This window comes from Endobacterium cereale (assembly GCF_009617585.1).
GTDB lineage: Bacteria > Pseudomonadota > Alphaproteobacteria > Rhizobiales > Rhizobiaceae > Neorhizobium > Neorhizobium cereale.
The window spans coordinates 113,993-229,335 of record NZ_WIXI01000042.1; the positions used below are offsets into that span (position 1 = coordinate 113,993).

At 58.5% G+C, this 115,343-nt stretch carries 105 protein-coding genes and 1 pseudogene (1 of these 106 cut by a window edge); 62 read left to right on the top strand and 44 right to left on the bottom strand.

Annotated elements, in window-relative coordinates:
- On the top strand, nucleotides 1-453 hold the end of the coding sequence (locus GAO09_RS12045) for a phospholipase D-like domain-containing protein (protein WP_153354248.1). 1,056 nt of this gene lie to the left of the window's left edge; 453 of the gene's 1,509 nt are visible here — the last part of the coding sequence; the start codon falls outside the window, past its left edge; the stop codon is at nucleotides 451-453.
- On the opposite strand, the gene GAO09_RS12050 is transcribed toward GAO09_RS12045, so the two are convergent.
- Entirely contained in the window at nucleotides 370-1,305 is a 936-nt protein-coding gene (locus tag GAO09_RS12050) for a putative bifunctional lysylphosphatidylglycerol flippase/synthetase (RefSeq protein WP_153354249.1), read from the bottom strand. The genes GAO09_RS12045 and GAO09_RS12050 overlap by 84 nt on opposite strands.
- Nucleotides 1,306-1,364: 59 nt before the next feature.
- Between GAO09_RS12050 and GAO09_RS12055 the strand changes: the two genes are divergently transcribed.
- The 3 genes from GAO09_RS12055 to ku (GAO09_RS12065) all read left to right on the top strand — a co-directional run bounded on the left by GAO09_RS12055 (nucleotide 1,365) and on the right by ku (GAO09_RS12065) (nucleotide 4,093).
- A complete protein-coding gene (locus GAO09_RS12055) occupies nucleotides 1,365-2,105 on the top strand; it encodes an endonuclease/exonuclease/phosphatase family protein (RefSeq protein WP_153354250.1) in 741 nt (246 codons plus the stop codon).
- A gap of 278 nt (nucleotides 2,106-2,383) precedes the next feature.
- Entirely contained in the window at nucleotides 2,384-3,262 is an 879-nt protein-coding gene (gene ku / locus GAO09_RS12060; protein ID WP_153354251.1) for a non-homologous end joining protein Ku, read from the top strand.
- 15 nt (nucleotides 3,263-3,277) lie between these two features.
- Nucleotides 3,278-4,093, top strand: coding sequence for a non-homologous end joining protein Ku (gene ku, locus GAO09_RS12065; protein WP_153354252.1), 816 nt, complete (start codon nucleotides 3,278-3,280; stop codon nucleotides 4,091-4,093).
- Nucleotides 4,094-4,113: 20 nt separating this feature from the next.
- On the opposite strand, the gene ligD is transcribed toward ku (GAO09_RS12065), so the two are convergent.
- Together ligD and GAO09_RS12075 are read right to left on the bottom strand one after the other, a co-directional pair.
- The gene (ligD, locus tag GAO09_RS12070) at nucleotides 4,114-6,750 is read right to left on the bottom strand and encodes a DNA ligase D (RefSeq protein ID WP_153354253.1); all 2,637 of its coding nucleotides are present in this window, start codon (nucleotides 6,748-6,750) and stop codon (nucleotides 4,114-4,116) included.
- Nucleotides 6,751-6,771: 21 nt separating this feature from the next.
- Nucleotides 6,772-7,665, bottom strand: a complete 894-nt coding sequence (locus tag GAO09_RS12075; protein ID WP_153354254.1) for an SDR family oxidoreductase — start codon at nucleotides 7,663-7,665, stop codon at nucleotides 6,772-6,774.
- 171 nt (nucleotides 7,666-7,836) lie between these two features.
- On the opposite strand from GAO09_RS12075, the gene GAO09_RS12080 reads away from it, so the two are divergent.
- A complete protein-coding gene (locus GAO09_RS12080; RefSeq protein WP_153354255.1) occupies nucleotides 7,837-8,133 on the top strand; it encodes a PRC-barrel domain-containing protein in 297 nt (98 codons plus the stop codon).
- Between the two features lie 317 nt (nucleotides 8,134-8,450).
- On the opposite strand, the gene GAO09_RS12085 is transcribed toward GAO09_RS12080, so the two are convergent.
- Nucleotides 8,451-9,083, bottom strand: a complete 633-nt coding sequence (locus GAO09_RS12085) for an MOSC domain-containing protein (RefSeq protein ID WP_153354256.1) — start codon at nucleotides 9,081-9,083, stop codon at nucleotides 8,451-8,453.
- A gap of 179 nt (nucleotides 9,084-9,262) precedes the next feature.
- The gene (locus GAO09_RS12090) at nucleotides 9,263-10,069 is read right to left on the bottom strand and encodes a xanthine dehydrogenase family protein molybdopterin-binding subunit (RefSeq protein WP_235938072.1); all 807 of its coding nucleotides are present in this window, start codon (nucleotides 10,067-10,069) and stop codon (nucleotides 9,263-9,265) included.
- Between GAO09_RS12090 and GAO09_RS12095 the strand changes: the two genes are divergently transcribed.
- Complete coding sequence (locus tag GAO09_RS12095; RefSeq protein ID WP_235938074.1) at nucleotides 10,040-10,705, top strand: TetR/AcrR family transcriptional regulator; 666 nt, start codon at nucleotides 10,040-10,042, stop codon at nucleotides 10,703-10,705. The two genes, GAO09_RS12090 and GAO09_RS12095, sit on opposite strands and share 30 nt — an antisense overlap.
- A gap of 24 nt (nucleotides 10,706-10,729) precedes the next feature.
- On the opposite strand, the gene GAO09_RS12100 is transcribed toward GAO09_RS12095, so the two are convergent.
- From GAO09_RS12100 to GAO09_RS12125, 6 genes are read right to left on the bottom strand one after another with little or no spacing between them, the layout of a single operon-like run.
- Nucleotides 10,730-11,608: a MurR/RpiR family transcriptional regulator gene (locus tag GAO09_RS12100; RefSeq protein WP_153354258.1), complete on the bottom strand. Its 879-nt coding sequence runs from the start codon at nucleotides 11,606-11,608 to the stop codon at nucleotides 10,730-10,732.
- 24 nt (nucleotides 11,609-11,632) lie between these two features.
- On the bottom strand, nucleotides 11,633-12,676 hold the full coding sequence (locus GAO09_RS12105; RefSeq protein WP_153354259.1) for an ABC transporter ATP-binding protein: 1,044 nt from the start codon (nucleotides 12,674-12,676) through the stop codon (nucleotides 11,633-11,635).
- Complete coding sequence (locus GAO09_RS12110) at nucleotides 12,673-13,422, bottom strand: glycerophosphodiester phosphodiesterase family protein (RefSeq protein ID WP_153354260.1); 750 nt, start codon at nucleotides 13,420-13,422, stop codon at nucleotides 12,673-12,675. The genes GAO09_RS12105 and GAO09_RS12110 overlap by 4 nt, the downstream gene beginning before the upstream one ends.
- A 17-nt stretch (nucleotides 13,423-13,439) precedes the next feature.
- Nucleotides 13,440-14,249 carry a carbohydrate ABC transporter permease gene (locus GAO09_RS12115; RefSeq protein ID WP_153354261.1) on the bottom strand — a complete coding sequence of 270 codons (810 nt, stop codon included), beginning with the start codon at nucleotides 14,247-14,249 and terminating at the stop codon, nucleotides 13,440-13,442.
- Complete coding sequence (locus GAO09_RS12120; RefSeq protein WP_153354365.1) at nucleotides 14,239-15,108, bottom strand: carbohydrate ABC transporter permease; 870 nt, start codon at nucleotides 15,106-15,108, stop codon at nucleotides 14,239-14,241. The genes GAO09_RS12115 and GAO09_RS12120 overlap by 11 nt, the downstream gene beginning before the upstream one ends.
- 58 nt (nucleotides 15,109-15,166) lie before the next feature.
- On the bottom strand, nucleotides 15,167-16,426 hold the full coding sequence (locus GAO09_RS12125; RefSeq protein ID WP_153354262.1) for an ABC transporter substrate-binding protein: 1,260 nt from the start codon (nucleotides 16,424-16,426) through the stop codon (nucleotides 15,167-15,169).
- A 544-nt stretch (nucleotides 16,427-16,970) separates the two neighbouring features.
- On the opposite strand from GAO09_RS12125, the gene GAO09_RS12130 reads away from it, so the two are divergent.
- From GAO09_RS12130 to GAO09_RS12150, 5 genes are all read left to right on the top strand, one after another.
- Nucleotides 16,971-17,525, top strand: coding sequence for a TetR/AcrR family transcriptional regulator (locus GAO09_RS12130; RefSeq protein ID WP_324185528.1), 555 nt, complete (start codon nucleotides 16,971-16,973; stop codon nucleotides 17,523-17,525).
- A 45-nt stretch (nucleotides 17,526-17,570) separates the two neighbouring features.
- Nucleotides 17,571-18,746, top strand: coding sequence for an efflux RND transporter periplasmic adaptor subunit (locus tag GAO09_RS12135; protein WP_153354264.1), 1,176 nt, complete (start codon nucleotides 17,571-17,573; stop codon nucleotides 18,744-18,746).
- Between the two features lie 10 nt (nucleotides 18,747-18,756).
- Complete coding sequence (locus GAO09_RS12140) at nucleotides 18,757-21,909, top strand: efflux RND transporter permease subunit (protein ID WP_153354265.1); 3,153 nt, start codon at nucleotides 18,757-18,759, stop codon at nucleotides 21,907-21,909.
- Nucleotides 21,910-22,002: 93 nt separating this feature from the next.
- The gene (locus GAO09_RS12145) at nucleotides 22,003-23,490 is read left to right on the top strand and encodes an efflux transporter outer membrane subunit (protein WP_153354266.1); all 1,488 of its coding nucleotides are present in this window, start codon (nucleotides 22,003-22,005) and stop codon (nucleotides 23,488-23,490) included.
- A 172-nt stretch (nucleotides 23,491-23,662) separates the two neighbouring features.
- A complete protein-coding gene (locus GAO09_RS12150) occupies nucleotides 23,663-23,842 on the top strand; it encodes a hypothetical protein (RefSeq protein WP_153354267.1) in 180 nt (59 codons plus the stop codon).
- 124 nt (nucleotides 23,843-23,966) lie between these two features.
- Here the strand turns inward: GAO09_RS12150 and GAO09_RS12155 are convergent, their stop codons facing one another.
- The 3 genes from GAO09_RS12155 to GAO09_RS12165 form a co-directional block, all read right to left on the bottom strand.
- Nucleotides 23,967-24,320: an AraC family ligand binding domain-containing protein gene (locus tag GAO09_RS12155; protein WP_153354268.1), complete on the bottom strand. Its 354-nt coding sequence runs from the start codon at nucleotides 24,318-24,320 to the stop codon at nucleotides 23,967-23,969.
- Nucleotides 24,321-24,424: 104 nt separating this feature from the next.
- Nucleotides 24,425-26,041, bottom strand: a complete 1,617-nt coding sequence (locus GAO09_RS12160; RefSeq protein ID WP_153354269.1) for a DHA2 family efflux MFS transporter permease subunit — start codon at nucleotides 26,039-26,041, stop codon at nucleotides 24,425-24,427.
- A gap of 1 nt (nucleotide 26,042) precedes the next feature.
- A complete protein-coding gene (locus GAO09_RS12165; RefSeq protein ID WP_324185526.1) occupies nucleotides 26,043-27,212 on the bottom strand; it encodes an HlyD family secretion protein in 1,170 nt (389 codons plus the stop codon).
- A gap of 356 nt (nucleotides 27,213-27,568) precedes the next feature.
- Here GAO09_RS12165 and pqqA point away from each other — a divergent pair, with 356 nt between their 5' ends.
- From pqqA to GAO09_RS12215, 10 genes are all read left to right on the top strand, one after another.
- On the top strand, nucleotides 27,569-27,664 hold the full coding sequence (pqqA, locus tag GAO09_RS12170) for a pyrroloquinoline quinone precursor peptide PqqA (RefSeq protein ID WP_062461193.1): 96 nt from the start codon (nucleotides 27,569-27,571) through the stop codon (nucleotides 27,662-27,664).
- A 20-nt stretch (nucleotides 27,665-27,684) separates the two neighbouring features.
- Nucleotides 27,685-28,590 (top strand): pyrroloquinoline quinone biosynthesis protein PqqB, encoded by a 906-nt coding sequence (gene pqqB, locus GAO09_RS12175; protein WP_235938078.1) that lies wholly within the window; start codon nucleotides 27,685-27,687, stop codon nucleotides 28,588-28,590.
- A complete protein-coding gene (gene pqqC / locus GAO09_RS12180; protein ID WP_209018695.1) occupies nucleotides 28,562-29,377 on the top strand; it encodes a pyrroloquinoline-quinone synthase PqqC in 816 nt (271 codons plus the stop codon). Before pqqB ends, pqqC begins: the two co-directional genes overlap by 29 nt.
- Nucleotides 29,374-29,673, top strand: a complete 300-nt coding sequence (pqqD, locus tag GAO09_RS12185) for a pyrroloquinoline quinone biosynthesis peptide chaperone PqqD (RefSeq protein WP_153354272.1) — start codon at nucleotides 29,374-29,376, stop codon at nucleotides 29,671-29,673. Before pqqC ends, pqqD begins: the two co-directional genes overlap by 4 nt.
- On the top strand, nucleotides 29,670-30,815 hold the full coding sequence (gene pqqE / locus GAO09_RS12190) for a pyrroloquinoline quinone biosynthesis protein PqqE (RefSeq protein WP_338015077.1): 1,146 nt from the start codon (nucleotides 29,670-29,672) through the stop codon (nucleotides 30,813-30,815). The genes pqqD and pqqE overlap by 4 nt, the downstream gene beginning before the upstream one ends.
- 378 nt (nucleotides 30,816-31,193) lie before the next feature.
- Entirely contained in the window at nucleotides 31,194-32,582 is a 1,389-nt protein-coding gene (gene mctS / locus GAO09_RS12195) for a two-component system sensor histidine kinase MctS (RefSeq protein WP_153354273.1), read from the top strand.
- On the top strand, nucleotides 32,579-33,229 hold the full coding sequence (gene mctR, locus GAO09_RS12200; protein WP_153354274.1) for a two-component system response regulator MctR: 651 nt from the start codon (nucleotides 32,579-32,581) through the stop codon (nucleotides 33,227-33,229). The genes mctS and mctR overlap by 4 nt, the downstream gene beginning before the upstream one ends.
- A gap of 104 nt (nucleotides 33,230-33,333) precedes the next feature.
- A complete protein-coding gene (locus tag GAO09_RS12205) occupies nucleotides 33,334-33,882 on the top strand; it encodes a TRAP transporter small permease subunit (protein WP_153354275.1) in 549 nt (182 codons plus the stop codon).
- Between the two features lie 20 nt (nucleotides 33,883-33,902).
- A complete protein-coding gene (locus GAO09_RS12210) occupies nucleotides 33,903-35,492 on the top strand; it encodes a TRAP transporter large permease (protein WP_153354276.1) in 1,590 nt (529 codons plus the stop codon).
- A gap of 55 nt (nucleotides 35,493-35,547) precedes the next feature.
- Nucleotides 35,548-36,663 carry a TRAP transporter substrate-binding protein gene (locus tag GAO09_RS12215; RefSeq protein ID WP_153354277.1) on the top strand — a complete coding sequence of 372 codons (1,116 nt, stop codon included), beginning with the start codon at nucleotides 35,548-35,550 and terminating at the stop codon, nucleotides 36,661-36,663.
- Between the two features lie 114 nt (nucleotides 36,664-36,777).
- Here the strand turns inward: GAO09_RS12215 and GAO09_RS12220 are convergent, their stop codons facing one another.
- The 4 genes from GAO09_RS12220 to GAO09_RS12235 form a co-directional block, all read right to left on the bottom strand.
- Entirely contained in the window at nucleotides 36,778-37,407 is a 630-nt protein-coding gene (locus GAO09_RS12220) for a hypothetical protein (RefSeq protein ID WP_153354278.1), read from the bottom strand.
- A gap of 112 nt (nucleotides 37,408-37,519) precedes the next feature.
- Entirely contained in the window at nucleotides 37,520-38,296 is a 777-nt protein-coding gene (locus GAO09_RS12225) for a molybdopterin-binding protein (RefSeq protein WP_153354279.1), read from the bottom strand.
- Complete coding sequence (locus GAO09_RS12230) at nucleotides 38,293-39,144, bottom strand: cytochrome b/b6 domain-containing protein (RefSeq protein WP_153354280.1); 852 nt, start codon at nucleotides 39,142-39,144, stop codon at nucleotides 38,293-38,295. The genes GAO09_RS12225 and GAO09_RS12230 overlap by 4 nt, the downstream gene beginning before the upstream one ends.
- Before the next feature lie 82 nt (nucleotides 39,145-39,226).
- Nucleotides 39,227-39,490: a pentapeptide MXKDX repeat protein gene (locus tag GAO09_RS12235; protein WP_153354281.1), complete on the bottom strand. Its 264-nt coding sequence runs from the start codon at nucleotides 39,488-39,490 to the stop codon at nucleotides 39,227-39,229.
- Between the two features lie 191 nt (nucleotides 39,491-39,681).
- Between GAO09_RS12235 and GAO09_RS12240 the strand changes: the two genes are divergently transcribed.
- Together GAO09_RS12240 and GAO09_RS12245 are read left to right on the top strand one after the other, a co-directional pair.
- The gene (locus tag GAO09_RS12240) at nucleotides 39,682-40,239 is read left to right on the top strand and encodes a sigma-70 family RNA polymerase sigma factor (protein WP_153354282.1); all 558 of its coding nucleotides are present in this window, start codon (nucleotides 39,682-39,684) and stop codon (nucleotides 40,237-40,239) included.
- The gene (locus tag GAO09_RS12245) at nucleotides 40,232-40,870 is read left to right on the top strand and encodes a DUF1109 domain-containing protein (RefSeq protein WP_153354283.1); all 639 of its coding nucleotides are present in this window, start codon (nucleotides 40,232-40,234) and stop codon (nucleotides 40,868-40,870) included. The genes GAO09_RS12240 and GAO09_RS12245 overlap by 8 nt, the downstream gene beginning before the upstream one ends.
- 1,257 nt (nucleotides 40,871-42,127) lie before the next feature.
- Here the strand turns inward: GAO09_RS12245 and GAO09_RS12255 are convergent.
- The 10 genes from GAO09_RS12255 to ltnD all read right to left on the bottom strand — a co-directional run bounded on the left by GAO09_RS12255 (nucleotide 42,128) and on the right by ltnD (nucleotide 52,110).
- Entirely contained in the window at nucleotides 42,128-43,036 is a 909-nt protein-coding gene (locus tag GAO09_RS12255; RefSeq protein WP_153354284.1) for a carbohydrate ABC transporter permease, read from the bottom strand.
- Between the two features lie 12 nt (nucleotides 43,037-43,048).
- The gene (locus GAO09_RS12260) at nucleotides 43,049-43,981 is read right to left on the bottom strand and encodes a carbohydrate ABC transporter permease (protein WP_153354285.1); all 933 of its coding nucleotides are present in this window, start codon (nucleotides 43,979-43,981) and stop codon (nucleotides 43,049-43,051) included.
- Between the two features lie 81 nt (nucleotides 43,982-44,062).
- Nucleotides 44,063-45,367, bottom strand: a complete 1,305-nt coding sequence (locus GAO09_RS12265) for an ABC transporter substrate-binding protein (protein ID WP_153354286.1) — start codon at nucleotides 45,365-45,367, stop codon at nucleotides 44,063-44,065.
- A 164-nt stretch (nucleotides 45,368-45,531) separates the two neighbouring features.
- On the bottom strand, nucleotides 45,532-46,599 hold the full coding sequence (locus GAO09_RS12270; protein ID WP_153354287.1) for an ABC transporter ATP-binding protein: 1,068 nt from the start codon (nucleotides 46,597-46,599) through the stop codon (nucleotides 45,532-45,534).
- 69 nt (nucleotides 46,600-46,668) lie between these two features.
- The gene (locus GAO09_RS12275) at nucleotides 46,669-47,439 is read right to left on the bottom strand and encodes an SDR family oxidoreductase (RefSeq protein ID WP_153354288.1); all 771 of its coding nucleotides are present in this window, start codon (nucleotides 47,437-47,439) and stop codon (nucleotides 46,669-46,671) included.
- Nucleotides 47,436-48,422: a D-erythronate dehydrogenase gene (gene denD, locus GAO09_RS12280; protein ID WP_153354289.1), complete on the bottom strand. Its 987-nt coding sequence runs from the start codon at nucleotides 48,420-48,422 to the stop codon at nucleotides 47,436-47,438. Before denD ends, GAO09_RS12275 begins: the two co-directional genes overlap by 4 nt.
- A gap of 79 nt (nucleotides 48,423-48,501) precedes the next feature.
- A complete protein-coding gene (locus tag GAO09_RS12285) occupies nucleotides 48,502-49,308 on the bottom strand; it encodes a hydroxypyruvate isomerase family protein (protein ID WP_153354290.1) in 807 nt (268 codons plus the stop codon).
- Nucleotide 49,309: 1 nt separating this feature from the next.
- Nucleotides 49,310-49,960, bottom strand: coding sequence for a 3-oxo-tetronate 4-phosphate decarboxylase (gene otnC / locus GAO09_RS12290; protein ID WP_153354291.1), 651 nt, complete (start codon nucleotides 49,958-49,960; stop codon nucleotides 49,310-49,312).
- Entirely contained in the window at nucleotides 49,957-51,240 is a 1,284-nt protein-coding gene (gene otnK / locus GAO09_RS12295; RefSeq protein ID WP_153354292.1) for a 3-oxo-tetronate kinase, read from the bottom strand. Before otnK ends, otnC begins: the two co-directional genes overlap by 4 nt.
- A gap of 3 nt (nucleotides 51,241-51,243) precedes the next feature.
- Nucleotides 51,244-52,110 carry an L-threonate dehydrogenase gene (ltnD, locus tag GAO09_RS12300; protein WP_235938098.1) on the bottom strand — a complete coding sequence of 289 codons (867 nt, stop codon included), beginning with the start codon at nucleotides 52,108-52,110 and terminating at the stop codon, nucleotides 51,244-51,246.
- Nucleotides 52,111-52,334: 224 nt separating this feature from the next.
- Here ltnD and GAO09_RS12305 point away from each other — a divergent pair, with 224 nt between their 5' ends.
- The 3 genes from GAO09_RS12305 to dld are packed head-to-tail and all read left to right on the top strand — an operon-like array spanning nucleotide 52,335 to nucleotide 55,953.
- Nucleotides 52,335-53,354 (top strand): LacI family DNA-binding transcriptional regulator, encoded by a 1,020-nt coding sequence (locus GAO09_RS12305; protein WP_153354294.1) that lies wholly within the window; start codon nucleotides 52,335-52,337, stop codon nucleotides 53,352-53,354.
- A gap of 47 nt (nucleotides 53,355-53,401) precedes the next feature.
- Nucleotides 53,402-54,190 (top strand): HpcH/HpaI aldolase family protein, encoded by a 789-nt coding sequence (locus GAO09_RS12310; RefSeq protein ID WP_153354295.1) that lies wholly within the window; start codon nucleotides 53,402-53,404, stop codon nucleotides 54,188-54,190.
- Between the two features lie 47 nt (nucleotides 54,191-54,237).
- The gene (gene dld, locus GAO09_RS12315) at nucleotides 54,238-55,953 is read left to right on the top strand and encodes a D-lactate dehydrogenase (RefSeq protein ID WP_153354296.1); all 1,716 of its coding nucleotides are present in this window, start codon (nucleotides 54,238-54,240) and stop codon (nucleotides 55,951-55,953) included.
- Nucleotides 55,954-56,132: 179 nt separating this feature from the next.
- On the opposite strand, the gene GAO09_RS12320 is transcribed toward dld, so the two are convergent.
- From GAO09_RS12320 to GAO09_RS12355, 8 genes are all read right to left on the bottom strand, one after another.
- Complete coding sequence (locus tag GAO09_RS12320) at nucleotides 56,133-57,188, bottom strand: ABC transporter ATP-binding protein (RefSeq protein ID WP_153354297.1); 1,056 nt, start codon at nucleotides 57,186-57,188, stop codon at nucleotides 56,133-56,135.
- 12 nt (nucleotides 57,189-57,200) lie between these two features.
- Nucleotides 57,201-58,718: a DUF5060 domain-containing protein gene (locus GAO09_RS12325; RefSeq protein WP_153354298.1), complete on the bottom strand. Its 1,518-nt coding sequence runs from the start codon at nucleotides 58,716-58,718 to the stop codon at nucleotides 57,201-57,203.
- A gap of 26 nt (nucleotides 58,719-58,744) precedes the next feature.
- Nucleotides 58,745-59,620 (bottom strand): carbohydrate ABC transporter permease, encoded by an 876-nt coding sequence (locus GAO09_RS12330; protein WP_153354299.1) that lies wholly within the window; start codon nucleotides 59,618-59,620, stop codon nucleotides 58,745-58,747.
- Entirely contained in the window at nucleotides 59,617-60,516 is a 900-nt protein-coding gene (locus GAO09_RS12335) for a carbohydrate ABC transporter permease (RefSeq protein ID WP_153354300.1), read from the bottom strand. Before GAO09_RS12335 ends, GAO09_RS12330 begins: the two co-directional genes overlap by 4 nt.
- 89 nt (nucleotides 60,517-60,605) lie before the next feature.
- Nucleotides 60,606-61,844 (bottom strand): ABC transporter substrate-binding protein, encoded by a 1,239-nt coding sequence (locus GAO09_RS12340; protein ID WP_153354301.1) that lies wholly within the window; start codon nucleotides 61,842-61,844, stop codon nucleotides 60,606-60,608.
- Between the two features lie 127 nt (nucleotides 61,845-61,971).
- Complete coding sequence (locus GAO09_RS12345) at nucleotides 61,972-62,934, bottom strand: transketolase family protein (protein ID WP_153354302.1); 963 nt, start codon at nucleotides 62,932-62,934, stop codon at nucleotides 61,972-61,974.
- Nucleotides 62,934-63,755 carry a transketolase gene (locus GAO09_RS12350; protein WP_153354303.1) on the bottom strand — a complete coding sequence of 274 codons (822 nt, stop codon included), beginning with the start codon at nucleotides 63,753-63,755 and terminating at the stop codon, nucleotides 62,934-62,936. The genes GAO09_RS12345 and GAO09_RS12350 overlap by 1 nt, the downstream gene beginning before the upstream one ends.
- Before the next feature lie 44 nt (nucleotides 63,756-63,799).
- Nucleotides 63,800-64,780, bottom strand: coding sequence for a sugar phosphate isomerase/epimerase family protein (locus GAO09_RS12355; RefSeq protein WP_153354304.1), 981 nt, complete (start codon nucleotides 64,778-64,780; stop codon nucleotides 63,800-63,802).
- 393 nt (nucleotides 64,781-65,173) lie between these two features.
- On the opposite strand from GAO09_RS12355, the gene GAO09_RS12360 reads away from it, so the two are divergent.
- The 8 genes from GAO09_RS12360 to GAO09_RS12395 all read left to right on the top strand — a co-directional run bounded on the left by GAO09_RS12360 (nucleotide 65,174) and on the right by GAO09_RS12395 (nucleotide 76,500).
- Nucleotides 65,174-66,115 (top strand): D-ribose ABC transporter substrate-binding protein, encoded by a 942-nt coding sequence (locus tag GAO09_RS12360; RefSeq protein WP_153354305.1) that lies wholly within the window; start codon nucleotides 65,174-65,176, stop codon nucleotides 66,113-66,115.
- 70 nt (nucleotides 66,116-66,185) lie between these two features.
- A complete protein-coding gene (locus GAO09_RS12365; protein WP_153354306.1) occupies nucleotides 66,186-66,809 on the top strand; it encodes a DUF2291 family protein in 624 nt (207 codons plus the stop codon).
- Complete coding sequence (locus GAO09_RS12370) at nucleotides 66,806-68,350, top strand: sugar ABC transporter ATP-binding protein (protein ID WP_153354307.1); 1,545 nt, start codon at nucleotides 66,806-66,808, stop codon at nucleotides 68,348-68,350. Before GAO09_RS12365 ends, GAO09_RS12370 begins: the two co-directional genes overlap by 4 nt.
- Nucleotides 68,347-69,429 carry an ABC transporter permease gene (locus GAO09_RS12375; RefSeq protein WP_153354308.1) on the top strand — a complete coding sequence of 361 codons (1,083 nt, stop codon included), beginning with the start codon at nucleotides 68,347-68,349 and terminating at the stop codon, nucleotides 69,427-69,429. Before GAO09_RS12370 ends, GAO09_RS12375 begins: the two co-directional genes overlap by 4 nt.
- A 92-nt stretch (nucleotides 69,430-69,521) precedes the next feature.
- Entirely contained in the window at nucleotides 69,522-70,331 is an 810-nt protein-coding gene (locus GAO09_RS12380; protein WP_153354309.1) for a DeoR/GlpR family DNA-binding transcription regulator, read from the top strand.
- A gap of 20 nt (nucleotides 70,332-70,351) precedes the next feature.
- On the top strand, nucleotides 70,352-70,648 hold the full coding sequence (locus GAO09_RS12385; protein WP_153354310.1) for a hypothetical protein: 297 nt from the start codon (nucleotides 70,352-70,354) through the stop codon (nucleotides 70,646-70,648).
- 791 nt (nucleotides 70,649-71,439) lie between these two features.
- Nucleotides 71,440-74,667 carry an autotransporter family protein gene (locus GAO09_RS12390; RefSeq protein ID WP_153354311.1) on the top strand — a complete coding sequence of 1,076 codons (3,228 nt, stop codon included), beginning with the start codon at nucleotides 71,440-71,442 and terminating at the stop codon, nucleotides 74,665-74,667.
- 144 nt (nucleotides 74,668-74,811) lie between these two features.
- On the top strand, nucleotides 74,812-76,500 hold the full coding sequence (locus GAO09_RS12395) for a hybrid sensor histidine kinase/response regulator (protein ID WP_324185522.1): 1,689 nt from the start codon (nucleotides 74,812-74,814) through the stop codon (nucleotides 76,498-76,500).
- On the opposite strand, the gene GAO09_RS12400 is transcribed toward GAO09_RS12395, so the two are convergent.
- Nucleotides 76,490-77,113, bottom strand: a complete 624-nt coding sequence (locus GAO09_RS12400) for a response regulator transcription factor (RefSeq protein WP_324185521.1) — start codon at nucleotides 77,111-77,113, stop codon at nucleotides 76,490-76,492. The genes GAO09_RS12395 and GAO09_RS12400 overlap by 11 nt on opposite strands.
- A gap of 226 nt (nucleotides 77,114-77,339) precedes the next feature.
- On the opposite strand from GAO09_RS12400, the gene GAO09_RS12405 reads away from it, so the two are divergent.
- The 7 genes from GAO09_RS12405 to GAO09_RS12435 all read left to right on the top strand — a co-directional run bounded on the left by GAO09_RS12405 (nucleotide 77,340) and on the right by GAO09_RS12435 (nucleotide 86,061).
- A complete protein-coding gene (locus GAO09_RS12405) occupies nucleotides 77,340-77,813 on the top strand; it encodes an RNA polymerase sigma factor (protein ID WP_235938101.1) in 474 nt (157 codons plus the stop codon).
- Between the two features lie 37 nt (nucleotides 77,814-77,850).
- Complete coding sequence (locus tag GAO09_RS12410) at nucleotides 77,851-78,795, top strand: FecR family protein (protein WP_153354314.1); 945 nt, start codon at nucleotides 77,851-77,853, stop codon at nucleotides 78,793-78,795.
- A gap of 103 nt (nucleotides 78,796-78,898) precedes the next feature.
- A complete protein-coding gene (locus GAO09_RS12415) occupies nucleotides 78,899-81,361 on the top strand; it encodes a TonB-dependent siderophore receptor (protein ID WP_324185520.1) in 2,463 nt (820 codons plus the stop codon).
- Between the two features lie 25 nt (nucleotides 81,362-81,386).
- Nucleotides 81,387-82,253 carry an ABC transporter substrate-binding protein gene (locus GAO09_RS12420; protein WP_209018696.1) on the top strand — a complete coding sequence of 289 codons (867 nt, stop codon included), beginning with the start codon at nucleotides 81,387-81,389 and terminating at the stop codon, nucleotides 82,251-82,253.
- On the top strand, nucleotides 82,250-84,253 hold the full coding sequence (fhuB, locus tag GAO09_RS12425) for a Fe(3+)-hydroxamate ABC transporter permease FhuB (protein WP_153354316.1): 2,004 nt from the start codon (nucleotides 82,250-82,252) through the stop codon (nucleotides 84,251-84,253). Before GAO09_RS12420 ends, fhuB begins: the two co-directional genes overlap by 4 nt.
- A 552-nt stretch (nucleotides 84,254-84,805) precedes the next feature.
- Nucleotides 84,806-84,931 (top strand): YdeI/OmpD-associated family protein, encoded by a 126-nt coding sequence (locus GAO09_RS12430; RefSeq protein WP_324185546.1) that lies wholly within the window; start codon nucleotides 84,806-84,808, stop codon nucleotides 84,929-84,931.
- On the top strand, nucleotides 84,931-86,061 hold the full coding sequence (locus GAO09_RS12435; protein WP_153354318.1) for a metallophosphoesterase: 1,131 nt from the start codon (nucleotides 84,931-84,933) through the stop codon (nucleotides 86,059-86,061). Before GAO09_RS12430 ends, GAO09_RS12435 begins: the two co-directional genes overlap by 1 nt.
- 88 nt (nucleotides 86,062-86,149) lie before the next feature.
- Here GAO09_RS12435 and GAO09_RS12440 read toward each other — a convergent pair whose 3' ends face one another.
- Genes GAO09_RS12440 through GAO09_RS12450 form a run of 3 tightly spaced genes read right to left on the bottom strand, consistent with a single transcriptional unit; the run spans nucleotide 86,150 to nucleotide 87,785 of the window.
- Nucleotides 86,150-86,389 (bottom strand): tautomerase family protein, encoded by a 240-nt coding sequence (locus GAO09_RS12440; protein ID WP_153354319.1) that lies wholly within the window; start codon nucleotides 86,387-86,389, stop codon nucleotides 86,150-86,152.
- Entirely contained in the window at nucleotides 86,389-87,006 is a 618-nt protein-coding gene (locus tag GAO09_RS12445) for a nitroreductase family protein (protein ID WP_153354320.1), read from the bottom strand. The genes GAO09_RS12440 and GAO09_RS12445 overlap by 1 nt, the downstream gene beginning before the upstream one ends.
- A gap of 17 nt (nucleotides 87,007-87,023) precedes the next feature.
- Nucleotides 87,024-87,785, bottom strand: a complete 762-nt coding sequence (locus GAO09_RS12450; RefSeq protein ID WP_153354321.1) for an SDR family NAD(P)-dependent oxidoreductase — start codon at nucleotides 87,783-87,785, stop codon at nucleotides 87,024-87,026.
- Between the two features lie 97 nt (nucleotides 87,786-87,882).
- Here GAO09_RS12450 and GAO09_RS12455 point away from each other — a divergent pair, with 97 nt between their 5' ends.
- Complete coding sequence (locus GAO09_RS12455; protein WP_153354323.1) at nucleotides 87,883-88,782, top strand: LysR family transcriptional regulator; 900 nt, start codon at nucleotides 87,883-87,885, stop codon at nucleotides 88,780-88,782.
- Nucleotides 88,783-89,027: 245 nt separating this feature from the next.
- Here the strand turns inward: GAO09_RS12455 and GAO09_RS12460 are convergent, their stop codons facing one another.
- Complete coding sequence (locus GAO09_RS12460; RefSeq protein ID WP_153354325.1) at nucleotides 89,028-89,183, bottom strand: hypothetical protein; 156 nt, start codon at nucleotides 89,181-89,183, stop codon at nucleotides 89,028-89,030.
- A 155-nt stretch (nucleotides 89,184-89,338) separates the two neighbouring features.
- On the opposite strand from GAO09_RS12460, the gene GAO09_RS12465 reads away from it, so the two are divergent.
- The 19 genes and pseudogenes from GAO09_RS12465 to GAO09_RS12555 all read left to right on the top strand — a co-directional run bounded on the left by GAO09_RS12465 (nucleotide 89,339) and on the right by GAO09_RS12555 (nucleotide 111,520).
- Nucleotides 89,339-91,000, top strand: a complete 1,662-nt coding sequence (locus GAO09_RS12465; RefSeq protein ID WP_235938080.1) for a phosphoethanolamine transferase — start codon at nucleotides 89,339-89,341, stop codon at nucleotides 90,998-91,000.
- Complete coding sequence (locus GAO09_RS12470; protein ID WP_153354327.1) at nucleotides 90,997-91,485, top strand: diacylglycerol kinase; 489 nt, start codon at nucleotides 90,997-90,999, stop codon at nucleotides 91,483-91,485. Before GAO09_RS12465 ends, GAO09_RS12470 begins: the two co-directional genes overlap by 4 nt.
- Before the next feature lie 95 nt (nucleotides 91,486-91,580).
- Entirely contained in the window at nucleotides 91,581-92,243 is a 663-nt protein-coding gene (locus GAO09_RS12475) for a response regulator transcription factor (protein WP_153354328.1), read from the top strand.
- Complete coding sequence (locus GAO09_RS12480) at nucleotides 92,240-93,643, top strand: sensor histidine kinase (protein ID WP_235938083.1); 1,404 nt, start codon at nucleotides 92,240-92,242, stop codon at nucleotides 93,641-93,643. The genes GAO09_RS12475 and GAO09_RS12480 overlap by 4 nt, the downstream gene beginning before the upstream one ends.
- A gap of 237 nt (nucleotides 93,644-93,880) precedes the next feature.
- A complete protein-coding gene (locus GAO09_RS12485) occupies nucleotides 93,881-94,084 on the top strand; it encodes a cold-shock protein (protein ID WP_153354329.1) in 204 nt (67 codons plus the stop codon).
- 1,007 nt (nucleotides 94,085-95,091) lie between these two features.
- Nucleotides 95,092-97,272 carry a mechanosensitive ion channel domain-containing protein gene (locus tag GAO09_RS12490; RefSeq protein ID WP_153354330.1) on the top strand — a complete coding sequence of 727 codons (2,181 nt, stop codon included), beginning with the start codon at nucleotides 95,092-95,094 and terminating at the stop codon, nucleotides 97,270-97,272.
- A gap of 211 nt (nucleotides 97,273-97,483) precedes the next feature.
- The gene (locus GAO09_RS12495) at nucleotides 97,484-99,472 is read left to right on the top strand and encodes a BCCT family transporter (RefSeq protein ID WP_153354331.1); all 1,989 of its coding nucleotides are present in this window, start codon (nucleotides 97,484-97,486) and stop codon (nucleotides 99,470-99,472) included.
- 167 nt (nucleotides 99,473-99,639) lie between these two features.
- Nucleotides 99,640-100,569 (top strand): LysR family transcriptional regulator, encoded by a 930-nt coding sequence (locus tag GAO09_RS12500; protein ID WP_153354332.1) that lies wholly within the window; start codon nucleotides 99,640-99,642, stop codon nucleotides 100,567-100,569.
- Between the two features lie 225 nt (nucleotides 100,570-100,794).
- Complete coding sequence (locus GAO09_RS12505) at nucleotides 100,795-101,832, top strand: TRAP transporter substrate-binding protein (protein ID WP_153354333.1); 1,038 nt, start codon at nucleotides 100,795-100,797, stop codon at nucleotides 101,830-101,832.
- A 67-nt stretch (nucleotides 101,833-101,899) separates the two neighbouring features.
- On the top strand, nucleotides 101,900-102,514 hold the full coding sequence (locus GAO09_RS12510) for a TRAP transporter small permease subunit (protein ID WP_153354334.1): 615 nt from the start codon (nucleotides 101,900-101,902) through the stop codon (nucleotides 102,512-102,514).
- The gene (locus tag GAO09_RS12515) at nucleotides 102,511-103,794 is read left to right on the top strand and encodes a TRAP transporter large permease (RefSeq protein ID WP_153354335.1); all 1,284 of its coding nucleotides are present in this window, start codon (nucleotides 102,511-102,513) and stop codon (nucleotides 103,792-103,794) included. The genes GAO09_RS12510 and GAO09_RS12515 overlap by 4 nt, the downstream gene beginning before the upstream one ends.
- A 37-nt stretch (nucleotides 103,795-103,831) precedes the next feature.
- The gene (locus GAO09_RS12520) at nucleotides 103,832-104,518 is read left to right on the top strand and encodes a DUF2848 domain-containing protein (RefSeq protein WP_153354336.1); all 687 of its coding nucleotides are present in this window, start codon (nucleotides 103,832-103,834) and stop codon (nucleotides 104,516-104,518) included.
- A complete protein-coding gene (locus GAO09_RS12525; RefSeq protein ID WP_153354337.1) occupies nucleotides 104,518-105,879 on the top strand; it encodes an amidase in 1,362 nt (453 codons plus the stop codon). Before GAO09_RS12520 ends, GAO09_RS12525 begins: the two co-directional genes overlap by 1 nt.
- 1 nt (nucleotide 105,880) lies before the next feature.
- Nucleotides 105,881-106,669: a putative hydro-lyase gene (locus tag GAO09_RS12530; RefSeq protein WP_153354338.1), complete on the top strand. Its 789-nt coding sequence runs from the start codon at nucleotides 105,881-105,883 to the stop codon at nucleotides 106,667-106,669.
- A gap of 30 nt (nucleotides 106,670-106,699) precedes the next feature.
- Complete coding sequence (locus GAO09_RS12535) at nucleotides 106,700-107,227, top strand: ureidoglycolate lyase (protein ID WP_153354339.1); 528 nt, start codon at nucleotides 106,700-106,702, stop codon at nucleotides 107,225-107,227.
- Nucleotides 107,228-107,486: 259 nt separating this feature from the next.
- Nucleotides 107,487-107,861, top strand: a pseudogene (locus tag GAO09_RS12540) (type 2 periplasmic-binding domain-containing protein); the annotation flags it as partial.
- Between the two features lie 295 nt (nucleotides 107,862-108,156).
- Nucleotides 108,157-109,173 carry a GDP-mannose 4,6-dehydratase gene (gene gmd / locus GAO09_RS12545; protein WP_209018700.1) on the top strand — a complete coding sequence of 339 codons (1,017 nt, stop codon included), beginning with the start codon at nucleotides 108,157-108,159 and terminating at the stop codon, nucleotides 109,171-109,173.
- Between the two features lie 116 nt (nucleotides 109,174-109,289).
- On the top strand, nucleotides 109,290-110,171 hold the full coding sequence (locus tag GAO09_RS12550; protein ID WP_209018697.1) for an NAD-dependent epimerase/dehydratase family protein: 882 nt from the start codon (nucleotides 109,290-109,292) through the stop codon (nucleotides 110,169-110,171).
- A 296-nt stretch (nucleotides 110,172-110,467) separates the two neighbouring features.
- Nucleotides 110,468-111,520, top strand: a complete 1,053-nt coding sequence (locus tag GAO09_RS12555) for a LacI family DNA-binding transcriptional regulator (RefSeq protein ID WP_476588304.1) — start codon at nucleotides 110,468-110,470, stop codon at nucleotides 111,518-111,520.
- Between the two features lie 15 nt (nucleotides 111,521-111,535).
- Here GAO09_RS12555 and GAO09_RS12560 read toward each other — a convergent pair whose 3' ends face one another.
- Nucleotides 111,536-112,567 (bottom strand): L-idonate 5-dehydrogenase, encoded by a 1,032-nt coding sequence (locus tag GAO09_RS12560; RefSeq protein WP_153354341.1) that lies wholly within the window; start codon nucleotides 112,565-112,567, stop codon nucleotides 111,536-111,538.
- 10 nt (nucleotides 112,568-112,577) lie between these two features.
- The gene (locus GAO09_RS12565; protein ID WP_153354342.1) at nucleotides 112,578-113,522 is read right to left on the bottom strand and encodes a 2-hydroxyacid dehydrogenase; all 945 of its coding nucleotides are present in this window, start codon (nucleotides 113,520-113,522) and stop codon (nucleotides 112,578-112,580) included.
- A 92-nt stretch (nucleotides 113,523-113,614) separates the two neighbouring features.
- On the opposite strand from GAO09_RS12565, the gene GAO09_RS12570 reads away from it, so the two are divergent.
- A complete protein-coding gene (locus tag GAO09_RS12570; RefSeq protein WP_153354343.1) occupies nucleotides 113,615-114,382 on the top strand; it encodes an SDR family oxidoreductase in 768 nt (255 codons plus the stop codon).
- Nucleotides 114,383-114,575: 193 nt separating this feature from the next.
- Here GAO09_RS12570 and GAO09_RS12575 read toward each other — a convergent pair whose 3' ends face one another.
- Nucleotides 114,576-115,250, bottom strand: a complete 675-nt coding sequence (locus tag GAO09_RS12575) for a 4-carboxy-4-hydroxy-2-oxoadipate aldolase/oxaloacetate decarboxylase (RefSeq protein ID WP_153354344.1) — start codon at nucleotides 115,248-115,250, stop codon at nucleotides 114,576-114,578.
- Nucleotides 115,251-115,343 lie beyond the last annotated feature (93 nt).

Genomic DNA, 115,343 nt, shown 5'->3' on the forward strand with positions numbered 1-115,343 from the left:
ATTGTCGATGACGCGTTTTTGCGGATCGGCTCTTCGAACCTGAACAACCGATCAGAACGTTTTGACACGGAAGCCGATCTGTCGCTTGTCGCGACGAATGCCAGGGACAAGAAGGCCATAGCCGGGTTACGCAACAGGCTGATGGCGGAGCATCTTGGCAGTTCTCCCGAGGTGATTTCCGCAGTATTCCGCAAGACAGGCTCGCTGCAGGCGGTCATTCGCGCAAACAACAGCTTGTCACGTGGCCTTCGACATTTCGATGTCGATCTCCAGCAGGGCTCAGTTTCACCCGCCCTTGCAACGCCTGTTGTCGATCCTTCGGAAAGGTCTCTGTTTCGCAGTCTGGTGCAGGGCGTCTGGCGAAAGACGTTAGCCCGCGGACGTTACGTCTTTCGCTTTTTTGGCCGGAATCGCGAACTCGCTTGCGGCAAGAAGGAGAAGGCCTCCCGCTAGCGGAAGGAAATAATAAACCACCCGGAATGCGATGACTGCTGCAACGGCGTGGACACCCGGCATGATGGCCGCCACTGTTGCCTCCAGAACCCCCACTCCTCCCGGAACGTGGCTGATGATTGCGGCAACGTTTGCGATGATGGATACGGCGGCAACTTTCAGGTAATTGGCGTCGGAGAAGGCCGACAGCATCTGATGCAGGCTGGCCGCAACAAGCGCGAAGTTGACCGTCCCCACAAGGAGTTGCAGGCAAGCGAGCTTCAGATTGGGCAATTTGAGAACCTGCCCGCGAATGGTGATGGAGCGGCGCGAAAAAGCGGCAGCACAAAGATATCCGATCGGCAACAGAATGCCGGCACAAGCCAGTGCCATTATGCCGCTGTGCCCGAGCCCGGTCAGCTCCGAGGCTTCTGTAGCCCTCAGGAAGAGCGAAGCGCTGCCCAGTGTCGACAATCCAAGCGCGACCGTCACGCCGCAAAACGTGATCACAAGCCCGACCTCGGCCGCGCTCAGCCCCCAACGAGAATAATAACGATAGCGGATTGCGCCGCTGCTCAGTGCGGCGACACCGATATTGTGCCCCAAGGACAAGGCAACGAATGATGTCAGCGTCGTCTGCCAGAGCGGCAGAACCTTGCCGATATAGCGAATGGCCAGAGCATCAAACAGTGAAAGGCAGAGATAGGAAGCCAAGGCAAACGCAAGTCCGAGCGCCAGATGGTCGCCGGGGATCTGCAGGACTGTCCGATATATCTCGTCGAACGTGTATTGGCTCAGCGTCTTCCACAGAAGATAACACGCGCCGGCTATTGCCAGGATTATCAGTATCTTGAACAGGTATCTCAGGATCATCTGCCGGCTCTCGTTGCAACGTGCTGGAACGAAAACACACACGGTCGGGTTCCCATGCCATGATTGAAAAGCGCAAGAAAGAATTTTCGGTACTCACCTACAATGTCCATGGATGCGTGGGCACGGACCGGCAGCTTGATATCGACCGCGTTGCCGCGGTCATACAGGCCACCGATGCTGATATCGTGATGCTGCAAGAGCTCGACGTCGGCCGCCAACGCTCAGGGGGGGCGGACCAGGCCCATGAATTGGCCGCACGATTGGAGATGGCCTATCATTTCAATGCCGCCCTTCACATCGAGAGCGAACAGTATGGTGACGCAATTCTGACCCGCCATCCGATGGAGCTTATCCGCGCCGGCCATCTGTCATCAGTCGGCGAGACGCGCGGCGCAATCTGGGTCGAAGTGACCGTTGGCGATCAAACACTCAACGTGATCAATACGCATCTGGGATTACGGCGTAGCGAGCGGCTGGCGCAGATACGTGAACTTCATGGACCAGATTGGCTGGGCAACGATCGTTGCCAGCAAAATCCGACCATTTTTGGCGGAGATCTTAATGCGGTTCCCTCATCACAGGCATTCAGGAACGTGAAGCTGCAGACGCAGATCTGTTCGAATTCACGGTGGCGCCGTTACAGTCCAACCTTTCCCTCGCGATATCCCCTTCTGCGACTGGACCATATTTTTCATTCGCAGGATCTGGAAATGACCGCGATTGCAGCGATTGACAGCGGAGATGCCAAAATAGCTTCAGATCATCTGCCGCTGTTGGCGCAGCTGTGTTTGGAATTCTAATTGATAGTCATCAGCCTTCCCAGCTTTCGTGGCTCGTAAATCTGGTTCTTCCAGTCGATATGCCCTTCAGTCTCCTGATCGTTCAGTTCGCCGCGATCGAACTGCAGCAGCCGTCACTGGATGAGGTTGGCGGAAACGCCGTACGTGCGCTGTGCGTCGCTCCGTCTGGCCGCCGGAATAGGTCGAAGCAAGCCCACGCACGACTTGACGCCAGGATGACGGAACGATTCCCTATTCCAGTCGGTTTATCGGGACGACTATCGCTGGAGTAAGCCGACATGAATGCGCCGCGTGCGAATTGGAAAGGTCATATCACCTTCGGCGAGGTCACCTGCCCCGTCGCGCTTTATACCGCCGCCTCTTCTTCAGAACGGATCAGCTTCAATATCCTCAATCGCAAGACGGGCAACCGCGTCCGCCGCGAATTTGTCGATAGCGAGACAGGCGATACAATCGGGCACGACGATCAGGTCAAGGGATACGAGACCGGCAATGGCCGATATGTCGTTCTCGAGCCGGAAGAAATCGCGGCGGCCATTCCCGATAGCGACAAGACGCTCACCATCGATGCGTTCATACCCTGCGTTGAGATCGACGATGTCTACTTTGACAAACCCTACTATCTGGCACCCCAGAAATCCGGCGAGGAAGCGTTTGCACTGCTACGTGACGGAATGAAGGAAGCCAAGGTTGCGGCGATTGCCAGCACTGTCCTGTTTCGACGCCTGCGAACCGTCCTGATCTGCCCGTATGGCGACGGTCTGATCGGCACGACATTGAATTTTGACTATGAGGTCCGTTCCGCCGAAGAAGCGTTCGACGATATGCCCGACGTCAAGATCGACGAGGAGATGCTCGATCTTGCAGCTCACATCATCGGCACGAAAAAGAGCCGTTATGACGCATCCAAATTCGACGATCAATATGAGGAGGCACTGGCCGAACTGGTGAAGGCGAAGGTCGAAGGAAAGCCGTTCAAGAAGATAAAAACCGTCAAGGCCTCGAAGCCCAGCGATTTGTTACAGGCGCTGAAGGACAGCGCCGGAGCGACAAAAAAATCGGCCGGCAAGCCCAGATCCGCCAATTCCAACAGCGCTCGAAAGAAAGTCGCCAAATCGTCGGCAGGCAGTTCATCATCAAGGCGGAAGGCCGGATAGGCGGGAGGTCACCAAATGGCATTGCGCCCCTATTGGAAAGGTTATCTGAAACTTTCGCTGGTCACCTGTTCGGTCGAGATGACGCCTGCGACATCGGATAGCGACAGGGTCAAGTTTCATACGCTCAATCGCGACACCGGCAATCGGGTGCTAAGCCAGTATGTGGATTCTGTCACGGGCAAACCTGTCCGCGACAAGGACGAGGTCAAAGGTTATCAGCGCGGCGAAGACGATTACGTCATGCTGGAAGACGATGATCTCGACCACGTGGCTCTCGAAAGCACCAAGACGATCGACATCTCGACCTTTGCGCCGCGTGACGAAATCGATTGGATCTGGCTCGACAATCCCTATTACCTGACGCCGAACGATAAGATCAGCGACGAAGCGTTCGCTGTCATCCGCGCTGCGATGGAAAAGCAGAAGATGGTCGGCATTTCCCGGCTGGTGCTGGGGCGTCGCGAGCGGGCTGTGATGCTGGAGCCCCGTGGCAAAGGCATCGTTTTGTGGACACTCCGATATGGTGACGAGGTGCGGGATGAAGCGGACTATTTCAAGGGGCTGGATGAGGAAAAGCCGGAGAAAGCCGCGTTGCCACTGATCCGCAAGCTCATCAAGAAACAGACCCGGCACTGGGATGCAAAAATGGTGTCCGACCCCGTGCAGGAAAACCTTCTCGACATCATCAAGTCGAAGAAGAAACATCGCCGGGCACCTGCGCCGAAGAAAGCCGCGCCTTCCGACAACGACAAGCCGAGCAATGTCATCAACATCATGGATGCGCTGCGCAAGTCTATCGAGGCGGACAACAAACGTTCGAAGAAGAAGTAGAGGAAAGATTGACCAACAGCTTACCGCGTTTTGTAGAGCCGGCGGATGGCTTCGCCAAGTGGTCGTTCCGATTGGCAATAATCCTTCCAGGCATCGCTCTTGCTGATCAGCCCCGGCACCGTTCGGATCGTGAAGCGGGCCGGATCCAGATCGGTTTTCACCTGCCCCCATGTCAAAGGCATGGACACCGTCGCCCCTGGCCTTGCTCTCGGTGAAAGAGGAGCAACGGCCGTGGCCATGCGGTCATTACGCAGATAGTCGAGAAAGATGCGCCCATTTCGCAGCTTCTTTGCCATTTTGGTCAGGTAGAGATCCGGCTGTTCCTCGACCATCTGCTCGCATACACGCCGGGCAAAATCCTTGGCGTTGTCCCAGCTTGGCGATTTGCCTTTCTCCGTCTTGAGCGGGGTCACCACATGCAGCCCCTTGCCGCCTGTCGTCTTGCAGAAGCCAAGCAGGCCAAGAGCATCCAGGCGGTCCCGAAGTTCCCTTGCCGTGTCGACCACGGTCGAGAACGCCACATCCGGGCCGGGATCAAGATCGAAAACAAGTCGACCGGGAACCTCCAGCTCATTCGGCTGGCAGTTCCAGGGATGCAGTTCAAGAGCCGCCACTTGAGCCAGCGCTGCCAGTCCCTCGATGCGATCGACCTGCAGGTAGGGTTTCTTGTCGCCGGTCACCTTTACCAGTTCCAGAAGGTTCGACGTGCCTGGCATGGCGTGACGCTGGAAGAACTGCTCACCCTCAATTCCATCCGGCGCGCGGATGACGGAACAGGGACGACCACGCACATGCTCGATCAACCACGTGCCAACGGCCTCGTGATAATGTGCGAGATCTTCCTTGGTGACCGGATTTTCCCCGTCCGGCCAGAGCACCTTGTCGGGGTGGGAAAGGAGAACGCCCATAACCTCCGCCTTGCCCGAACTGGATAGCGATCCGGCAGACGCAGACTTGCGAACAACGGGTTTAGCAGCTTTCGATGGGGAGGGCGAAGCCGGTTCATCCGTCGTCACCTCGTCGGCAGGTTTGTCCTCCCGCAATCCCTTGAAAGCCGCCTGACGCACAAGTCCGTTGGCTCCCCATCCGGCAAATTCGATCTCGGCGACCTTTTCCGGCTTCACCCAGTGAACGCCGGCTTCCTTTTTTGGTGCGCCTATGCCCGTGAAAGGCGAATGGGACACTGTCAGAGGCTGCAAAGTCTCCAGCAACAATCTGGATCTGCCGGCGCCAAAGCCTGTGCCAACGCGGCCGAGATAGACAAAATGATCGTCGCGATAGACGCCGACCAGCAGCGATCGGAACTGACTCCCATTCGTGGCATAACCGCCGATAACTACCTCATGCCCTGCCCTGCATTTGGATTTTATCCAGCTATCGCTGCGACCGGACTTATAAGGTGCGTCCAGCTTTTTGGAGACGATGCCCTCGAGCGACAATTTGCAGGCCGAACGAAGCACGGCATCACCGCCGGTCTCGAAATGGTCGACATATCGGATAAGAGGACCGCCCTTGTTATCGGCCAGCAGGTTTTTGAGGCGGTTCTTGCGGTCGCTCAAGGGCAGTTCGCGCATGTCCTCTTCTCCATCGAACAGAAGATCAAATGCAAAGAAGACGAGAGCCTTTGTCCTACCTTCTGAGAGCGCTGCCTGAAGGGCCGCAAAATCGGGAGCCCCATGGCCGTCGAGGGCACAGATTTCGCCATCGACAATGGCATCAGGGAGACCGGCGGCATCCATCGCGGTCTGCTGAAACCGGCTTGTCCAATCCAGACCCTTGCGCGTTTTCAGACAGACCTTGCCCGCGTCGATACGCATCTGGGTACGATAGCCGTCGAATTTGATTTCATGCAGCCATGCCGATCCGGGCGGTGGGCGATCCTGCGTCTTGCAAAGCTGCGGGGCAATGAAATCCGGCATCGTACTCTGATGACAAGGCTTGCTCTTCGAAGCGCGTTTCTTACCTTGAGTGGCCCGATTTTCTGCAGCAAGACCTTCGCTGCTATCCCACACCGCGTCGGCGCTCACAACCGGCTCGCTCAGCATGAACGGTCTTGGTTTGCGCCCCCTGCCCGCCGCAATCGTTGCCATATCGCGGCCGGAGGCGACCGAGTTTTTTTCCGCGCCAAGGATCGCTCCACCATTCTTGGCCACGGCATGCTCATCGCTATGTTTAATCAGCAGCCAGTTGGTTCGCTTGCCGCCATCGCGATCTTTCTTCATGCGCACCAGCACAAAGCTACCGTGCAGCCGGGCACCGTTCAGAACGAATTTCAGGTCGCCTTTTCGAAGCGCCTCTTCCGGATCAAGATGACCTTCCGGCTGCCACGTGCCGCGATCCCACAACATGACAGTGCCGCCGCCATATTCGCCATTCGGGATCGTGCCTTCAAAATCCCCGTAATCGAGCGGATGATCCTCCACCTCCACGGCGAGGCGCTTGTCTGCCGGATCGAGCGACGGACCGCGCGTCACGGCCCAGGATTTGAAAACGCCGTCCAGTTCCAGCCGCAGATCGTAATGCAGGCGCGTTGCATCATGCTTCTGGATGACGAAGCGCAGACGATTGGACGGTTTCACCTCAACCAAACCACCGGGTTCGGTGGTGCGCTTGAAGTCTCGTTTTTGTTTGTAGGTTCGGAGCTTGTCGTTAGCCATCGAAACGCACCCACGTTACCGTCAATCGACGCCCTTGCCGCCGGTGGCACCAAACACCTCGCCATTGAGATAGCTGCCTTCCTGAGAGGCGAGCAGAACATAAATAGGCGCCAGTTCGACCGGCTGACCGGGCCTGCCGAAATCGCTATCCTTGCCAAAGTTTTTCACCTTTTCGTCCGGCTGGCCACCGCTCGGCTGCAACACCGTCCAGAACGGACCCGGCGCAACGACATTGGCGCGAACACCCTTCTCGATAAGCTGCTTTGCTAGCGCTTTGGTATAGGCAACGATGCCCGCTTTGGTCGTGGCATAGTCGAGAAGAATGGGCGACGGCTGGTAGGCCTGAATGGAGGCTGTGGTGATCACCGATGCGCCTGCCGGCAGATGCGGAACGGCGGCCTGCGCAATCCAGTGCAAGGCGTAAAGATTGGTTTTCATGGTCGCGTCGAAATCGTCCGTGGACAATTGCGACACATCCTCGCGGTATTGCTGGCGGGCCGCGTTGATGACAAGAATGTCGAGACCGCCGAGTTCCTGAACGGCCTTGGATACCATCTCCCGGCACCAGTTTTCCTGCTTGATGTCGCCGGGCAAGGCGACACCCTTGCGACCTGCGGCAGTGATCATGTCGATGACCTCGCGGGCATCTTTTTCTTCTTCCGCCAGATAGGCGATGGCGACATCAGCGCCTTCGCGCGCAAAGGCGATGGCTGCGGCGCGACCGATACCGGAATCCGCACCGGTCACCAGCGCCTTACGCCCGGTTAACCGTCCTGATCCTCTGTAAGACTGCTCACCATGATCCGGCTTCGGCGACATCTTGCCCGCGATTCCGGGCATTGCCTGTGGCTGGGCATCAAAAGGCGGAGACGGATATTGGGTTCTTGGATCCTGCATCTGCAAACGGTCTGACATTAAAAATCCTTCCATGAAGTCCTGTTGTAACTCGTAGAATGGAGTGCGGTTCCTGCGGAAGTGAGCGCGTACGGTTAATCCTCGCCGCGGTGAAAACATGAACGTTGTCAGGAACAAAATCGCAGACGAACGGTTGGCTTTCACAACAATCCAAAAAAAGGAGGATACCCGATGGATCATACCAATCACGTTCGTCTCAGCACCGCTGAACTCATTCCGGCCGCGCTGGAAGGTGCAACCATTTATGGTGCCGATGACCACAAGGTCGGCAAGGTCGATCATATCCACGGCGCTGGCGCCGGTAGTACAGCGATCATTGATGTCGGCGGTTTTCTCGGCATCGGCGCGAAGCCTGTCGCAGTCCCGCTCACCGACCTCGAATTCATGCGCGATGAGGACGGCGACGTTCACGCCGTGACAACCTGGACCAAGGACCAGTTGAAACAGATGCCGGAACACCGGCACTAAATCGACCCGACGAAAGAAAAAGCCTGGCCAATGCGCCGGGCTTTTTTTGATCAAGCCGCCTCTTGAACCTCGATCGGCATAATCAGCCGCGACAATAACGAGCAAACATGGACGCGATGCTACCAGCAGCGATCGCAACGATGATGCCCTTTGGTATCAGCATGGAGATCATCCGAAGGCCATTTGCTATCGAGGCCCGGGCCACTGAGCATTGCTCTCCCCATTGCTGCGAAGACGCCGTCACCCAAGTTGGGATGCTCCGCCCAACACGCAGGCATCGACGGGTCTGGTGCGTGCCATATCCGAGATTTCGGGGCTCAAAACTTTGCAGGTTTGCCGGCAAGGATGGCTGCGCGCATATCGACGTGGATCGGAGCCTGCAGGAAGCGAGCAGTGTCGGCCTCGTTGAGCCGCTTTCCGAATTTTTCCAGCATTTCCGGAATCTGCACGCCGGAACCGTCATGCCGTATGTGTTGGACCGCATCTCCCGCACATGCCGTACCGGATGTAAGCACGCGGCAATAAATGCCGGGACGCATTGCCTGCCGATAGGTTTTCACGATTGACGGATCACCCATGCGTGCGGCCAGCGTGCCACACGGCGTACGGGCGGAAGTAGCCTGCAGCTCAAGACCATCGCCGATGATGAAACGGTCTCCAGCACTGACGTCACGATTGTCGAGTCCCTCGATCACCAGGTTTTCGCCGAAGGCGCCGGGCGCGAGCGATCGACCCAACCGTTCCGACCACCAGTCAATGGTCAAGGATCCTTCAAGGAGAACGGCTTGTTCCGGACCGCCATGATATTTGCCGTTACAAACGGCGTCCCCCAACACTCCCTCCCGGTCGATCATCACGGGCATGCTGACACCAATCTTGTTGATACCGGTCTTGTAGGATTTGCCGGCAAGCTTTTCCGGGCTGCCGATACAGATTGCGAGAAGTTTCATGCTTCCACTCTTTCGGCGTCTGTGCCGCACGGTTTCAGATCAAGGTCTTTAAACAAACCGCTCAACATTGCCAATTTCCAGATTAACACCGACTTGTCGCGGCGCGTCCAGGCAGCGGCACGAGGGGCGCTGCCTGTGTTTTTGTTTGGCATAGAAGCAAAGCAGAACCCTGCACATTGTTAGATGTCGGCAGGAGCCTCCCACAGTACCTTGTCCAGCGTCATGGGCAGGTCACGAACCCGAATGCCTGTTTCGTTATAAACGGCGTTGGCAACCGCTGCCCCGACCCCGGTAATGCCGATTTCGCCAATGCCGCGAGCGCCCATCGGTGCCTGCGGATCGGGTGCATTGGTATAAAGGATATCAATCCCTGGAACATCCATCTGCACCGGCACGTGGTATTCGGCCAGCGAAGCATTCACAACGCGGCCGCTCCGCTCGTCGAAATTGGTTTCTTCGGTAAGGGCCAAACCAATGCCCATGACGATACCACCCTTGAACTGGCTGGTCGCCATTTTTGCATTGAGGATCTGGCCGGCATCGAAGGAACCCAGGAAACGCGATACTCGGATTTCGCCCGTCAATGCGCTGACCCGCACCTCACAGAACTGCACGCCATAGGAGTGCATGGAAAACGCTTCCATTTCCGCAGGCGCAGGTGCATCAGCCTGACAAACCAGCTCATCACGGCCGGCCCGGCTCAGAATAGATTGATAGCTCTCAAAGCGATGAGGGTCATCACGATGGCCGAGACCGCCATCCCGAGGCTCGAGATCCGCGAGCGACAAGCCGGCCAGCTTGATCAACTCCTCGACAAAAACTTCGCTCGCCGCGATTATGGCCCCGCCGATCGAAGCCGTCTGGGTCGAACCGCCGGCGATCACTCCACGCGGCAGGTTGCTGTCGCCATATTCGAAAGTGACGTTTTCAATCGGTACGCCGAGCCGAACCGCGATATGCTGAGCCTGAGCCGTCGCGGTGCCCATGCCCATGTCCGTGCACGGCGGTCGAGACTGTCACGTGGCCTTCCACCAGGGAACAGGCGGCAACCGCAGAAGCAGCCGAGGTTACGCGCAGATACGCAGCGCAGTCGTGGAAAGCTGATCGAAGTTGCAGCAGACGCCTTTGCCGAACGTGGAGCAGATGCTTCGCTGGAAGAGATCGCCCGGCAGGCGGGGGTGGGGATCGGTACGCTTTATCGGCACTTTCCGACCCGCGAACATCTCGTCGAGGTCGTCTATCGGCGCGAACTGGAATTATTCGCCGTCGCCGCAACCGAACTCATGGCAGAAAACGCGCCCGATATTGCGCTTGCAGAATGGATGCACCGGTTCGTCAGCTACATGGCCGCCAAACGTGGGATGGCGAGCAGTCTGAAACTGCTGTTCACATCGAACGCCGCTCTTTTCACGGAGGGCTCGGCACTGATGAATTCCACACTCGACAAGCTTCTGCGCACGGCGACAGAGGCTGGCACGATAAAAAGCGACATCGAAACGACGGATGTCCTTTATACCCTGTTCGGCACCTACTCGACACCGGACACCCCCGACTGGCGGGCACGTGCGCACAGGATCGTTCGTCTGATCATGGACGGACTGCGTATTCGGCCTGAAGCCTGACACGCCGAACGACCTTCAAGGATGTCAGCCAGCAGTCAAACGCGAAGAGGCCCTGAAGGTCTTGAAATCACTGAGTGACTGTATCGAGCGCCCGTCATCGATCGACGCGAGGTCGAGAATGACGGCATTGGCGACAGTCATCGGCACCACCAGGGACTGCGATTCACCGGGGTCACCCCGAGAGACGAGGATCTGATGGTCCGGTGCCGGATCGATGCGCGTGCCGCCGACATCCGTCACCGCCAGGGTTTTTGCTCCCCGTTGTGCCGCAATCTCGCGCACTTCCTGCATGAGCGGCGGCGCTCTTCTAAAAGCGAGCAGCCAGACGACATCCTGCGCAGATAAGGTAGACAGCATTTCGGTCAGCTGGTGCATCTGGCTGCTGAGATCCACAGCTTCGTAACCGGATCGGTTGAGGCGAAGGGCGATCAGAGACGACAGGGCTGCAAAATGCCCTCGCCCGAAGACGAAAATCCGGCGACTGTCGCGCAGGCTTGTCGAGAATGCGCGAATATCCGCATCGGAGACACTGTTGCGCGCCTGCTGCAGAGCTGCAATCTCGCTGTCCAGTACCGATGCCAGCAAGCCATCGCTTTCGGCCTTCACTAGGCGTGCGGCCATGCGTGCGGCAGGGCTTTCGAAGTCGCCGCCGCCTTCGGTCAGGCTGGATTGCAGAAATCCACGAAATTCCGGATATCCTTTGAAACCCAGGCGCCGTGCAAGCCGCACCGCAGAGGCGGGATGGACCCCTGCCCGCGAGGAAACATCCTTGCCGTTTTCCATCGCCGCACGGATCGGATCCTGTATCAGCACATCAAGCAGGCGCGTGTCGGCGTCGGTCAGTCGCGTCGAATGACGGCTGATGAGATCGCTCAGTGCGAGCGGTGTATCCTGCTTGTCCATCGGCTTCCCAAGGCTTGGCTATCGTTACGGCTGCATTGCAACCGAAAGGTCAACACGGTCGCCATTCTCGCTATCGAAAAACAGCGCGCGGTCAAGATCGAAAGCAATCCAGAATTGTTCTTTATCCTTCGGCATATCCTGACGCGAAGCCGAGACCGTCAGACGCCCAGCCGGGCTTTCGCAATGGAGAAGCATGTCGGCACCGGTCATCTCGGACAGAAGCATACGCGCGGGGAGTGCCGCCTTGCTCGGCTTTTCAGCATGTACGGAAAGGATTTCAGGACGCAGCCCGGCCGTCAGACCATGTGGCCCGGTCCAGCCTGGCAGCATGTCGGCGGCGACAAAATTCATCGGAGGGCTGCCGAGAAAACTTGCCACAAAACGATTGGCGGGCCGGTCGTAGATCACGTCAGGCCGATCAAACTGCAGAAGATGACCATCCTTCATGACCGCAATACGATCGGCCAGAGACAGGGCCTCGGTCTGATCGTGGGTGACATAGACCATGGTCGCGCCGAGCTGCCGGTGAAGTTCCTTGATCTCGGTGCGCATGGTGATGCGGAGAGCGTTGTCGAGATTGGAGAGCGGCTCGTCCATCAGGAAGATCGAGGCATTGCGGGCCATCGCCCGCCCCATCGCAACGCGCTGACGCTGACCACCGGACAGGGCTGCCGGCTTGCGGTCGAGATAGCTTTCGAGTTGCAAAATTTTCGCAACACTCTGCGCCCTTTCATTGCGCTCCGCTTTTTTCATGCCGCGCAGTTCCAGTCCGAACGCAATGTTTTCGCGCACCGTCATATGCGGATAAAGCGCGTAGTTCTGGAAGATCATGGCGATGTCGCGATCCTGTGGTGCCAGATCATTGGCGCGGCGTCCGCCGATTTCGATCGTGCCGTCCTCGCAGCGGTCAAGCCCCGCTATCAGTCGCAACAGCGTGGACTTGCCGCAGCCGGACGGACCGACAATAACGATGAATTCGCCCGGCTGAATATCGAGTGAGACGCCGTGTAGAACCTGCGGACCGTTGACATAAGCCTTGCGAATGTCGCGTAGGGAAATGCCGCTCATACCGAGGCTTCCCCGCGATGTTCGGCACGGACGGCGATCGCAAGTGTCGGGCGATCGGTCGTAAAGACCTTCACGCCGAGATCGAGCGCCTTGCTGATCTGCGCTCGGCTGTGGGCCGCCCAGCACCCGAAATCAAGGCCGGCAGCCTGCACCTTCGCCATCAGGCCCGCATCGGCGGTATCGATGTGAACGCCAATCTCGGGAATGCCGTGGGCAATCGCCGTCTCGATGACAGCGTCCGGCCCCAGTTGTCGCAGGACCGACGGACTGACGAGCCAAAGTCTGGGACGGCTGCTCGCCTCACCGATCTCGTCCATGGAGGCGACAAGGAAGGATGAAAACGTGGTGCGCTCCAGCATGGAATGACGCTTTAGTTCCGCAATTACGGGTGCCACAAAACCATCATATGGAAGCCCGTCCGTGCCCGGCTTGATCTCGCAGCGGAAATTCACATGGCTGCCCGCATAAAGCGCACACAACTCCTCAAGCGTCATCGGGTGGCTGCCGGCACCATAACGGATCGTCGCCGCCTTGACTTCGGCCAGCGTCATGTCGGCGATGGCGCCTGTCATATCCGTGGTGGCATCGAGCGTGGCGTCATGATGGACGACGATGGCGCCATCGGCCGTCGGGTGAAGATCGAACTCGACTTCTTCGAGCGCCATGGCGGCGGTTGCGGCAAAACCGTGTGGCGTGCTGTCGCCGAATTCCAGCGTACCACCGCGATGGGATGCAATGCGTGTCATATCAAAAATGTCCTGGATTATTTGACGGCGCCCATGGTGATGCCGCGCACGAGATGGCGCTCCACCAGAAGGAAACCGAGGAGAACGGGAAGAATGGTGATGGTCGACGCGGCCATGACCAGCGGCCAGTCGATCAGGCCTTCACCAGGATTGATGCGGTATAGGCGGGCAAGGCCGATCTGCAGCGTGTAGAGATCCTGCTTGCCGACCGCGACCAGCGGCCAGATGTAATTGTTCCATTCCGTGATGAAGATGTAGAGCGCCATGGACGCAATGGCCGGGCGCGACAACGGCACGATGATGCGCCATAGAACCTGAAGCGATGTCGCGCCATCCATATAGGCCGCCTCGTCCAGCACCTTCGGGATGCCGCGAATATACTGGCGCAGGAAGAAGGCGGCAAAACCGTTGGAAATCGCCGGCAGGATGAGACCGGCATAACTGTCCAGCAGCCCGACCTTGGCCAGTGTCAGATAGTTCGGAATGAGGCTGATATGGCTCGGGATCATCAAGGTCGCGACGGTGGCCGCGAACAGGAAATTGCCGCCCCGGAATGAATATCGGGCAAACGCGTAGGCTGCCATGGTCGCGAAGGTAATGCCGATAAGCGTCACAAGTCCCGAGACGATCAGGCTGTTCAACAGGTAGCGGGCGAAATTGTACTGCCCGACCGCCCGCGCATAATTGTCGAGGGTGAATCCGAGTTCGCCGGCATAATATGCGTCCACCGTCTGGAACGACATCCAGATGGAATAGAGCACCGGCGACAGGAACAGCAGGCCGGCGACCAGCGCCAGCCCGGCAAGAATGGGGTTTTCAGGCTTCATAATGCACCTTCCGGCCGATGATGCGCGATTTCAGGATGGCGAGACCGACCAGCAGGATGAACAGCAGCACCGCCAGGGCCGATCCACGGCCGATATCGAACAGCACGAAGCCGATCTCGTAGAGAAGGTTGACGAGCATGTCGGTTGCGCCCGCCGGACCACCTTTCGTCATGACGTTGACGATCGTGAAAACCTGGAAGGCCTCGATGACCGAAATCACCAGCAGGAAATAGGTGGTCGGCATTACCAGCGGCATGGTGATGCGGCGAAACACATGCAGGCGCTTGCCACCATCGACGGCTGCGGCGTCATAGAGTTCGCGGGGAATTGCCTGCAGGCCGGCGATATAGATGACGATGTCATAGCCGATCTGCTTCCAAGTGTTGACGAAGATCAGCACCCAGAGGGCCAGATGCGGATTTTGCAGCCACTGAACCTTCCCTAGGCCGAACGTGCCGAGCAACGCGTTGACCATGCCGTAATCCGTCGAGAAGACCCACGAAAACACGACCGCGATGGACACCGTCGACGTGACCGAAGGCAGAAACAACGCGCCGCGCAGCAGCCGCACATGCATGCTTTCCCGCACGAGATAGTTGGCAATCAACAGCGCAAGGCCGAGCCGCAGCGGCACGGACAGGACCGCAAACAGTGTCGTCACCCAGAGCGAGTTCCACAGGTCGCGGGAGGCAAGCAACTGCTCGTAGTTTCGAAAACCGACAAAGGGCATGTCGGGTGTTAGAAAATTCCATTCGCGAAAGCTCAGATTGATGCTGGCGAGAATGGGGATGTAGGTGAACAGCGCGATGAAGATCATCAGCGGTGCCACGAAAAGATAGGGCGTGAGTTTGCGAAGCATGGTCATCATTGCACCGACAGTCGCCTGAAGCGTCTGCCGGTGCCCTTTTCAGAGAGGATCAGTGGCCGACGCGCTTTTCTTCAGCGCGGGTCTGCACTGCAAAGTCCTTCATCGTCTCTTCGACATTGCGCTGACCGAGCGCCATTGCTTCCCACATCTTGTATTCGGTGGTGCGCATCCAGGTGACAACGGTGGTGCGCGCACGACCATGGGCAACCGGCAGGGATTCGATTGCGACATCGATGCCCGGCTGGGTGGCAAGCGCTTCCTTGGCGACAGGGAGATCTGCGCTCTTCTTGTTGATCGGCAGGTAACCGGTGCCGGCAAACCAGGTCGCATTGGCCTCAGGCGATGCGGCATAGCTGATGAACTTGTAGGCCGCGTCCTGCACGTCCTTGTCAGAAGTCGACATGATGCCGATACCGGCGCCGCCGATCGGAACCGAGCAGGTCTTGTTGCACGGCATCGGACGGACGGCGAGATTGTCGCCAAGTGCCTTTTTCGAGCCGACATAATTGCCGGTCGAATTCATCATGATGCCGACCTTCTTGGCGAGGAAGGCGTCACGACCATTGTCTTCTTCCGTCACGCCGTCGGGCGAAGCGACCTTGTCGTCCTTCACCAGCGACGCCATCCACTGATAGGCCTCGATCGTGTTCGGCTTATCGAGAAGGATTTCGCCGGTCTTCGGGTCCACCATTTCACTGTCATTGGCCATGACAAGGCCCCACCGCGCGAACTGGCCGGGTGCAGCAATGCCGGAAATGCCTTCCGAACCGAGCTTTTCGCTGATCGTCTTGGCGGCAGCACTGATGTCGGCGAACGTCTTCAGCGGCGTATCGGCGGAAAGGCCGGCGCGCGCGAAGATATCCTTGTTGAAATAAAGGACGGGCGTCGAGGAATTGAAAGGCACGACATAATTCTTGCCGTCGATAACGCCGACTTCGCGAGCATAATCGTACAGATCGGCCTTCAGTGGATCGGCATCGAAATAGGGCGTCAGATCGGTCAAAAGCTTGTTGTTGGCAAACAGGCCGTAACGCGTGACTTCGAGGATTACGGCATCGGGAGCACGGCGGGCCGGGATGGCGGCCTGCAGTTTGGCGATGATGTCATTATAACTGCCGACATATTCGGCCTCAATGTCGATGTCCGGATTGGCGGTTTCAAAGCCGGCGATAATCTTGTCGAGCGCTTCCCCGTTGGACTTGTTGAAGCTGTGCCAAAACTTTACCGTCGTCGCCGCTTCGGCCACGCCCACGCTGGCAAGTAGGGCAATCATGCTCGCCGCGATGGTAGTCTGCAATTTCTGTGACATCCGTATCTCCTGTGCAAACACAATTGCAATGGCGGCGATCTAGCAATTGCAGGAGACAGTTTCGTGAAGGCCATGCGACGGTTTGATGACGGATGTCGGCCGACGTTCATGTCTATACCGGCGATCGGCTGAGTGTTGAGGTTGAGACCGCGAACGAGAAGGGCCGCCTGACCGATCTTCCATTCGCAGGCCTGCAGAGCGACGGTGCGAGACACCAGCGCCCACGAAGGGAATGATGACAGCGAGACTTGGCTGTTGGCGATAAAGACCGGTCCCTGCTAGAAACGCGTGTGCAAGATGCCATCGATGGCGGGGCCGACGACAATCCAGAGGTGGAGCGCGTTAATTGCTCCCGATATCGTCCTCGAACATCGAAAGGCTGACAAACAGGATCCTTCGATAGCCGAAACGAGCGGCGAGTGCCCCATGGCAGTCGATGGAGAGCTTGCCTTCAGCTGATTTGAATTTATGCGAACGATCGTTTTTCTACTTGCTTTTATATACGACCGTTCGTAAATCGTACGTGACGCAAGTGGAGAGTGACGTGGGTCGTATTCGCAAAATCATGAAGGACGACATCCTGGATGCAGCCGAACGGGTGGTGATGAAGCTTGGCGCGGCCGGGCTTTCGATCGATGCCGTGGCTCAAGAGGCAGGCGTCAGCAAGTCGACCGTTGTCTACGATCACAAGTCAAAGAGTGTGCTCCTCGAAGCACTGATCGACCGTCGCATGAAGATCGAAATCGATCGGCAAGCGGAGGAGGTGGAGAAAGCGAAGGATACGCCGCATCCTGAACTATTCGGCCGAATCAAAGCCGCGGAGCAAGGCATGACTGACCTCGACCGTGCGGTCTCGATGGCGATCGGCGCTTCCGTTTCACAGGACGAGAAGGTTCAGAAGCTGATGCGCGACTGGACGTTGGTCGACCTTGAGGCGATGTCGGGTGGCCCCAAACCGGAGGCTGCCCTGATGGCCTACCTCGCACTGACCGGTATCTACGTCACGGAACTCTTTGCCTACCATCAATGGACCGAGGACGAGCGGGCCAAAATCCTCGAGGGCGTGCGAACGATCTACGCGACCTACCCCAACACGTAACAAGCTGGCCGACACGGCCTAATCCGAATATCCAAAGGAAACATCATGTACCGCTGCAGCCAGCTGCCGCGCCTAAAGGCGTGCCTTATTGCCACCTCCATCATCGCCCTGACGGCGACCACATCGCTTGCACAGGATATGGGCGAGATGCCGCCTGCCTCCGTTGGTGTCGTCGATCTCAAGGCACATCCCATCCCGGTCGTCAGCGAACTGCCGGGACGTGTCGCCGCCACCCGAATCTCGGAAGTCCGTGCGCGGGTCTCAGGAATCCTTCAGGAGCGCGTCTTCGAACAGGGGGCGCTGGTGAAGGAAGGCGACATTCTCTATCGCATCGACCCGCGCCTTTTCAAAGTCAGGGTTGCGAGTGCCGAAGCGACACTGCGTCGTGCCGAAGCCACCCGTGATAACGCAAAGGTCCAGCTCGAACGCCAGAAGACCCTGCGTGAGCGCAATGTCGCAAGTGGTATCGAATACGACACCGCGGCCGTCAATCTGGCGCAGGCCGAGGCAGACGTTGCCCTTCAGCAGGCCGCGCTCGAAGAAGCGAAGATCAATCTCGAATATACCGAGGTGAAGGCTCCGATCACCGGGATCATCGGCGGCGCACTCGTCACCGAAGGCGCCCTGGTGACGGCCGATGGCACATCGAACCTCGCGCTCATCCAGCAGATCGACCCGGTCTATGCTGATTTCACCCAGTCGGCCCAGGATCTTCTCAGCCTGCGTCGCGCCGTCACCGAAGGCAAGCTCGCCAGTCCCGCTCCGGGCCAAGCCAGCGTCGAACTCCTCTTCGACGGCGGCGACGCATACGGCGAGAAGGGCAAGCTGCTGTTCTCCAGCGCCAATGTGGATTCCACCACGGGTCAGGTGACATTGCGCGCCGAATTCCCGAACCCGAATGGCGACCTGCTGCCGGGCATGTATGTCCGGGTCAAGGTCGAGCAGGCGGTCCGTCAGAATGCGATCACCATCCCGCAGCGTTCAGTGCTGCGCACGCAGGATGGCCGGGCGCAGGTCTACGTGGTCGAGGCCGACGACACGGCAAAGCTGCGCGATGTCGAACTCGGTCAGGCGCTCGATCAGGAATGGGTGGTCGAAAGCGGTCTCAAGGCAGGCGAGAAGGTCGTCGTCGATGGCGTGCAGAAGGTGCAGCCGGACGCAAAGGTCGCGCCGGAACCATGGGCACCGGGCAACCAGCAGCCAGCCGCAGCGGCCAAGTAAGGTAAGACAAATGGCACAGTTCTTCATCAGCCGCCCGATCCTTGCCTGGGTCTTTGCGCTGTTCATCTCCATCGCAGGCATCATCGCCCTGCCCTTCCTGTCGATTGCGCAGTACCCCAAGGTTGCGCCGCCTCAGCTGACCATCTCGACCTCCTATCCGGGCGCATCGCCCCAGGAGATTTATCAGGGCGTGACACGCCTGATCGAGGAGGAGTTGAACGGCGTTACCGGGATGATGTATTTCGAGTCGACCTCCGACACGTCCGGCTCGGTCAGCATCAACGCCACATTCGAAGCCGGCACCGATCTGGATCAGGCCTCGGTCAAGGTGCAGAACGCGATCCGTCGTGTCGAATCCCGCCTTCCCTCCGCCGTGACCTCGCAGGGCGTGACCGTCGAGGAAGCCGCATCCGGCTTCCTGATGATGATCACCCTCACCTCGACCGATGGAAAGATGGATGAGGTCGCGCTCGGCGACTACCTGAACCGCAACGTGCTGGGCGAAATCCGCCGTCTCGGTGGTGTCGGCCGCGCACAGTTGTTCGCCGCCCAGCGCGCCATGCGCGTCTGGATCGATCCTGACAAGCTGGTCGGCCTTAACATGACTGCCGCCGACGTAAACGCTGCGATCACCGCGCAGAATGCACAGGTCGCCGCCGGCCAGATCGGCGCGGCTCCCAACCCGGTCAACCAGGATCTGACGGCAACGGTCCTCGTACAGGGACAGCTGAGCGATCCGAAGGCGTTCGGCAACATCATTCTGCGCGCCAATGCGGACGGCAGCGCGGTGCTGCTGAAGGATGTGGCGCGCATCGAACTGGGTGCCGAAAACTACAATTTTTCCAGCCGCTTGAACGGACAGCCGAGTGCTGCCGTCGGCATCCAGCTTTCGTCCACCGGCAACGCCGTCTCGACGTCGGCTGCCGTGCAGGCCAAGCTTGCGGAACTGTCCGAGTTCTTCCCAACTGGCGTCAAGTATGACGTGCCTTACGACACCAGCCCGTTCGTCTCGGCATCGATCGAGAAGGTTCTGCACACGCTCGTTGAAGCCATCGTGCTGGTCTTCATCGTCATGTTCGTCTTCCTGCAGAACTTCCGCTACACCGTCATCCCGACGCTGGTCGTTCCGGTCGCCCTGCTCGGTACCTGCGCGATCATGTACGCCACCGGGTTCTCCATCAACGTGCTGACCATGTTCGCCATGGTTCTCGCCATCGGCATTCTGGTCGACGACGCGATCGTCGTCGTCGAGAATGTGGAACGCATCATGGCCGAGGAAGGCCTGTCACCGCGGGCCGCCACCCGCAAGGCGATGAAGCAAATCACCGGCGCGATCCTCGGGATCACGCTTGTGCTCTCCTGCGTATTCATCCCCATGGCCATGTTCCCCGGCTCCACCGGCATCATCTATCGTCAGTTCTCGCTGACCATGGTCGTGTCGATCCTGTTTTCGGCATTCCTGGCGCTGTCGCTCACGCCTGCTCTGTGCGCGACTTTCCTCAAGCCGATCAAGGGCGGCCATCACGAGAAGAAGGGACTGGCGGGCTGGTTCAACCGCAAGTTCGATGGTCTGACCAACGGCTATGTGAAGAGCACCACCGGGATGACGCGACGCGCTGGCCGCATGATGGTCATCTATCTCGCGCTCGTCGTCGGCCTCGGATACCTGTTCGTGAACCTGCCTTCGGGCTTCGTTCCTGCCGAAGACCAGGGCAATCTGATCGTCGACATCCAGGGACCACCGGAAGCCAGCGCCAACCGCACACAGGCATCAGTCGAACAGATCGAAGAGATCTTCAAGGGGGAGCCTGCCGTCAAGGATGTCATCGCCATCCAGGGCTTCAGCTTCTCCGGAAGCGGCGCCAACGCTGCCCTGATGTTCGTGACGCTGAAGGACTGGAGCGAACGCGGTGAAGGCAATTCCGCGCAGGAGATCGCCGACCGCATCAACATGGCCCTGTTCGGCCTCAAGGATGCGACCAGCTATGCGCTATCTCCGCCCGCCATCGAAGGTTTTGGGGCGACAGGCGGTTTCGCCTTCCGCCTTCAGGACCGAAATGGCATCGGACAGGCAGCTCTGTCGGCGGCGGGTGCCGAGCTGATGGAGAAGGCAAGCCAGAGCCCCGTCCTCACCGGGATGCGCGTCGAAGGACTGCCGGATGCCGCACAGGTTCTGCTCGTGATCGACCGCGAGAAGGCGAACACGTTCGGCGTGACCTTTGCCGACATCAACAACACGATCACCGCAAACCTCGGATCGTCCTATATCAACGACTTCCCGAATGCAGGTCGCATGCAGCGTGTCATCGTACAGGCTCAGGATCGCGACCGTCTGCAGACCGAGGATCTGCTCAAGCTGAACGTGCGCAACGCCAGCGGCGGTATGGTGCCCCTGTCTTCCTTTGCTATCGCACAGTGGCAGAAAGGATCCCCGCAGATCGTCGGCTATAACGGCTATCCGACTGTGCGTATTGCCGGCGAGCCGGCACCCGGCACCTCTTCCGGTGCGGCAATCGCGGAGATGGAGCGCCTCGCGGGCGAGATGCCGGACGGCATCGGTTTCGAATGGACAGGTCAGTCCCTCGAGGAGATCAAGTCCGGTTCGCAGGCACCATTCCTGTTCGGCATCAGCATGCTGTTTGTCTTCCTGCTGCTGGCGGGCCTTTACGAAAGCTGGTCTATCCCGCTGTCGGTCATCCTCGTCGTGCCGCTCGGCGTGATCGGCACCGTTCTCGCCGTCATGACGGCCGGGATGTCCAACGACATCTACTTCAAGGTCGGCCTGATCGCGATCATCGGCCTGTCCGCGAAGAACGCCATCCTGATCATCGAGTTTGCCAAGGACAACTATGCCGAAGGCAAGCCGCTGCTGGAATCCGCCATGGAAGCGGCACGGCTGCGGTTCCGGCCGATCATCATGACCTCGCTGGCGTTCACGCTCGGCGTGGTGCCGCTGGTGATCGCATCGGGCGCAAGTGCCGCCAGCCAGAACGCCATCGGCACAGCCGTGCTTGGTGGCATGATCTCGGCGACGGTGCTTGCCGTGTTCTTCGTGCCCACCTTCTTCGTCTTCGTCCTGAAGCTGTCCCGGACGAAGCGGCCGGAGACGGAGGAAATCGAGGCCGGCGCGGCGTCTTCGACCTCAGGTCAAAGCGGCCACTGAACCGAAACTGACCGATCATCCCCAGTCGGTCGGGAGCCCCTCTCCCATTCTTACGGGAGTGGGGCACTTCACATATTGCTTCCAGGAATTCCCATGTACGCCTCGACGATCAAACCCCGCCGGTTCAAGCGCTTCGCCAAACTGTCCCTTTGCATTTCAATTGTGGCCCTCCTTTCAGGATGCATGGTTGGCCCGGATTATGAGCGTCCCACCCTTTTCGTTCCCGCAGAATGGAACGGCGCCAAAACGAAGGACGCTATTCGCCCTGCCGAACTGGCATTCTGGTGGAAGAACCTCAGGGATCCTCAACTCGATTCGCTGATTGAGCGCGCCATCGCAAACAACCGAAGCGTAGCAATGGCTCAGGCGCGGCTGCGTCAAGCACGCGCCGCGCTGGACCAGGAAGCCGGTACGCTCGCGCCCACCATCGGTACTTCCACGGCTGCCACCCGGACAAAGACAGCGGACGCGTTAACGGCTGACGGAGAGAATATTTCGACGCTTTACAAAAGCGGGTTTGACGCAAGTTGGGAACTTGACCTGTTTGGCGGAAAACGTCGCAGCGTGGAAGCTGCGAGATACGGCCTCGACGCCTCCGAGGAAGAACTTCGCAATACGATGCTTGTCCTGATCGGCGATGTTGCCGCAAATTACGTGCAGGTCCGCGCCACTCAGGCGAAAATCTCGCTCGCAAGTCGCACCGCAAAATCCCAGAGACAGTCCGCATCGCTGACGCGCGCCAAACTCGAAGCCGGATCTGGCACGACTGCCGACGTCGCACGCGCCGAGGCATTGGCAGCGACCACGGAGGCTGACCTGCCAACCCAGGAAATTTCCAAGGCGACGGCGGTCAACCGCCTTGGTGTCTTGCTGGGATTGCCGCCAGCCAGTTTGTCTACTGAACTGGCGCGATCCCGGCCAATTCCGCGACCTCAATTCCCGATGCCAGTTGGCATTCCGGCGGAAATTCTGCTTTCGCGACCAGACGTGCGTATGGCGGAGCGCCAGCTGGCGCAATCGACAGCGAAAATCGGTGTCGCGGACGCTGCGCGTTATCCCGCGATCAGCCTCACCGGCAACATCGCATCCTCGGCGCTGCACATCAGTGACCTTGCCAAGAGCTCGACCATTGGCTGGGCGATCGGCCCCACTGTGACGGTGCCGCTGTTCCGTGGCGGGCAGTTGAAGGCTGCGCTCGAGGTGGCGAAAGCAGCCCGTGACGAATCCTTCGCGACATACGAAGCCTCGGTACTGACCGCGATGGAAGACGTAGAAAACGCCATCGTCTCACTGTCGCAGCAGCGACGCCGGTCCGCAAAACTTGCAGTGGCCGTCGATGCATACCGCAGGGCAAACAACGCCTCTACGGCGCAATATCAATCCGGTGTCCTGAACTATCTCGACCTGCTCGACGGACAGCGTCAGCTTTACAGTGCCGAAGCTTCGCTGATTGATAGCCAGCTTGCCGTAACGACCGCATATATCTCGCTGAACAAAGCGCTGGGCGGTGGATGGACAGGAGCCGTCGTCGCAAAGAGAGCATCGAAAGCCACAATGGAAAACGGCAGGACGCGAGACTGATTTAAAGCACGCGTCTGACAAAGAAAAAGCGTCGGCCACCGCCGCGTTTCGGGAAAATCCGACCTGACCATGAAACACCGAACCTGCTCAAGCAGGATTGCATGCTGTTGCAACACTTGAAGGAACTGCTCCAAGGGGCAGTCGTTGGTTAAGTGAAAGGAGTTCGTTTATTATGCAAGACAACACTGTTCAAAACTACACGCCTTCTGAGCTTAGCGACCGTTACTCGATCGAGCTGGGTGAGGCGCAAAGGCTCATCACCAGTTTTGGGGCGGACCGGACCGAACTTGACCGTCTGCTCGGAGCACGTGGTCGCATACATGAAGAAATAGAAACCAGACTTGCCGCGTGACAGTAGCAAGTCTGGTAGGATGAAATACCATGCAGCGTCCGGAAATCGGTTTTCGGGCGTGTAGTCAAACTGAAGGCTTTGAGTTTGGCTTGCGCGCTGCTGGTATCAAGCACCGTGGATGCCACTATGCCTCATGAACTTCCGACCAATGCGGATAGGTGACATAGGCTGTCAGAGCACCCTCTCCTTCCGTCACGATCGTTACGGTTTCGCCCTTCGGCATGTAAACGATATCTCCCGGTCCAGCTATGTGTGTGCCGGCTGTTGTCGAAACAGCTACTCGCCCCTCCAGCACGATCATGACGTCATCGACAGCCATCGTCTCGGTGAGCTTCTGGTTTGCGGCGTAGCGACCATAGCCAATCGTGATCGGCCCACCGTGCCTTTCGTCCACCAGATTTCCGACATAGATATCTCCAGTCTGACCTGGTGACCGCGAAAATTCGGCATCAGATGGGCTGAATTTCTGAACTTTCATTGCAACCTCCCGCTTATCTGAAGCCGAATTAGGGCGTCTATCGCCGACGCCAAGAAATTGACCTGAACGGAGGCATCATGTCGCAGGATCGAGACAAGGCAGCTTTAATGTGCGCTCGTGTTCTCCGCCTTCAGATTGACGTTGCGCAGGATGAGCGCCAAGGGCACCACGGCGATCGAAATCAGCGCAAGAACATGGAATACGTCGATATAGGCGAGAAAACTCGCCTGCGTCTGCACCTGAGCGCCGATCCAGCCGGTCGCCCGGCTCTGGGCGTCGGCAAGCGTCGAGCCATGTTGAGTAAAATAGCCCTCTACGGTTTTCATCGTCTGCTGGAAGGCAGGGTCTGAAGGTATGGTGTGCTCGACCAGCATGTTCTGATGCCATTGTTCGCGGTGCGCCAGAACGTTGGTTGCAATACACACGCCAATAGAGCCACCAGTGTTTCGTGCTGCATTGATCAATGCCGAGGCCTGATCTGTCTGTTCGGGTTTGAGGCCGTCATAGGATGCGGCGGTTATGGGAATGAAAATCAGTGGAAGACCGATGCCGAGGAAAAACCGCGACTCCACGAAGAAGCCGAAATTGAGCCCGGGATTAAGACTGGTCATGAACCACATCGAATAAGCGATGGTCGCCGCACCTGTGGCAATCAGATATTTGGGCTGAACCTTGGTAACCAGACGCCCGGTCACGAACATCATGACCATGGTGACGACACCACCCGGTGAAAGCGCCAATCCGGCCCAGGTTGCGGTATAACCGTAATTTTCCTGGAGTACCTGCGGTACGAACTGTGTCGTAGCGATCAGGATCGCTCCGATTGCCAGCATGACGATGAAACAGGATCCGAATTGTCGTGTCGCCAGCAGGCGTACATCGACGGCGGGATTCTTCGCCGTCATCAACCATGGGATCGAGGCCAGGAAGGCCCCGATGCAGATGACTGTGGCAACGATTATAAACGTTGAATCGAACCAGTCTTCGGTCTGGCCGCGGTCGAGCACCAACTCAAGCGCACCAAGGAAGATAGCGACCAGGGCGAAACCGACGATATCGAAGCGAATGCCATCACGCTTCATCTTCTGGCGTTCCTGCTCTGCAGACGGCGGATCCTGAACCAGCATGTAAACAAGGAAAAATGCCAGGACGCCGACCGGTCCGTTGATCAGAAAGCACCAGTGCCAGGAAAAATTGTCGGACAGATAGCCGCCGAGCGTCGGTCCGATGACCGGCGCAACAACAACAGCAATCCCAAAGACCGCAAAGGCTTGCCCGCGTTTTTCCGGCGGAAACGAATCCGTCAGGATCGACTGCGATACCGGCACCATGCCGCCGCCTGCAAAACCCTGGATCATGCGAAAGATCAGCAATGACGGCAGATCCCAAGCAAGCCCGCAGAGAACTGACGAGATGGTGAACGTGGCAAGGCAGATCAGGTAGAAACGTTTTCGCCCGTAACGTTGTGCAATGAAACTCGAGGCCATCAACGCGATGGCATTGGACACCAGATAGGTTGTCACCACCCAACTGGCTTCGTCGGAACTGATCGCGAGGCCGCCTGAAATGTAGCGCAGGGCGACGTTGGCGATCGTTGTATCTAGCACTTCCATGAAGGCGGCAACCGCCACTACGATTGCCACGATCCACGGATTGGTTACGCGGCCGGCCCCAGCGCCCTCTCCCCCGGCGCTGGCCGCCACCCCGCTTGCGCCCGCCATCTCAGTTCCTCGGGCGAACGGTCACGGTCGGCACGACCGACATTCCCGGGCCGATCGAGATGTCCTTTGGCCATTCGTCGATGGTCACCTTGACCGGCACGCGCTGCGTCACTTTCACGTAATTGCCGGTCGCATTTTCCGCCGGCAACAGAGAAAAAGCGGTTCCCGAACCGGGCTGTACCGACGCCACCCTGCCATGCAGGACATGAGCGGGATAGGCATCAATGGTGAGATCCACAGACTGGCCGGGACGCATATCCGACAGCTGGGTTTCCTTGAAATTGGCCGAAATCCACATATCGTCCGGCACGAACATGGCGATCGCCTGTCCGGCCTCCACGAACTGGCCCTTTGCCCCGCTGAGCTGAACGACGCGGCCGGGCTGTTCCGCATGCAGTTCGGTATAGTTCAGGTTCTGCTGTGCACTTTCCCTCTGGGCTTGCGCCTGCTTGAGGCTCGCAAGCGCATTTGCCCGCTGCGCCTGCGCCGCAACCTTGTTCTTGGTCGCCGAGGTGACGCTGGCTCCCGCCTGATTGAACGTGGCCTGCGCCTGCCTCAAGTTGGATTCGGATTGCTGCGAGGTCTGGACGGTGCCGGCACCGCCTTGCACGAGCTCGCGCTGGCGATTTGCCTCGTCTCTGGCAAATTGAAGCGCAGCTTCGGCTGAAGATTGCTGCGCCTGAGCCTCGGCGATGGATGCATCGCTGACCTCGACCTGCGCATCGGCACTGGCAATCGAGGCTTTGGCGGCTTCCACCTGACCGTCGGCCTGGTCAAGCGCGATCTGGTAATCTCTGGGGACGATTTTGGCGATCACTGCTCCGGCGGCCAGATGTTGGTTGTCGGTCACGGCGACGTCTTCGAGATAGCCGGAAACCTTAGCGGCTATCGAGAAGCTTCTTGCATCGATGAAAGCATCATCGGTGGTCTCATACGGATGGAAATAAACTAGCCATACAAAATAAGTGACGATCGCCAGTGCAATGATCACCACGACGGTCAGGAGCGTGGCAATGGGATGCCGCCTGAAGAAGGAAAACTTTCGTTTCTCTCCGTCCGAACCCTTCTCAGATTTTCGCTTATCGCCGGTAGCGTCCTTGTCGCGAATGTCTTTGAGAACGGATTGGCGATCAGTACCGTTGTCCGGTGCGGTGTCTTGGACCTGAGCCACGTTTTGCCCCTGCTGAAATGATGGGAAAGATCATTTTCAACGCGGCAATTCGGCAGGGGTTCCGATCAAGTGCCTGTTCTCGAATGACACCCCATGTCGGATTTTTCTGCACATCTCGATACAATCGAGCATATTATGTCGGTTCACGTCGCGACCGTTATTCGTCGTCAAAGGCTTGCTGACCACGTGCGGCCCCAGCGTCCAGGTCCCACTTCGGCATATCCTCGGCAATGTCTTCAGGAACACTTGGCATTTGTGAGCATTGACGAGTTCGTGAGGGCTGTTTCAATTTGGCAATTCGGCCCCATATCCTCAACGGGTGGCCTCGGCCCCTATTCGAAATAAGGAGTATCAATATGAAATGGACTGCACCTAAGTTTGTTGAAGTATCGTGCGGCATGGAAATCAACCGTTACGCACCGGCAGACGGTAGCGAGCCGGTTCTGTTCTGATCATGACGGGCACGGGGTTCATGACCGGCCTCCGGTTTCTCGTGCTCGGCGCTGCCGCCGGCGGCGGACTGCCGCAATGGAACTGCAATTGTTCCAATTGCGCCGCCGCCCGCGATCCGTCTTCAGGACTTGCCGCCCAGACGCAGTCTTCGCTTGCCGTCAGCATTGATGGTGAGAACTGGGCGATCTTCAACGCCTCACCCGACATTCGCCAGCAAATCCAGCAGACGCCGCAGCTTCATCCGAAAGCACTACGCCACAGCCCGATCAGGAGCGTCATCATAACCAATGCCGATGTCGATCATATCGGTGGGCTTCTGACGATCCGTGAAAAGCAGGCCTTCGATCTTTTCTCGACCTCGGCGATCGGCGCCGTCATCGACGCCAATCCGGTGTTCCGGGTGCTCGATCGGGCCTTTGTCAAGCGCCACGCGATCCGTCTGGATGAGGATTTCTCGCCGCTTGAAGGGCTTGAAGCTCGCATTTTTGCCGTACCTGGAAAGGTCGCGCTTTTCCTGGAAGAGGGCGAGCCGGAACTGGGGCTTGAGGGTGAGCAGACAATCGGCATCGAGTTCATTGCCGCAGGAAAGCGCGCCTATTACATTCCAGGTTGTGCAACATTGCCGGACTGGCTTTGCGAGCGCATACGCGGTGCGGATCTGGTCTTCTTCGATGGCACGGTCTTCACCGATGATGAGATGATCCGCGTTGGCACCGGCATCAAGACCGGCGAGAGAATGGGTCACATGCCCATTACGGGCGACGGCGGCAGCCTTGAGGCGCTGTCGAAGCTCGACATAGGCCGGATGGTCTATGTGCATATCAACAATACGAACCCGATCTGGCGCAATGGCGCGGAACGGGATGCCGTCAACGCCGCCGGTTTCGAGGTCGGACATGACGGGATGGAGATCGACCTTGACTGAAGTACGGAACAGAAACGATTTCGAAGCCCGGCTGCGCGCCATCGGCGACGCCCGCTATCATGACAAGCATCCCTTCCATGGCATGCTGCATGGCGGTCAGTGCACGATCACGCAGGTTCGCGCCTGGGTCATCAACCGCTTCTATTACCAGAGCCGTATACCGCTCAAGGATGCAGCCTTCATGTCGCGTTGCGAAGATGCCGCAATCCGCCGCGCATGGCGAAAGCGCATCGAGGACCATGATGGCGGCCGCGAGGAAGGCGGCGGCATTCGTCGCTGGCTGAAGCTGGCCGAAGCAGTCGGCCTTGATCCCGACTATGTTGCCTCCAATCGCGGCGTTCTGGCGGGCACGCGCTTTGCCTGCGATGCCTATGTGCGTTTCGTGCGCGACATGCCGATGCTGGACGCCGTCGCCGCCTCACTGACAGAACTCTTTGCGCCGACCATTCACAAGAACCGCATTGCCGGCCTGATCGAACACTATGCCTTCGCCAATGAAGAGGCGCTTTCCTATTTCCGCAAACGCCTCGATGAGGCGCCGGTGGATGTCGCCTTCGGCCTCAACTACGTTCTGGATCATGCCGACACGAAGGAAAAACAGGATGCCGCCGCCGCCGCTCTGACCTTCAAGACCGATGTCTTGTGGGCGCAGCTTGATGCGTTGCATCATGCCTATGTTTCCCCTGCCCTTCTTCCGCCCGGCGGCTGGGATGGCAAGGAAGGCGTGATCGGCGATCTCGATCAGCCGGCGCTGAAGCAGGACATCAAGGGAGTTGCAGTTTCATGAGCGAGCCTTCCGCCGTCACCGTAACGTCTCAGACCATTGCCAAACTTGCCCGCGGCGTGCGGCTGCGGGAAGATCCTGTTCGTGGCCAGACCGTCCTTCTGGCGCCGGAGCGGGCGCTGGCGCTCGATGAGATTGCTGTCATGATCGTCAACGCACTGGATGGTGAACGCACTCTGGACGCCATTGCCGCGGAGTTTTCGGTCAGGTTCGAAGCGCCGAAGGATCAGATCCTGTCCGACATGATCGCCTTCGTCGACGAGTTTTCCAAACGCAGGATGCTGGAGCTTAAGTCGTGAACGAGCATGTCAGCATTGCGCGCACGAGCGAATGGAACGGGGGACGTGTTCGTATCCCCGCGCCGATCGCCCTGCTTGCCGAATTGACGCATCGCTGTCCGCTTGCCTGCCCCTATTGCTCGAACCCTCTGGAACTGGATGGCGTAAAATCAGAGCTCACCACAGAAGAATGGATTTCCGTGTTCCAGCAGGCGGCGGCCCTTGGCGTGTTGCACCTTCACCTTTCCGGCGGCGAGCCGGCCGCGCGGCGCGATCTGGTCGAACTGACGATCGCTGCCGCAAAGGCCGGGCTCTATACCAACCTGATAACCTCGGGCATCGGCCTCACCGAAAAACGCATCGCGGAATTGTCGGATGCCGGCCTCGATCATCTGCAACTTTCCATCCAGGGATCGACACCTGCGCTGGCTGACAAGGTGGGTGGATACAAGGGCGGATATGCCCGCAAGATCGCCGTTGCCGAATGGACCCATGCGGCGGGCATTCCGCTCACGGTCAATGCCGTCTGCCACAAGCAGAACATGGACCAGATCGGCGACATGCTGGATCTGGCGGTCACGCTCGATGCACGGCGCATCGAGATCGCCACCGTACAGTTCCATGGCTGGGCCGAAAGAAACCGCAAGGCGCTGATGCCGACGAAAGAGCAGGTTCTGCGCACCAATACTTTTGTCGACGAAGCCCGCAAGCGGCTCGAAGGCATCATCGTTATCGATTATGTTCCGGCCGACCATCATTCAACCTACCCGAAAGCCTGTATGGGCGGCTGGGGGCGCACCGGTATCAACGTTACGCCATCCGGCAAGGTTTTGCCGTGCCATGCGGCAGAGAGTATCCCGTCCCTAAACTTCCAGACGATACGGGACATGTCGCTTGAAGACATCTGGTACGATAGCGACGCATTCAACGCCTATCGCGGCGACAGCTGGATGCCGGACCTTTGCCGCAGCTGTGACCGCAAGGCAATCGATATGGGTGGCTGCCGCTGTCAGGCCATGGCGCTGGCCGGTGACGCATCGGCGACGGATCCGGTCTGCATACGTTCTCCGATGCGGCAGCTTCTCGTTGAGCAGGCGGACGCAGACAGCCGCGCCGAACCACCCGAGTTCGTCTATCGTGGCAGATCGATTGAAGCAGATTAGGGGAACGTGAAGCGAACCTCCGCTTGACGGATCTGACAAACCGGCCTGCGGGCCCGTTGCAACCGCGCTTCAAACGCACCAAGGATAGCCGGCATGCTTTCCCGGTCGCGCGAGACATCATCGATCGGTTATCCGCACTCGTCATCGACTGGGATACCGGCAAGAGAATCACCTTGATATCAGGGACAGCGTTCGACTGCGTCAACAATCGGCGCGGTATTCACGTACTACCTCCGTTATTTCGCCGACGTTTACTGTCGTAGCCGCCAGTCGTCTGTCAGACGTTATTGCGGCAACTGTTCGAAACAGTGGTAAACGACTTGAGATTCCCGAAAATTATTGGCCATATGAAATGACGATCATGCGTGGAGGAGCGCCATGAGTCTCAGGCACCAGATCATCGCGCTGACGGTGATACCGCTCATCGTCGCCATCCTGACGGTGACGACGTTCATTACCCTGCAATCCGCCAATCTGATCGGCAGCAGTATCGGCACCTTCGAGCGAAACATGCTCAAGGCCAAGGAAACCGAACTGCTGAACATGACCAACCTTGCGCTGTCGGCCATCCAGGGCATCTATCAGGCCGCAGGCCCGGATGACGAGGCGGCCAAGGAAAAGGTTCGCGAGATCCTGACATCGCTCGATTACGGGCAGGATGGCTATTTCTTCGCCTATGATTATGACGGCAACAATATCGTCCATCCGCGGCAGACCTATCGGCCCGGCCGCAACTGGCTGGACCTCACCGATCCCGACGGCGATCACGTCATCGCCAACCTGATCGGCAAGGCGAAGGCCGGCGGTGGCCTGCATCAGTACAAGTGGCAAAAACCCTCGTCTGGCGAAATGGCCGACAAGCTCTCCTTTGCCGTCGGCCTCGACAAATGGAAGTGGATGCTGGGAACAGGCGTCTATCTCGATGACGTCTTTCTGCAGACCGCAGCCGCGAAAGCCGATCTGCGCGCCAATATCCGCCGAACATTCACCATCGTGGCGCTGACGGCACTGCCCTCGGTGCTTCTCGTGTTTGCGGCCTGCATTCTGGTGACGCTGCGCGAGCGGCGGATGGCGGACGGAAAGCTGAAGGAACTGACCAAACGCATCATCGGCGCGCAGGAACAGGAACGCGCCCGGCTTGCCCGCGAACTGCATGACGGTATCTCGCAAAACCTTGTCGGCGTGCGCTACGCCATCGATCTCGCCAGCCGCAAGGTGAAAAGCGGAGCCAACGACGCGGCGCAGGCCATCGGCAAGGGCGCCGACGCCTTGAACGGTGCGATCAAGGAAGTCCGTCGCCTTTCACACGATCTACGCCCCAGAGCATTGGACGATCTCGGGCTTTCAGCGGCATTGCAGGCATTGCTATCGGAATTTTTCGAGAGAACGGGCATCGCCATGTCGCTCGATGCCGCGCCTTTTCGCGATACGCTGAAGCCGGAAGCGGCGACAGCGCTTTACCGTGTGGCGCAGGAGGCTCTGCACAATATCGAAAAACATTCCGGTGCGACGCGCGGCGACATCAAGGTCTGGACAGTTACCGGCCGTGTGCGGATGACAGTGTCCGATAACGGCGGCGGTTTCGAAAAAAGTGCGAAACGCAATGCCAGCAGCGAAGGCGGGCTCGGCATCCGCAACATGCAGGAGCGCATGGCCCATTTCGGCGGCGTACTGCTGATCCGCTCCGCGGAAGACGGCACGACGCTGACGGCGATGTTGCCACGATCGGCCTCGCTCGCCGCCATCAAGACAAAGGATGCGGCATGACCATCCGCGTGCTTCTCATCGACAATCACCCGCTCGTTCTGGAAGGACTGGAGGCGCTGCTTCGAACCTTCGACCATATAGAAGTCGTCGGCACGGCAGCCACCGCACGAGTGGGACTGGAACGGGCTGTGCAGACCCGACCCGATGTCGTGCTGATGGATATCAACATGCCGCAGATGAGCGGGATCGAGGCGATCGAGCTTTTTCGGGAAAACCTGCCGCAGACAAAAATCCTGATGCTGTCCATGCATGACAGCAAGGAATACATCTCCACCTCGGTTCTTCATGGCGCGTCCGGTTATATCCTGAAGGACGTTTCCACCGACGAGATCATTTCGGCCATCGAGGCGGTCGCGGCCGGAGGCACCTATTTTTCATCGGGCGTATCCGCCGCGCTTCTCGATAAAAAGGACAATGCCGCATCGTCACTGCTGACAACGCGCGAGCACGATGTCCTGTTGTTGATCGCCAGCGGCCGCAGCAACCGCGACATCGCGCAGGCACTGGCGATCTCCGAAGCGACGGCCGAGACGCATCGCAAGAAGGTCAAGAAAAAGCTCGGCATCACAACGACGGCCGGGCTTGTCCGTTTCGCGATCGACAACGGTCTGGCGGCGCAAGAAGCGGACATACCCACTACTGGGTAGGGATGGTAATTTAGCGCCACGGCATTCTTGTCGGCGTGGCGAGGCGGCGATAGCAATTGCTGGATGGCAGGCCTTCGGTCCGGCTGTCACGGGGAGGAGAAAACATGACCGCATTCCTGAGCGTGTCGCGTGCGATAGACGCGATGAATACCCTATTGGGCAAAGCCGTTTCCTGGCTGCTTCTGGCCGCCGTGCTGATCAGTGCCATCAATGCGGTCACTCGCAAGCTTTTCAATCTCAGCTCGAATGCCTGGCTCGAGGCGCAATGGTACCTGTTTTCGGCAGCCTTTCTGCTGGCTGCCGCCTGGACCCTGCTCAGCAGCGAACATGTGAAGGTCGATCTGGTTTACGGCCAGCTGTCGCGCCGCACGCAGCTGTGGATCGAGGTTCTCGGCACGATCTTCTTCCTGCTGCCATTCTGCCTGATCACCATCTACCTGTCCTGGCCGATCGTCCTGTCCAAATTCCAGAGCGGCGAAGTCTCCAACAACACGGGCGGCCTCGTGCTGTGGCCTGTCTGGGCAATGATCCCGTTGGGCTTCGGTTTTCTGGCGCTTCAGGGCGTATCGGAACTGATCAAGCGTATCGCCATCCTTCGCGGCGCCATACCCGATGCGGTGGCGCTTGCCGACGCCGAAGCAAAAACGCTTTAAACCCAGCAGGATACGTTCACATGTTTGCATTTTTCGCGGAAAATCTCGCGCCGATCATGTTCCTGTCGCTGATCGTCGTCTTGCTGCTCGGTTATCCCGTCGCCTTCGCGCTGGCCTTTGTCGGCTTCGTGTTCGGTTTTATCGGCATCGAGATGGGGCTTTTGCCCATCAACCTGTTCGGCGCCATCCCCGACCGCATTTTCGGGCAGATGTCCAACGAGACGCTGCTCGCCATCCCCTTCTTCACCTTCATGGGCCTGATCCTTGAACGAAGCGGCATGGCCGAGGCCCTGCTCGACACGATCGGGCAATTGTTCGGCCCGATCCGCGGCGGTCTTGCCTTTGCCGTCATTTTCGTGGGCGCCATTCTGGCCGCGACCACCGGTGTCGTTGCCGCATCCGTCATTTCGATGGGCCTGATTTCGCTGCCGATCATGCTGCGTTACGGCTATGATCGCCGTGTTGCAGCCGGCACGATTGCCGCATCCGGCACGCTGGCGCAGATCATCCCGCCGAGCCTTGTGCTGATCATTCTCGCAGACCAGCTCGGCCGCTCGGTCGGCGACATGTACAAGGGCGCGCTGGTGCCCGGCCTGCTGCTCGTTGCAGCCTATTCCGGTTACATCATATTGATGTCGTTCCTGCAGCCTGCCAGCGTTCCGGCTCTGCCGCCGCAGGCTCGTACGCTGCGTGGCTGGAAACTGTTCGGCAGGGTGATCACCTCACTGGTGCCGCCGCTTGTGCTGATCTTCCTCGTTCTCGGCACGATCTTCATCGGCGTGGCGACGCCGACCGAAGGTGGTGCGATGGGTGCCGTCGGCGCGCTCGCACTTGCCGCCATGAACCGCAAGCTCAATCTGGCGATGATCCAGTCGGCGCTTTATGCCACGGTAAAACTGTCATCCTTCGTGATCTTCATCCTGCTCGGCGCGCGCGTCTTTTCGCTGACCTTTTATGGCGTCAACGGCCATGTCTGGGTCGAGCACCTGATGACCTCCATTCCGGGCGGCGAGATCGGCTTCCTGATCGTCGCCAACCTTCTGGTGTTTTTTCTGGCCTTCTTCCTCGATTATTTCGAGCTGGCCTTCATCATCATCCCGCTGCTGGCACCGGTCGCCGATGCTCTCGGCATCGACCTGATCTGGTTCGGCGTGATGCTTGCCATCAACATGCAGACCTCGTTCATGCATCCGCCCTTCGGTTTCTCGCTGTTCTATCTGCGATCCGTGGCGCCGACGCGGGCCTACAAGGACCGAATAACCGGGGCGACGATCCAGCCCGTCACCTCCGGGCAGATCTATATGGGTTCCCTGCCCTACCTCGCCATCCAGCTGGTCATGGTGGCTGTTGTCATCACCTTCCCCGGCCTCGTGACGCACTACAAATCCGGCAGCGTCGCAGTCGATCCGTCGACCATCCAGCTCAACGTGCCGATGCCCGGTGCGGGTGGGGAAAACCCGTTCGGCACCCCGACCCAGCCGTTCGGCGCACCGGAACAGTCTTCGGGCGATCCGGCACCACCATCCTTCGGCAGCCCTGCACCGGATTTCGGCTCGCCGACGCCGAGTTTCGGCTCACCATCGGAAACACCTGCACAACAGAACCCATGATCTTCGGCCGCATTACACACGGCAGCCACATATCAACCTTGAGGAGGAGGACACCATGACGGACAGGATCAACAGACGAAACTTTCTGACGAAAGGCGCCATCGGCGGTGCGGCAACCGTTGCCGGTGCAGCGCTAGCCGCACCGGCCGTGGCACAGGAACTGCCGACCATCAAATGGCGCCTGACGTCGGGCTTCCCGAACAACCTCGACACGATCTATGGCGGCGCCGTGGTGATGTCGCAGGCGCTATCGAAAATCACCGGCGGCAAGTTCGAAATCCAGGTGTTTCAGGCCGGCGAAATTGTGCCCGGCCCGCAGGCCATCGATGCCGTGAAGGCCAATACGGTGGAAATCGCCCATACCTGCGGTTATTATTTCACCGGCAAGGATCCGACCTTCGCAATCGGCTCGACCATTCCCTTCGGCCTCAACGGTCGCCAGCAGAATGCCTGGCTTTACCATGGCGGCGGCAACGAAGCCTATAACGAATTTCTGGCCGATTACGGCGTGATCGGCGTCCCCGGCGGCGCCACCGGTGCCCAGATGGGTGGCTGGTTCCGCAAGGAGATCAAGGGGCTTGCCGATCTCAAGGGCGTCAAGATGCGTATTGCCGGCGTGGCCGGTGAAGTTATGTCGCGCCTCGGCGTGGTGCCGCAGCAGCTGCCGGGCGGCGATATCTATCCGGCGCTGGAGCGCGGTACGATTGATGCGGCCGAATGGATCGGTCCCTATGACGACGAGCGCCTTGGCTTCTACCAGATCGCCCCGAACTATTATTACCCGGCCTATTGGGAAGGTGGCCTGACCATCCACTTCTTCATCAACAAGGCCCAGTATGAAGCCCTGCCGGATGCCTACAAGGCGGCGCTCGATGCCGCATGCAAGGCCGCCAACATCAACATGCAGGCGCTTTACGACGTCAAGAACACGACGGCGATCCGCTCGCTCGTCGGCAAGGGCGTCAAACTGCGTCCGCTGCCGCGCGATGTGATGGATGCCGCCTACAAGACGACATTCGAGCTTTACGCCGAATACAGCGCCAAGCACCCGGCATGGGCAAAGATCTATCCGGGCTGGAAGAAGTTCCGCGACGAGTCCTTCGAATGGTTCCGCGTCGCCGAATACAGCTATGACAGCTACATGTATGCGGCGCAGGCTTCGGGGAAATAAGAGCGATCCCGGTCAGGGGTCCGTTGAAGGCTCCAAACCCTGAAAGTTACGTGCCCGCGAGACAATCTCGCGGGCATTTTTAAGGGCGGAAATACCAGTACGGTAGCCGGCGAATCACATCGGCGGAACGACGCCATTGGTGCCGACGACAACGCGACCGCTCGACATAGAGCCGTCAGGTGCCTTTTCGGACGGTACGAACACCGTGGCGCCGGCCTTGATGTCGGAGACGGTGGCAGGCGCGAACGTCACGACCGGTGTGCCGTCCGGAATGGCGATCTTCTTTTCTTTTCCCTTGTAGGTCACGGTCACGGTTCGTCCGTCGACCGATTTCACCGCATCTGCGACCGTCGCATTGGTCATCGAGCTGTTGGGTTTCAAATCCCAAGCATAGCTACCCTCGCCGGTGCCTTTCATGGCCGCCGGAAAAATCAGCACTTCAAGTGCGCCGTCGCCGCCGTCAGCGGTCGGCAGGGAGGCGATGCCGACGAAGTCGCCCGGCTTGATATCATCGACGGATGCCTTGGCGACGCTCGATACCTTCCAGTCGTCCTTGAGCATGATCTTCGCATCAGTGCCCTCGCGGGTCTTCACCGACAAGGTCTGACCGTCGAGGCTTTCGACGGTGCCGCGGACACGAACCTGATCAGCCGCATGCGCTGCGAACCCGGCCGACATGGCCAGCAGCGTACCGGCGATGACCGATGTCCCGGTTCTAGAAATGATTTTGGAAATGGATAGCATATCTTGTTCCTTTTAGAGCCCTCGTCTCAAATCCCCGGTGGATGCGGGTGAAATCCGCCGGTGTCCCAAGCGGCAGCCATCGCGGCTGCCGGTGAACCAAATTCAGCGAAAATTAGATACCGGCGTACCACTCATAGCCGCGGTCTTCCCAGAAGCCGCCATTGCCGCCATAGAGGCCCGCCAGATCTCCCACTGCCTCGATGCGCATTAGGTACTTCGCCTGTTTGTAACCAAGTTGCCGTTCGACCCTCAGCCGCAGCGGCGCACCGTGCGGCACTTCCAGATCATGGCCGTTCATCGAATGGGCGAGGATCGTTTGCGGGTGATAGGCATCGACCAGATCGATGCTTTCATAATACCAGCCGCTGCCGTCGAGGCTTTTCTCGTATTCGTCGGCGCAATGGAAAACGATGTATCGTGCCTCCGGTTTCAGTCCCACCTTGTCGAGCACGGCGGCAAGCGGAACGCCGGTCCACTGCCCGATGGCGCTCCAGCCTTCGACACAGTCATGCCGGGTGATCTGGGTACGTGACGGCATCGCCTTGATCGCCGCAAGCGACAGTTTCGTCGGGCGTTCGACCAGACCGCCGACCTCCAGGTTCCATTGCGAGAATTTTTGCGAGAGCAGGGTCTGATATTCGGCGCCGTCCGGCATGCTGGTGCCATTGGCGCGGAAGGTCGGCGAGATGTCGGCCACGCTGAATTCGCGGGCCAGCGTCTTGTCGCCGATCAGCAGGCGCTGGGTGCGCATGGTCAAGCCCTCGGCCATCCGTAATGCCTGCTGCATGGTCGGGTTTTCGACCAGCAGATCGCAGCCGCTGAGGCCGAGTGCCGAGGCCGTGAGCGTCGAGCCGATCAGGAACCGGCGGCGGGTGATCAGGCGGCTCATGGTTTCGGCTCCCCTTGAGGCTGCACATGGATGGCGTAACGGCCGGTGATCATCGAGCGCATGTTGTTGAAGACGCCGGAGGCCAGAACCATGGCGACATGCACGATGACGAAGGCAACGAGCGAAAAGGCGGTGATGAAATGCAGGGTGCGGGCCGACTGGCGACCGCCGAAAACATCGAGCAGCCATGGTGCAAAGGCATTGAAGCCAGGCGACATGGTCAGGCCGGTGGCGATCATCAGCGGCAACAGCACAAAGATCACCAGCAGATAGGTGAGTTTCTGCAAAGCGTTGTAGTGGCGCGCCTGTTCGCCCTTCGGGAAACGCAGGCGGGCATGGTCGGCAATCTCGTGGCCGAGATGTGATGGCGTCAGTTCATTTTTCGTGGGCAACAGATCGCGGCGAAAATGCCGGGCGACAAAGCCATAGGCCATGTAGATCAGGCCGTTGATGACGAACAGCCAGGCAAAAAAGAAATGCCAGCGTCGGCCGGTGGCAAGATCCTGATAGCTCGGCAATGTTGCCCAAGCGGGAAAGCCGCGCGCCGTCTGCTCGCCATCGACAGCGGAAACGCCAAGCACGCCAGTGGTGTCGAAAGAGAGACTGCCGATGCGCGTGACACCCTTGACCGTATCACCATCCTCTACCGCCTGCATGGCGATGAATGACAGGTCTTCGTCGGCACCATACTGGCCCCAATAGAGGCTCGGATGAGCGTTGAAGATCTGCAGGCCGCTGAACAGCAGCACGGTCATGCACAGCACGTTCAGCCAATGCGACAGGCGAATAGTCAGGCTATGGCGACGAATAAGCGTGCGGGTGGCGGCAGGCTGGGCTGAAGCATCCATGGATTTTTCTCACGGAAACAGGGTGACCATATTGACGAAGGCGCCCCTGCAACAGTTGCAGGCTGCAAGGGCGCGAAGGCGATTATTTCATCGCGTCGCAGGACTTCATCATGTCCGCCTTCTTCATGCTGTCCTTTTCCATGCCGGCCTTGTGCATGCAGTCGGCCTTGGTGCCGCCCATCTTCGTCGCGTCGGCCTTCATGCCATCCTTTTTCATGGTGTCCGATTTCATCGTATCGGTCTTTTTCATGGAATCGTTGCTGGTCTGCGCCTGCGCGATGCCGGAAGCCAGCGACAGGCCGAGAAGGGCTGCAAGGCAGGTGGTGTTGAAAAGACGCGCTCTCATGATGTTTCTCCCAGTGGATGTGCTCGCCGCATGTCGCGCCGAAGGTTCACAGGAAGCTCATTCGATGGGCTGACGGATCGGTTACAGGCATCACGGCGATGTGATTGAATGATCGGTCACCGCCGTTTCTCGCTTTTCTTTCTTCAGCCGTGTAACCGTTTTCCGGTCAGGCCGTATGAAGCGGAAACGACATGAAGCATTTGACCGAACTTGAACTGAAAGCGCTGATGCTCTTGTCCCTCGATGGGGACGAGATTGCCTATCGCTGCCTGCTGGATATGCTGCGGCATCTGCTGGTCAGCTATTACGCAAGACGGCTTGGAGGGTCGGCGGCGGCACATGTCGACGATCTGGTTCAAGATACGCTGCTCGCCCTGCATCAACGCCGTATCACCTATGATCGCGATCGGCCGTTCACGGCGTGGTTCTTCACGATCGCCCGGCACAAGCTGGTCGATCATCACCGGCGTTCACGTGGACGTGCGCATGTCGGGCTGGAAGCAATCGGCGAGGTGGCGGATGATTACAGCGAGGATGCCGTGGCGGCGAATATGGACGTCACCCGGCTGCTGGCCAGCCTGCCTGCATGGCAGGGCGAGATGATCCGGCAAGTGCGGCTGGAAGGGCGGTCCGTCGCGGACACGGCCAAAGGTAGCGGTCGCACCGAAGCAATGGTGAAGGTCGGCGTGCATCGCGGCATCAAGGCATTGGCTGCGAGATTGAGAGGCGAGCGTGGCGAAGATGGATAACATAATCGATGAGTTGGCGAAGGATCTTCAACCTGTGCGCAAACATGCACTGCACAGGCTGTTGATGCTTTCACTCATGCCGGGCATTGCCTTTTCGGCAGCATTTATCCTGCTGGGGCATGGCTTTCGCCCCGATATTGCTGCCGCCGTCTCGCAGGCCGCATTCTGGGCAAAATCCGCTTATCCGCTATTGCTGTCCATCGTGGGAGTGGTTGCCCTCATCAAGGTAGCACGTCCGGGCGGACGGCCGGTTGCCGCTGCAGCCCCAGTGTTGGTTATCTACGCCCTTTTGATCATTCTCGGACTTCTGCAACTGAATGCCGCAACTTCAGCGTATGAACACCATCGGCTGATCATGGGCATTTCCTACTGGTTCTGCCCATTGATCATTCTGGCTGCCGGTGCACCGCTGATGGCGGCAACCTTCTGGTTCCTGCGCCGCGCCGCGCCGACCCAACCACGCCTTGCCGGCTTCATTGCAGGGGCCACTGCCGGCTCCATCGGCGCCTGGGTCTACAGCTGGGGCTGTATCGAGAACGGCCTAACGTTTGTGGCGTTGTGGTACACGCTTGGCATCGTGTTATGCGGCCTGATCGGGATGCTGCTCGGAAGGCAATTACTCCGTTGGTAAACGGCGATCTCACCCGCAGGCAATGTTTGCACTTTTTTGGATTTGGTGTCAGATTGCCTGTCTTGATGGGATGCGAACTAGTGATCCACGCTCCGCAACGCATAAACCATTGCAGTTTGTGTTACTTTACAGATTCAATACGTAATTCACGCCATAAAAGCCCGTTATGGAACTGAACATATCGCAGTTATTCAGCCTCATATCCTGAGGCTTTGAGGAATTTTCTTCATCCATCAACTGGCAAAAGGTTGATGATGTCGCCGAATGCTTGTGCGATCGTATCGAAGCTTCTTTCCGTTTACTTTGGCAACCGCGCCTTAATTTTCGAGAACGCCATGTAGATCGGGTTCAGATTCGGCGAATAGGGTGGCAGGCACAAAAGCCACGCTCCCTGCGCATTGACCCGTTGCGCGGCTCGCCCGCTTTTTTTGGAAACCGACATTGTCGAGGATGGCAACGTTACCGGGCTACTGTGTCGGTACGAGTTGCGTCTCGACCCATGTTTCGACTATGCGGCTGTGCATCGGCGCAGTGAAGATCCATGGCGCCCTCAGACCATGGCACAGAAGACCAATGAAGGTCTCGATTTTCCAGCGGCAGAAAGGTGCATAGGCGTTGAACCGACTGCCCTTTTGCGACCATCCGGTACGTTTTATCAGGCGTGTTCGTGGAAGGTCTCATCAATAAAGATGAGAGGCCACAATGTCTTGTTGAAGAGCGGCTTTCTCCGGTTCATCCATAGGTCACGCGCCCTTGCGATCTCGGACTGCGCTGTTCATGTGCCGTATGGCTTTTTTGCTCAGCCAAGCCGGTGCAGAAACCGGCTGGCTATTAAGCGGTGGACTTCAACGCCGCGCGCGGCGAGCTCGACACACAGTTCGTCCAAGGCCATTTCGCCGGGGGCGAGATTTTGCTCCAGGCGGATGCCCCTGCTTTTCTGGGTGAAATGAGCCGCAAGAGCGCAGCAGGATCATCATGTTGTTGACGCAAGGTGGCGAAACGCGGAGATGCCGCACGGCATTTCCGGTGACTATTGCCGTCGTAGACAAACGCCACGCTCACACGACTCGATCGGACGCGGCTTGCCCTTGGCGTCTCTCCTTCCACAGGCATAGTGAATCACAGCTCATGTCAAACGAGCATCGCGGATCTTGTTTGGTGCAACATCTTTAGCCACTAGTTTGGTGAAACGGCCAGACATCTGAACTTTACAGGATCTGCTTCCTCGCAGGCATTTTCGCTGCGAAGAAGCAATTTTTACTCCTTAACCGCACCGGTCATCGACGACACGTAATAATCGACGAAGAAGGAATAGAGGATCACCACCGGCAGCGAGCCGAACAGCGCGCCTGCCATCAGCGAGCCCCACTCGAACACATCGCCGCGCACCAGTTCGGTCAAGACGCCGACCGGGATCGTCTTGTTTTCCGACGACTGGATGAAGGTGAGCGCGTAGATGAACTCGTTCCACGATAGGGTGAAGGCAAAGATGCCGGCCGAGATCAGGCCCGGCACCGCCAGCGGCAGGATGATTTTTATGAGAATCTGCCAGCGGCTTGCGCCATCCACCAGCGCGCTTTCCTCCAGTTCAAATGGGATCGAGCGAAAGTACCCCATCAGCAGCCATGTGCAGAAGGGAATGAGGAAAGTCGGGTACGTGAAGATGAGCGCCAGCCGGCTGTCATAGATGCCCAGTTTGAAAACGATGAAGGCCAGTGGAATGAACAGGATTGATGGCGGGATCAGATAGGCGAGGAAAATCACAAGGCCGACCTGTCGCGAGCCGGTGAACCGGATGCGCTCGATGGCATAGGCGCCGAGCACCGAGGCCACCAGCGACAGCGCAGTGGAGCCGATCGCTACCAGCATCGTATTCCAGAGCCAGCCCGGATAGGAGGTTTCGAAGAACAGGTATTTGATGTGGTCGAGCGTTGGGCCGACCACCCAGAACGGGCTGTAATTGGTGTAGTCGGTCAACTGATCATTGGGTTTTACCGCCGTGATCGCCATCCAGTAGAACGGAAAAAGCAATACGAAGATGAAGACCGCCATCGGCAGGTACAGCATCACGACGCGGCGGGGCAGACGGTTGAGATAGCTCATGCCTTCGGCATTGTCGGTCAGGACGGCGTCAGTCGGGCGGGTGGTCGTGGTTTGTGTGGTCATTGGTCTATCCCCTCAATCCTGTCCGCCCTGCTGCCATTTGCGGCGTTGCAGTCCGAAGAAGCTGAACATGATGGCGGCGAGCAGGAAGGGCACCATGGCAACGGCAATCGCCGCACCTTCGCCCAGCTGTCCGCCGGGAATGCCGCGCTGGAAAGACAAGGTCGCCATCAGATGCGTGGCATTGACCGGGCCGCCCTTGGTCAGCACGTAGATGAGCTGGAAATCGGTGAAGGTGAACAGCACCGAAAAGGTCATGACCACGGCGATGATGGGCGTCAGCATAGGCAGTGTGACATAGCGAAAGCGTTGCCAGCCGCTGGCACCGTCGAGTGAGGCGGCTTCCTGTAGGGAGGCCGGAATGGTCTGCAGGCCGGCGAGCAGCGAGATCGCCACGAAGGGAATGCCGCGCCAGACATTGGCCAGGATTACCGAGATACGGGCATTGGTGGCATCGCCGAGGAAATTGATCGGGCTGGAGATCAGGCCCATCTGCATCAGCGACCATGAGATGATCGAGAACTGCGCATCGTAGATCCACCAGAAGGCCAGCGCCGACAGCACGGTCGGCACCACCCATGGCAAGAGGATGATTGCGCGGAAGAAGGATTTGAACGGCAGATGCTGGTTGAGCAGCAGCGCCAGCCAGAGGCCGAGCGCGAATTTCAGCACCGAGGCGACAAAGGTGTAGAGCACGGTGTTGAACACCGACAGCCAGAACACGTCGTCTTCCATCAGGAACTGGTAGTTTTCCAGCCCGATGAAAATGCCGTCACGGCCGATCTTGGTGTCGGTGAAGCCGAGCCAGACACCCAATCCAAGCGGGTAGGTGAGAAAACACAAAAGAAAAATCGCCGCCGGCAGCATGAACAGGGCGCCGAGCACATTGTTGTTCTGCAAGAGCGAATAAAACGGCCCTCGCGTTTCCTTAGTAATCACCGTCGCCATGACAAACCTCCTGATAGGGCCTCCAGATCAGCGATGGCGACACGCCGTAACCGGCGTGTCGCATGAAATCATTTGGTCATGTCAGACGCGGTAATAGCGGTTGGCCCGGCGTTCGGCCTCCTTCATGGCGTCTTCCGGCGAACGCTGGCCGGTGACGGCGGCGGCGAACATGTCGACCAGAACGTAATCGGCCATGGTGGCGGCCGATGCATAACCGAGCGGGCCGGCATACCCGTTCGGGCGCAGCGTTTCCGATGCGCGCGAGTAGGGCGCGTGAATCGGATCGGCGGTCCAGATCGGGTTTTTCGCGAAGGATTTGAGCGCCTGGCAGCAATAGGCGCTGGAGCCGGTCAGCCACGCATTCATCTGGTCGGCTTCCATCATGAACTTGATATAGGCCTTGGCAGCTTCCGGGTATTTCGTGTGCTTGAACAGCAGCAGCGAACTGGTCTGGTGCAATTCCACGCTCTTGCCGACCGGGCCGATCGGAAAATTCGTGGTGCGGATATCGGCGGCGATTTCCGCCAGTTTCGGATCGCCCTTGGCGGTGTAATAGACAGACACGCCATTGGCGATCAGCGACACCTGACCGGCGAGGAAGGCGCGGTTGTTATTGACGTCCTGCCAGCTTTCCGTGCCGGGAATGAAGGTGGCGTAAAGCTCCTTGGCATAATTGATCGCCGCCAGTGTTTCCGGGCTGTTGATCGTCACCTTGCCTTCGGCATCGACCATCTGTGCGCCGTGGCTCCACAAAAGCCAATGGGCATAGTTGTTGCCGTCGCCGACGGCCTTGCCATGCGGGAAGCCGGCGGGCGTGCCCTTGGCCTTCATCGCCTTGCACAGTTCGAGGAAACCGGCTGTATCCTTTGGGAACTCGTTGAAACCGGCGGCCTTGACGTGGCTGTCGCGGTAGACGACGGCATTGCCGATGGCGGCAAGCGGCATGGCGATGAACTGGTCGCCTCGGGCGGCGTAACCACGCATGCCGTCATACCAGCCGCCATATTTGCCGCCGAGATAGTTGGCGAGTTCGGTGAGATCCACCAGCTTGTCGGGATACTGGTGGGCGTCGTCGAACCAGCACATCACGAGGTCGGGACCGGACCCGACATTGGCGGCAACCGCTGCCTTGGGGCGAATATCCTCCCAGCTTTCCTTGTCGACCCGGACTTCTACGCCGGTCGCCTCGGTGAATTTTTTTGTGTTGGCAAGCCAGGCCTCTTCGTCACCCTTCACAAACGGCGTCCAGCGCAGAAGCCTCAGGCTTGCGCCGCTTTCCGGTTTGTAGGCCGGTTCGACCTGCGCGAAAGTCGGGCGGATGCCGAGGCCCGCGACGCCGGCGGTGGCAGCGGTTACTGCGAGAAAGTCACGTCTTCTGATCGTCATGATATTCCTCCTCCAAAATGCGGGAAAGGTTTCCCCGGCATTCACACCCCGCTTGGTGAATGGCGGTCCTTGCATTCTCGTCATTGTAAGTTCATGCGGAATGCGCCGACGGGGATGGTGAAACGGGAAGGCTCCTCCTCCTGCCCGTTGCCATCCTCGCGGTATCAGTCGGTCAATCGCCTGCCGGTTTCGACATCGAAAAGATGCACATGGGCAGCATCGATCGAGACGTTCAGCGTTTCGCCCGGACGCGCGTTGATCCGTTCGCGGAACACGCAATTGGCATCGCTGCCGCCAAGGCGGACGATGAGATGTGTTTCGTAACCGGTCGGTTCGATCACCACGATCTCGACCGGCATGCCGCCCGCATCGAGCGTGATGTATTCGGGGCGAAGACCGTAAACGAGGTCACAGCCAACCGCTTCCGCCGGGGCATTGGCAACGGGCAGAACGGTGCCGTCCGTGGCGATGAAACGGTTGCGGTCCTGCGGATCAAGCTTGCCCTTGATCATGTTCATCGAAGGCGAGCCGATAAAACCGGCGACGAACAGATTGGCCGGCCGATCGTAAAGCTCCAGCGGGCTGCCGATCTGCTCGACCACGCCGTCATGCATGACGACGATCTTGTCGGCCATGGTCATCGCCTCGATCTGGTCGTGCGTGACATAGACGGTGGTGGTTTTCAGCCGCTGATGCAGTTCCTTGATCTCGGCACGCATGGCAACGCGCAGCTTGGCGTCGAGGTTGGAGAGCGGCTCGTCGAACAGGAACACTTTTGGATCGCGCACGATGGCGCGGCCCATGGCGACACGCTGGCGCTGGCCACCGGAAAGCTGGCGCGGATACCGTTCGAGCAGCTTGTCGAGACCGAGAATGCCAGCGGCATATTTGACGCGTTTGTCGGCTTCTTCCTTCGGCGCCTTGTTGAGCATTAGCGAGAACGCCATGTTCTGCTCAACCGTCATATGCGGATAAAGCGCATAATTCTGGAACACCATGGCAATATCGCGTTCCTTCGGCGGCAGCGTATTGACCACCTTGCCGCCGATGCTGATCTCGCCGCCGGAAATGTTTTCCAGCCCCGCCAGCATGCGCAGCAGCGTCGATTTTCCGCAGCCGGAGGGGCCGACGAGGATGACGAACTCGCCATCGGCGATCTCGATGTCCACACCCTTGATGACCGGAAATGCGCCGAACGATTTTCGAACATCGGTGAATTGAACGTCTGCCATGGTCCCTCCCTGGGTATTTTTATGAAGTCCCGTCTTGTCTCTCTGCGTATGCGATTGTCATAGGTATGCTTAGCCGCGCCCGACAAAGGGCATCTTTGTCGCCATCACGGTCATCGTCAGCACATTGGCATCGAGCGGCAGGCTCGCCATATAGGCGACGGCATTGGCGATATGGCTGGCATCGATGGTCGGCTCGACGGCGATCTCGCCATTGGCCTGCGCCACACCTTTCGCCATTTTCCGCGTCATTTCCGTTGAGGCGTTGCCGATATCGATCTGGCCGCAGGCGATATCGAAATGCCGGCCGTCGAGCGCCGTGGATTTGGTCAGCCCGGTAATGGCGTGTTTGGTGGCGGTATAGGGCGCCGTGTTCGGGCGCGGCGCCGTGGCCGAGATCGAACCGTTGTTGATGATGCGGCCGCCTTGCGGCTGCTGTGCCTTCATCAGTCGAAAAGCCTGCTGGGTGCAGAGAAAAGCGCCGGTGAGGTTGGCGGCAACGATGGCGTTCCAATCCTCGAAGGACAGTTCCTCCATCGGCACGTTGGGCACATTGATGCCGGCATTGTTCACCAGCAGATCGAGCCGGCCATATTGTTCGGAGATCCTGTCGAACAGCGTGCGCACCGAAACGGGATCGCCGACATCGGCGGAAACAGCCAGAAACTCGGCTCCGGTTTCACTCGCCAGTTCCGAAGCGGCAGATTTCAACACGTCCTCACGGCGACCGGAAATCACCACCTTGTAACCGGCACTTCCGAGCGCATTGGCAATAGCCCGCCCGACACCGGTGCCGCCACCCGTGACCAATGCGATCTGTCCGCTGTTATCCGTCTGCGTCATGCAATTTTACCTTCCAACTCGTCCTCGATATGCGCCTGTATTATCTCTTCGAAATTCGTTTCCGCCTTGAAACCCAGCGCCAAAGCCCGTTGCGCATCGAACTGCGTTGCCCAGCCGGCCACGATCCGTTCGATCACCGGGTCCGGTTCACGGCGGATCAGCGCCACGGCCCTGTCGCCGGCAACGCGTCGCAGCGCCTCGATCTCGTCGGCAACGAGGGCAGAGAGGCCCGGCATGGTAAGGTTTCTGCGCGGTCCGATCTTTTGGGTGTCGATCGTTGCCGCATGTACGAAAAAGCCGACGGCAGAACGCGGGCTGGCAAACCAGTGGCGCACCTGATCGCTGACCGGCAAGATCGCCGGCTGGCCGACCAGCGGCTCACGCAGAATGTTGGAAAAGAAACCCGACGCTGCCTTGTTCGGCGCTCCCGGTCGCACGCAAATGGTCGGCAGGCGGATGCCGAGGCCGTCAAAAATGCCGCGGCGGGAATAATCGGCGAGCAGCAGTTCGGCGATGGCCTTCTGCGTGCCGTAGCTGGTGAGCGGCGTGGTGAAAAAATCGTCAGGGATGATATCGGGGAAAGGCGTGCCGAAAACGGCGATCGACGAGGCGAACAGGACGCGCGGAACGTAGCGGTCCTTCAGGCCTTCATGGCGGATGGTTTCGAACAGAGCGCGTGTGCCGTCGAGATTAACCGAATAACCCTTGTCGAAATCGGCTTCCGCCTCGCCCGAAACGATGGCGGCAAGATGAAAGATAAGGTCGGGCCGCGTTGCGATCAGTTTTGGCGCAACGGTCGCATCGGCCAGATCCGCCGTCTGCGCGGTGGTGATCGATTGCAGCGCTGCCGGTACAGTCGGCTGAAAGGCATCCACCAGTGTCAGCCGGGTGATCTCTCCACCCAGAATGTGCGGGCTCGATGCAATCCGGTCGGTGAGCTTGCGACCTACCATGCCTGCCGCGCCCAAAATCATCACATGCATTCCGGCTTCTCCTCCCAGTGTTGCCGTGGATGTTATTTCTTCGGCGGCTCGCTCCTCACTTCGAACCGCTAAACGTCACTCAGACATATAAAATGCTCTCCGCAGTCTTCATCCGTTGTGTCTCCCGGCATGTCTTCAGCCAGCCCAGCCCGGCTTCGGTGGATATCGCCGGCCGGTATTCGGCACCGATTGGGCGGTCATAGCCAATCGCATCGAGATGGCCGAGAATGTGGCCGTAATCCACTTCGCCATGATCCGGTTCACGGCGATCCGGCACGGCGGCGATCTGGATATGGCCGATCACCTCCATGGCAGCCTGCAATCTACGCGTCAGATCACCTTGCATGATCTGCACATGGTAGCAATCGAACATAAGTCTGACATTGGTGGCGCCGACGGCGGCGATGATGTCGAGCGCCTGGTCGGTCGTGTGCAGGAAATAGCCTGGCGCATCGCGGCTGTTCAGCGGCTCGATCAGGATTCCGATGCCTGCTTCTGCAGCCTTTTTTGCCGCATAACGCAGGTTGTCAATGAACGTGTTGCGAGCTTCCTCACCAGCAGCCTTGCCGGCCATGACATGCACATTGCGCGTAGCCGTTCTGGCAGCGTAGTCGATTGCCTTGTCGATCGCCTCGACGGCCTCTTGCCGACGATCTGGAAGCGCAGACAGCCCGTTGTCGCCGGCCTGCGGGTTGCCACGGCTGGTGTTGAGACCGAGCATGGCAAGGCCGGTCTCGTCGAGCGCGCGCCGCGTTTCTTCCGGTGGTGTATCGTAAGGCCAATGGCATTCCACCGCGTCGAAGCCGGCCGCACTGGCAGCACGGATGGCATCGGGCAGCGAAAGCTCCTGCCAGAGAAAACCGAGATTTGCGGAAAAGCGAGCCATATCAATCCCACTCCACATCATAGGTTTTCACGAGATCAGCGATTTGCGCATCGCTCAGAAGTTTCGGGTTGGCCCCGCGCGTGAGCATGGCGAGTTTGGCCGTCTCCTCCAGTTCCTCGATGGCATAAACGGCTGCTTCCAGTTCCTTTGCAGCCACAACAGGCCCGTGGGCCGCCAGCATCACGGCCGAGCGTTTGCCGGCAAGGCCGCGTATGGCGTCGCCCATGGCCGGATCGCCGGGCATGAAATAGGGCAACAGTTTCACCTTGCCGAGCTTCATCACCGAATAGGCAGTGAGCGGCGGCAGCATGTTGTCGGGATCGACCTCGGACAACAGCGACAACGCCACCGAATGGCAGGAATGCAGATGTACTACCGCGCCCGTCTTTTGCGGCCGCGTTTCGTAAAAGGCGGCGTGAAGCGGCATTTCCTTTGTGGGCTTGTCGCCATCCGTCAGCTTTCCATCGGCAGAGAATAACGAAAGACGCGATGGATCAAGCCGGCCGAAGGAACTGCCGGTCGGCGTCACCAGAAGGCGACCGTCGCTTAGTCGGGCGGAAATATTTCCGGATGCGCCTGCCGTCAGGCCGCGGTCGTAAAGAGACTTGGCCATCAGGCAGATATCGTCGCGCAGTCTTGCCTCTTCGCTCATGCCGCCTCCAATGTGGTGAAGGCATCATCGAAGAAAGTCTTTTCGCCGAAATTACCGGATTTCAGCGCCAGCGCGATCCGTTCTCCCTGAACCGTCGTATAGGTCCACGGCACACCCGGAGCAATTTCACGGCCGATCTGCAGTCGCGAGATGCCGAGCGCCTCGGTCACGGCGCCGGATGTTTCGCCACCGGCAATCACAAAACGCCGTATGCCGAGCGAAAATGCTTCGTCGGCGAGTTCCGCGAGTGCCTGTTCGACAACCAGCCCAGCTTTTTCCGAGCCCAAAACCTCCTGGGCGTGACGCACTTCGTCCGGTTCGGCGGTGGCGTAAATCAGCTTTGCCTGATCGACCGGCTGCCGCCGCAGCCAGTTGCGGGCGGCCTCGGTGCCTTCATTGGCAATCGCAACCGGATCCAGCCGCAGGCTGGCAGCTTTGGCACTGTAATGGGTGACCTGGCTGCGGGTCATGGCAGAACAGCTACCGGACAGCACCAGTTGTCCGGGACCAATCTCATCCTTCAGCAAGGTTTGCCGGTTTTGCTCAGGCGCCGCCATAAGGCCGTGTTTGACGTAGAGGTTTGGCAATTGCCCCGCGATTGCGCTGCCACCGGTCACGAGCGGCATGGTCATCACGGCCGCGGCAATGGTGGCGAGATCGTTGTCGCTAAGCGTATCGATTATGACGTGCGCAACGCCATCGACAGCAAGTTTCTCCAGCTCCCGCGTCACAGAACCGGCTCCTTGCAAAACCGTGTTGCGGTCGATCACACCGGTTTTGCCGCGCACTTGCGGTTGAAGAAGGCGAACAAGATCGGACTGGCGCATAGGCGTCAGCGGATGGTCCTTCATCGGACTTTCGGAAAGCAATTGCCGGCCGACGAACAGATGGCCCATATAGACGCTGCGACCGTTCTGCGGGAACGCCGGGCAGTAGATCGTCTGCTGCGCCCCAAGCTTTTCCATCAGCATCTCGGCGACCGGACCGATATTGCCTTTCTCCGTGCTGTCGAAGGTGGAGCAATATTTCCAGAAGATTTTCTTGGCACCTGCGTCCTGCAGCCAGGTCAGGGCATGGTTTGCCTGCTCGATTGCATTTTCGGCAACTAGATTGCGGATTTTAAGCGCAATCACTTCAAATGCGGCGGCATCTGTTGCAGGCTCGCCGGCATCCGGGACGCCGATGCGCAACGACACCGGAAAACCACTGCGCGCCAAAAGGGCGGCAAGGTCGGTGGCGCCAGTAAAATCGTCAGCGATGCAGCCGAGCACGATGGCCATCCGTCAGCCTTTCATGCCGGGCAGCGTGGTGCCGCTTCTAAAGGCGAGGATTTTTGCGACGGCGGCGTCGTCCTCCAAACCCAGCCCCTGATTCGAAGCATCGGCAAACAGGCTGAGTGCCAAGCTTGCAAGCGGCGTCACCGCCCCGCTTTTCTGCGCTTCCGAGGTGACGATACCGAGGTCCTTGACGAAAATGTTGACCGTCGATCGCGGCGTATAATCACCCGATACGATGTGCTCGCCGCGATTTTCGAACATCCATGAAGAACCGGCAGAGACGCGCAGAACGTCATAGACGGTTTGCAGATCCATGCCGGCACTGGCAGCCAGCGTCATCGCTTCGGCGGCAGCGGCAATATGAACACCGGCCAGCAGCTGATTGATCATCTTGATCTGCGAACCGGGACCAACTTCATCACCCAGGTGAAAAATCTTGGCCGACACGGCGTCGAGTGCGGATGCGGCAGCATCGAATGCCGCAGCCCTGCCGGAAGCCATGACTGTGATCTCGCCCGACAGCGCCTTCAGGTGGCCGCCCGATACGGGCGCATCGATCACCTGCATATTGGCGGCTTCGAGTTTGCCGGCGATGGATACGGCGTCACTGGGCGCCATGGTGGTGCAGAGCAGAAAAACGGTTCCGGCTTGAGCGGTTTCGAGAGCGCCATTCGAACCGAACAGGACGTCTTCCACCTGTAGGGCATTCACCACATAGACGAAGACGATTTGTGCCGTGGTGCAGGCTTCGGCGGGCGTCGCGAAACCATGCCCGCCTTCATCGGCAAATCGATCACGCACATCGGCACGGACGTCACATCCATGTACGGTGAAACCGGCTTTCAATAACGATAAGGCAGCACCCCAGCCCATCGATCCAAGACCGATGACCGCGACATTCTTGAAGTCCTGCACGGCGTTTCCTCCCCAGGTGCCACACAAGTTGCGATGCCGTGATAACGGTACCGGTATCGATAACATGGGCGATTTTTTTGGATATTGTCAATAGGAGGCAGTTTTCCTTCGATCGCAAACGTCCTATGACTGTGGTTGCGCCGGTATCGAATGCTCCGGGTGCGGGAGGGAATTGATCGTCGATGCGCAGGTCCACCCTGGAGGAAGTCGCTGCTTTGGCGGGCGTCAGCAAAATGACAGCTTCACGGGCGCTGCGCGGTTCTTCCGACGTGGCAGAAGAGACGCGCAGACGCGTCCAGCAGGCCGCGGAGCGGCTAAGTTATGTCGGCAACCGTCTGGCACTTTCTCTCTCTTCGCAACGCACAAATCTCGTGGCTGTTGTTGTGCCCAGCATGTCCAATACCGTGTTCCCCGAAGTGCTTTCCGGCATCACGACCGGGCTTGCCGGAACGGGAATGCAGGCGGTGTTCGGCATTTCCGATTATGACGAGGTCAAGGAACGCGAGATCATTCGCGACATGTTGTCCTGGCAGCCCTCGGCGATCATCGTCACAGGGCTCGACCAGCCGCACGATACGGTGCGCATGCTGAAAAGTGCCGGCATTCCGGTCATTCAGGTCATGGATCTCGACGGTACGCCGATCGATTTCAACGTCGGTCTCTCGCATGGCGATGCAGGTCGCGACATGGCCGTGGCGCTGCTGGCGGCGGGACGGAAAAAGATCGCCTATGTCGGCAGCGCGCTCGACAAGGATTTGCGGGCAGGAAAACGCAAGGCGGCATTCCAGCGTGTTTTGGCGGCGCAGAGCCTGTCCTTTGTGTCGGAGCAGCTGGATGATGGTTTTTCCTCGATTGCACTCGGAAAACGGCTGACGGCGCACATGTTGGCGGCGAAACCCGAGATAGACTGCATCTATTATTCCAACGACGATATGGCGGCCGGGGGCCTGTTTGCCTGCATGGAGGCAGGTATCATCGTCCCGTCGCAGATCGTGCTCGCCGGCTTTAATGGTCTGGATCTTACGGACAGCCTGCCGGCGCCAATCGCCACCAGCAAATCGCCGCGCAGGGCGATGGGCGAAGCGGCGGCAAGGTTGATCACCGATGCCATGAAAGATGGCGAAAAAAGCTCCGGCGAAGCAGGCCCGAAAACGATTGTCTTCAAACCACCGATCACCGGGCTGAAACAGGGCTGGACATGACAAGAGCGAGCGGATCGCAGCAATTCTAGGAGGCATGTGGGAGCGACATGAGCGAGAATGAATTCAAAAAAGCCATAGTCAACGGCAAACGGCAGATCGGCCTGTGGCTCAACACCGGTGAGGCCGTTGTTGCCGATATCGTCGGGCGCACCGGTTTCGATTGGCTGGTGATCGATGGTGAACATGGACCGAACGATCTGCGCAGCATCATGCGGCAATTGCAGGTGCTGGATGGCCTTCCCGTGGAGCCGGTGGTGCGCCCGCCAGTCGGGTCGAAATGGATGATCAAGCAATTGCTCGATATCGGCGCCCGAACGCTGCTGATCCCTATGGTCAACACGCCGGAAGAGGCTGCCGAGTGCGTGCGCTCCGTCCGCTATCCTCCGAATGGCGACCGCGGCATGGGGGCGATCGTTGCCCGCGCCTCGCGTTACGGCACGGTTCCCGATTACGCTGCAAACGCAAGCGACGAAATCTGCCTTCTGGTTCAGGTGGAGACCAAGCAAGCCCTGGAAAACCTCGATGCGATTGCCCGCACGGATGGCGTCGATGGCGTTTTCATCGGGCCGGCCGATCTTTCCGCCGATATCGGCCAGCCGCTGAGAAGCGACGAGGTTCTCTCCATGATCGATCAGGCGATCGAAACCATCGTTGCCGCCGGCAAACCGGCCGGTATCCTTACTTTCGACGAGGAGCTGAACCGCCGCTTTATCGACAAGGGCGCAAGTTTTGTCGCGGTCGGCGCCGACGTCACGGTCCTGCTGACGACCCTGGCTTCGCTTTCGAACCGATACAAGGACGTCGATGCCGGCCCGGCGAAGGTCGCCAGCTATTGATTGCGGAACGATGACGGTCGATGTCGCGGCCGGTGAAGGTGAATAATATGGACGATCTTCTCGACAAACTGCGTGATGCGGTGGGTCGGCGGCATGTGCTGACGGGCGATACCCAGACCCGCCGGTTCCGTCAGGGCTATCGTTATGGCGGCGGGGCGGCGTTGGCCGTCGTGCGGCCGGGTACGCTCGTGGAGATGTGGCGGGCGCTGCAGGCCTGCCACCGCGCCGGTGTCGTCATCATCATGCAGGCGGCCAATACGGGACTGACGGGTGGTTCGACGCCGGTGCCGGAAGGGTATGACCGGTCCGTCGTTGTGATCAATACGATGCGACTGAAACGGCTCGATCTTGTCAAGGGTGGTGAGCAGGTCGTGTCGCATCCGGGTGTGACGCTCGACCAATTGGAAAAGGCGCTGCGACCGATCGGCCGGGAGCCGCATTCGGTAATCGGCTCCAGTTGCATCGGGGCTTCCGTTACGGGAGGCGTTTGCAACAATTCCGGCGGCGCGCTCATCCGGCGAGGTCCGGCCTTTACGCAATTCGCGCTTTATGCGCGCATCGATGCGGATGGCGAACTACGGCTCGTCAACAATCTCGGCATGGCGCTGGGTGAGGCTCCCGAAGATATTCTGCGGCGGCTGGATAGCGGCAGCTTCAGCGAGACGGATCTCGTCGAGGCCTCGAACCCGCACGCGTCCGACCATGAATACTGCGATCATGTGCGCGATATTTCCGCCGACACACCGGCACGGTTCAATGCCGATCCGCGCCGTCTGTACGAGGCTTCCGGTTCAGCCGGAAAGCTCGCCGTCTTCGCGCTGCGGCTTGATACCTTTGCTGCGGACGAAGAAAGCCAAGTCTTTTACATCGGAAGTAACGATCCAGCCGAGCTTGAAACCATTCGGCGTGATATTCTCGGCGGTTTCACCAACCTGCCGATCGCCGGTGAATACATGCATCGTTCCGCTTACAAGGCCAGTGAACGGTACGGCAAGGACCTCTTTCTCTACATCCAGACATTTGGCACCGATAAGGTCCCGCTGGCGTTTTCATGCAAAAGCCGCTTCGACGGCATTACCGAAAAACTCGGGCTCGGCGGCACGGTCAGCGATTGCGTCCTGCAGTTCATTTTCGATCGCATGCCGAACCATCTGCCGCGCCGCATGAACGACTACCGCGACCGCTACGAGCATCATCTCCTCTTGAAAATGGGGGATGCCGGCATCGATGAGGCGCGTGTCTATCTCGCAAGGCGCTTTCCGTCTGTGAGCGGTGACTATTTCGAGTGTGACGAGAAGGAAGGCAAGGCGGCACTGCTCAACCGGTTTTCCGTCGGCGGGGCCATGGTGCGATACCGCGCCGTGCATCCCAAAACAGTCGAGGATATCGTCGCTCTCGACATTGCACTGCCACGGAACACGCTCGACTGGTTCGAACGCCTGCCGCCGGAAATCGCCCAGAAGATCGAGTTCACCATGTATTGCGGGCATTTTTTCTGCCATGTCCTGCATCAGGAATATCAGGTGAAGAAGGGGGAGGATTGCGAGGCGCTCAAGCACGATATTCTGGCACTGTTGACAGCGCGCGGTGCGCAATACCCGGCCGAGCACAATGTCGGCCATCTTTATGAAGCGGCCGAAAGCCTGCAGGCATTTTATCGCGAACTTGATCCGACCAATGCCTTCAATCCCGGCATCGGCAAGACCTCGCTCAATCTCCACTGGAAGGATGCCGGCCATCATGGCCGGCAGGAAAGAACCTGAGACCGGTTAGTCAGCCAAACATCTTCAACATTTCGTCTCCGCGAGCTGAGAGCCGCAGCCATGCAGATGTGTGATGAGATAGCACGCTTGCAAGCAGTACAGGCGCACGCGACGAAGACATTTTCGCCCGGAGCGCGGTGACTTTACATTGCCCCTTCAATTGCCAGCCCCTCTGCATATCAGTCAATCCGTTCCTCACTGACTGGATCAAAAAAGTGGACTTGCGCTGCGCTGATTGACAGGCGGATTTCCTGACCAGCGGCGAAATCGACACGATCATTGACCACGCAGGTGATTTCCGTACCGCCGATATCGGCCAGAACATGCGTGTCGGCGCCGGTCGGCTCCACCACTTTCACAGTGGCCTTTGCGCCGTTCTGTGTGCCGATGGCAAAGCCTTGTGGTCGAATACCAACGACCAGCTCACCGCCGGCATTGCGCGGAACAGATGGCAGTACCAATCTTTCTCCACCTGACAAGAGCAGTGAACCTCCCTCAATCGTCCCGCGCAGAAAATTCATCGACGGCGAGCCTAGGAAACCCGCGACGAACATGTTTTCCGGGTGGTCGTAGAGCTCCAGCGGCGTGCCGATCTGTTCGACGCGCCCTGCCCGCAGAACCACGATACGGTCGGCCATCGTCATCGCTTCCACCTGATCGTGGGTGACGTAAACGATGGTGGAGCCGAGCCTCTGGTGAAGCGCCTTGATCTCAGCGCGCATCTGTACACGCAGCTTGGCGTCGAGATTGGAAAGCGGTTCATCGAAGAGAAAAACATCTGGATCGCGAACGATGGCGCGCCCCATGGCAACGCGCTGCCGTTGACCACCGGACAACTGCGATGGTTTGCGCTGAAGCAGCGGATTAAGTCCGAGGATCTCGGAGGCATCCGCCACCTTTTTCTCGATTTCGGCTTTTTTCATGCCGGAGATTTCCAGCGAAAAACCCATGTTTTGAGCGACCGTCATTTGCGGATAGAGCGCGTAGTTCTGGAAAACCATCGCGATGTTGCGTTCCTTCGGCGAGAGCGCATTGACGACCCGACCGGCGATTTCGATCCGCCCTCCCGATATGTCCTCAAGCCCCGCAATCATGCGCAACAGGGTAGATTTTCCGCAACCCGATGGCCCCACAAGGATGAGGAACTCGCCATCCCTGATATCGATTGAAACACCTTTGACTACTTCGAGCGCACCGAAACTCTTGCGCAGACCGGAGACCTGAACCATCGCCATGATATTATCTCCTCAATGCTTTCTGCGCGGTCGTATGCGGACGGCAAGAAATGGCCTGCCTGGCAGTTTGAGCCCGAACGCCGCAGCAAACTGGTTGGTGATATGAGACCCACCGGTGATACGTTGTGGATGCACTTTTGGAAGCGCCGCCTTTTCCAGCGGCGAGACCGTCATGTTCCAGACGTCGATGAGATCGATCTCGTAATCACCGTCCTTCTCAGGCAGGCCAAGCGCCCATTCCACCGGCTGGTGCTCGGAGAAATAGATATAACGCACCTCGCCGTCCGCGACGGCGGACACCCGCTTGAATGTCGATCCGCGCTCCATCAGCGGGGTCAGTCCATTGGCGGCATCCTCTTCGAAGATCTTTCGCAGGAAAGCGATCCGGCTCACCGCCTCGCCGCGCAGGACCCCGCCCTTGGCCCACCAGAGTTCGTCGGCATCGTCCAGGAAGGTTTCGCCGTGGCCGATATAACCGCCGCGGCACAGGGTCAGCCAATATCGATTGACCAGTTCATGTCCGGAAATATTGCCCCATTCCTTGGCAATATTGCCTTCATATTCCGGCTCGTCGTTGATCACCGGCTTGCCGGAGGCTTCCCTCCAGGCAAGCGTCTTCTTGACGTCCCAATTCTGAATGCAGACGTGATCAACCCATGGCTTGCGGTGGTCGTAGTTCTTGTCAACATCGCCATTGTGGATGGATTTCGGATGGCGCAGCGGATCGCCCTCTTCGATGATGTGGAAGAAGCGATCCCATCGCTCCATCGGCTTCGTATCGAGAAGAAAATCGTACTCGTTCGCGAGTGACCACCAGACGTTCCGATAGGCTGCTATGCGGGCAACGATATAGCGGAGATAGCGGAAATCCTGCTCCTCCGTCATCGTGCAGTAGCCCCAGCGGTCGTAAGGATGGAAAAGGATGATATCGGCTTCGATCCCCATATCCATCAGCCGCCCGATCTGGGTTTCGAAATGCCGGAAGCATTCGAAGTTCGGCCGATCCATGTCGTGGCTGCCATCGGCGCGCTTTTCATAAACGTCGTAGAGCGGTTCGTTGGTATTGTAGATGTAGTCCTTGGGGAAAACGCCCATGCGGATCTTGTTGAACGGACTTTCGGCCAACGTCTTCAAGGTCTGCTCCTGAAGAGCCTCCGGCTGATGGGTCCAGGCGTAACATGTCGTGCCGAACGGCAGATATGGCTTGCCGTCCGCATGGGCGAAATGGAACTGGTTGCGAACCCTGACCGGACCATTGACATTCGCACGAGCGGGGCCGACAGACAAACGGCCTTTAAGGCCCGCCAGCGGCTTGGCACTGGAGGTGGTGGCGAACGACCATTCGCCTTCTGTGTCCGGGCAGAAACGGACCTTGTAGACACCTTCGCCGTCATAAAAGCCCGGAACGGTCACCTGCCGATTGTCGAGCGAGAACGTCGCAGCAAAGGATACCTCGAGATAAGGGTTTCCCTCTGTCGGCCCATTTGCCGAAAACTCGAAAACGTCCCAGCGGCTCGATTGTTCTGTCATTTTCGGCTCCTTGATATGATTGCTGTTCAGCCTTTGACCGCGCCTGATGTCAGTCCGCTGACGAAGTATCTCTGGAAGATCATGTAGACGAGTACGGCGGGGATGACTGTCATGGCGATCGCCGCATTCAATTGACCGTAGTCGGTGGAAAACTGCCCCTGGAATGACATCAGCCCGAGCGGCAGTGTCCACATATGGCGGTCCTGAAGAAGCACCAGCGCCATCGCGAACTCGTTCCAGGTGGACACGAAATCGAGTATCAGTAGCGCCGCCAGAACCGGCAGTGAGATCGGCAAGAATATTCGGCGAAAGACCGTCACATGCGAAGCGCCATCGATAAGCGCCGCCTCCGACAGCTCCTTCGGAACCGCCTTGAAGAAACCATGCAGGATGAAGACCTGATACGGCACCCCGAAGGCGAGGTAGGGAAGAATCACGCCGGGATAGGTATCGATCAGCCCAAAGCCGTTCACCAGCGTGAAGATCGGTGCCAGCATGACCTGGAACGGGATCATCGCGCCGAACAGGAAAAACAGCAGAAGCAGCTTTCCGAATTTCAGCCTGATCCTTGCAAGCGCATAAGCGGCCATCGCCGAAAATATCAGGCCGAGCGGCACTTTGATGACAGTGATGATGGCACTGTTGGTAAAGGTCGTCGCAAAATTGCCGCGCGCCCAAGCCCCTGAAAAATTGCTCCAAGCAACCGTTTCGGGCGGTGCGAAGGCGCTCGTCGCCATCACCTCGGCATTGGATTTCAAGGCGGTGAATGCGATGAGGACGACCGGTGCGATCCACACCAGAGCGAAGGTGACAAGCACGATCCAGAGAAGGATCAGGAAAGGGTCCCTGCGCCGTTTGACCAGCACCATATCGTCTTCGAAGCGTGTCCCCGAGGCCGTCATTCGCTGGCTCCTTCATCGCGTTGCGACCAGCGCAGGTAAGGTACGACAATGGTCAGGGTAACAAGCAGGAGGATGACCGAGATGGCGGATCCTCTGCCGAAATCGAAAATCTGCATTGACTGCATGAAAGCCCACAAAGCCAACATCTGCGTGGATTGCGCCGGTCCGCCTCCGGTCATGCCGTAGACGATGTCGAATGCCTTCAGCGAGGAGATTGTCGACAGAACCAAGACAATGGCGATGGTGACGCGTAGCGCCGGCAGCGTCACATGCTTGAAACTCTGCCATCGGTTGGCACCATCGATGCGCGCAGCCTCGACCAGCGAGCGATCGACGCTCTGTAGGCCCGCCAGAAACAGCACCATAGAGAAGCCCACATATTGCCAGGTATAGGCGACGAACATCGAATATAGGGCGATCTCACGGTCACCAAGCCAGTCCTTGATCCATGCCTGCAGGCCAATATTGGTCAGAACCTGATTGAACAGTCCGAAGAACGGATCGTACATCCACTTCCACATTGTCGCGACGGCGATCGGAGCGATGATAACCGGCAGATAATAGATCGCCCGCATCGGCACTCGGCCGAACAGTTGCTCATTGAGGCCGAGCGCCAGAAGCAGGCCGATCGTCGGTGGAAAGAGAACCGCAAGCAAGGTCCATGTTATGGTGTTGCGCAAGGCAATCCAGAACACCGGGTCTTTCGTCAGGATATACTGGTAGTTCTCCAGTCCAACCCATTCTCTTTGCGGATCCAGACCATTCCAGTGCTGGAAGCTGAGAAACACCACCTCGATCATTGGCCATATCGCGAAGGTCGCATAGACAACGAGCGCGGGACCAATCAGCAGAAGCGCTTGCGTCCGCGAGGACTGCATGACTTTGGAATTCAACATGGGAAACCCGCCTGTTCAAATCCTGACCTGAGTGCAGGTCAACGGTCTCCGCGGCTTCAAGCCGCGGAGAGATCAGGGTGCCTTGCGGCTTACTTCTTGCGGTTGCCTATAAACGTCTGCATCGCTGCTGCGGCTGCCTGGGGCTCTATCCTGGCTGCGGCGACATCGTTGATGACACGGAAGTATTCGGTTGTCACATCAAGCGGGAATGCCTGGTCACCGTTCACAAAAGTGCCCTTCGCATTGGCGAAGATTTCGGTCCACTCCTTGTGCATGGCAGAGGCATCGGCCTTCAACTTCACGTCCTTATTGACGGATAGCGCGCCGAACACCCCGGCGATCTCGGTCTGGAACTCGGTAGATGTGAAGGAATTGATGAATTCCGCCGCCAGTTCTGCCTTCTTTGTTTTCGACGAAACATAGAAATATTCCGCGAATCCGTAGAGGCGATCCGTGCCGTTGGGGAATGGGAAGACGTCGTAGTCATCGACGCTGCCACCCTCCTTGATCTGCGACACCAGCCAGTCGCCCTCGAGCATCATCGCTGCGCGCTTGGCAAGGAACAGCGTGAAGGACTGTTTCTGATCGACGCCCATGAACGGTGACAGGATGTAGTTCTGCCCCCACATTTGCATCTCTGCGAAGGCCTTGGTGGCGCACTCCGTCTTGCCCCAATCCGCCTTCAGCGATTTCAGCTGATCGTGAACGTCAGCGCCGCAGGTGGTTTCCAGGATTTCATCCATCAGGCGCATCAGATGCCAATTGACGGAACCGCCAAAGGTGAAAGCCGGAATGCCCGCCTCTTTCAGCTTTTTAGCGGCGGCGACCAACTCATCGTAGGTCTTTGGTTCCTGTGTGATGCCGGCCTTCTCGAACATCGCCTTGTTATAATAGACGCCTTCGCCTGAGAAGCGGAACGGCACGCCGTGCTGCCCCGACCCATAACTCTTGGAGAAAGCCAGAGACGGCGCCGTAAGCCGGTCGTTCCATCCGTATTTGGCGTAATCGGCCGTAATGTCCTTGCTGAGCCCAGCCTTGACATACTCGCCACCCAGGCCAAGGCCCGCCCAGCTCATATAGACGTCCGGACCTTTGTCGGACCCGGCAGCGACACGCAATGCGGTTTTGTGTTCATCGACACCACGCATGACGATTTCAACGTTCACGCCGGGATGGGATTTTTCGAAATTATCAGCTGCGGTCTGAAGCGCCTTTACCTGCGATTCCGCAGAATAACTGATGGTCCAGACCGTCAGATCGTCAGCCTGGGCAGATGTTGCGATTGCCGCCAAAGCGGACGCCGCCATAAATCTCGCGAAAGTTCTCATAAGATCTCCTCCCAAAGATCGCTGATGCTTCTGTCAATACTGTCAGATCATTTTCGAATTCTGTCAATTAGTTTCATATGTTTTTGTATCTTTGGTTTTTTCAATTTTCCGAGAATATTTGTAAGTGTCACACAGATTTGCGCGCGATCGCCTTGCGGGCCGATTTGGCAATTCCGGAAGCTGTCAGGCCATAGTGCTTGAAGAGCCATTCCACGGCACCCGTCGGGACAAAACCCGGAAATCCCATGCGCTCGACAGGTACCGGAAAGTGCGCGGACGTATGCTCCGCCACCGCACCGCCGAGCCCGCCATGAATATTGGCCTCCTCGACGGTGACGATTGCACCAGTCTCGCTTGCGGCTTGGGAAATCGCCACGCCATCGAGCGGACTGATGGTCGCCATATTGAGAACCCGCACGGAAATGCCATCTGCAGCAAGCTCTTCAGCGGCGCTCACGGCAAGATGCACCATCGTTCCGCATGCAATGACAGTGACATCGCCACCCTCGCGCACCATCTCCGCCTTACTAGGTTGAAACCTGCGATTCTCCACCAAAAGATCGGGCACTGGCATTCTGCTGAGGCGGATATAGACCGGCCCCACATGGGCAGCGGCCCATTTCACCGCCTCGGCGGTTTCCCAGGCGTCCGCGGGAGCAATGACCGTGATATTGCTCAACGGACGCAGCCAGGCGAAGTCCTCGATCGAGTGATGCGTCGGCCCCAGTTCGCCATAGGCTACGCCCGAGGACTGGCCAACAAGTTTTACGTTGAAATTGGCGTAGGCAATATCGGCCTTGACCTGTTCCAGCGCGCGACCGGTGAGAAAACACGACGCGGCAGACACGAATGGAATGCGGCCACCATTGGCAAGACCCGCGCCGACCCCAACCATCGTTTGTTCGGCGATACCAACATTGATGAGCCGATCCGGAAACGCCTTCTGAAAACCTCCGAGCTTTGAGGACCCGACGGAATCGTTCACAACGGCGACGATGCGCGGATCTTCTGCGGCAAGCGCCTCGATTGTGCGTGCCCAGGCGTCACGGCAATCGTGAAAGCCCTGCTGTTTTGCTGCCGGAGCGGCCATCAGGCGAGTTCCTCCATAGCAATGGCGAGTTGCTCTGCATTTGGCACGCCGTGGTGCCAGGACGCCTTGTTCTCCATGAACGAAACACCTTTGCCCTTGATCGTATTGGCGATGACGCACAAAGGCTTCGATCGCCCACCCGCGGGTTCGGACAGGACAGCCATGAGCGCTTCGACGTCGTGCCCGTCGACCATTGCGACATCCCAGCCGAAAGCACGAAACTTGTCGTCGAGCGGATCGAGGCCGTTGGTTTCTTCGGTCCCCATTCCCTGCTGCAGCCGGTTGCGATCGACAATAAGCGTCAGCTTGCCGAGTTTGCGGTGACCGGCAGTCATCGCCGCCTCCCAGTTGGAGCCTTCCTGCAATTCGCCGTCCCCGGTCAAAACGAATGTCCTGTAGTCGCTGTTCGTCAACTGGCCGGAAATCGCAATACCGACCGCAACCGGCATTCCGTGGCCGAGCGGCCCGGTATTGGTCTCGACACCGGGCAAATAATTGCGGTTCGGGTGGCCATTCAATTTGGACTGCGGCTGCATATAGGTCGCAAGCCAGTCTTCCGGATAATAACCTGCGGCGCAAAGAGCCGTGTAGAGCGCGCCGGTGGCATGGCCCTTCGACATGATGAAGCGATCCCGCTCCGCCATGTCCGGTTGTTGTGAATCATAGCGCATGACCCCGAAATAAAGGGTCGCGACGATATCGATCGCCGAAAAGTCTCCACCGGGATGCCCGAGTTGGGCATCGAAGACCATCGTGAAAGCCTTCCGGCGCATCCACAACGCTTTGTCGCGGATGCCGCCGGCAATATCATTCTTCAACATGGCGAAAAGCCTTTCAGTGCCAAATTGCCTGTTGGCGAGCCAATTTACATCGCGCCGAACAAAGCCTTCTGGGCAATTTTCAAGGCGCCGATGGCGTCATGACGGCTTTGCGCCTCGCGTAGAGCGTCGATATCGAGAGCCTCAAGCCCCTTGTCCGCCGCCTTGAGGAAATCGATGGCATGATTGGCGGTTTCGACGCTGTCTTCGCGGAACGGAAACTGGTCGAGTTGCCAGACGCCTTCCCACTTGTTCTTGCGCAGCACGTAGAAGAACTCGAAAAGCTCGATCGGGTGCAGGCTGCCCGCGACGAGGTCGTCATCCCAGGAACGATAATTGTCGTTGACGTCCATGCCGAACAGGCGACCGTAATCGATGGCGAGCTGGGCGCTGTCGGCGGCCGATTCCCCACCCATGATGGCATGGCCGAAATCGAGCAGGATGCCAACATTGGGCAGGCCGATCTTTTCGATGCCGAGGAGGGTGCGGGCGACCGAACCGAAACTCATGCGCACACGCGGTTCGCGCGGCTTGTATTCGATGACGAATTTGAGGTCGGGGTTTTCGCTGGCAAGCTGACCGACGCCATCCAGCGAATGTTTCCACAACGTGCCGTAATCCACCTGGAACGGATAGTCCCAACCATCCTGACCCGGCCAAAGTTTTACGTAATCCGCACCGAAATAACGGACCTGATCGCAAGCTTCCGTGACCACTTCATGCGTGCGGCGGCGCACGCCGGCATCCGGGTTGGTGAAGGAGCCTTTGACGAATTCGCGGGTGTAGATTTCCGGCGTGATGCCGATAACGCCGAGCTTGTTGCGATCCAGCGCCTCCTTCACCTGGGCGTTCGAAAAATCACCGCCGAAGAAGGGATAGTTGATATCCACCACCGACAGATCCCTGACCTGACCGGCAAGATCGATCGCGTCTATAACGCTGCGCGGTGTTCCATAACCGTCCGTCGCGTAGCGATCGAGATAAGTCGCGAAATGCCAGATACCGGCGCCAAAACGTTGTGTCGTCATAGGTTTCCTCCCAATTTACGGATACCGCGCACAGGCACCTTCGCACCCGCTGTCGCAGTGTCGCTACACGTCCTCGATGAAATCCTTCAGAAACGGATCTGCCACCTCACCCTCCCAGGCGCAGCAAAGAATAACGAGAGCACTGCTGTTTGCTTTCGATCTCTTTCGATTGCCTCCAAGCTTGCACAAGTCGAAGTGGTGCTCAAGAATTATTTCTCTGCCTCAACCACAACGCAAACGCAAAAATCATGCGGCAACGCAGCAATCTGCGAGAATGACGCGCTCACGATTTCATAAAACCGTAAGTTTCAAAACCATATTGACAATAATCGAAAGTGATCGATAGTTTCCGCATGGGCTACTGGAGGGTGGCCCGGACAATGGGAGGTCCTGATGAAACTGACAAAGCGTCTTTTGATGTCTGTCGTTGCGCTCGGCATTGCCGGTGCGATGTCCGGCGTGGCACTTGCCGCAGATACGATTGCAATCATTACACCCAGCCATGACAATCCGTTCTTCAAGGCGGAAGCCGACGGTGCGGCGGCGAAAGCCAAGGAACTGGGTTACGCAACCATGGTGCTCGTCCATGATGACGACGCCAACAAGCAGAACGAGCTGTTCGACAGCGCCATCGCAGCCGGCGTGAAGGCGATCATCCTCGACAACGCCGGCGCGGATGCGTCCGTCGCCGCCGTACAGAAGGCCAAGGACAAGGGCATTCCGTCCTTCCTGATCGACCGCGAAATCACCACCACAGGTGTTGCCGTCTCGCAGATCGTTTCGAACAACTATCAGGGCGCGCAGCTGGGCGCTGAAGAGTTCGTCAAGCTGATGGGCGAGAAGGGCAATTATGCCGAACTGATCGGCAAGGAATCCGACACCAATGCCGGCATCCGCTCGCAGGGCTATCACGACGTCATCGACCAGTATTCCGACATGAAGCTGGTCGCCAAGCAGACGGCGAACTGGTCGCAGACGGAAGCCTATACCGTGATGGAATCCATGCTGCAGGCACACCCGGACATCAAGGGCGTGATCTCCGGCAATGACACGATGGCAATGGGCGCCTATGCGGCACTCGAAGCTGCCGGCCGCAAGGATGTCATCGTCGTCGGCTTCGACGGATCGAACGACGTGCGCGATTCGATCAAGAAGGGTGGCATCAAGGCGACCGTGCTGCAGCCGGCCTACCAGCAGGCCCAAAACGCCGTCGAGCAGGCCGACAAATTCATCAAGACCGGCAAGACGGGCCTTGAAGAGAAGCAGTTGATGGATTGCATTCTCATCAACGCCGACAATGCCGGCAAGCTCGAGACATTCGCGCTCAAGCAATAACGCAACCGCCGTTTTCCACCCGGAGCAAAGCCTCCGGGTGGCTCTTGCTTTCAAGAAAGTGCGGATACCCATGAAGATCACGAGCCTGCTTGCGGCAAGCCTGCTTGCCGCGTCCCTTTCCGGCTGCAAGCTGGTCAAGACCGATACGGCTGAGGCCGGCGGCACCGCTGCCGATCCCATTGCCGCAATCGTCGAGACGACTTTCGACACCAAACTCGTTCCCGCCCTGAGCGAGAAGGCGGTTGATCTTGCGACCCTGAGGGACGCCATCAAGACCGGGCTGGACAAGGCCGGCGAAAGCCATGGCACCCGCGTCGGCGGCGCCGGTGGCGGCTGGAATTTCCCGGTGAAGGGAAGTGCGACGGTTACCGAGGAAAACCGCGCGTCAAAAGCCGCGACGGCCGATATCGACCTCGATGGCGACGGCCAGGCGGATGCGACATTGCAGCTTGGCCCGGTCATCAAGGGCACGGCCCTGCGCGACACGACACCGCTCTACGATTTCTCGACTTTTCGCGATCAGATCGAATATGCAAAACTCGGCCGCGCCCTGAACGACAAGGCCATATCCAAGCTTCCGGGCGCCGATACCCCGCTTAAGGGCAAGCGCGTGAATTTCCTTGGCGCGGTGGTGATCCGCTCCGCCAGCGAAAAGCCGCTTGTCATGCCGGTCTCGATAGAGGTGGCGCCATGAGCGACATCGCGCCTGCCGAAGCGCATCCGATCGGCCTGAAGATCCGCAACGGATCGAAAATCTATCCCGGCACGCAGGCACTGAAAGACGTCGACTTCGACCTGCGAATGGGTGCCGTCAATGTGCTGGTCGGCGAAAACGGCGCCGGAAAATCGACGCTGATGAAGGTGATCGCCGGCGTCGAACAATTGAATGGCGGCACGATCGAACTCGATGGCGCCGAGGTGACTTTTGCCGACAAGTCCGATGCGGCGAAACATGGCGTCGGCATCGTATTCCAGGAACTGAACCTCTTTCCCAACCTGACGGTGGCGGAAAACATCTTTGTCGGCCACGAAAAGACACGCGGTGGCATTCATATCGACCGGCGGGCACAGGTGACGGCAGCCCGGGCGCTGATGAAGCGGCTCGAACAGGATATCGATCCCGACGCGCCGCTTGGAAACCTGCGGATCGGCCAGCAGCAGATCGTCGAAATTGCCAAGGCGCTGGCGGAAAACGCCCGCATCCTGATCCTTGACGAGCCGACATCGGCGCTTTCGGCCACTGAAGTCGAAGTGCTGTTTCGCGTCATCAACGACCTCAAGAAACAGGGCGTCGGCATTGTCTATATCTCGCACCGGCTGGAAGAGCTGATCCGCATCGGCGATTACATCACCGTTCTGCGCGATGGCGCCATTACCGGATCACGCTCCATGCAGGGCGTCGATATTCCGTGGATCGTCGCCAACATGATCGGCAGCGCGTCGAAGGATTTTCCGAAAACCGTGGGTCACGACATGGGTGGAGAAGTGTTTCGGGTGGAAAACATCTGCCTGCCGAGTCCTGCGGGCGGTTATGCCGTCGATCACATGTCGCTTTCCGTGCGCGAGGGCGAGATCGTCGGCCTTTACGGGCTGATGGGCGCCGGCCGTTCCGAACTGCTGGAATGCATCATGGCCCAGCACCCCAATTCCTCCGGCCAGCTTTTTATCGGTGGCAAACCGCTCAAGGAAAGAAGTGTGGCGGGGCGGATCCGGCGCGGACTGGCGTTGATCCCCGAGGATCGCAAGCGTGATGGCCTTGTGCAGATCATGACCATCCGCGAAAACCTGACCTTGTCGTCGCTTGCCGATTTTACCCGTGGTTTTCACCTCAGCCTCAAGGCCGAGGCGGCAAGAGCGGCTGAATTCGTCAAGCGCATGGCGATCAAGATCGCCAGCCTCGAACATCCCGTCTCCAGCCTTTCCGGCGGCAACCAGCAGAAGGTGGTGATCGGCAAGGCGCTGATGACGAAGCCAAAAATCCTGCTGATGGACGAACCGTCGCGCGGCATCGATATCGGCGCCAAGGCGGAAATCTTTCGCACCATGCGGCACCTCGCTGCCGATGGCCTCGGCATTCTTTTCGTCACCTCCGATCTGGAAGAGGTTCTGGCCCTTTCCGATCGCATTCTCGTCATGGCGAATGGCCGGCTGACCGGGCAGTTTCCGGCCGGCGCCAGTGCGGCGGACGTCGTTTCTGCGGCAACGCCCAATCTCAAGAAGGTTGAACTCACATGAGCAGCATCGACGCCGCAGGCAACGTCAAGACCGTTATCGGAGGGCACAGATCCCGCACATCGGCGCTATTGCTGCTCCTGCACATGCGCACTTTCGTGGCTCTCATCCTCGTCTTCACCTTCTTTGCGATCGCGGCCCCGAACTTTCTGTCGATGGCCAACATGCTGATCATTTCCAAACATGTGGCGCTGAACGCGCTGCTCGCGATCGGCATGACGTTTGTCATCATCGCCGGCGGCATCGACCTGTCTGTCGGCTCGATTGTCGGGCTGTGCGCCATGGTGGCGGGTTATCTGGTGCTTTACGGCATCGATCTCGGCTTTCTCGGTGTCGCCTACAGCATCCAGTTCAACACGATCGAAATCTGCATGATCGTGCTGGTCGTGGGCATTTTCATAGGCTGGATAAACGGGCTTTTGATCACCAAGCTGAATGTCGCCCCCTTCATCGCGACACTCGGCACGCTTTATGTCGCGCGCGGTGCCGCCCTCTTGTTTTCCGAGGGGCGAACCTTTCCCAATCTTTCCGGCAACCCTGAATACGGCTCGGACACGTTTCGCATCATCGGCTCCGGCACATTTCTCGGCCTGCCGGTATCGGTGTGGATCATGGTCGCGGTAGCGCTAGTGGCCGCCTATTTTGCAACCCGCACCCCGCTCGGACGGCATATCTACGCCGTTGGCGGCAACGAGCGTGGGGCAGCCCTTTCCGGTGTGCGCGTCGATCGCATCAAACTGTTCGTCTACATGTTTTCCGGCCTCTGCGCCGCCTTCGTCGGCCTGATCATCTCATCGCAACTGCAGGCGAGCCATCCGGCAACAGGTGAAACATTCGAGCTGAACGCGATTGCGGCGGCCGTTCTCGGCGGAACGTCGATGTCCGGTGGGCGGGGGCGGATTGCCGGCACGATCGTCGGCGCTTTCGTCATAGGCATATTAGCCGACGGCCTGATCATGATGGGCGTCTCGTCCTTCTGGCAGACTGTGATCAAGGGTCTCGTCATCATCGCCGCCGTCGTCGTCGATCAGGTGCAGCAGAAACTGCAGGCCCGTGTGGTGCTGCAGCAGAACGCCAACTGAGCGTTTGATGACGCCAACCGATGCTTGTAAGAGGTGGAGACAGAGTCGATCAGTTTCGATTGATTGCGAATTCCGGGTTCAGGCAGGATCAGATGGAAGCGAAAGACGAGCAGGACGCGTCGGAATCGATGGTCGGACTTTTGTCCGAACCCAGGCGCCGACGCATTCTCGAATGGCTTCAGGAGGAAGGTTCGGCCCGCGTCAGGGAACTGGCCGGTGCCTTCAGGGTATCGGAAGCCACCATCCGCCAGGATCTCGAAAAGCTTGAAAACGACGGTTTCATCACCCGCGAGCACGGCGGCGCCTACCTGAATTCGATCGCCCCCCAGACAGGCACCATGACGCTCCATCATCAGGAGAACATGGACAAGAAGCGTCGGATCGGCGCGCTTGCGGCCAGTCTGGTCAAGGATGGGGAAACGCTGATCCTCGATGCCGGCACGACGACGACCGAAATTGCCACAAGGCTGACCAGCCGCCGCGACCTGACGCTGATCACCAATGCGCTGAATATCGCGATCATTCTGGGATCGGTGCCGAGCTTTGCGGTTCACATGCCAGGCGGCCAGTTCAAGTCACCGACGCTTTCGCTTTCCGGTGACAAGTCGGTCGAATATTTTCGCAACATCTTTGCCGGAAAACTGTTTCTGGCGACGGCAGGCGTGGCGCTCGATGCCGGCCTGACCTATCCGAGCTTTGCCGATCTGCAGCTGAAGGAAGCGATGATCAAGGCGGCGGCGCATGTCTATCTTGTCGCCGATTCCACCAAGATCAATCGTTCGTCCTTTACCCGTCTCGGCTCTCTGGACGTCATCCACTCCTTCATCACCGATGACGGCATTTCCGACCGGGATGCAAAAGAGTTCGAAAAGCGCGGCATCGAATTGCTGATCGCGAAGTAGACTTCAACCGGTGAAGTTCCATGGCTTGCCCACTCTTTCTTTCTTGCAGCAAGCTTCGCGCTCAACGATTTGGCGAACTGATGGTTTTCGGGCAAAATGGCCTGCTCGCCATGGCCAGACTAAACAGGAACGCAGCTGTTCATCCGCTTCCCGAGATCGGACATGATAAACACCGTGCCAGATACCGTGGCCATGTAGGCACTGAATTCGGCGGGTTCTTCAATCAGTTGCGCGACATGGTCATTAAGGTGACTGAGGAAAAGCGGCGCGAGGGACTGCTCTTTAACCGTCATCTATATCGTGTTTTCGCGCCCTGAATATTCGAGCCGCTCAGATAGGCCGTTCTAGCGACCGAACGATGCGCTATCTATGTGTGTAGGTCACTTTGGGGAACGGGTAAGCATGGGGTTCGCCACCCTGGAAAATGAAACCTTTGCGGGATAGGCAGCTACGCCATTCCGGTGCATCGTACCTGGTCTCAAAGACATGATCGCTCTGGCGTGACTGGTACCCTTCCAGTCTGCAATGGGCAAGAGCGTCGCTGTAGGCAAGCTCCAGTGTACGGTCACCACTCACCGGCACTGCGCCGTAGAGATGCCAACTTGTTCGTGCCTGCGCCCCTGTGGCTGCCGAAATGACGCCGACAGATATAATTAGCGCAAATTTGAAACGCATGACCAATCTCCATGAAAGCCAGTGCCGCGTGAAACGGTAGACCGTCTGTTTTGTTCCGTTGGATCGATCCGACTGTTCGCTATTCGCTCCGCAGTCATTGGTAACTCCGTCTGCGGTTGTGCGGCCGCTTGCAGCTAGCGTTGACCCAGGCAAAGTTGATCGCGGTCACGCCGCCAGCATTAGTGCCGGAGTCAATCACCGTATCGTCAGTCCTACTTAGACTGTCGACCATCACTCAAAATTGGCGCCCCACCGCAACGCGCGACTCTATCAGAGCCCAAAACAGCCTCGTCTGATGTCGCGCAGACACAAAACAGTACACCCGTACTAGTGGTTTGAGCCTGTTGCATGTGCTCAATGCAATACCTCGTCGTCTTTCTGAACGCTGGTGTGATTTGCCGGCTGGCGGCAATGACACTGGAGGGAAATACATTTGAAAACGAGATTTAATTCAGCGGGCCATTACCTCGCCCTGACAAGTTCCACGACCCTTACCGCGGCCATATCGCTCACTGCCGCCGTTGTTTCGTTCTCGCCGCAGGCGGTCGCGCAAGATGCAGATGATTATATTCATGACAATGGCAATGTCACCTGGGGCACAAGCCAGAGCTTTCCCGATGACTGGATTATCGGACTGAACAACGCCGGTGTTACCGCATCTATCCTGGACGGCGCAAAGGTTTCAGTCGCGCGTCGGGCGATCATCGCCGGCCTCGAAGGCTCACAGGCGACGGTGACCGTTTCCGGCCCAGGTTCGGAACTCAACGTGGTCCGCAGCTCAATCATTCCCGGGAATACGTTGACCATCGGCGGCGGCTGCAATGGCTACTCTGTGACCTGCGTCACCGGCGGCGACGGCACCCTAATCGTCGAAGGCGCCGGCAAGGTCGATGCAAAGACTGTGCTGATGGCAGATGGGCAGAAATCCAGCGGAAAGCTGCTGGTCACCGGTGCCGGATCGGTAGTGTCGGCAGATTACCTCGGTGCGCTGGCTTGGGCGGCAAATCCGAGCGCCATCACCATCGAGAAAAGCGGCTCGGTTCTCACGAACACGACCTCGATCGGCCAACACGCGCCGACTGACGGCCAGACCAATATCCAGATCAAGGGCGAGGGTTCGAACTGGATCAATACAGGTCACTTCGATCTCGAAGGATTGCTGAGCGTCGAAGAGGGCGGAACATTACGGACGAATACGCTGACCATCAATGATGACGCCGAATTGCTGGTGAGCGGCGACAAGTCGTCACTGACGGCAAGCGGTGGCATGCTCATCGCAGGCAACAGCCATCTGGTTGTGGCAAACGGTGCAAATGTGGACAGCGGCAGCGCCATCAATGTGGGCAAGGACGGTTATCTCGTTCTCGGTGGACAGGTGAATACAGATGCTCTGGCCGGAGAGGCGAAGGCCATTACCACGGTGGCAGCCGGTCGTGTCGATGCAAAAACGATCATCAATTTCAATTCTTCCGGCACTGGTCGGATCGTGTTCAACCACACCAATTCCGCTTATCTGTTTTCCAACAAGCTGGCAGGCGACGGCTCCATTGTCAGCCTGGCCGGTGAGACAGTTCTCAGCGGCGACCTGACCGGTTTTGCCTCCTACGATTCTTATGAAGGCGGCGTTATCGTCGATGGTGGCAGCAAGCTCGCGCTGAAGGGTGATCTCGGTACGGCCATCAGGGGCGATAGCGACACAAGTCCTGAAACGACTGCGTTCCGGATTAAAAACGGCACATTGACCATTGGTGGCGAGACGGGTCAGATCGTCACCAATTTTCAGGGCAGCGAAATTTATAATAGCCGTGTCGATATCTGGGGTGAGAACAGGAACGCTGAACGTCAGACGACCGACGCTTACGGCACGCTTGCGGGATCCGGCACCGTCGGCTCAACGACTGTCGACAAAGGTGCACGGATTTCGCCCGGCGATATCGACAGCCCGCTCGGCAAGGTCACCGTGCGTGGCGCCTTGGATTTCAAGGACGGCTCGATCTACGCCGTGGACGTGGCCGGAAATGGTCAAAGCGACACGATCGCTGTCGAGACAGTCAAGCGATATGTCAGCGTCAACGATGACGGCAGCAAGAACTTCATCGATGGTTACGGGACCACGACTATCGGAAACAACACATCCGTAGAGGTCACCGCGCTCGATGCTGCCACGAGCTATCAGACTGGACAGTCCTATACGATCCTGACCTCCGAGGGCGGCATTACCGGCTCATTCGCGGACGCCATCTCCAAATCGGCATTTCTCAATGTTGCGCTGGATCAGCGCGAAAAGGCGATCGATCTGAAAATCGCCGTGAAGAATGGCGGCACGCAGCCGCCAGTCGATCCAGAGCCGCCGGTTACACCCGAACCGCCCGTCACAGAGCCACCGGTTACACCTGAGCCGCCCGTTACCGAGCCTCCGGTGACGCCGGAGCCGCCCGTAACTCCACAACCACCAGTCACTCCGCCGACGAATCCCGGCAATCCGGAAACAGGACTGTTCGACAGCGTCGCAGACAGCTCAAATCAGGTCGCCGTCGCGCGATCCCTGAATAGCTTGCAGCAGAGCGGTGAATCACTGGCTCTCTACAACAGGCTACTGCTGCTGAGTGCCGATGAGGCCCGCACGGCGTTCGACCAGTTGTCGGGCGAAGCACATGCCTCGGCAAAGTCGGGACTGATCACCGGCAGCGGCATCACCCGTGATGTCCTCAATGGGCGCATGAGATCCGCTTCGGGCGGTGTTGCATCCCAACCGCCGGCGGCTCTCAATTATTGGGACAACGGGCGCTGGGCCAAGGACGACCCAACGGCAGCCATCCTAAAGGGGCCGCGCGAGCCAGTTTGGTCGGCTTGGGGCCAAGTCTTCGGCTCATGGAGCGACATCAACGGCCAGGGGGGCGTTGCCGGCACCGATGTTTCGACCGGGGGCATCATCACCGGTATCGACAGACTCTTTGGTGAAGATACACGTATCGGCCTGTTTGCCGGATACAGCCGCTCGAGCTTCAAGGTGAATGATCGCACGTCATCCACGGATAGCGACAATTACCACATCGGCCTCTACGGCGGGACCGAGTGGGGAGCCCTGGCCTTCCGCTCCGGCGTTTCCTACACGCTGCACGAACTGTCGAGCAAGCGTTCGGTCATCTTCCCGGGTGTTTCCCAAACCCTCGCCTCCGACTACGATGCCGGATCATTCCAGGCCTACGGTGAACTTGGCTACAAGATCGATCTGACAGGTGCAGCACTTGAACCCTTCGTCAATCTGGCACATGTCAGTCTGCATAGCGATGGTTTCTCTGAAACCGGCGGCTCGGCAGCATTGACGATGGGCGGCGACACGACCAACACGACGTTCACTACGCTTGGTCTGAGAGGTTCATCCGATTTCGTGCTGGGCGGTATGGCCACTGTGGCAAGCGGTACGATCGGCTGGCGGCACGCTTATGGCGACATCGACCCAGCTTCGCGCCTGGCCTTCGCGGGCAGTGACAGCTACACCATTCGGGGCTCCTCGATCTCGCAGGATGCTTTCCTTCTGCAACTTGGGCTCGCCATGGACATCGCAGAAAACACGACGCTCGGCATCAACTACAATGGTGAATTTAGCGGCGACGGTACGGTCAATTCGGTCGACGCCAAGCTGAACGTTCGCTTCTGACCAGTGCAGTGTATTCGATCCTGCCCATGGCGGCTTTTCCAGCCGCCATGGGCATTTGTGTTCTCCACTTCGTCTAAATGACTTTCTTACGGGAGCGGCCCCGACAATAGTCGTGTTCGGCCAGAGTGATTCAGGGGTGGATGAGTGTTTACGATATTGGGAAATGCCCTAAGCTGGCGAAGGAAAAAGAGTACCGCTGATTATGATGCGGAACGCGGCCAGGCTATCATTCGCATGGTGCTGGTACCGACCATCCTTATTTACATGACGGGCGTACTTTTCGTCCGCAACGATCCAGAACGTTCCTTCATCTATTTCACCCTGGCGGTGGCGTTCTTTTATATACCCTATTCCCTGCTGTTGCTGATCGACGTCCTAAAACGGCCCGGTGCAAAGGTGCTGCGCCGAAGCCTGTCTCTCCTGCACGACTATTCCGGAATTACTTTCGGTATGAGTGTAGGCGGCCAATACACGTTGCCTGTCTTCGCAGTGCTTTTGTGGGTCACCGTCGGTTACGGTGTGCGTTACGGTTCGCGCTACCTTCTTGTCGCTTCCATCTGTGCATTGGCCTCTTTGGCTGTAACTCTCGTCAACAACACCTACTGGCAGGAAAACCTTCTACTGGTGCTGACACTGACCTTAACCACTATTCTTGTGCCCACCTATCTTTTCAGCCTGTTGAGCGAAATCCACCGATCTCACCGGCTCGCAATGGAAGCGAGTGCTGCAAAATCGCGTTTCCTTGCCCAGGCCAGCCACGACCTGCGCCAACCAATCCACGCCATCAGCCTTTTCACCGCATGTCTTCGCGATGCCGGGCTCCTTCCAGGACAGCGGCAATTGGTTGAAAATATCGATCGGTCGCTTCAGAGCGTATCCGGGCTTTTCCGCTCTCTTCTGGATATTTCGACACTTGATAGCGGCAAGGTCGTCTTGCGCTCCGAGATCGCATCTATGCATGACCTTGTCGGGCACATCCTCCAACAAAATTCCCAGGGCGCCGACTGGGCGGGCGTAGAATTACGATCAGTCGACTGCAGGCTGCACGTCTTCACCGATCCGACCATGCTGACGACGATGCTCCAGAACATTCTGACCAACGCTTTCAAATATGCTCCTGGTCGGCCGGTTCTGATCGGCTGCCGAAGGCGCGGCGGTAACCTTGATATCGAGATCCATGATCGCGGCAAAGGTATCAGCAGCGAACATCTTGATCAGGTTTTTGACGAATTTTATCAGGTTCGGGAGCGAGGAGACCGGGACATAGAGGGGGTCGGCCTTGGCTTGTCCATCGTAAGGCGCATGGCCTACCTCATGGGGCTCACGGTGGAAATACAGTCCCGAGAAAAACACGGGACGACGGTCGTCATTGGTGGTTTGACCATCACAGAACCGCCCTCTCCCGTGCCCATGGCCAATCGCACGAGTGTTGGCTCGGTTCTTGAAGGTTTGCGGGTCCTGTTGATCGAAGACAATACGGACGTACTCAGCGCCACCGCCGCCCTGCTTCAACGCTGGGGTTGCATAGTCCAGGCAGAAACATCGCCACCGCTGACGTCAGTCTCATGCGACGTTATCCTTACCGACTACGACCTCGGATATGGGACGACCGGTGCAGACAGCATTCGCCAGGTACGCGCAGCCGCTGGTCGAAACATACCGGCGATCGTCATGACGGGCCATGATGAAAACCGAATTCGCGAAGACATGGGCGAGTATGCAATCCCGATACTGTGCAAACCCGTTCGCCCGGCGGAGCTTCGTTCCACCCTTGCATCCGTGCGTGTTCGCAACCGACAGGAACGTTCCAACGGCATGGCCGTCAGGACATGAGGATGCCGTTACTGTAAGCTTTGGCAACGGCACCGGTTCGGGTGTTCACATCCAACGCCCGTAGAAGTGCGGATACATGAATGCGGACAGTAAAGGGTGATATCCCGAGAATGAGGGCGATTTCCTTGTTTGACTTGCCTTCGACTATAAGCCCCAGAACATCGCTTTGACGTTGTGTGAGAACAGGCTTTTCGCTTTCCATCAGAATATCGGCTTGCGAACTGGTCTTCACCACGACATCGCCATCACAAATGGAAGCGATCGCCGAGAGTATATCGCTTGCGGAAACGCTTTTGTTGATGAAACCGTCCATTCCCGTATCCATGACATTCTGGATTGTTCGCGGGTCATTGAGCATGGAAACAACGACTATGGATGACTTCGGAAATTCCTGTCGCAAATCCGACAGAGATTGTTCGATGTTCAATCCGGGAAACAGAAGATCGATCACCATCAGGAATGGCGGCAAACCACATCTTGATGCCGCTAAAACCTCATCCAGGGTTCCTGCTTCCACGATATCTGCTTCTGGAAAGATCTGGCGTATGAGTTGCGAAAGACCGTCTCGAAAGACAGGGTGATCATCCCCGAGGACAATACGTTTGTTAGGCACTCTATACTCTCTCCCCCGATTGCGACCTCGCAAGCCGCTTGACCTTATGTCATATGATGACAGTTCCTTGCATTAGCACACTTGTATTATTGACCTGATGTCATTCAGGCACCTGAAATTTCGATAAGATGACTTTCATTATCAGCTTATCTTGATCTCGAGAACCTAAAGGTGTTAGCAGCGCGTTATGGAAAGCGCCGAACACCCGGAAATTTTGCAGACTTATATGGGCGTGCGTGCTCGCCTGACACGCGTGATTTACAGACGTGTCCGTTGCACCGCGACCACCGCAGACCTCATGCAAGATACCTTCCTCCGGTTCTGGGAACGGCCCAATGTGCTGCGGGATGTCGCCGACCTTGCCGGTTACTTCATGGTGACCGGTCGAAATCTCGCTCTCGATCACGAACGCCGCAAGAAGATCGCGCCATTCGTTGATGGCATCGAAGGTTTGGAATCCATATCCGACCCGACGCCATCGGCCGAAACAGCGACAATGGACAGGCAGGAACTGCGCCGTCTGCAGGTCGGCATCGAAAAGCTTCCGCCGCAGGCGCGACAGGTCTTCATGCTTTCACGCCTGGAAGGTCTGACATATGTTCAAATCGGCGAACAATTGGGCATATCTCCCAAAACCGTTTTCGGGCATATGGTCGTCGCGCTTGACCGGTTACGTGCGGAGATGAAGACCGGCGACTGAGGTCTGGCGCGACTGGTTTTCAACAATGAGGCGGCGGATGCAGAACGTATCCCACCACACTAACCGTTCCGCCGAAGAGACCGACCTGTCAAGGCGGGCTGCCGAGTGGTTCGCCTTACTTCTGGACGACGATGCCACCGCCAATGATCGCGCCGATTTTCGCACATGGCTGGAAAGCGACCCCGCACATGTCAAGGCTTACGCCGAACTCGAACGTCTCTGGCTGGGCTCTTCTGCCCTTCCTGAAGTCGCCCCGCCTCCGTCTCCCACCCGCCGCCGCGTCATAAAAGCCGGTGGTGCCGCAGTCATCATCGGCACCGTGGGCCTTGGTAGCATCTCCTATCTGAATTCCTCGCGGGGCGACTATCGCACCGCAGTTGGTGAAACGACCCGGATCACTCTCCCGGACGGATCAGTAGCCGAACTTTCGACCGCGACGGCCATCTCCGTGGACTTCACTGCCAGCCGAAGAGCGGTTCAGTTGCATGAAGGCGAGGCCTATTTTACTGTTTCAGCCGATGCGCAGCGGCCATTCACGGTCGTTGCGGGAGCACTTGAAACCACCGCCTTGGGCACTCAGTTCTCGGTCGCCATCCACGACAATGCCATATCGGTCGCAGTCGCTGAACATTCCGTGCGGGTAACCTCTCCCTTTGAGAAGCAGGATGTTTTCGAGGGGCAATCTATTCTGTTTGCCGATAACCGCCTGTCTATGCCGACGGAAACCGATGTCGGCTCGCAGCTTTCCTGGCGTGATGGCAAACTCGTTTTCATTTCCACACCGTTCGAACATGCAGTCGCATCTCTGGCAAAATGGCGGCGCGGCAAGATAATCGTCATGGACAAGGCGCTGGCGCGACGCCCCGTCAGCATCATCGTCGATATAAGACGTGCCGGCAAGATATTGGAAACGCTGGAAAATGGCTTGCCGATCCGTATCGACACCTATTCACCCTGGCTGACACTGATCTATCCCCGGTAAAAAAGTTTTAGAATCGACCGAGGTTTTTCAGGGCCTGCGGCGTCCCCTATTCAAGAGGCCCGAAAGATTTCGAGCCGGGATGCGTTTGCAGGGGGCAAAACGAGTGGTGAAACATTCTCAGATCAATCGCGGTCATCTTGAACGGTTGCGCGGCGTGCTGCTGACTGCCTGTGTGGGCTTTGCACCATTTGTCCTGCCGACCAGCGCCGAGGCCCAGGCGGGCAGAAATTATACGTTCGCCATCACCAGCCAGCCGCTGTCGAGCGCGTTGGTCCGCTATTCGTCGATTACAGGCATCGACGTGGCATTCGATGGACGGCTGCCGTCAAATCTGCGCACCACCGGCCTGAACGGCAATCTGGCCGCCGAGGACGGGCTTTCACGCCTGCTCGCAGGGACCGGCCTGACCTATCGTTTCACCACCGCAACAACAGTGCTGCTGGTCAACCCCAAGGCATCCGCTGCGAATGCACCGGCCGACGGCTCCACCGTTCTGCAGACGATCAATGTTGTCGGAGAACAGGCCCGTGGGCCGGTGCAGGGTTTCGTGGCGACGCAAAGCGCAACGGGGACGAAAACCGACACCTCCCTCAAGAACACCCCGCAGGCGATCAACGTGGTGACGAGAGACCAGATGGCCGCCCAAGGGTCCGCTACCCTGACGCAGGCGTTCCGTTACACGCCCGGCGTCATCAGCCAGTATGGCGATGACTCCCGCTATGACTGGTTCACGATCCGTGGTTTCCGCCCGGGCCGATATCTCGATGGCCTGCGCCTGCCCTTCGGTTCGCGCGGTTATGCGCAGCCACGTGTCGAACCTTTCAGCCTGGAGCGTGCGGAGGTCCTGAAAGGACCATCCTCCGTTTTATATGGTCAGGGCGAGCCGGGCGGCCTGATCAACATGGTCTCGAAACGCCCGAGCACGACGGCGAAAAATCAGGTCGAACTGCAGCTGGGGACCGACAGCCGTGTCCAGACGGCATTTGACGTCGGCGGCGCCGTCACTGCAGACGATACCATTCTCTACCGCGTGGTCGGCGTCGGCCGCCTGACTGACACGCAGTATGATTTCGTCGAAGAGAAAAAGGCCTATATCGCGCCATCCCTGTCCTTCAAGCCGGATGACGCGACATCCTTCACCCTTTACGGAAGCTACCAGCACATCGACTCGCCCGGCGGCGGCGGTGCTCCTGCCCTGCCTGCCAACGGAACGCTTTACACGGGTGTCTATCCGGAACTGCCACGCGGCGCGTTCCCCGGCGAACCCGGATACGACCATTACAAGAGCGACCAGGTTTCTCTCGGCTACGAATTCGAACATGAATTCGATGAAACCTGGACCGTGCGACAAAACCTGCGCTTCTCCTACATCGATACTGACAGCCAGCGCGTCCAGCCGGCTTGCATATTCAGCTGCAGCTCGACCGGCTTTGACCGTTACGCCTGGGCCTTCCCGGAAAGCGCCCGCTCCGTCACGCTCGACAATCAGGCCGTGGCACATTTCTCGACTGGCGACGTGTCCCACACAGCCCTATTCGGCCTCGACTACTCCTATGAAAGCAGCCGCTTCGAGGAATCCTCGCTATCTCCGATTTTCGCGCCGTTCAACGGCCAAAATCCAGTCTACGGCGCGACCGCGATCACCCGCCCGGCCGTCAACACACGCATCGATCAGCAGCGCAGCCAGGTCGGTCTGTATGCGCAGGATCAGGTGGAATGGGACCACTTCGTGTTTTCGCTTGGCGGGCGATATGACTGGGCCAATACCGACACCCGGACGAGGATCCGCAGCGGCGGATCGGATGTCAGCGTCAATCAGCGTGACGGGCAATTCACCTGGCGCACCGGTCTCGTCTACAACTTCGACAACGGCATCTCGCCCTATCTTGGTTATTCGACATCCTTCAATCCGGCGAGCGGCACCGACCGCAACAAGAAGGCTTTCGATCCCACAACGGGCGAGCAGTTCGAAGTTGGCGTCAAATACCAGCCTGAAGGCAGCAACAGCTTCGTCACCCTATCGGCCTATCACCTGACACAGGACAATGTGCTGACACCCGAGACGGAACCCGGTTTCACCAGCTATCGCATTCAGACTGGCCAGGTCACCATGCGCGGCTTGGAGTTGGAAGGCAAAGCCGAAATCAACGACAGTCTGTCGGTCCTCGCATCCTACGCCTACACGGACAGCGAGATCACAGAAGACAGCGCCAACAAAGGCAAGCGTTTCGCCTTCGTGCCAAGTCATCAGGCATCCGTATGGCTGGACTACACGCTCCAGACCTCGACCGCATGGGATGGCCTGAGCCTGGGCGGCGGTGCGCGTTACATCGGCCAGACCTATGGTGACAACGCCAACAAGTTCGACATCCCGGCCTATACCGTTTTCGATGCCGCAGTCCGGTACGATTTCGGCAAGGCAAACCCGAAACTCGAGGGCCTGAAAGCTTCGATCAATGTCAGCAACCTGTTCGACAAAAAATATGTGTCGACCTGCATTGCGGCGACGGGGTGCTATTGGGGCGAAGGCCGCAGCGTTTATGCCACGCTGAAATACAGCTGGTAAATCCGTGCCGGGCATTCAGACGGGCATGACCGACCATAGACTGACGCGGCGGCAATTTGCCACCGCGTTGGCGGCCGTCATGGTGCCGGCATTCCCGATGGCGGCTGCCACCACGCCGAGAATTGCGGTTTTGGACTGGGGCTGGGCGGAAAGTCTTCTTGCCTTGCAGGTCGCGCCGCTCGCCGTTGCGGAAGCCCCTCTTTATGGCGACCGCGTCGTCGTGCCGGCGCTGCCCGGCGATACGATCGATCTTGGCCTCAGATCCTGGCCGAACATGGAACTGTTGCGAGATCTCAAGCCGGACCTGATCCTTGCACAGGCCGGTTACGGCGTTTCGGCAGCCCGGTTGAACGAAATCGCCCCGACACTGGCATTGCCACTCTACAGCACCGAGCGAAAACCGTTGCAGGCGGCTGATGACGCCATTCGAGAGATCGCGGCCCGCATTGGCAAGGAGACGGCCGCCGCCGATTATCTACAGCATTCCTATGCCCGCCTCGACGCCGTCGGTCGTGCGGCAAAAGCCTATGACGGACGGCCGGTGCTGATCATCAAGTTCGCAGATGACCGTGTCATCGACATCTATGGGCCCGGCGGCCTGTTCGACGACGTCTTAAACCGCATCGGAATCGCCAATGCCTGGGACGGGCCGACCAACAATTGGGGTTTTGCCACCGCAGGGCTGGAGGCGATCGGCCGTTATCCGGACGCGCGCGTCATCATCATCGAGCCGGGACCGTCGGGAACGCTGCTTGAAAGCGCACTGTGGCAATCGTTACCTGCTGTTCGCGCAGGCCTCGTGACGATGATCCCGCCCACATGGGTTTTTGGCGCCTTTCCATCGGCCATGCGTTTTGCCGAGGTTTTGCGGCACGGGCTTGGCATATCATGACCCGCCGTTGGCTGACCCCGGCGCGCGCCTGCATCCTCATTGTCGCGACTGCCATTAGCTTGCAAATGCTGGCGATGCTTGGTCATGTTCCAATGACGCGGCTCGCACAAGCGCTATGGCAGCCCGACACGCGTGCGTTTGGGGAGGTGTATATCCACTTCTCGCTGCTGCCCCGGATGCTCGTCGCTCTTCTTGCCGGTGCGGCGCTTGCCTTTACTGGCGCGATTTTCCAGCAGGTCCTGAAAAATCCGCTGGCAGAACCATCCACGCTCGGCATCATGTCCGGCGCCCAGTTGGCTATCACCCTGCTCACTCTCTCAATTGCCGGCGTTTCAGGCTTCCAGCGGGAGTTGGCAGGTCTTGCGGGTGGGTTGGCGGCCGTTGCCTTTGTCGCCGGACTTGCGAAAAGGACCGGGTTTGCGCCGATGACCTTGTTGCTTTGCGGCATGGTCATCAGCTTTACGGCCGGTTCGGCTTCCGTCATCCTGTCTCTATTCCACCACGAATATCTCAGAAGCGTTTTTATCTGGGGCAGCGGCTCACTGATCCAGAACGATTATGGCAATGCCTTAGCCCTCTCCGCGCGCATGATCGTCCTCATGCCCCTGCTGCTCATCTTCGTCAGGCCGCTTGCCATTGCCGGGCTGGACGATGCAAGCGCCCGCAGCCTTGGCCTTTCGCCCGCGTCTCTCCGGCTGCTGGTCCTGCTGATCGCCACCGTCCTTTCCGCCGCCGTGGTGGCGCGAGTCGGCGTCATCGCATTTGTCGGGCTCGGTGCGTCCAACATCGCGCGGCTGGCGGGAGCGCGAACATTGCGCCAACGCCTTCTGTGGGCCTCGCTGTTCGGCGCCGCACTTCTGTTGCTGGCCGATGGCCTCGTGCTCGTCAGTGCGCCCGTCGTCGGAGAGGTTCCGACCGGCACAGTCACGGCAATCACCGGCGCCCTTCTCATGCTGGTGTTTCTGAAAACCATGCCTGCTTCGCCGATACGGGAGACATCCGCCGGCGAGGCAAGCCATCCCGGCGGATCGAGCCGAAGATTCGCGCTGCCGCTTTGTGTGTTCGCCGCGGCTGTTGCCGCAGGTTTTTCGCTGACAGAACATTTCCATGTGGGCGGCATCGATCCATCGATCCTGTTCTCCGTCCGCTGGCCGAGAGTGCTGACATCTGCCGCCGCCGGCATGATGCTGGCATTGGCCGGCAGCATCACTCAAGCCATCACGCGCAATCCGATTGCCAGTCCCGAAGGGCTGGGCGTCAGCGGCGGCGCTGGCCTCGGCATTATTCTTGCGTTTTTTCTGGGCGGCATGGCTTCACCGATAACGCCGCTGCTCGGCGGCATTGCCGGATCAGTTCTGTCATTCTGCCTCATCATTCTCGTGGCCAGACGGCGCAATTACGCACCTGCCCCGGTCCTGCTGACCGGCATCGCCATCGGCGCGCTAACAACAGCCGTGATTTCCCTGATCGTCGCCAGCGGCGATCCACGCGCCAGCTACATTCTTGCCTGGACGATGGGGCCGACATTCCGCGCCACCGGTCTCGTCGCCATCATCGCCGCTGCTATCGCAGGCCTTGCTCTGGTCATCGTGCCGCTTTTCCGGCGATGGCTCGAGGTTCTGCCGCTTGGCGACGGCATCGCCAAATCTCTGGGCATCCGCCCCGGGCTCGCGCGCGGAACACTCTTGCTGTTTGCCGCCACCATGACCGGTATCGCCACGATGGTCGTCGGCCCCTTGAGTTTCGTCGGCTTGATGGCACCGCATATCGCACGGGCGATCGGGCCGCGTGGTCATGTGGGCACGCTTCTCACGTCGGCAGCCGTGGGAACCGCTTTGATGATCGGCGCAGACTGGCTTGGCCGGACAGTCGATTTTCCGTATGAGATACCGGCCGGCGTCATTGCGGCATTCATCGGTGGGCCTTATTTCCTTTGGGTGATTTGCCTTCCTCGCAGACGAGAGCCAACCGTCAAGGCGTTGGTCAAACGCGCGTCATAGAACGCTTGTTTCCGGTTTGGTTGTTCAGAAAACAAATGCCTTGAACAGGATCGAGGAGACTGCCCACACCAACAAATCTAATAAGCGATTGGGAATCCACTAATTTTGCCTCATGCAGCAACCCGATTGAAGTGCCGGCCACCGGTCACACTTTGGAAAACTGGATCGAACGCAATCCTGATGCCCGAGGTTTCTAGATCAAGTTTGCCAGAAAAAAGGCCGGCGTTGTCGCGTTCGACAAGGAGCAGGCGCTCGACTCGCCTTGTGCCGCGGATGGATTGACAGCCAGGCGGCAAAGTACGATGTCGATCATTTCTTTATGCGGTTCACTCCGCGTCTGGCTCGAAGTCTTTGGTCTCAGGCCAATCGCCTTCGTATCGAGAAGCTGGCGGCAGCGGGCCGGATGGACGTCAAAGGCCTGACGCACGTGGAGGCCGCCAAGAACGACGGACGATGGGATGCCGCCTATGCTCCACCGAGCCAGATCCGAATTCCCCACGACGTGGCCGCAGCGTTATCCGACAACGGGGCCGCTCGCATGGCATTTGAAGCATTGGGAGGTCGAAGCACTATATGCTGCTGCACCCGATCGTAACGGTGAAGAAACCCGAGACCAGAGCCCGCAAGATCGCGATGCTGGTCGTGGCGCTGGCTGCACCAAAACCTGAAAGCAACTGATGTTTCATATTATTTTCGGAATTCCGTGGCTGGTCGTAGTCCTACGCTTTATCCAGCCGCTGCCATGGCTTTGGTCGGCGAAAACAGCTGCTGCTATTATTCTGTTGCTCGCTTCACAGTATCATCTATTTAGCCGTCTCTCGTCCGGATCGGTCTTCTCGCCGGAGTTTCCACGGCCACTGATCATTGCGTTCAACGTCCTGTTCGGCACGATTGTTCTGTTGGCTGTGTTCCAAATTGCACTCGATCTCGTCTCACTGGTTATGACGCCGTTTAACGGGCAGTTCCCTCTGGCACCCGCCCCCATCAGGTACATTATCGGCGGCGTAGCATTCTGTCTGTCCGCTTACGGAGTCAGCCAGGCGATCAGGGTGCCGCCGCTCAAGGATATAGAAATTTCCATCGCGGGGCTCCCGCCCGAGTTTGACGGATACAGGCTGGTTCAACTTACCGACCTTCATATCAGCCGCCTGTTTCCCGCCCAGTGGACCAGAGAGGTCGTAGCGAAGACCAACGCGCTCAATGCCGACCTCATCGTTATCACCGGAGACTTCATCGACGGCAGTGTCGAAAACCGTCGCGAAGACGTCGCGCCGCTTGCTGGATTGCGGGCTCGCGACGGCGTATTTGCGATCCCAGGAAACCACGAATACTTCTTCGCCTACGATCAATGGATGCGCCATCTCGGCACCATGAACATGACGATGCTTCTAAACACCCACGTGGTGTTGACGCGAGGCGATGCCAGAATGGTGATTGCCGGTGTCACAGACGTTTCCGCCGCCGAGCATGGCTCACCGGCACCCGACCTCGACAAGGCGATCCAGGGGGCACCCAGCGACCCTCCCGTCATCCTTCTCGACCACCAGCCGATGATGGCCGGAAAGGCCGCGGAATCCGGTGTCGCGCTGCAGTTGTCTGGACACACGCATGGAGGCATGGTCTTGGGTCTGGACCGACTGGTGGCACGCGCCAACAACGGTTTCGTCTCCGGCAGATACGAGATCGGCGGCATGACGCTTTACGTCAACAACGGCACCGCGCTCTGGCCAGGTTTCGCCATCAGGCTCGGCGTGCCTGCAGAATTGACCAGGATCACGTTGAAGGCCAAGGCCTCGCGACCTAGGTGACGAAGCCCTGCTCAAGGAAACAAGCCAAACCGTCCCCAGAACACAGGACGTTGGCTCGGGCACCAGGGTTTTACCGATCGAGAATCCATTAAAACTTCTCGGAAACCGGCCCGTAGCTGGGAGCCCTCACAAGTGATGCGCGCCGGTTCATGATATCAGGGTGATAGACCGCCTCCATCCAGTTCTCGGGCCGAATATCGTCGATAGAAACCGAGACTTTCCGGATATCGTAACCGAAGCCAGCAACGGTCTCAGCGACAGCCTGGGCAAGCGCCTGCTTTTCCGGCAGGCCCTTCCCCTCATACATTTTCACGATGACATGCGGCATCAGACGAGATCCAGCACTTGCTGCAATGGACGGCGTGGCTTCTGCGGCCAGTTCTCATCGGTCGCGCGACCGACCGACAGCAGCAGCACCGGGATTTCGTGTTCGCCGAGTTCGAAGTGACGAGAAACCGCCTCCGGATCAAAGCCGATCATCGGGGCGGAACCAAGCCCCAAGGCTTGCGCCGCATAGATCAGCGTCGTTGCGCCAAAGATCGCCGAACGAACGGCTTCGTCGCGCTGGCGCCACGGCTGACCGTCGTAGAGACTGGCGGCCGCCCCTTCCCAACCACCGACCATTGGGGGCGACATGATGCCGGCATCGACCAGCGGGGCCAACCGTTCGGCCAAGGTTCGATGGTCCGCCATCTGGCCAACGACGATAAAGGTGACCGCCGAGTCGGTGATCTTGACTTGGTCCCAGGCGACGGCGCGTAGCTCTGCTTTTCGATCCGGCGTGCGCACAGCAATGAACCGCCAGTTCTGCAAATTGAACGATGTAGGCGCCTTGGTCGCCAACCTGACGAGTTCAACGATCCGTGCATCATCCAGCGCGTATGACGGGTCGAAAAGATTGGTCGTGCGGCGCTCGTCGATTGCCTTCAGGATAAGATTAGTCATCTGGTTCTTTCCTCTGTTCAAATGATATCGACCACGCCACCATCGACGCGCAGCGATGCGCCCGTGGTGGCCGAGGCCTGCTCGGATGCGATGTACAGGATCATGTTCGCCACCTCATCGACACGAGAGGCGCGGCGTATGATAGAAGACCCGCGATGGGCGACAACGAAGTCGGCAGCGATCTTTTCGAGGTCCCCACCGTCCGGCGCCAGCATGCCGGCCACTCCTTCAGACAGCGTAGGTCCGGGCAGCACTGCATTCACAGTCACTCCCGTGCCCGCCAGCCGTTTTGCCAGTCCCCGTGAGACAGCGAGCTGCGCGGTTTTCGTCATGCCGTAATGGATCATGTCGGCCGGAATGTTTAACGCCGATTCCGAAGCGATGAAGATGACCCGGCCCCATCCGCGCGCGGCCATGCCCGTCGCATAGGCGCGCGATACGCGCACGCCGGACAAGACGTTGGTATCGAAAAAGCGCGTCCATTCGGCGTCGGTCGTTTCGAAAAAGTCCTGTGGCCCAAAGATGCCGATATTATTGACCACAATGTCGAAGTCGGGAAACGCTGAGAACAGCCGCTCGCAATCCTCAGCGTTAGACAGGTCGCCCGCAAACCCTTGCGCGCCTTCGAGGCGTGCCAGCGCACGCGACACGCGTTCCTCCGATCGCCCGTTGATCACGACCTGCCCGCCGGCGGCGACAAACCCTTCGGCTGCCGCAAGGCCAATGCCGCCGGTGGACCCTGTGACCAGAATGCGTTTTCCGGTGAAGTCGATATTCATGTTGCCACCTTTCCAAAACGTGTGTGCCCGATATAACTCCCTTTCAAATCTGGATAATCAGGTCATCACACCAAGGTGTTTTCGAGAAAGTCAAACAATGGATCGCATCGATGCGCTGCGCTTTCTTCTGGACGTTGCCGAGATCGGCAGTTTCTCAGCCGTTGCCAGACAGCGATCCGTGGCGACTTCGACCGTATCGCTGGCGATCGACCAGATGGAGGATGAGGTCGGCACGAAGCTGATGACCCGTTCTACCCGCAAGCTGATCTTCACCCATGAAGGGGAGACGTTTCTGAGTGACGCACGGCGGATCGTTGCCGAATGGGACGCGGCAATGGCGGGAATGCGGGAGGACGGGTCTCTCACCGGGCCTATTCGGATCACTGCAACGAACGACTTCGGCAGGTCCAGGCTGCGTCCACTACTGGACGAGTTTCAGGTGCGGCATCCAAACGTGCACATCAGCCTCATGCTATCAGACAATGCCGTCGACCTCTTCGAGAACCGTATCGACCTGGCGATCCGCAGCGGCCCGCTACCTGATTCAACTTTGCGGGCAAGGCTTCTGGTGCGCGGGCCGAGGCGCATCTGCGCCGCTCCGGCCTACTGGGATCGCGTGGGTAGGCCAAAACACCCCGATGAGCTTCTGAAGCACAATTGCCTTATCCTGGACCGGCCGGGGGCGCCATTGGTGGTCTGGCCTTTCAAGCATCGGGACAAGGCGATCAGCATCAAGGTCCGGGGAGATCGCCAGGTCAGTGACGGTGACGTCTTGCGGGACTGGGCCGTGCGCGGCATTGGTGTCATCGCAAAAAACGAGTGGGACATCATTTCTGACGTCAGGTCCGGCATTCTTGAAACCGTGCTCGATGATTTCGTAGCCGGCCAAGTCGATCTTTACGCCGTCCATACCGGGAGTAGCCGACGCCTCACCGCCCTCGTCGACTATCTTCGAGAAGAACTACACATGGTGGAAGAGGCCGCGTTAACCTCTTGAAGGATCAGAACCCGAGGTCCAATAGGATCGTTGTGCGCGGCCAGATTCTCGCCTGACAAGATCCGTTCTAGGCCGGCAAATACCAGATTTTCCTCCTGCTGCACGTTGAGCACATTCGCTGCAGTTCTTCTGACCGTTTTGGGCGTTACCGATGACCGCCATCGCTTGAGAACTGATCGCCTACCCCGCGATGATCAACACTCCGCGTAGATTAAAGAAGCGCGACCCGGCCGTATCAGCATGGCTCAACCGGAAAAACCGCGATGCTGCTGATTGATGCCGGTCGGCCACCCCTCCAGCGAACGTATGTGCCGAGTCTCGCGCAGCATGGGAATGGACGCAACGATCATGACGAGGATAGCGACATACACCATGCCGAGGTGAGCTTTCAAAACATTCACTGATCGCCAGCTCCTTCTGTAATGATGGAAGGAATGGGCGATAAAGCTGACAGGCACCTGAAAGAGGTCCGGCAGGCAGAAGTTTTATGACATTCAGGTGACTGTCAGGATCGGGTGCGATTTCGCCGGCAATCGAAACTGCCGGGAGCTTTCCCTTGTCCATAAATAATCTGTCTCATTCCGCCCGCCGTCCATCGTCGAGGCTTGTCCGTCCAGAGGTCGGCAGCATCACGCTCGCGACATTGACCGCGTTTTATTTGATTGCCTTCACCAACCGCACATTCTTCAATCGGTCTTTCGAATATTTCGACAATCACCTGTCGCTTGCCGCCTTTTCGCTGGGGCTCAGCTGCCTGTTTGCCGCCTTCACCATCGCCATATCGGTCAAATACCTGATGAAGCCGGTGTTGATCCTGATGGTTCTTTCCGCCGCCTCGGCTTCGTGGTTCATGGACGGGTTCGGCACGATCATCGACGTCGACATGATCCGCAATGCGGCTACCACCACGACGTCGGAAGCCGGCCACCTGATCACTCCGGCTTACATCCTGCACATGACAGTGTTCGGCATTCTGCCATCGCTGATGATCGCTTTCGTGCAGATAAAACACCGCAATTTCTTCGCGAAACTGCGCTGGAACCTCACCGCCATCGTGCCACTCCTGCTTTTGGCGCTCGCCTGCGGCGTCAGCGGCGCGCGGTCGATCGCGGCGGTCACCCGGCTGCACAAGGACCTTATCCTGACGCTCAATCCGTTTGTGCCGGTCGGCAGCGCCATTAGTTTTGCGCTTGCATCCGAGGCCGATAAAAACATCGTCGCCGCACCGCTCGGCACCGATGCCAAAGTCGCCGGCCCGACCGCCTCGGGCAAGCCGCGCGTGCTGATCATCGTCACCGGCGAAACCGCGCGCGCCGAAAACTTTTCGCTCAGCGGTTATGCCCGCGACACCAACCCGGAACTCAAGAAACGCGACATCACCTATTTTTCGCAAACATCCAGCTGCGGCACGGCGACGGCCGTTTCCGTGCCCTGCATGTTCTCCAACCTGAAACGCAGCGGTTATTCGCACCGCGCCGGTCTCGCCAACGAAAACCTGCTCGACGTGTTCGGCCATGCCGGCATCACCACCGAATGGTGGGAAAACAATACCGGAGACAAAAACGTTGCCGACCGCACCGTGATGCATTCGTTTTCCAACGCCAACGATCCGCGTTTCTGCAAGGACAACGAATGCCTGGACGACGTGATGGTCGGTCAGCTCGACACATGGCTTTCGAATGTGAAGGGTGACAGCGTGCTGGTCCTGCACCAGCTCGGCAGCCATGGCCCCGCCTATTACCAGCGCTACACACCGGAATTCGCCCGCTTCACGCCCGAATGCAGCACCGGTGAAATCGGCACCTGCGACCGCCAGGCGGTGATCAACACCTATGACAACACCATCCTTTACACCGACCACATCCTCGCCTCGGTCATCGACAAGCTGAAAGCCCGCGAGGACAAGATCGATCCGGCGATGATCTACATGTCGGACCATGGCGAGTCGCTCGGCGAAAACGGCCTCTACCTGCACGGCGCGCCTTACATCATCGCCCCGTCGCAGCAGACGCATGTGCCCTTCGTGCTGTGGCAGGGTGCGGAAATGAAAGCCTCGGTCGATGCGGGCTGCCTGACAAAACGCGCCGTCGAAGAAGCCTCGCATGACAATCTTTTTCACACGGCGCTCGGGCTGATGTCGGTGAACACCTCGGCCTACACGCCAAAACTCGACGTGCTGTCCGCCTGCCGCAAACCTGCAAGCGGAGCAAATTCATGACCCTTCACGATTGCGCCCCCATCGGAAAGGTCAGGAAACCGGTCACCGAACGGAGCGACGGTCCAGTCCCCAGCCGATCCGCGTCTCCGAAACCACCCATCGGCACCCACCCGCCGATTGGTAAGGTGACCGGCAGCCGGCACCTTGCGGCAGCACTCTGCTATTCGCTGGGTGGTGCCGCAAGGTTGCTCGGAGAGACCGCTTTCCGCCATGAATTGCTGGCAGCAGTCGGCATTTTCGCGGCCTTCGCCTTTGTCGGTGCCGGTCTTTCCGATTACGTCTCGATGGCCGTTCTCTTCCTCGCGCTGATCGCCACTGAGGCGCTCAACACGGCCATCGAGGAAATCATCGACCGCATCTCGCCGGAATGGTCGCAAACCGGCAGACACGCCAAGGATCTTGGCTCGTTTGCGGTGTTCTGCCTCCTCGCCGCCAACGGATTGATGGCGGCTTTCGTTATCGGCTCGAAACTTCTATCCCCATGAACCCGGCCATCGCTCCGTCCCCCCTCGAAATTTCGGCCCCATCTCTGCTAGATACCGGTTACAAGGTGATATCGCGATGGGATGGAGCAGCCAGTTTGAGAGTTCTTCTGATCGAGGACGATGCGACACTCGGCGAAGCGGTGCGTGACCATGTGGCGGCAGGCGACCATGCCGTCGACTGGATGAAGACCATCGACACCGGCGGCGCGGCGCTCGCCACCACATCCTATGGCCTCGTGCTGCTTGACCTTCGCCTGCCCGATGGCAGCGGCATCGATCTCCTGAAGAAGTTTCGCGGCCAAGGCGGCACAACACCGGTCATCATCCTCACCGCTCATGACCAGATTTCCGACCGGATCGAGGGTTTGAACAGCGGCGCCGACGATTATCTTGTCAAACCCTTCAATCTCGGCGAACTGACCGCTCGCATGCTGGCCGTCAGCCGCCGTTACAGCGGCCGCCCGGTCACGCTGGTGAAAATCGGCGAGCTGGAAATCGACGCCGCCGACCGGCGCGTGACGGCATCCGGCGAAACCATCACCCTGTCGGGCCGCGAATGGGCGGTGCTCGATGCGCTCGCGGCACGCCCCAATGCCGTCGTCTCCAAGGCCCAGATCGAGGAAGCACTTTACGCTTTCGGCTCCGAAATCGAGAGTAACACCGTCGAAGTCTATGTCAGCCGGTTGCGCAAAAAACTCGGGCGCGATCATATCGCCACGCTGCGCGGCATCGGTTACCGGCTGGGACGCGAGCAATGAACCCATTTGCGCGCCTCCCCGGCCCTTCGATGACGCGCCGGCTGATCTTTTCGATCACCGCCATGATGGCGCTGCTCTGGCTGCTGGCCGTCGGGCTCGGCCTCGTGGTGATGGAGGAGGAATATGCCGAAATGTTCGACGGCACATTGCAGGACACCGCCGAACGGCTGGTGCCGCTGGTGGTCGACGATCTCGAACACAGAGGCATGTTGGGAGGCCCATTGGGTGCCCTTGGCGACAACCGCCCGAGCGCTGCCCCGCAGCAGCTGCAGACCGGCAATTCCAGCGGCGACCGCGAATACCTGATCTATCAGGTGCGCGACGCCGCCGGCCGTGTGCTGATCCGCTCGCATGACGCGCCGGAACCGGCATTTGAAACGCCGCTGAAACCCGGTTTCTGGAAAAATGCCACCTACCAGTTCTACACCGCCACCGATGACAAGGCGCAGGTGTTCATTCAGGTCGCGGATGCTTTCGAAAACCGTGAGGAAGCCTTGCGCGAAGGCGCAATCGCTCTTTTCCTGCCGCTCGCTTTGCTGATCCCGGTCAGCGGCATGGCGATCTGGCTGGTCGTGCGCCGCGCGGTGCAGCCGGTCGGCGAATTGCGCCGCCAGATCGAGACCAAGGACGGCGGCAATATGGAGCCGATCGATGCTGCAATCCTGCCGCGCGAATTGCAGCCGATCGCCACCTCGGTCAACCTGCTGATGACCCGGTTGCGCACGGCGCTGGATGCCGAGCGCGAATTCACCTCCAACAGCGCCCACGAACTGCGCACACCGATCGCCGGCGCGCTGGCGCAGACACAGATGCTGATTTCCGAACTCAAGGAGCCGGCCAATCGCCACCGCGCCGGCCAGATCGAATCGTCGCTGTCCAGCCTCAGCCATCTGGCCGAAAAACTGCTGCAATTGTCCCGCGCCGAAGCCGGCATCGGTATCGCCGAAAAACCCGTCGATCTGACGCTGGTGCTGGACATGGTGCTGACCGATTTCCGGCGCGGCATGAACGATCCGCAGCGCCTCATCCTGCATCGCGCCAAGGGGGCAAAGCTCAGCGGCCCGTTCAGCGAAGACGCATTCGCCATTGTGCTGCGCAATCTCATCGAGAACGCGCTGGTGCATGGAAAGCCGGGCACGCCGGTCGACGTGTTTCTCGATGATGGCGGGCCGGTGCGCATCGTCAACGATGCAGCCGTGATGACCGCCGCCGAACTCGCCGCGATCCGCAAACGGTTTTCGCGCGGCAAGACCGAGGCGGCAGGTTCCGGCCTCGGCCTATCCATCGTTGAACGCCTGCTGGGACAGATGGGCGGTAAGTTGATTCTGTTTTCACGGGCATCGGGAAGAACGGGCGGGTTCGAAGCGCGGGTGGAATTGCCGGGAATCAAACAGACCTAGCATCCTTGCTGATTGCTGCAGCTGTCAGGACGATGTTACACCCTATTGGACGGTTCAACGGCGACTTCCAGGCCTTCATGGGATCCGAACCGCCGTCTACGTCATTAAAATCGTCATAAAAATGGTGAAGCGAGGCTCTCAATCTGCGCGCCCCGCATGACTGCGGACCAAACATGCCTTGCTGAGAGCCTCTCTGATCGCTATTGGTTTTCGGCGTTTCCAATCAAAGAGGATAAGATGGCAACTGGTACCGTAAAGTTTTTCGCTCAGGACAAGGGCTTCGGCTTCATCACCCCGGATGACGGTGGAGCCGATGTGTTCGTCCACATCTCGGCTGTAGGCTTCGGCGGGTCCCTGACCGATGGCCAGAAGGTCAGCTACGACGTCGGCCAAGACCGGAAGACGGGAAAGTCGAAGGCTGAGAACGTTAGCGTTCTCTGAAAAAAATTCCGGTCTCGTCGAAAAGGCGAGATCGGAACCAATGTGATTGCTTTTTACCTTGATGAGAAATGCATTTGTGACCCGCGGTATCAGCTAGGATGACTGGCGATGTCAACCCAATGAAATTACAGCATAAATTGCGTTATGAAATAGTAGGGTCGAGCACTACCAATATTGCTGAGCGGTTTGGTAGGATATAAGTCTCCTGTTGGATTGAAGCCAAAGAGCAGTCGATTATCCTCCGAGATACCTGAACGCGGACGCAAAACAAACAGCTTCTCATCGATTTCGCGAGGCGGCTGGGCATGAACACTGCCATCAACGCATTATTGATCCAGTGTTGAAGGCTCAGCGGTTCGAGATAGACGCGCAAAGCATGAAAGTAACTTTCACGCCATCGGCGAATTCGCAGTCAAGACTGCCAGAACAGCGACGATCAGCAGGATGATACCACTTGAAGCCCCTAGGCTGAGAAAATGGCGGATAGCGGATTGATTCTCTAAAACATGGTTCGCGCTTCCTTGGTGGAAGGTTGATCAAAGTCTCCGGGGATTGCGGGGAGAACCCTCAGCACGCGCTGTGCGAACATTTATGCCGGCAGGATGCCGATATCCGGTTCCGAAAATCTCAATGAGATTTATGACCGATCGCCATCAGTTCAACGCGAAGACATAATAATCCTCGCGGACGCACATCCAAAATCGTGGAAACCTATCTGACAGATAGAGAATATCGAAAATGCGAAACACAACAAGGGAAATACCACCTGTGGATTTCGCGATTGTTCTCACTATATTTTTTTGAACTCAGCCAAAATACTCGGAGCCATCGCATTTACTGCTCTGAAACATTGCGAACACAAGGAAAGTAGCCAGCATCCCGGGCACGATCATCTATCATTTTTCATCATATTATTTTGCTTTCGATACACTTTCCATGCGCAAGGGTTGACTGACACGCCATGAGCGGCATGCTTTTGGGTGAACCTCAAACGCCGAAAGGATGTTATGCCTCTCCGGAATGCTGCTGCCAGCCTGCTTTTCTTGCTGATCCTGATCTTCTCTCCCACCCTGTCGAGCGCGCAGGAAGCATCACCGCCCGCTGCGAAATCTGCCAGCAGCATCGACGACCTTATTCGAATCTTGGAGAATGACGAGGCCCGCAACGCGCTTCTGACGCGATTGAAAAGCGAGGTTTCTACCGATCAGGCCAAGGCGCCACCGACGGAAGATCAAACGATTGCTAGGCAGATCGCCGAGCATACCCGCGCCGCAGCCGAGCAGATCATGGAAGGCGGTGCGGCGATCTGGAGCGGCGTGGCGGCCGTGGCGACGGTTTTTTCCGGCTCCGGTGAGGTGGATTACGGCCTCCTTCAGACACTCGCGCTCAATGTCGTTCTTGTCGGCGCCAGCCTGTTTGCATCCTTTTTCGTGTTGCGCATGCTGAGTTATGTCCTGCAACGCAGTCTGGACCGGCGCGCTGCTGGTCGCCCATGGCCGCTGCGGATCATCCTGACCGCCATTTCGACAATCGCCGACATCGTAACGGTCGCATTGGCCTGGAGTGCAGGATATCTGATCGCCCTGCAGGTGATCGGCGCCGGAGGCGGCCGCATGGACATCAACCAGACACTTCTGCTCAACGCCTTCCTGATGGTAGAAATGCTGAAGGTCGCCATACGTTTTGTGCTGCAGCCGCGCTTTCCGGCCCTTCGGCTTCTGTCGATCTCAGACACGACTGCAGCCTATTGGTATTTCTGGCTGGCGCGCGCCATCTCGCTTGTCGGCTACACGTTCATGTTTGCTGCTCCTGTCATCGCAACGAACGTTTCAGACACCGCCGCCCAGGCCATCCGCGTGCTGGTCATGCTGACAGCGCTCGTCATTGCGATCATCGTTATCCTGCAGAACCGCGATCGGGTGCGGCGTGTCCTGTCGTCCCGCGCATCCCATGGGCGTGGAGATTTCATCAGCCGCAGCGGTGCGTTTCTGGCGGGCATCTGGCACGTGCTGGCGATTGCCTATCTCGTCGCCGCCTTTGTCGTCTGGCTGGTCAACCCGACGACGGCCCTGCCCTTCATGATTTCGGCAACGCTCAAATCCGTGGCCGCGGTCATCGTCGGCGGACTGGTGATCGCATTCATCGGCCGCTTCGCCAATGCCGGACTGCGGCTTCCCGATGACTTGAGGCTTCGGCTGCCGGCGCTCGAAGGACGGTTGAAGGCTTTTGTGCCACGCGTGATGCAGGTCATTCGCACCGTCGTCACGGTAGGCGTCGTGATTGCCGTCGCCCAGGCGTGGGGACTGATCGATTTTCTCGGCTGGTTGTCGTCGGAAGCCGGCCAGCGCATCAGCGGATCGGCCATTGCGGCGCTGATCATCCTATTGCTGGGTTTTGTCGCCTATCTCGCCGTATCCTCCTGGGTCGAATACCGGCTCAATCCCGAATTCGGCTCGATCCCGACAAGCCGGGAAAAGACCCTGCTGTCGCTGTTCCGAAATGCATTCACCATAGCGCTTGTGGTTCTGGTTTCCATGCTGGCGCTGGCGCAGATCGGCGTCAATATCGCACCGCTGCTGGCCGGTGCCGGCGTGCTTGGCCTCGCCATCGGGTTTGGCGCGCAAAAGCTGGTGCAGGACATCATCACCGGCGTCTTCATCCAGCTGGAAAACGTCATGAACGAAGGCGATGTCGTGGCCCTTGGCAGCGTCAGTGGCGTCGTCGAGAAACTGACCATCCGTTCCGTATCGATCCGTTCACTCGATGGCACGCTGCACCTCATTCCCTTCTCGTCTGTCGATACCGTCTCCAACCTCGTCAAGGATTTCGGCTATCACGTGGCCGAAATCCGCGTCGCCTATCGCGAAAAGATCGCAGAGGTGAAGGAGGCCATGCAGGAAGCCTTCGACCTGCTCATGCAGACCGAATGGGGCGACCAGATCATCGACAAGCTCGACATGCATGGCGTCACATCGCTGGGAGAAAGCGCCGTTGTCGTGCGGGCCCGCATCAAGACGGTGGCCGGCGGCCATTGGGGCACCGGACGCGCCTATAACGAACTCGTCAAGCAGGTTTTCGACCGCCGCGGCATCGAAATCCCCTACCCGCATGTCACGCTTTACAAGGGCGACGAGAAAGCCGGCAGGTCACCTCCGCTTCAGCTTGAAGGCGGGTCGCAACCAACCTGATCATGGCTCACGGCCGTGCCCCATTTCCACACCGTGATAAGCGCTTCCGGACAGCGCGGACGGCAATATCAGCGAAGTTGCGGCAGTTCCGTTGCCAGGAGGTGGACTTTGCATGACTGCCACCTAATTTGCACGATATCCCAATGAGATGACGCCCACAGGTGAGGCCGCATCATTTCAACGCACGAAACATGAAAGACGATTCTCGATCATGAAAAGCTTCATCATCAATCCTCCGGTCTTTTATGGCTCCATCATCGTCATCGGCCTTTTTCTGGCTGTTGGCGTGGTTCTACCCGGTCAGGCGGGATCGCTGTTTGGCGCGGTCCAGACTTACATTCTGGGCGCGTTCGGCTGGTTCTACCTTCTTTCCGTCGGTATTTTCCTGATTTCGGTTCTTCTGCTCTGCTTCGGAAGGTTCGGCCAATTGAAGCTGGGGCCTGACGATTCCGTCCCTGATTTCCGTTTCGTCTCCTGGATCGCCATGCTCTTTGCCGCCGGCATGGGCATCGGACTGATGTTTTATGCCGTCGGCGAACCGATGACGCATTTCATGGCGCCGCCCACCGCAGAGCCGCGTTCGGTCGAAGCCATGCGTGAATCGATGACGGTGACATTCTTTCACTGGGGCATTCATGCCTGGGCCATCTATGCCGTGGTCGGCTTGTCGCTTGCCTATTTCGGATATCGCTACAATCTGCCGCTGACGATCCGGTCGGGACTTTATCCGCTCCTGAAGAGCCGCATCGATGGACCGATCGGCCACGCAGTGGACATTTTTGCGATCGTCGGCACCATGTTCGGCATAGCGACCTCGCTCGGCGTCGGCGTTGCGCAGATCAATGCCGGCCTCAACCACCTTCTGGGCGTACCGATCGGCATTGAAGTCCAACTGCCGCTGATCGCCGTCGTCACCGCAATGGCCACCGTGTCCGTGGTCACCGGCCTCGACAAGGGTGTGCGCATCCTGTCCGAAACCAACCTGATCGTCGCCATCCTGCTGATGGTGTTCGTTCTCGTCGTCGGCCCGACAAGCCAGCTGTTTCGGGATTTCGTGCAGAACCTCGGCCTGTATTTCGACACGCTCGTTCTGCGCACCTTCAACATCTACGCTTATGAACCGACCCCCTGGATCGACTCCTGGACCCTGTTCTACTGGGCCTGGTGGATTTCATGGTCGCCGTTCGTGGGCATGTTCATCGCCCGCATTTCGCGCGGCAGAACGGTTCGCGAATTCGTCACCGCCGTACTGTTCATTCCGGCCGGCTTTACCTTCTTCTGGATGACGGTGTTCGGCAATACGGCGATGTTCATCGATACGGGTGTTGCCGCCGGTGCACTGGGAACCGCGATTGCCGACGACGTTTCCGTCGGGCTGTTCAGGTTTTTCGAATATCTTCCCCTGCCCGCGATCACATCGACGCTCGCCGTTATACTGGTGTCGATCTTCTTCATCACCTCGGCGGATTCGGGCGCACTCGTTGTGGATTCAATCGCCGCCGGCGGCGAGACGCAGACCACGACCGGCCAGCGTGTCTTCTGGTGCGCCATGGAGGGTGTGGTGGCGGGTTGCCTGCTTCTCGCAGGCGGCCTGACGGCACTTCAATCGGCGACGGTCGCCAGTGCCCTGCCGTTTGCGGTGGTGATGCTTGCGCTTGTCCTGTCTCTTTATCTCGGCATGCGCGAGGATCTGGCCCAGAGGGAAGCGCATGGGCAAAACCAGCTGCCCGCCGCGCAACCGGCCTCCGGCCAGACATGGCAACGCCGTCTCGCCCTGATGCTGACGGATGCGACGGAAAAGGATGTCAGGCGCTTCATCGACACACAGGTGCGACCGGCACTCGACCAGATGGCTGCGGAACTCAGTGCCAAGGGACGTCAGTCGGAGGTCGTAGAAGAAGCGGACGGCGCTATCGCCCTGCGGTCGCCCGCCGAAGGTGTCCGTGACTTCGTTTATGGTGTGACGCTGACCAATCACCGGGTCGCAAGCTTTACACCCGTGCGCGCCGGAGAAGCCGAGTTCCGTTATGAGGCGCGAACCTATTTCTCAAGCGGTAACCGTGGTTATGACGTGATGGGAATGACGCGAGACCAGCTGATCAGCGATGTTCTGGCGCAGTTCGAACGTTACCTGCATCTCGTCCATTCGCCCGAATTGCAGCTCGTGCACGGCGCACCGGAACATCAGTCAGGCGTTTGATGCGCAAATGATGGCCGGCAAGACGCCGGCCATCATTCGATACTGTTGTTGGAATATCCGAAAACGGCGCGCCTCACGCGCCGTTTTTTTTCGTGGCACGGCAAATCATGGCCATTAGCAAACCGCCAAACATGGACGAATGACGTCCATTGCGCTTATCTGGCGCCATGATCGACTTGCGCAACATAGAGACGTTTTTCTGGGCTGCCACGCTCGGCAGTCTGCGAGCTGCTTCGGAAAAGCTCGGCACCACTCAACCCGCCGTTTCACAACGCATTGCGGCATTGGAGCTTGCGCTGGGGGTAAAGCTGTTTGATCGGGCCGCCCGCGGCGTCAGATTGACAGCAAAAGGTCAGGAACTGCTCGCACATGCCGAGCAGTTGATCCAGGCCCGCAACGATCTCATTCAGGCAGCCCGCGATCACACAGCCATGACGGGCCGTCTTAATCTCGGCGTCGCAGAAACGATCGTACAGACCTGGCTGCCGACGCTGATTGCCGAGATCCACGGCGCCTACCCAAACCTGACGCTGGAGATCGAAGTCGATACCAGCGAAATGCTGCAATCCCATCTGATGAGCCGCAAGATCGATCTGGCTTTTCTGATGGGGCCAGTGCTGGAACCTCGGGTCGAGAACCGTCCCCTATGCACCTATCCGCTGGCCTGGATTGCCAAACCGGGCCTTTATCCCGCCAATGAAAACATCTCGCTGGACACGATATCGGCCCTGCCGGTGATCACCTACGGCTCCAACAGTACGCCCTACAGACAGGTGAGGGACATGTTGCAGCGCTATCGCATCTCCTCGCCGCGCATGTATGGCAGCGCCTCATTGTCGATGATCGCTCGAATGGCTCTGGATGGGATCGGCACTGCCGTCATCACACCGATCTTTCTCGGCGCCGAACTGGATCGCGGCGAACTGGAGATTCTGAAGGTTGATGCAGGCCCGCTCAAGGATCTGCATTTCACGGCCAGCTGGATCGAAGGGCCGGGCAGCCATGCCGCCCGGGTGGTGACACACATGGCCCAGCAGATTGCCCAAAATAGCGCCGGCAATGTGCTGGCCAGCCGAGCAGACGAAGCTGACACTTAAGAAAAATTTATATCTCGCTTCCAAATATACGATTGGACAGGCTGTTTTTCGTGTCGTCTAATCCCATCCAATAAAAGCGATATAAATCGCATGCATGGGAACAGACTGACTGACGCATTCAGCTGGCGTATATCGGGCCGATAGCCCGATAGCGATCTAGCCTTGAGCCTATGTTTGCCTTTTCTCATGTCATGCCCAATCGAGCAGAAGAAAAAAGGGAACGACATGAAGCTACTTTCTTTCGCCACCGCATTCCTTGTTGCCGGCGCAGCCGGTGCACAGGAACTGCCGAAAACCCAGCTGCAGATCGTTGGCGGCCTGAGCAATCTCACCGCCTACCAGCAGTTCGAGCAGCCCTTCTGGACGAACACCATTCCGGAAAAGTCCGGCGGCCAGATCACCGCCACCGTCAAGGGCTTTAACGAAATGGGCCTCAAGGGCCCGGAACTGATGCGCCTCATGTCTCAGGGTGTCGTGCCGTTCGGCACCGCGACCCTGTCCTATTTCGCCAGCGACAACCCGATCAACGAAGCGATCGACCTTCCCGGCCTCGCTCCGGATGTCGTCACGGCCCGCAAGGTGACGGACGTTTTCAAGCCGGTCTATGAAAAGTTTTACGGCGAAGGCTCCAAGGTCAAGCTTCTCGGCATCTCGACCTATCCGGCGCAGGTGGTTTTCTGCAATGCCGACATCAAAGGCCTTGCCGACCTGAAGGGCAAGAAAGTTCGCACCTCCGGCCGCACGCAGGCGGAATTCGTCGAGGCCTTTGGCGGCACCAGCGTCACCATGGCCTTCGGCGAAGTGGTCCCTGCCCTGCAGAACAAGGTCGTCGATTGCGCCATTACCGGTTCGCTGTCGGGTTATTCGGCCAAGTGGTACGAGGTTTCCACGCATCTTCTGGCCCTGCCGATCAACTGGAACCAGCAGATCCACGCCGTCAACCAGTCGGTCTGGGACAAGCTTGACCCGAAGGTCCAGGCTTTCCTTCAGGAAAACATCAACACTATGGTCGATGATATCTGGAAGGCTGCCGGTACGCAGACGCAGGAAGGTTACGACTGCAACACCGGCGCGGCCGCCTGCACGCAAGCCGTCAAGGGCAAGATGACGCTTGTCGTTCCGACAGAAGAAGACAAGGCGCTTCTCAACACGACGCTGAAGGACAAGATCCTGCCGACCTGGGCTGCCCGTTGCTCGGCCGATTGCGTGAAGAGCTTCAACGACACGATCGGCGCATCGTTCGGACTTACCGTTTCCAAGTAAGCCACCCCAGTGCACGGTGGCTTGAAAAAGCGGCCGTGCTCCTCCTCCAGCAGCCGGATCGAAGACCATGACAGGATCAATCCCTCTATTCACAGCCCTGTTCGGCTTTGCCGAAAGGGCCGCCCGATGGGCTGTGCTCGCCAGCGGCGCACTGACCATCGCCAGCGTGCTTCTGATCACCGTCGACGTTCTGCTGCGCAAATTTGTCGGCTGGACGGTCGGCGGCTCGGATGAATTGTCGAGTTACGCCTTCGCGATCAGCACCACATGGTCGCTCGCCTATGCAACGCTGCAGCGCGCCAATGTCCGCGTCGACGTGATCTATCAATATCTGCCGGTGAGAGTTTCGGCCGTGCTGGACTGGCTGTCGCTGGTCTGCCTCGGCGTGTTCATCGGCTTCGTCACCTATTACGGCTACGGCGTCGTTGCGGAATCGATTAGCAACAATTCGCAGGCCAATACCCCGCTCGGTACGCCGCTGGCCATCCCGCAGGGCCTCTGGTTCGCAGGCCTCGTCTTCATGTGCCTGATCCTCGCCCTGATGCTGATCCGCGCCTCGGTGGCGCTCGTCACCGGCGACATCGAAACCGTCAAGGCTGTCGCCGGCGTGCGCTCCACGCAGGAAGAGGCTGAAGAAGAAGCGGCGGCCGGCGAACGGCTGATCGAAGGAGAACGCAAATGATCGCCACCACCCTCGTTCTTCTTCTCGTCCTGATCGGTCTTTCCGTTCCGGTCGCAGCAGCACTCGGTGTGCTCGGCCTTGTTCTCGACCCGACATTCTCTATGCTGCCACTCACCCGCGCCATCGGCGAGCTTGCCTGGAGCACCAACAACGAATTCCTGCTGGTCGCCATCCCGCTTTTCATTCTGCTGGGAGAAATCCTGCTGCGCGCCGGTTTTGCGGAACGGATGTACAGCGCCATGAGCCTGTGGCTTTCCTGGCTTCCGGGCGGCCTGATGCACGCCAATATCGGCGCATCCGCCCTGTTTGCAGCAACCTCCGGCTCCAGCGTCGCAACGGCTGCGACCGTCGGCACCGTTGCGATCCCGCAAATCAAGAAGCATGGCTATAACGAACCGCTGTTCCTCGGCAGCCTTGCTGCCGGCGGAACGCTCGGCATTCTCATTCCCCCGTCCATCAACATGGTTCTCTACGGGGTCCTGACCAACACGTCCGTTCCAAAACTTTATCTCGCCGGCATCATCCCCGGCCTGCTGCTGACGGCCCTGTTCATGCTGACCATCATCCTTGGATGCGTGATCGTGCCGGCCTGGGGTGGCATGCGGGTGAACGCAACATGGGGCAAGCGTTTCGCCAGTCTCATTCATCTCGCACCGCCGCTCGGCATCTTCCTTCTCGTCGTCGGCTCCATCTATGCCGGTCTCGCGACCCCCACGGAAGCGGCGGCGCTCGGTGTCAGCGGCGCGATGGTTCTTGCCGCCTGTTTTGGCCGGCTCAGCTTCGCCATGCTGGCGGAATCCATTGAAGGCACGATGAAGTCGTCGGCGATGATCCTGCTGATCATCATTGCCTCGGGTTTCCTCAACTTCGTCATGTCGGCCACAGGCATTACCGATGTCATCACCAGCTCGATTTCCGGGCTTGGTTTCTCGCCGATGGTGATGGTTCTGGTCGTGGTCATCTTCTACCTGATCCTCGGCTGCTTCATGGAATCGCTGTCGATGATGATCACCACGATCCCGATCGTCGCGCCGATCATGATGGCGCTCGGCTTCGATCCGATCTGGACGGGCATTCTCATCATCGTGCTGGTCGAAGCGGCACTGATTACGCCTCCGGTGGGCCTGAACCTCTTCGTCGTGCACAGCCTGCGCAAGAGCGGCTCGATGACACCGGTGATCATCGGCGCCCTGCCCTTCGTCGGTGCCATGGCGGTGCTGATCGTGCTTCTATCGATCTTCCCTTCGATCGCGCTCTACCTGCCGAGCCTGGCCAACTGATCGCTCACCCGAAATCACTCAATCCGGAATAGATCTCATGAAACTGCATTTCACGCTCGAAACCACCTCCGCCCGCGCCGAACTGGATATCGAGATCAACCAGCTGGTCGTTGCCGGATGGGCCGGCCGAGACCGTGCCGCCATCGAACATCACATCGAGGAACTGGCGGCGATCGGTGTGCCGCGCCCGAGCACGGTGCCGTTGTTTTACCGCGTCTCCGAGAACTCGGCGGTACAGGCCGACACCATTCAGTCGGTCGGCACCGAAAGCTCCGGCGAGGTCGAGACTTTCATCTTCCGCGCCGGCGAAGAACTTTATGTGTCGCTCGCTTCCGACCATACCGACCGCAAGCTTGAATCGCACAGCGTTGCGCTGTCGAAACAGATTTGCGCCAAGCCGATTGCCAAAACCGCATGGCCTTTTGCAGAAGTCGCCGATCACTGGGACCAGTTGATCATCCGTTCGTGGATCGATGAAAACGGCGCGGAAACGCTCTACCAGGAAGGTCCGTTGTCGAGCCTGCGCACCCCGCAGGACTTGATTGCCGGCTTCACCGGTGGCGAGACGGTACTGCCCGAAAAAACCGGCATGATCTGCGGCACGGTCGGCGCCATCGGCGGCATCCGCCCGTCGGGTCGCTTCACCATGGAACTGTTCGATCCGGTCCTCAACCGCAGCATCCGCCACAGCTACACGATCGAAACCCTGCCAGAGGTTCAGTAATGGCCCATTATCCGACGATTGCCGAGGTTTCCGCTTCACTTGCCTCAGCGCAAACGACCAGCCGAAAGCTTGCCGATGCGGCACTTGCGGCAATCGACGATCCGGCCGGTCAGGGCGCCAAGGCGTTCATTCGCCGCAACGATGCCCGCGCCCGCGCCATGGCGGACGCCTCTGACCTGATGCGCAGCGTAGGCCAAGTTCGCTCGCCTCTCGAAGGCGTCGCCATATCGGTAAAAGACCTGTTCGACCTTGCCGGAGAAGTGACGACGGCCGGCAGCGTCGCCATGCGCGATGCGGCCCCGGCCACGGCAGACGCTCCGGTCGTGGCAGCGCTTGCCCGCGCCGGCGCCGTCATTACCGGCACCACCAATATGAGCGAGTTCGCCTTTTCCGGCCTCGGTCTCAACCCGCATTACGGCACGCCGCTCAACACGTTCGACCGGTCCACCGGTCGCATTCCCGGCGGATCTTCCTCGGGTGCTGCGGTTTCGGTAACCGATGGCATGGCGATTGCCGCGATCGGCACGGATACGGGAGGCTCGATCCGTATTCCGGCAGCGCTTTGCGGTTTGACGGGCTTCAAGCCGACGGCCAGACGCGTCAGCCGCGATGCGGTTCTGCCGCTTTCCACATCGCTCGATTCCATCGGCCCGATTGCCTCAAGCGTTACCTGCTGCGCCATAATCGATGGCATCATTTCCGGCGAGACACAGCGCGTAATCAATCCCATGCCGTTGACTGGCCTCAGGCTGGCAGTACCGCAGACCGTCGTCCTGTCGGATATGGACGACCATGTCGCCGCCACCTTCGCAGCCACTCTTCGCTTCCTCTCTGATGCAGGAGCCGTTATCACCGAGATCGATGTGCCCGAATTTGCCCAACTGGCGACGATCAACGCCAAGGGCGGGCTGATCGCGGCGGAAGCCTGGCACTGGCATCGCGACCTGCTGGAAAGCCATGGCGACGCCTATGACCAGCGTGTCCGCGGCCGCATCCTGCGTGGGCGCGATATCAGCGCCGCCGATTATCTCGACGTGCTCGCCGCCCGGCTTGCCTGGCAGCAGGGTGTCAGCGAAAAGCTTTCCGGTTTCGACGCCGTCATCATGCCAACCGTGCCGATGATCGCGCCCGCCGTTGCGCCGTTGCAGGCCGACGATGCGACTTTCTTTGCCACCAACGGCCTGATGCTGCGAAACCCGACGATGATTAATTTCCTCGACGGCTGTGGTCTGTCCGTGCCCTGCCATGAAGGGGATACGGCGCCTGTCGGCCTGATGATCGCCAGTGGTCCGATGACGGATGCAAAGATCCTGTCGATCGGCCTGTCGATCGAGCAGGCTTTGAAGACGCGGGGCGGTTAAGATGGAATTCGGTCCCGGTTCCGCCGCTCATCTGGTGCGGCTTGAGGCGCGCTCTGGCGCGCTTTCCGGCCCGACCGCCAATCTGGCTCCCGGCTTCGTCCAGGCCAATCTGGCGATCCTGCCGCGCGCACTTGCCTATGACTTCCTGTTGTTCTGCCAGAGGAACCCGAAACCTTGCCCGCTGATTGGCGTGTCGGATGCCGGAGCGCCGATCATCGAGGCGCTGGGGCACGATCTCGATATCCGCACCGATGTGCCGCGATACCGCGTCTGGGAAAACGGCAAACTGGTCGGCGAACCGGAGAATATCACCGACATCTGGTGTGACGATCTCGTGACCTTTGCGATCGGCTGTTCCTTTTCCTTCGAAGAGGCTCTGCTGGCCTCGAATGTCCCGGTCCGTCATATCGAGGACGATACCAATGTGCCGATGTATCGAACATCGATCGAAACCGTGCCGGCCGGCGTCTTTTCCGGACCGCTTGTGGTTTCGATGCGGCCGATGAAGCCGCAGGACGCCATCAAGGCGGTGCAGATCACCAGCCGTTTCCCCTCAGTCCACGGTGCGCCTGTGCATATCGGAAACCCTGCCGCCATCGGTATCGCCGACATCGCGAAACCGGAATACGGCGATGCCGTGCGGATCCAAGAGGGCGAAGTGCCGGTGTTCTGGGCCTGCGGTGTGACACCCCAGGCCGCCATCGCGCGCGTCGCGCCGGCATTTTCCATCACCCATGCGCCAGGGCACATGCTGGTCACGGATCTCGTCAACGCCAATCTTTCAATCTGATAAACCTGAGGATGCGAGAGGGATAAACGCATGTCGACCGATCGTCTCCTGAAGCTTGAACCGCTCTCGCAGACTGCCTTTGCGCCCTATGGCTGGTTTCTCGGAAAACCTTATCCGACGGCAGCAGGCGCCGTGGCATTTTCCGATGTCGCGACGGATTTCTGGCAAGAGCACATATTCGATCCCGGCTCAGCAGGTGAGGTCGAAGTTCTCTGGGTGAATTATCGTAACAACGACAAGACCATCGGCACGCTTGAACGGCATCTTCTGACGGATCAGGCCGTCGTGCCGCTGGTCGGGGCGATCACGCAGATCGTCGCCCGGCCCGCAGCCGATGGCTCCCCCGACCTCGATAGCTTGCGGGCATTTCGCGTCGAGCCGGGAAGCGGTGTTTGCATGCGTGCGAACGTATGGCACGCCACGAGAAGCGAAGCTTCAACCTGCCTGATGCTGACTCGGCACTCGACGACCGTGGATCTGATAGCCGGTCTTAACGGCACGCATGCACTCATGGAATCTGCTCTGCACAGCGTGACCGGCGTGGAATTATTCGGTTGACCCTGTCATTGGAAGCGCAATGCTCTTCTTTTGCTGCTTTCCTGAGCCCCATTACTGGAATGCTCTACAGTCTTGCCGCATCAAATATTGCAGGCACCGCGTGGAAAACGCTGAAACGACTTGAGATACAATAAAATCCTTGCCCATGTGGCCCGAGGTCATGCGTGGAGGAGACGCCATAAATAGCAGGCATCAGATCATCGTCGCCAACCTGACGGTGGCAACCTTTCATTAGCCTGCAATCGGTCAATCTGATCGCGATATCCATCCCATTCTCGAACGCGGTACGATCGATGCGGTCGAATGGATCGGCCCCTATGACGACGAACGTCTCGGCTTTTACCAAATCGCGCCGAACTACTATTACCCGGCCTATTGGGAAGGTGGCCTGACCATCCACTTATTCATCAACAAAGGACAGTATGAAGCCCTGCCGGATGCCTACAAGGCGGCACTGGATGCCGCATGCAAGACGACATTCGAGCTTTACGCCGAATACAGCGCCAAACACCCGGCATGGGCAAAGATCTATCCGGGCTGGAAGAAATTCCGCGACGACTCCTTCGAATGGTTCCGCGTCGCCGAATACAGCTATGACAGCTACATGTATGCGGCGCAGGCGTCGGGGAAATAACGATTTCCAGAGTGGCTGGCGACGCCGGCCGCTCCTCCGAGCCATATCTCGATTGAAACGCCCGCTGAGCGTGAAGAAAACCGTCTTTTCAGGCCTCGATGCTGACGACATCATCGCCGCAGCACGCTCTCCGGCGTCATGCCCGAGCACAGATCGCGCAAGCCAATCCTCTCGCCACCAACAAACGATAGAAATTCACTTTCGGTCCCTTGCAGCCGGCACCCATCCTATGCAAGTGAATAGCTGGTACAACCTTATGCTGCCGAACGCGTCGATATTCTCCCTATGGGACACTATGAGGGCACGCAAATTGCGCAAAGCATTGATTACCGGGATTACGGGACAGGACGGAGCCTACCTCGCACAACTATTGCTAGGAAAAGGGTATGAAGTTCACGGTGTTGTACGGCGTTCCAGTCACGCCGAAGTCAGCAGTCACAGGTTGCGTTGGCTTGGCATCGAAAACGATGTCAAGCTCATCGATGGCAACCTGAACGATCTTTCCTGCTTGATGCGCATCATGCAGACTATCAAACCGGACGAGGTTTATAACCTCGGCGCCCAGTCATTTGTTCACTCGTCCTGGCAACAGCCTCTTCTGACAGCGCAAGTAACGGCGGTCGGCGTCACCAACGTGCTTGAGGCGGTTCGCATCGAGGCGCCGACTGCTCGTTTTTATCAGGCCTCGTCATCAGAAATGTTTGGCCTCATTCAGGAAACGATCCAAAGCGAAACGACTCCCTTCTATCCACGATCCCCTTACGCCGTTGCGAAGCTTTATGGGCATTGGATCACAGTCAATTATCGTGAAAGCTTTGGAATGCACGCGTCTTCCGGCATTCTTTTCAATCACGAGTCACCGCTACGTGGAAAAGAATTTGTCACCCGCAAGGTGACGGACGCTGCCGCACGGATCAAGCTTGGCCTGCAGGACGAGCTTCCCATGGGAAATATCGACGCAAAGCGCGATTGGGGGCACGCCAAGGATTACGTTAAGGCTATGTGGATGATGCTGCAACAGGACAAGCCCGACGACTATGTCGTGGCGACGGGCCGCACCACGACTGTTCGCGACATGATCCGTATTGCATTCGATCACATCGGCCTTAACCCGGCTGATTTCGTCAGGATTGATGCCTCCCTTTTCAGACCCGCCGAAGTTGAGGTGCTTCAGGGAAATCCTGAAAAAGCCAAGGCGAAACTTGGCTGGGAGGCGAAGATCACGCTTGAGGAAATGATCGCCGAAATGGTAGATGCGGATTTAGCCCGACTTCGTCGAAGTGAAGACATTGACCCGTCCAAAATGAGATAATATCCGGTGCATCTGTCGAATTGGTGAAAGCGGGATGCAGTGACGTCACGAGGTTTTGTGGCGTTACTAAGTCGGTGGGCCGCAACGGAACATCCAGCCAGATATGGGAAGCGGCATTGTCAAATATTTTGGTAACAGGTGCCTCCGGATTTATTGGAACACGGCTTTGCACGTTGCTTCGGGAGCGTGGGGATCGCGCTTTTGCAGCGTCAAAGGAAATCTCTCAGAATTTCGACAGCTGCCCGTTCGACCTTGCCGATGCCAACCTTATTCAAACAGCAGTGGAGCGTGCGGATCCAGACGTGATCATTCACCTCGCTGCACTTGGCACGGTTACAGGAACCGATCCTAAGGCTTATTACGACATCAATGCTCTTGGCACCGAGAGATTGCTGGACGCCATGGACAAGCTTGGGCGACGTACTCGCTTCATTCTTGTCAGTACCGCCGGCGTATATGGCAATCAGGATGCCAGCGTTCTGAGCGAGGAAATGTCACCGCTGCCTGTTCATCATTACGGCTTCAGCAAGTTTATCGCCGAACGCCTTACCCACATGGCCGCCGACAGGCACGATATCACGATCGTCCGGCCATTTAACGTTATCGGCAAAGGACAACGAGGCAATTTCATTGTTCCGAAATTGGTGGATCATTTTCATCGTCGAGCTCCCGTCGTTAAGCTGGGCAATATCGACGTCACGCGCGACTACATAAATCTGGACGCAGCTTGCAGTGTGCTTATAGAGGCGATCGACACGCCACAGACTTTCAACGAGGTCATCAATCTTTGCTCCGGCCGAGAGACTTCTCTGCGTGAGCTCATCCAGCACCTGACGGACATCACGGGCCACACGATCGAGATCGAAACCGTACCGCAATTTACGCGTGCGAATGAGGTTTGGCATCTGGTTGGGTCTGCGGTAAAACTCGACAGGTTGTTGCCGAATCGCCTAGCACCGTTGCCGGTGCGGGAGGTATTGGAAGAAATCGTGGGCTGATATCCACTCGTCGGGCCGCGATTTGATGATAACATCTGTTGCATCGAGCGAGACCCTTTGCTGGTGCAAATCATGTTTGCCATGCTGAACTCCATCAGCGCGCCTTGGCTCGTAACTCCCCTTTCGGCTTTCCTGTTCACGTGATGATATATTCGAGCCAAATCCTCGATTCGCGAAATCGTGTGATGGATATTGGGATATGAGTGAGGTCTGCCTCCCGAAAATAACCGGCGGTTTCAGGATCAAGACATGCGCGACAACAAGGGACCAAAGGCGCACTTCAATCAGGTCAGCCAATGACAGGAGAAAAGATGCCGATCGAAAAGGAGGCGCCTACTCCCGAGGCATATAATGGCCCTGCGACGATGGCAGATGTCGGGAAGATGGCCGGCGTATCCGCAATGACGGTATCGCGCGCCCTCAAAGGCAATTCCTATATCGCCAAGGACACACTGAATCGCATCATGGCCGCGGTCGAGCAACTCGGTTATGTACTCGACCAGTCCGCCGGCAGCCTTTCATCCCGTCGTAGCGGTTTCATAGCCACTATCATGCCATCGATCGATAACTCGAATTTCGCCGATACCGCACGCGGCATTACCGACACCCTTGCCCGAACAAGCATGCAGCTTCTGCTGGGCTACACCAACTATTCGGTTGATAGGGAAGAACAACTGATCGAAGCCATGCTGCGCCGACGGCCGGAAGGTATCATCCTGACCGGTGGAAAGCATACCGCCAAAGCACGAGGAATGCTGGTCAATGCTGACATTCCTGTCATCGAGACATGGGATGTGCCGGAAGACCCAGTGAATGCGGTGGTCGGCTTTTCCAATCTCGCCGCGATGGAAGCACTTGTCTGCGGATTGATCGACAAGGGATATTCGAAGCTCGCCTTCATCGGTGGGCCAGAGGAAGCCGATACACGTGGCCATCAGCGCCGCCTCGGCTTTGAACGGGCACTGGCCAATCGCGGCCTCGACGCGTCGCGCAAGGTCGAAATTGACGCAGTCCCGATCCGCATGTCGCATGGCGGAGGCGCGATCCGGAGAGTGCTGGAACGGTTTCCCGATACGGATATCGCAATCTGTGTGTCGGACCTTCTCGCTTTCGGGGCAATCATGGAATGCAGGAGGATGGGACTTGCCGTGCCGGACGACATCGCAGTCGCGGGTTTTGGTGACTACGAAATTGCCTCTGTGTCGGAACCAGGCATCACCACGGTGAATGTCGACAGCTATGGGATCGGCACCCGGGCCGCCGGCCAGATGATCGCCATGCTGGAAAATCGCAACGCAGCAACTGCGATCAAAACAGAGTATCACGTGCTGTTTCGTGACAGCACGTGATAGCTTTCATTCCGCCTAGAAGCTGAGCTGCACCTTCATCGACCGGCTACGATCACCAGCCATTTCGAACGCCTTCACGGCATCGGCAACCGGATAGATTTCCGACAGAAGCGGGGAGAAATCCACACGTTTCTGATTGATGAGATCCACCGCCTGCTCGAATTCCTCATGGAAACGGAAGGTGCCCTTTATCTCGATTTCCTTGGCAACGATGGTGTTCTGCGGCAGCGATATATCGCCGCCAAGTCCAAGTTGAACGAGTACGCCGCGCGGTTTCAACACCTCGATACCAGAGCGAACGGCACGTTCGTTGCCGGATGCCTCGAAATGGACATCGAAATAACCCTTGTTGGCGGAATATGCGTTGAGCGCGTCCGGCTCGGATGCAACGTTGATGGTGCGATCGGCGCCGATGGTCCGCGCCTTTTGCAGCACCGCATCCATCACGTCGGTCGCGACGACCTCGCGTGCACCATGCAGGCGCGCGGCAATGATCGACAGAACGCCGATCGGTCCGCAACCGGTCACCAGCACCCTCTTGCCCTGCAAGGACCCCGCGCGCGACACGGCATGCAAGGTCACGGCAAAAGGCTCGGCGAAGGCAGCCTCGTTGATGGAAATACCTTCATTCACCTTGTGGCACTGCCATGCCTGCGCGACCAGCCGCTGACGGAAGGCGCCCTGAATATGCGGCATGGGCATGGCGCTACCGTAGAAGCGCATATTCAGGCAATGGTTCTGTTGCCCCTTGAGGCAGTAATCGCATGAATTGCAGGGCCGGCTCGGTGAAACGGCGACATGATCGCCGACAGCAAGATGGGACACGCCTTCCCCAAGCCCGACAATACGGCCGGCGACCTCATGCCCGAGGATCATCGGTTCGCGTATGCGCACCGTGCCGAAGCCGCCATGATGGTAATAATGAAGATCCGAGCCGCAGATACCGCCGGCTTCGATGGCAATGTCAACCTGACCTGGGCCGGCGGCCTCGGCTTCACGTTCCTCGACACGCAAATCCTTGGCAGAGTGGATGACGACAGCTTTCATGGACATGACCTCAAATGACCGGAGTGGGAAGGGATTGGCCGGAAAAATGCGCTGCCAGATTGTCACGCACAAGCTGGCCCATCGCCTTTCGAGTCTCGATCGTGCCTGAGGCATGATGCGGTTGCAACAGCACGTTTTCAAGCTTGAGGAAACGCGGATCAAGTTTTGGTTCACCCTCGAACACATCAAGTGCAGCCGAGCCGAGCGTGCCATTTTCAAGCGCGTCAAGCAGCGCTGCTTCATCGAGATTGGAAGCGCGCGAGATGTTGATCAACATGCCTTCCGGGCCAAGCGCCTCGATAACCCGCTTCGAAACAATATGGCGGGTGGCCGTCGAAGCGGCCAGCGTCACGAACAGGAAGTCGGAATGCTCGGCCAATGCCACCGTATCAGCAATGAAGGTCATACCCTCTGCGTAGGATTTTTCTGATACGTCGCTATAGGCGATCTCCATATCGAAGCCGCGCAGGCGCTTGGCGACTTCGAAACCGATGCGACCGAGCCCGAGCACGCCCGCCTTGCGGCCCCAGACCTTGCGCTTTAAGGGATACAAACCCTTGGCAGCCCAACTGCCATCTTTCACCCACTGCTCCGCACCCATCATGCCCCGCGACTGGCAAAGCATCATGGCGACGCCAAGATCGGCGACGTCGTTTGTGAGAACATCGGGCGTGTTGGTGACGCGAATGCCACGCTCGCGGCAGGCGTCCAGATTGACCGCGTCATAGCCGACACCGTAGACCGAAATAATCTGCAGATTTGGCAGCTTGGCGATCAGCTCGGCCGATGCCCCCAGTTCGCCGCGCGTGGCAACCGCCGTCACCTTGCTCGCCTCGTTTGCAATGAAGGAATCGCGATCGCGCGCTTCATACAGTTTTTTCACGTCATAGCTCTTTTCGAGCTCGACCATATCCCATTCCGGATAAGGGCCGATAACGAGGATTTGCGGCTTCATTTCTCACTCCCGAGCTTGGTTTTTGATTGCATATGTTATCGATAACATTTATGTCAACGCGAAAGAGACTTATGGACCGGGAGGAATTTCTGATGTCGTTTCCGCTGTTCGATCTGACGGGCAAAACCGCGCTGATCACCGGCTCGAGCCAGGGCATCGGCCTGGCGCTGGCGCGGGGGCTTGCCGAGCATGGCGCCAGCGTCATTCTCAACGGCCGCGATGAGGCGAAACTGGACAACGCGAAGAAGCAGCTGATTGCTGACGGATTTACCGTGCATTCCGTTGCCTTTGACGCAACTGACCACGCATCCGTCGCAGCCGGCATCGAACGGATCGAAGCCGAAATCGGTGCCATCGACATTCTCGTCAACAATGCCGGCATGCAACACCGTTCGCCGCTGGAGGATTTTCCAGCCGACAAGTGGGAGCAGCTTCTGACCACCAACATTTCGACCGTGTTTTATGTTGGTCAGGCTGTGGCACGCCACATGATTGCCCGCGGGCAGGGCAAGATCATCAACATCGCCTCGGTACAGAGCGAACTCGCCCGTCCGGGCATTGCCCCCTATACGGCTACCAAGGGTGCCGTAAAGAACCTCACCAAGGGCATGTCCACGGATTGGGCCAAGCATGGCCTGCAGGTTAACGCCATCGCACCCGGCTATTTCAAGACGCCGCTCAATCAGGCGCTCGTCGACAATCCGGAATTTTCCGCATGGCTGGAAAAGCGCACGCCGGCTGCCCGTTGGGGCAATGTCGACGAACTGGTCGGCGCAGCGGTCTTCCTGTCCGGCAAGGGCTCTTCTTTCGTTAACGGGCACACGCTTTATGTCGACGGCGGCATCACAATCAGCCTCTAGGGCATAGATCGTCCGGCGGCCCATCATCGTGATGGGCATTGCCGGGTGCGGCAAAAGTTCTGTCGAACTCCAGACCAGATAGTGAAAGGGCGACCGCGAGGCCGCCCTACTTTTCATTTTCTGCCATGAAAGATCAGAGTGGGCAGGCGATAACGGGAAGCGATCGAAAGCCGATGCTTCCCTTTATCGCTTTTCAGATATCGACCGTCAGGCCCTTGGCCTTCAGCACCTCTTCAAGCTTGCTGACTTCGATCACCGAAGCCCCCGCCTTATAGGCTTCGATGAAACCGGCTTCCGCATCTTCACGAGCCTGCGAGAGCTTTGCCGCTTCGGCGACTTCGTTACGGCGGACCACGACAAGCCCATCGGCATCACCGACAATCACGTCACCCGGATTGATGATCTCACCGCCGACGATGATGCTGTCGTTAGTCGTGCCAAGCGTTTCCTTAACAGTTCCCTTGATGCATGTGCTGAGCGAGAAAACCGGAAAACCGAGTTCGCGAAGCTGCAGCGTGTCGCGCACGCCGGTATCCGTCACCAAGCCGCCGATGCCCTTGGCGAGGCAGGCATTGGCCAGCACATCGCCGAACGAACCGGCTTCTTCGTATTCGCCGGCGGAAACGACGATGATGTCACCCGGCTTGGCGTAGTTGATCGCCAGCTGCAACATGATGTTGTCACGCGGCGAGGATTTGACGGTGAAGGCCGGACCGCACAGTTTCATGCGATAATCGACAGGCTTCAGGCGCGACGACAAGGCGCCGCGGCGCCCCTGCGCTTCGTGAATGGTTGCCGGCGAAAACTTTGCAAGCGCCGCCAGATCCTCCTTGGAGGGACGTTCGGGGATGTGTTTGATGTGTGCCATAGGGCCCTCCTCAAGGCCATAGATAAACCGCACGGCGGCAAGACTGCCGCCGTCGGCAATTGTCAGATGATGGTTGGTTTAAAATCGGAAAGC

Excerpts from the sequence above, each read along its gene's own strand:
- GAO09_RS12050 (WP_153354249.1), bottom strand. The coding sequence starts at position 1,305 with ATGATCCTGAGATACCTGTTCAAGATACTGATAATCCTGGCAATAGCC.
- GAO09_RS12055 (WP_153354250.1), top strand. The coding sequence starts at position 1,365 with ATGATTGAAAAGCGCAAGAAAGAATTTTCGGTACTCACCTACAATGTC.
- ku (WP_153354251.1), top strand. The coding sequence starts at position 2,384 with ATGAATGCGCCGCGTGCGAATTGGAAAGGTCATATCACCTTCGGCGAG.
- ku (WP_153354252.1), top strand. The coding sequence starts at position 3,278 with ATGGCATTGCGCCCCTATTGGAAAGGTTATCTGAAACTTTCGCTGGTC.
- ligD (WP_153354253.1), bottom strand. The coding sequence starts at position 6,750 with ATGGCTAACGACAAGCTCCGAACCTACAAACAAAAACGAGACTTCAAG.
- GAO09_RS12075 (WP_153354254.1), bottom strand. The coding sequence starts at position 7,665 with ATGTCAGACCGTTTGCAGATGCAGGATCCAAGAACCCAATATCCGTCT.
- GAO09_RS12080 (WP_153354255.1), top strand. The coding sequence starts at position 7,837 with ATGGATCATACCAATCACGTTCGTCTCAGCACCGCTGAACTCATTCCG.
- GAO09_RS12085 (WP_153354256.1), bottom strand. The coding sequence starts at position 9,083 with ATGAAACTTCTCGCAATCTGTATCGGCAGCCCGGAAAAGCTTGCCGGC.
- GAO09_RS12095 (WP_235938074.1), top strand. The coding sequence starts at position 10,040 with ATGCTGAGCCTGAGCCGTCGCGGTGCCCATGCCCATGTCCGTGCACGG.
- GAO09_RS12090 (WP_235938072.1), bottom strand. The coding sequence starts at position 10,069 with ATGGGCACCGCGACGGCTCAGGCTCAGCATATCGCGGTTCGGCTCGGC.
- GAO09_RS12100 (WP_153354258.1), bottom strand. The coding sequence starts at position 11,608 with ATGGACAAGCAGGATACACCGCTCGCACTGAGCGATCTCATCAGCCGT.
- GAO09_RS12105 (WP_153354259.1), bottom strand. The coding sequence starts at position 12,676 with ATGAGCGGCATTTCCCTACGCGACATTCGCAAGGCTTATGTCAACGGT.
- GAO09_RS12110 (WP_153354260.1), bottom strand. The coding sequence starts at position 13,422 with ATGACACGCATTGCATCCCATCGCGGTGGTACGCTGGAATTCGGCGAC.
- GAO09_RS12115 (WP_153354261.1), bottom strand. The coding sequence starts at position 14,249 with ATGAAGCCTGAAAACCCCATTCTTGCCGGGCTGGCGCTGGTCGCCGGC.
- GAO09_RS12120 (WP_153354365.1), bottom strand. The coding sequence starts at position 15,108 with ATGCTTCGCAAACTCACGCCCTATCTTTTCGTGGCACCGCTGATGATC.
- GAO09_RS12125 (WP_153354262.1), bottom strand. The coding sequence starts at position 16,426 with ATGTCACAGAAATTGCAGACTACCATCGCGGCGAGCATGATTGCCCTA.
- GAO09_RS12135 (WP_153354264.1), top strand. The coding sequence starts at position 17,571 with ATGTACCGCTGCAGCCAGCTGCCGCGCCTAAAGGCGTGCCTTATTGCC.
- GAO09_RS12140 (WP_153354265.1), top strand. The coding sequence starts at position 18,757 with ATGGCACAGTTCTTCATCAGCCGCCCGATCCTTGCCTGGGTCTTTGCG.
- GAO09_RS12145 (WP_153354266.1), top strand. The coding sequence starts at position 22,003 with ATGTACGCCTCGACGATCAAACCCCGCCGGTTCAAGCGCTTCGCCAAA.
- GAO09_RS12150 (WP_153354267.1), top strand. The coding sequence starts at position 23,663 with ATGCAAGACAACACTGTTCAAAACTACACGCCTTCTGAGCTTAGCGAC.
- GAO09_RS12155 (WP_153354268.1), bottom strand. The coding sequence starts at position 24,320 with ATGAAAGTTCAGAAATTCAGCCCATCTGATGCCGAATTTTCGCGGTCA.
- GAO09_RS12160 (WP_153354269.1), bottom strand. The coding sequence starts at position 26,041 with ATGGCGGGCGCAAGCGGGGTGGCGGCCAGCGCCGGGGGAGAGGGCGCT.
- pqqA (WP_062461193.1), top strand. The coding sequence starts at position 27,569 with ATGAAATGGACTGCACCTAAGTTTGTTGAAGTATCGTGCGGCATGGAA.
- pqqB (WP_235938078.1), top strand. The coding sequence starts at position 27,685 with ATGACCGGCCTCCGGTTTCTCGTGCTCGGCGCTGCCGCCGGCGGCGGA.
- pqqC (WP_209018695.1), top strand. The coding sequence starts at position 28,562 with ATGACGGGATGGAGATCGACCTTGACTGAAGTACGGAACAGAAACGAT.
- pqqD (WP_153354272.1), top strand. The coding sequence starts at position 29,374 with ATGAGCGAGCCTTCCGCCGTCACCGTAACGTCTCAGACCATTGCCAAA.
- mctS (WP_153354273.1), top strand. The coding sequence starts at position 31,194 with ATGAGTCTCAGGCACCAGATCATCGCGCTGACGGTGATACCGCTCATC.
- mctR (WP_153354274.1), top strand. The coding sequence starts at position 32,579 with ATGACCATCCGCGTGCTTCTCATCGACAATCACCCGCTCGTTCTGGAA.
- GAO09_RS12205 (WP_153354275.1), top strand. The coding sequence starts at position 33,334 with ATGACCGCATTCCTGAGCGTGTCGCGTGCGATAGACGCGATGAATACC.
- GAO09_RS12210 (WP_153354276.1), top strand. The coding sequence starts at position 33,903 with ATGTTTGCATTTTTCGCGGAAAATCTCGCGCCGATCATGTTCCTGTCG.
- GAO09_RS12215 (WP_153354277.1), top strand. The coding sequence starts at position 35,548 with ATGACGGACAGGATCAACAGACGAAACTTTCTGACGAAAGGCGCCATC.
- GAO09_RS12220 (WP_153354278.1), bottom strand. The coding sequence starts at position 37,407 with ATGCTATCCATTTCCAAAATCATTTCTAGAACCGGGACATCGGTCATC.
- GAO09_RS12225 (WP_153354279.1), bottom strand. The coding sequence starts at position 38,296 with ATGAGCCGCCTGATCACCCGCCGCCGGTTCCTGATCGGCTCGACGCTC.
- GAO09_RS12230 (WP_153354280.1), bottom strand. The coding sequence starts at position 39,144 with ATGGATGCTTCAGCCCAGCCTGCCGCCACCCGCACGCTTATTCGTCGC.
- GAO09_RS12235 (WP_153354281.1), bottom strand. The coding sequence starts at position 39,490 with ATGAGAGCGCGTCTTTTCAACACCACCTGCCTTGCAGCCCTTCTCGGC.
- GAO09_RS12240 (WP_153354282.1), top strand. The coding sequence starts at position 39,682 with ATGAAGCATTTGACCGAACTTGAACTGAAAGCGCTGATGCTCTTGTCC.
- GAO09_RS12245 (WP_153354283.1), top strand. The coding sequence starts at position 40,232 with ATGGATAACATAATCGATGAGTTGGCGAAGGATCTTCAACCTGTGCGC.
- GAO09_RS12255 (WP_153354284.1), bottom strand. The coding sequence starts at position 43,036 with ATGACCACACAAACCACGACCACCCGCCCGACTGACGCCGTCCTGACC.
- GAO09_RS12260 (WP_153354285.1), bottom strand. The coding sequence starts at position 43,981 with ATGGCGACGGTGATTACTAAGGAAACGCGAGGGCCGTTTTATTCGCTC.
- GAO09_RS12265 (WP_153354286.1), bottom strand. The coding sequence starts at position 45,367 with ATGACGATCAGAAGACGTGACTTTCTCGCAGTAACCGCTGCCACCGCC.
- GAO09_RS12270 (WP_153354287.1), bottom strand. The coding sequence starts at position 46,599 with ATGGCAGACGTTCAATTCACCGATGTTCGAAAATCGTTCGGCGCATTT.
- GAO09_RS12275 (WP_153354288.1), bottom strand. The coding sequence starts at position 47,439 with ATGACGCAGACGGATAACAGCGGACAGATCGCATTGGTCACGGGTGGC.
- denD (WP_153354289.1), bottom strand. The coding sequence starts at position 48,422 with ATGCATGTGATGATTTTGGGCGCGGCAGGCATGGTAGGTCGCAAGCTC.
- GAO09_RS12285 (WP_153354290.1), bottom strand. The coding sequence starts at position 49,308 with ATGGCTCGCTTTTCCGCAAATCTCGGTTTTCTCTGGCAGGAGCTTTCG.
- otnC (WP_153354291.1), bottom strand. The coding sequence starts at position 49,960 with ATGAGCGAAGAGGCAAGACTGCGCGACGATATCTGCCTGATGGCCAAG.
- otnK (WP_153354292.1), bottom strand. The coding sequence starts at position 51,240 with ATGGCCATCGTGCTCGGCTGCATCGCTGACGATTTTACTGGCGCCACC.
- ltnD (WP_235938098.1), bottom strand. The coding sequence starts at position 52,110 with ATGGGCTGGGGTGCTGCCTTATCGTTATTGAAAGCCGGTTTCACCGTA.
- GAO09_RS12305 (WP_153354294.1), top strand. The coding sequence starts at position 52,335 with ATGCGCAGGTCCACCCTGGAGGAAGTCGCTGCTTTGGCGGGCGTCAGC.
- GAO09_RS12310 (WP_153354295.1), top strand. The coding sequence starts at position 53,402 with ATGAGCGAGAATGAATTCAAAAAAGCCATAGTCAACGGCAAACGGCAG.
- dld (WP_153354296.1), top strand. The coding sequence starts at position 54,238 with ATGGACGATCTTCTCGACAAACTGCGTGATGCGGTGGGTCGGCGGCAT.
- GAO09_RS12320 (WP_153354297.1), bottom strand. The coding sequence starts at position 57,188 with ATGGCGATGGTTCAGGTCTCCGGTCTGCGCAAGAGTTTCGGTGCGCTC.
- GAO09_RS12325 (WP_153354298.1), bottom strand. The coding sequence starts at position 58,718 with ATGACAGAACAATCGAGCCGCTGGGACGTTTTCGAGTTTTCGGCAAAT.
- GAO09_RS12330 (WP_153354299.1), bottom strand. The coding sequence starts at position 59,620 with ATGACGGCCTCGGGGACACGCTTCGAAGACGATATGGTGCTGGTCAAA.
- GAO09_RS12335 (WP_153354300.1), bottom strand. The coding sequence starts at position 60,516 with ATGTTGAATTCCAAAGTCATGCAGTCCTCGCGGACGCAAGCGCTTCTG.
- GAO09_RS12340 (WP_153354301.1), bottom strand. The coding sequence starts at position 61,844 with ATGAGAACTTTCGCGAGATTTATGGCGGCGTCCGCTTTGGCGGCAATC.
- GAO09_RS12345 (WP_153354302.1), bottom strand. The coding sequence starts at position 62,934 with ATGGCCGCTCCGGCAGCAAAACAGCAGGGCTTTCACGATTGCCGTGAC.
- GAO09_RS12350 (WP_153354303.1), bottom strand. The coding sequence starts at position 63,755 with ATGTTGAAGAATGATATTGCCGGCGGCATCCGCGACAAAGCGTTGTGG.
- GAO09_RS12355 (WP_153354304.1), bottom strand. The coding sequence starts at position 64,780 with ATGACGACACAACGTTTTGGCGCCGGTATCTGGCATTTCGCGACTTAT.
- GAO09_RS12360 (WP_153354305.1), top strand. The coding sequence starts at position 65,174 with ATGAAACTGACAAAGCGTCTTTTGATGTCTGTCGTTGCGCTCGGCATT.
- GAO09_RS12365 (WP_153354306.1), top strand. The coding sequence starts at position 66,186 with ATGAAGATCACGAGCCTGCTTGCGGCAAGCCTGCTTGCCGCGTCCCTT.
- GAO09_RS12370 (WP_153354307.1), top strand. The coding sequence starts at position 66,806 with ATGAGCGACATCGCGCCTGCCGAAGCGCATCCGATCGGCCTGAAGATC.
- GAO09_RS12375 (WP_153354308.1), top strand. The coding sequence starts at position 68,347 with ATGAGCAGCATCGACGCCGCAGGCAACGTCAAGACCGTTATCGGAGGG.
- GAO09_RS12380 (WP_153354309.1), top strand. The coding sequence starts at position 69,522 with ATGGAAGCGAAAGACGAGCAGGACGCGTCGGAATCGATGGTCGGACTT.
- GAO09_RS12385 (WP_153354310.1), top strand. The coding sequence starts at position 70,352 with ATGGCTTGCCCACTCTTTCTTTCTTGCAGCAAGCTTCGCGCTCAACGA.
- GAO09_RS12405 (WP_235938101.1), top strand. The coding sequence starts at position 77,340 with ATGGGCGTGCGTGCTCGCCTGACACGCGTGATTTACAGACGTGTCCGT.
- GAO09_RS12410 (WP_153354314.1), top strand. The coding sequence starts at position 77,851 with ATGCAGAACGTATCCCACCACACTAACCGTTCCGCCGAAGAGACCGAC.
- GAO09_RS12420 (WP_209018696.1), top strand. The coding sequence starts at position 81,387 with ATGACCGACCATAGACTGACGCGGCGGCAATTTGCCACCGCGTTGGCG.
- fhuB (WP_153354316.1), top strand. The coding sequence starts at position 82,250 with ATGACCCGCCGTTGGCTGACCCCGGCGCGCGCCTGCATCCTCATTGTC.
- GAO09_RS12435 (WP_153354318.1), top strand. The coding sequence starts at position 84,931 with ATGTTTCATATTATTTTCGGAATTCCGTGGCTGGTCGTAGTCCTACGC.
- GAO09_RS12440 (WP_153354319.1), bottom strand. The coding sequence starts at position 86,389 with ATGCCGCATGTCATCGTGAAAATGTATGAGGGGAAGGGCCTGCCGGAA.
- GAO09_RS12445 (WP_153354320.1), bottom strand. The coding sequence starts at position 87,006 with ATGACTAATCTTATCCTGAAGGCAATCGACGAGCGCCGCACGACCAAT.
- GAO09_RS12450 (WP_153354321.1), bottom strand. The coding sequence starts at position 87,785 with ATGAATATCGACTTCACCGGAAAACGCATTCTGGTCACAGGGTCCACC.
- GAO09_RS12455 (WP_153354323.1), top strand. The coding sequence starts at position 87,883 with ATGGATCGCATCGATGCGCTGCGCTTTCTTCTGGACGTTGCCGAGATC.
- GAO09_RS12470 (WP_153354327.1), top strand. The coding sequence starts at position 90,997 with ATGACCCTTCACGATTGCGCCCCCATCGGAAAGGTCAGGAAACCGGTC.
- GAO09_RS12480 (WP_235938083.1), top strand. The coding sequence starts at position 92,240 with ATGAACCCATTTGCGCGCCTCCCCGGCCCTTCGATGACGCGCCGGCTG.
- GAO09_RS12485 (WP_153354329.1), top strand. The coding sequence starts at position 93,881 with ATGGCAACTGGTACCGTAAAGTTTTTCGCTCAGGACAAGGGCTTCGGC.
- GAO09_RS12490 (WP_153354330.1), top strand. The coding sequence starts at position 95,092 with ATGCCTCTCCGGAATGCTGCTGCCAGCCTGCTTTTCTTGCTGATCCTG.
- GAO09_RS12495 (WP_153354331.1), top strand. The coding sequence starts at position 97,484 with ATGAAAAGCTTCATCATCAATCCTCCGGTCTTTTATGGCTCCATCATC.
- GAO09_RS12500 (WP_153354332.1), top strand. The coding sequence starts at position 99,640 with ATGATCGACTTGCGCAACATAGAGACGTTTTTCTGGGCTGCCACGCTC.
- GAO09_RS12505 (WP_153354333.1), top strand. The coding sequence starts at position 100,795 with ATGAAGCTACTTTCTTTCGCCACCGCATTCCTTGTTGCCGGCGCAGCC.
- GAO09_RS12510 (WP_153354334.1), top strand. The coding sequence starts at position 101,900 with ATGACAGGATCAATCCCTCTATTCACAGCCCTGTTCGGCTTTGCCGAA.
- GAO09_RS12515 (WP_153354335.1), top strand. The coding sequence starts at position 102,511 with ATGATCGCCACCACCCTCGTTCTTCTTCTCGTCCTGATCGGTCTTTCC.
- GAO09_RS12520 (WP_153354336.1), top strand. The coding sequence starts at position 103,832 with ATGAAACTGCATTTCACGCTCGAAACCACCTCCGCCCGCGCCGAACTG.
- GAO09_RS12525 (WP_153354337.1), top strand. The coding sequence starts at position 104,518 with ATGGCCCATTATCCGACGATTGCCGAGGTTTCCGCTTCACTTGCCTCA.
- GAO09_RS12530 (WP_153354338.1), top strand. The coding sequence starts at position 105,881 with ATGGAATTCGGTCCCGGTTCCGCCGCTCATCTGGTGCGGCTTGAGGCG.
- GAO09_RS12535 (WP_153354339.1), top strand. The coding sequence starts at position 106,700 with ATGTCGACCGATCGTCTCCTGAAGCTTGAACCGCTCTCGCAGACTGCC.
- gmd (WP_209018700.1), top strand. The coding sequence starts at position 108,157 with ATGAGGGCACGCAAATTGCGCAAAGCATTGATTACCGGGATTACGGGA.
- GAO09_RS12555 (WP_476588304.1), top strand. The coding sequence starts at position 110,468 with ATGACAGGAGAAAAGATGCCGATCGAAAAGGAGGCGCCTACTCCCGAG.
- GAO09_RS12560 (WP_153354341.1), bottom strand. The coding sequence starts at position 112,567 with ATGAAAGCTGTCGTCATCCACTCTGCCAAGGATTTGCGTGTCGAGGAA.
- GAO09_RS12565 (WP_153354342.1), bottom strand. The coding sequence starts at position 113,522 with ATGAAGCCGCAAATCCTCGTTATCGGCCCTTATCCGGAATGGGATATG.
- GAO09_RS12570 (WP_153354343.1), top strand. The coding sequence starts at position 113,615 with ATGTCGTTTCCGCTGTTCGATCTGACGGGCAAAACCGCGCTGATCACC.
- GAO09_RS12575 (WP_153354344.1), bottom strand. The coding sequence starts at position 115,250 with ATGGCACACATCAAACACATCCCCGAACGTCCCTCCAAGGAGGATCTG.